Origin of the sequence: Rahnella perminowiae (genome assembly GCF_019049695.1) — a bacterium.
GTDB lineage: Bacteria > Pseudomonadota > Gammaproteobacteria > Enterobacterales > Enterobacteriaceae > Rahnella > Rahnella perminowiae.
Genome location: NZ_JAFMOT010000171.1, coordinates 1 through 104,882, shown reverse-complemented (window position 1 = coordinate 104,882; position 104,882 = coordinate 1). Strand labels below are relative to the sequence as shown.

The following is a 104,882-nucleotide window of genomic DNA, read 5'->3' as shown; positions in this document are numbered from 1 at the left end:
CTGGCTGAATATAACAACGAGCGGCCTCATGAATCCCTGAACAACCTGACGCCGGAAGAGTACCGGCTGATGGCCGAAAACCCGGAAGTCTCAAAAAGTGCGTGGAACTAAAACAGGTGTGCTTACAAAACCATACCCAAAATAATTGGAGTTGCAACAAGGCGACGAGTGACGAGATCCCGATGAGTTGACATAAGTCAGTGATTCGGGTCCCGGAGCGTAGCTAACGCAGTTGTAGCTTCAAGTATGAAGGGTATCAGGCGGCAGCAACCGGGTTATGCGTATGATCCGCTTTGCGCATCAGCATCGCCAGATAGACCAGCGAGACCACCGCAATCATCACGAACAGCAGGCGGTCTGAATAACTTTGCATCAGTATCGCAGTCATCGTTGGTCCTGCCAGGCTGCCGATGGTGTAGCTCATCAGTAATGCCTGATTCATCGCCACCAGTTCCTCTGCATTTACTTTTTCACAAGCCCAGGACATGGCAACCGGATACAACGTAAAACCAGCACATCCCAGAATGAATAGCGTCGGTGCCATCGCATAACCACTGAGCATCGCAATGCTACCGAGAATAACGGCGAAGATTTGAATACGCAGTACCATAAGGCGTCCGTAGCGATCGGCCAGTCGTCCCACCGGCCACTGCCCGACAATTCCGGCACTGACCAGCAATGCCATCCAGTAACCCACATCCGCATCACTCATTCCCTGATGCGTCAGGAACAACGGCATCAGGCCGTAGAGAGAGCCCAGAACGATGCCGGAAATAATACAACCGTTAATTCCCAGGCGGGCATTTCTGCGTCTGAACATCGGCATTACGGCATAACGCGGTTGCTCACTGTCCTGGTTTTCAATATGCGTCAACAGCAACGGCAGCATCGCAATGACAATCAGCGCCGTCACCCAAGGCAACACGCTTAAAATTGCTGTGGGCACTGTGCCCACCAGGAGCTGCCCAACCACTGTGCCGATGTAATACATGATCATATACGCCGCCAGCAACTGGCCGCGATTTTTGACAGTTCCGCTGCGTAGCAACGCACTTTCCACCACAACCCAGATCAACGCACAACCGATCCCTGCAACAAAACGCGCCGTTATCCAGCTCCAGAAACTTATTGAGAGCGCCAGACCTGCCGTCGCAACAGCAAACAAAATGCAGGAGAGGTAATAACTGCGGTTAAAACCCATACGTTTAATCAGCCCGCCCGCGAACAAAGTACCCAACAGGTTACCGGTAAAATAAGATGAACTAACCAGCCCGACCTGCCAGGTCGGAAGTTGCTCATGACTGAGCCACAAGGGGACCAGCGTGTTTAAAACAGCGATAGAAATCGTCAACAGCAGGAGTCCGCACAGGAGCAGAGAAACAGGACGGGAATAGGCGGACATAGGATGGTGATGACCACAAAGAGGAAGAAATTGCGCGCATCATGCCACCGGCGGTTTAAAAGTCAATCCGGCAAAAACCAGCCTGAGCACAAACGGAAGAGTGATGATTGAAATCGTTAATCAAGTCCTGAGATTAAGAATTATGATGCTTTAATGACAATGCAATATCACCATGATAACAAACGAGTTTACATTTACCACACCCGTTACATTTCTTGTCATCAACCACAGGTTGATTTTGTTGATTAAAAAATATTGCCGTGCGGGGACACGCAATTTCGCACATCCTGCACATATCATCTAACCGCCCCAGGCACTGAGCCGAAATTACCGGACGCAGATTGATATCCATCGGGACACGTTCATCCAGCGCCCCGCTTTCGCAAGCCTGCGTGCAGGCCCCGCAAAAATCACATTCGGCATAATCGATAGCCAGCGAGGCCACCCTTTCCTGAACGCTTATAATGCCGACCGGACATGCCTGTACGCAGTGCCCGCATCCATCACATTGCTGCAGAAATGCCGGTTCGGCAACGGCCTGAGGCGGACGGGCAACTGTGCGCACCGGCAACTTTGCTGAAGGGGGTTGTGCTTGTTTAATGGCCTGCTTACCCGTTGACAGCAGGCCGCGAAATAATCCACGGCGGCTGACAGTTCTGCTGCTCATCCAGGCCCGGTAAAAGCCAGCATCACGTGGATCGCTCATCAGAAATACAAATCCGCGGCTTTTACTTCCAGACCCTGCAGCTGTTTCCAGCCACAGAGCGTGGATTCAGCCAGTACGGCCACACCCACGTAAAACGGATGTTCGGCTTTCTGCCGCAACAATTCCAGATAACGACCTGCCCAAGGCAGCAAATGCATTGTTAAAAATTCATTCAACAATGCCGGAGAGTTTTCAGCCAGCCAGGCAGACATCATCAATAGCAAACCAATGTGATCCTCTGGTTCTGCCTGGGTCAGGTGCGGTTCGATGCCGTTTTCGCGCATCCACTGCCGAAGCACCAGTGTGGAATCGCCAAACACGACGGACTCTTTGTCCAGATAGACCGAGCCCCACGGCGGCGCAGGGAGCGCGTAAGGGCCTACAAACAGGCGCTGATAAGCGTCCCCGAGACTTTCCTTCGCCAGATCAATCTGGCTGAAATATTCAGTGACCTGCGCTTTGGCATCTTCACTGGCACAGGGCCACAAGGGTGCCCATTCGCTGTTTTCCAGTAATGCAATTAAAGGCTGAACTTCGCGGGAATCTGGCGGATAAAATAAGACGGCGCCTAAAATTTTACCGGTTAAACTGATTGATTCTGCTGACATAATTCACTCTGATTAGAGAGAACACGCCACCACAAGCGACGCGTTCTCTGATAAATCGGACTACTGATCATTAGCCGCTGACGGCCATTCCCACGGTCATATGCAAACCATAGAAAATGGCGCGACCAATCAGCTCACCGGCAAATACCAGCACGAACGCCAGAATCATTGATGCCAGTGCCGGACGCTTGCGCATAACCAGCGGGCAGAACCAACAGCCGAGACCGAGAATGACCAGCACCAGCCGCCAGACTGACAGCGAACCGTATTGCGGGATCAGGGCAGAAGCAGCCTGAACAGAACTGCTGATGCCTGCCAGACTTGCGCTTTGCAGCATGACAACTGCCATACTCACGACCAGCGCAGCAAGACTGATAACCGGCAACAGGCGCAGCCCGCAACCACTGATATTCGCACCACGAAGCAGCAGAGAACCCAGAACCGGACCACCGATCAGCACCGTCAGCCCGAAATGGAAGAAGGTATACGCATTATCCCAGGTCGGCACGGTATCAATTTCATAAACGCGGCACATCGCGTAAACAAAACCGATACCCGCCAGCATGGTGACGATCAACCAGATTTTACCCAGTGCGCGCGGCATCTTGTTGAGCATCGCCAGCAGCCAGTAAATCCCGCCTAAGGCAAAGAAGAATGATCCGCTACCGATTTCATTGCTCAGCGGCGACGCACCCAGACGGTTAAGCGAATTGAATGCCCGCAGGGGCGATCCCAGATGCAGCACCGAGGCGATAAAGGCGACGGCCATCAGCACCCACAGGAAAAACATCGAGAAGTGGATCCGGCGGTACTCTTCCGGACTGCGTTGAGTCAGCAATGCAATGGCCAACACGATAAATGCGCCGACAACACATTGCCCCAGAACCGTAAAGACCATCAAAGGCCATTCATGCCATCCGTTTCCCATCTCAAACCTCCTTCGGATTAGCCAGATAACCCGTGGTATCGCCTACAGGACGGCAATTCGCATTGGGTTTGATGACGATGTTGGGGTGAGTAAAATGTGAAGCTGGCAAGGGGGCTACTTCGGCCAGCTCACCGTATTTCGCACGCAGTTCTTCAACAGGTGCCATATCCAATGCGCGCAGCGGGCAGGATTCAACACAAATCGGTTTTTTACCTTCAGCAACGCGCGCGTAGCATCCGTCACACTTGGTCATGTGGCCTTTGGCTTCATTGTATTGCGGTGCCCCATACGGACATGCCATGTGACAATAACGGCAGCCGATACAGACGTCTTCGTTTACGACCACAAAACCGTCTTCACGCTTATGCATCGCACCGCTTGGACAGACTTTGGTGCAGGCTGGATCCGCACAATGGTTGCAGGAAATGGACAGATAATAGGCGAACACATTCTGATGCCAGACATCTCCGTCTTTTTGCCAGTCGCCCCCGGCATATTCATAAATACGGCGGAAATTGACGTCCGGCGTTAAGTTTTTGAAGTCCTTGCATGCCAGCTCACAGGTTTTGCACCCTGTACAGCGGCTTGAGTCAATATAAAAGCCATATTGAGTTGTCATGTTTTACTCCGTTAAACCTTAGCCACTTGCACAAGGTTGGTGTGAGAGGGGTTACCTTTCGCCAGCGGTGAAGGTCTTTGAGAAGTCAGTACATTAATGCTGCCCGCCCGATCAATTTTTTTGCTATCAGGGGAATACCAGGCACCTTCGCCAAGCGCGACAACGCCCGGCATCATGCGTGGTGTCACTTTGGCGGCGATATGCACTTCCCCGCGATCATTAAAGATGCGGATCATGTCGCCGTTGGAGATACCACGTTGTGCGGCATCCAGCGGATTGATCCACATTTCCTGGCGGCAGGAGGCTTTGAGCACATCCACATTTCCATAAGTGGAGTGAGTGCGCGCTTTATAGTGGAAGCCCGTCAGTTGCAACGGATATTTACTGGCCAGCGGGTCGTCATAGTTTTCGAAACCTGCGGCATATACCGGTAAGGGATCAATCACATCTTCTTTAGAGAGTTCCCATTCAGCAGCAATTCTGGCCAGCTCAGCGGAGTAAATTTCGATTTTACCGGATGGCGTATTCAGCGGATTGACCACCGGATCTTCACGGAATGCTTTGTAAGCGACATGATGCAGGTCGGGATCACGTTTTTTGAATATGCCCTGTTTGCGGAAAGTGTCGAAATCAGGCAGTTCTGGCAGCGCCTCACGTGATTGCTGATAGAGATGACGTAACCATTCTTCCTGCGTACGGCCTTCGGTGAACTGTTGCTCTACGCCCATTCGGCGGGAAAGCTCACTGGTCATTTCATAGATGTTTTTGCACTGGAAGCGAGGTGTGATCACCTGATCGGCAAATATCACGTAATCCATGTTGCCGCATGAGGCATCGAGACAAAAATCCATCTGCTCTGAGGCCGTGCAGTCCGGCAGGATAATATCGGCGTATTTCGCCGATGAGGTCATGTGGTTATCAATCACCACAATCATTTCGCACTGTTTGTCATCCTGCAGAATGTCATGGGTGCGGTTGATATCAGAATGCTGATTAATGAGACAGTTACCGGCGTAGTTCCAGATAAACTTGATAGGCACATCCAGTTTATCCTTGCCACGCACGCCATCCTTCGTAGCGGTCATCTGTGTGCCACGTACAATCGCATCGGTCCACAGGAACATAGAAATACTGGTCTGAACCGGATTCTCCAGCGTCGGCATACGGACAAACGGGATCTCATAGGATCCTTCGCGGGCACCGGAATTGCCGCCATTAATGCCAACATTGCCGGTAATGATCGCCAGCATCGCGATCGCGCGGGTCGCAATTTCTCCGTTAGCGTGACGTTGCGGGCCCCAGCCCTGAGTGATAAATGCGGGTTTTGCCTGCCCGATTTCACGCCCCAGCTTGACGATTTTATCCACGGGAATACCGGTAATTTTTGCCGCCCATTCAGGCGTTTTCGCCACACCATCCGGCCCTTTTCCAAGGATATAGGCCTTATAATGCGCATTCTCAGGTACACCTGCCGGTAAAGTTTTTTCATCATAACCGACGCAATATTTATCCAGGAATGGCTGATCAACCAGATTTTCTGTGATCATGACATGCGCCAGTGCAGCAGCCAGAGCGCCATCTGTCCCCGGGCGGATCGGCACCCATTCATCTTCCCGTCCTGCACCGGTATCGGTATAGCGCGGATCAACAATAATCATGCGGGCGTTCGAACGCTGACGGGCCTGTTCAAGGTAATATGTCACCCCACCACCGCTCATGCGGGTTTCACCCGGGTTATTACCGAACAGCACCACCAGTTTGCTGTTTTCGATGTCGGAAGGGCTATTACCATCCGCCCAGCCGCCGTAGGTATAATTCAGGCCCGCAGCGATTTGCGCCGAACTGTAATCACCGTAATGATTCAGATAACCACCACAACAGTTCATCAGACGGGCGATCAGGGTCTTGCCTGGCGGCCATGAACGGGTCATCGTTCCACCCAGCGTACCTGTACCGTAATTCAGATAGATCGCTTCGTTACCATAGCGATGAATAATATCTTTGAGGCTGCCCGCCAGGGTATCAAACGCCTCATCCCAACTGATGGGCTTGAATTTTCCTTCACCACGTTTACCTACGCGTTTCATCGGATATTTCAGACGGTCGGGGTTATAAACGCGACGACGCATTGAGCGCCCGCGCAAGCAGGCACGAACCTGATGCAGCCCTTCATAATTGTCATCACCGGTATTATCGGTCTCGACATAGCGGATCTCGTTATCAGCGACATGCATTCGCAACGGACAGCGACTGCCACAGTTGACGGTACAGGCACTCCAGACGATTTTCTCATCCGCAGTTTGGGCCGGAGCCTGTAGTTTTTCCGCTCGTATTGATTTAAACGGCAACGATATACCGCCAACCGCAGCTGCCATACCGGCAAGTGTGGTTCCCTTAACCAGATCGCGGCGGCTGATCCCACCGGATGAATGGGTTTGACTGTTGTTTGAATCCGACATTACTGACTCCGTAACGTCCTTATCTGAAGGACAAAAATTTAACTACCCTGTCATCGGCCTGGCGCCTGGCAGGCCGCTTTTTTAGATTTTTTCTATTTGAATCAAATTAGTATGTTGAGGATTGCCTTTCGCCAACGGAGAAGGACGTTGGGTTGTCAGCGTATTCATACAGGCACCATGATCAATACGGTCACCACTCATATTGGCCTGATGCCATGCGCCCTGACCCATAGCCACAACGCCAGGCATGATGCGCGGGGTAACTTTAGCCGACACGCGCACTTCACCCCGGTCATTAAAGACTTTCACTTTGTCATCGTTTTCAATGCCACGGGTTTTGGCATCAATCGGGTTGATCCATACCTGCTGGCGGCAGGATGCCTGTAACACGTCGATGTTGCCGTATGTGGAATGGGTGCGGGCTTTGTAATGAAAACCGAACATTTGCAGCGGGAACTGACTGCGTTTCGGATCGTCCCAGCCTTCAAAGGTTGAGGCATATACCGGCAGCGGACTGATCGTTTCATCTTTTTGCAGTTCCCATTCGCCGGCAATTTTCGCCAGTGCAGAGGAATAAATTTCGATTTTACCGGAAGGGGTTTTCAACGGATTGGCATGAGGATCCTGACGGAATTTTTTATAAGCCACGAAATGTCCGGCCGGATCCCTGCGCTTATAAATTCCCATTTCGCGCAGTTCTTCATAAGCAGGTAATGCCGGATCTCTCGCCAGCATTTTGCCATACAGATATTGCAGCCATTCCCGCTGGGTACGCCCTTCCGTGAACTTGTTGTACACATCCGGGCCAAGACGACGAGCCACTTCGCTCATCATCTCGTAGATGCCTTTACGTTCAAACTTAGCGGACGTCGCAGGCTGGATGAAGATCAGATATCCCATATTCCCGGCATAGTCGTTGGGAATAATATCTTCCTGCTCAACAGTCATCAGATCCGGCAGCAGAATGTCGGCGTATTTTGCCGAGGAAGTCATGAAGTTTTCCAGCACAACGATCATCTCGCACTGCGCGTCGTCCTGGAGAATATCGTGGGTTTTATTGATGTCGGAATGTTGGTTGGTGATGGTGTTACCCGCATAGTTCCAGATGAACTTGACCGGCACATCCAGTTTGTCTTTGCCGCGAACACCATCTGCTTTAGCAGTCATCTGCGGGCCGCGCGCGATGGCATCAGTCCAGCTGAAACAGGAAATCTGTGTTTTTACCGGATTTTCCAGCACCGGCATACGTTCAATGGTAATGGTATAGGTGGATTCCCGCGCCCCGCTGTTGCCGCCATTAATGCCGACATTACCGGTTAAAATCGGCAGCATAGCAATAGCACGTGACGTCAGCTCGCCATTGGCCTGGCGCTGCGGGCCCCAGCCTTGAGAAATGTAGGCAGGTTTGGCCTGCCCGATTTCGCGGGCCAGTTTGATAATCCGGTCCGCCGGAATACCGGTAATCCGGGACGCCCATTCAGGTGTCTTTGCCGTCGCATCTTCGCCCTGACCGAGAATATAGGCTTTGTAGTGACTGTTAGCCGGTGCCTCCGCAGGCAAGGTTTTTTCGTCGTAGCCCACGCAATACGAATCAAGGAAGTCTTGATCGACCCTGTCCTCAGTGATCAGCACATGGGCAAGGCCTGCCACCAGTGCGGCATCCGTTCCCGGCCGGATAGGGATCCATTCGTCCTCCCGACCTGCGGCGGTATCGGTATAACGCGGGTCGATCACGATCATCCGGGCATTGGAACGCTGGCGCGCCTGTTCGAGATAGTACGTAATCCCGCCGCCGCTCATGCGCGTTTCCGCCGGATTATTACCGAAAAGGACGACCAGTTTACTGTTTTCAATATCTGACGTACTGTTACCGTCGTTGCTACCATAGGTATATGGCATAGCGCAGGCGATTTGCGCGGTACTGTAGGTGCCGTAATGACTGAGAAAACCACCATAGCAATTCATCAGACGCGCCACCAGCGAGGCGTAAGGAGAAGAACGGGTAATGTTGCCGCCTACCACGCCGGAGGTATAATTGATATACACGGCTTCATTGCCATATTTCGCAACAATACGCTGCAAATTACCGGCAATTTCATCAAAGGCTTCTTCCCAGCTGATGCGTTTGAACTTACCTTCACCGCGCTTACCGACGCGCTTCATTGGGTAATTCAGACGCTCAGGATGGTTTATCCTGCGACGGATAGAACGCCCGCGCAGGCAGGCGCGTACCTGATGATCGCCATAAATATCCTGCCCGGTATTATCCGTTTCAACCTGGTAAACTTCATCATCGCGCACGTGCAAACGTAGTGCACAGCGGCTGCCACAATTGACCGAGCAGGCGCCCCACACCACTTTATCTTCATGCTTTGGCTTCTCTGTCGCTTGCGCCAGTGCTTTACGGCTAAAAGGCAACGATACGCCACCCGCAGCAATGACCAGCCCGGCCAGTGTTGATGTCTTCATCAACCTCCGCCGGCTGATACCACTCTTTACCGTGGTAATTTCTGATTTGGTTTCTGACATATTCCGCTCCGGTAACGAGGCAATACCCACTCTGACTGCATGGATACTACTCAGCAGGAGGTATGAAACCTTGTCTGCTATCAAAAAAGCCGGGGTTGGATCAGGTGAAATGAGGATTTCTTAGCGTAGCGCACGTTTTTATGCATAAAAAAAGCGCCCTTAGGCGCTTTTTCGCTATATTAATGCATATATCACGGGCTTAACCGATATATTCTAAACCGCCCATGTATGGACGTAATACTTCCGGCACTTCAATACGGCCATCAGCTTGTTGATAGTTTTCCAACACCGCAACCAGTGTACGCCCCACAGCCAGACCAGAACCGTTCAGTGTATGAACCAGACGTGGTTTTTTGTCAGTTTTGTTGCGGCAACGCGCCTGCATACGGCGGGCCTGGAAATCGCCCATGTTTGAACATGAGGAAATTTCACGATAAGTGTCCTGCGCTGGCAGCCAAACTTCCAGGTCGTAGGTTTTGCAAGAGCCAAAGCCCATATCGCCGGTACACAGGAGAACTTTGCGGTATGGCAAATTCAGCAACTGTAGCACTTTTTCCGCATGACCGGTCAGTTCTTCCAGTGCATCCATTGAATCTTCAGGACGCACAATTTGCACCATTTCAACTTTGTCGAACTGGTGCATACGGATCAACCCGCGGGTATCACGGCCATAAGAGCCGGCTTCTGAACGGAAACAAGGGGTATGCGCCGTCATCTTCAGTGGCAGAGATTCTTCTTCAAGAATTTCATCACGAGTCAGGTTAGTCAGCGGCACTTCTGCCGTTGGGATCAGCGCATAATTGCTGCTGCCCGCTTCTTCACTCAGTGGTTTGGTATGGAACAGATCTTCGCCAAATTTTGGCAGCTGACCGGTACCAAACAGCGTTTCCTGATTGACCAGATACGGAACATACGTTTCCAGATAACCATGTTGTTCTGTGTGTAAGTCCAGCATGAACTGCGACAGCGCGCGATGCATACGGGCGATTTGCCCTTTCATCACCACAAAACGCGCACCCGTCAGTTTTACGGCCGCGGCAAAATCCAGACCGCCTGCCATTTCGCCCAACGATACGTGATCACGCACGGCGAAATCATACTGACGCGGCGTACCCCAGCGGCTGACTTCCTGGTTATCGTTCTCATCTTTACCGGCGGGCACAGAGTCATCAGGCATGTTTGGAATAGCAGAAGCGATATCGCGGATATCATTTTGCAATGCATCCAGTTCCGCTTTCGCGGCATCCAGCTTCTCACCCAGCGTATTCACTTCCAGACGCAGGGGTTCGATGTCTTCGCCACGGGCTTTTGCCTGACCGATAGATTTCGATCGGGAGTTACGTTCAGCCTGTAGAGTTTCCGTTTCTACCTGCAAGACTTTGCGGCGTTCTTCCTGAGAACGCAGCGTTTCCACATCGAGTTTAAAACCTCTGCGAGCGAGTTTTTCTGCAACTGCGTCTAGCTCATTACGCAGCAGATTGGGATCCAGCATGCTAATCCTGTACGTGTCGTTATTGAATGTTAATTTGACGATGCACACTGACTGAAACGACAGCGTGTCAAAGAGTTATCACGGATAACCTTACCGCAACGATAAAATTAGCGGTAGCGTTTTGTCGGGCTATTTTGATCTTGTTCGGCAAGCCATGCCAGCTTTTCGCCGATCTTGCCTTCAAGGCCGCGTGATGTCGGGTAATAATACTGCGTACGGGCCATTTGAGGCGGGAAATAATCTTCGCCCGCAGCATAGGCATTCGGTTCGTCGTGCGCATAACGATACTCGGCACCCAGCCCCATTTCTTTCATCAGCTTCGTCGGTGCATTACGTAAGTGTTCCGGTACATCGAAATCTGCCATTTCCCGGGCATCACGCATGGCTGATTTGAACGCCGTATAAACCGCATTACTTTTCGGAGCACAGGCCAGATATACGATAGCCTGCGCAATTGCACGCTCACCTTCAGCCGGACCCACACGAGTAAAACAATCCCAGGCAGCGAGGGCCACCTGCATGCCACGCGGATCCGCATTACCCACATCTTCTGACGCAATCGCCAGCAAACGTCGCGCCACGTACAGCGGGTCACCACCGGCAGTGATGATGCGGGCGTACCAGTAAAGCGCCGCATCAGGCGAAGAACCCCGTACTGATTTATGCAAAGCAGAGATTAAATCGTAAAAACGATCGCCTTTATTATCAAAGCGCGCACTGCGTTCACCGGCAATCTCAGTAAGCAATTCCGGCGTAAGTGTCCGGTAACCTTTGGCGTCGATTTCCGCCATATCAGCCATCATTTCAATGCTGTTCAGCGCACGGCGTGCATCGCCATTCACCAGCTCCGAAAGCATACGACGGGTTTCCGGCGGAACACGGATTTTCTCGTTGGCGTAACCGCGCTCCGCATTCGTCAATGCCTGATCAATCACTTTCTCGATATCTTCGGAGGTCAGTGATTTCAGCAAATACACACGGGCGCGAGACAGCAATGCGGAATTGAGTTCGAAAGAGGGGTTTTCGGTGGTCGCACCAATAAACGTGATGGTGCCATCTTCAATGTGCGGCAGGAATGCATCCTGCTGACTTTTGTTAAAGCGATGAACTTCGTCAACAAACAAAATGGTACGGCGTCCGGCATCGCGATTCTGCCGGGCACGTTCAATCGCTTCACGAATATCTTTGACGCCGGAGGTCACCGCCGATATCCGTTCGACGTCGGCGTCTGCATAGCGGCCAATCAGTTCTGCCAGCGTTGTTTTCCCGGTGCCCGGCGGACCCCATAGAATCATAGAATGCAATTGCCCTGCTTCAATCGCCCGTGGCAAAGGTTTGCCTGGCGCTAACAGATGCTGCTGTCCGATATATTCTGCAAGGGTAACTGGCCGCATCCTGGCGGCCAGTGGCTGGAATTCGTTTTGGGAAAAATCGAGTGACAGATTACTCAAACTAACCTCACTGACGCTGGTCGTCCACCGTCACACCCTGCGGCGGAGTAAATTTAAACTTGGCATCATCAACAGACGCATTTTGCTCGCCTTTCAATGTATAAGCACTTTTCTGCCCGTCCTGCTCAACGGCAGTGAAGCTTTTGATAGTGCCTGAAGGGGTCACGTTGATCGCGAATTGTTTCAGATTACCGGTCGCCGTTTTCGGCGTTAATTCGAAATCATCGCCTTTCTGCTTCACGTTGTATTTTGCCCAGTCACTGCTGTCATTACGCGTGATCAGCATAAACGGCGTGTTGCCTGTGGCATTTTTCAGCCAGGTCGCCGTGACCTGCTCAACGAACGGGTTGTAGAACCACAGGGTTTTACCATCGGAAACTAAAATGCTTTCATCTGGCGTGGTCATATGCCAGTTAAACAGGTTTGGACGTTTCACCCACAACTGACCTTCACCCTGCTGAACAGCTGCACCATCATCGCTGGTGACCGTCTGTGTAAAACTGGCATGGAAAGTATTAAGTTTACCCAGACGGGATTTAAGGTCACTGCTGGCATCCGCTAATACGGAAGCGGAGGTAAATGCGGTCAGTAAACACCCTACCATTAACAATTTTTTCATTCTTATTCTTACCTCAGAAATCCATAAACTTCAGACGATGCCTTTTACACAGGCAAAAGACGTATGGTGCGAACTCTATCCGAGGCGACGCCCAGAAGGTAGCTCAATCATCTGAAAAAACGTTGTTTTACGCTTCTTTGCACAAGGGTCGCATTCGCGACCCTTCTTAACAAAATACAGGCAGATCGGTACAGTTTTATTCGTGTGACGGCGGTGCCAGGACTTCACGGTTACCGTTATGGCCCGGCGTACTGACAATGCCCTGCGCTTCCATTTGCTCAACAATTCGCGCCGCACGGTTATAACCGATACGGAACTGACGCTGAACGCCGGAAATTGACGCACGACGTTTATCGACAACGAATGCAACAGCCTGATCAAACAGAGCATCAAGCTCTTCATCACCGTCCAGACCTAAACCGCCCCCTTCACCATCATCGCCACCGGAAACAATGCTTTCGATGTATTTTGGACGACCGCGCGCCTTCCAGTCCTGCACGACCGCGTGCACTTCCTGGTCACGGACAAAAGCCCCGTGAACACGAACCGGAATCGAGGAGTTGGGTGCCATATACAGCATATCACCCATCCCCAACAGGGATTCTGCGCCGCCCTGATCCAGGATAGTGCGGGAGTCAATTTTACTCGACACCGTAAAAGCAATACGGGTCGGAATATTGGCTTTAATCAGACCGGTAATGACGTCAACGGAAGGACGTTGCGTCGCCAGAACCAGGTGAATACCTGCCGCACGGGCTTTCTGAGCAAGACGCGCAATCAGCTCTTCCACTTTTTTACCGACGGTCATCATCAGGTCGGCAAACTCATCGACCATCACCACGATAAACGGTTCTTTCTGCAGATACGGCGGCTCCGCAACCATTCCGTCACCGGGCTTCCAGAATGGATCAGGAATCGGACGCCCCATTGCTTCCGCTTCCAGTACCCGCTCGTTGTAACCGGCAAGGTTACGCACACCCAGCGCCGACATCAGTTTATAGCGACGCTCCATTTCACCGACACACCAGCGCAGCGCATTGGCGGCATCTTTCATATCGGTCACGACTTCGGTCAGCAGATGCGGAATACCTTCATACACTGACAATTCGAGCATTTTCGGATCGATCATGATGAAGCGCACATCTTCCGGTTTGGACTTGTACAACATACTCAGGATCATGGCATTAACGCCGACGGACTTACCGGAACCGGTCGTACCGGCAACCAGCAAGTGAGGCATTTTCGCCAGATCGGCGATAACAGGTTCACCGGAAATATCTTTACCCAGGACAATCGTCAGGGGTGATGTACTTTCTTTAAATTTCGCACAGTCCAGCACTTCACGCAGATAGACGGTCTGGCGCTTTTTATTGGGTAACTCCAGGCCGACATACGGTTTGCCTGGGATCACTTCCACAACACGCACCGCAACTGCTGACAATGAGCGGGCAAGGTCACGCGAAAGGTTGGAAATACGTGCGGCTTTAACACCCGGCGCCAGATCCAGTTCAAAACGGGTGATCACCGGCCCGGGTAATTTCCCGACGACATCGGCTTTAATCCGGTAATCATTCAGGCGTGCTTCGATCAGATTGCCCATCTGTTCCAGCGCGAACTCATCCACCGGCTCCGCTTCAGCCGGAGGCGAAGTGAGCAAATCCAGCGATGGGAGCGGCGTGGTCGGTTTAATCAGCGGCTGCTCATTACGCATCAGGAACGGGTGGATCAAACTGTCCATATCCGGCTGTACCGATGGCGCAGACTGACGAGGAGCCTCATATTCCTGGGCATGCTGTACGGGCTCAGAGGCCGCAGCGCGCTGATAAGGTTGCTGCGCAAAAGCAGGTTGCGGTTCTTCTTCCGCTTGTGCCGGCAAGGTAAACAGCGGCTCAGAAGGCGTATCGTCAATCAGATCAGCCATTGGCGAGAAACTGAAGGCATCATGCTGGCTGAGCTTCATGGCCGCAGTGGCAAAATCATCCGCTGCAACAGCGGGTGATACAGCCTGGTGACTTTGTGAATGATGATGCTGAAGCACACCACTTTGCGGTTCGACATCCTGCTCATAACGGGCCTGCTCACGCGCCGCAAACGCATTGCGTAATTCGGCCTCCTGCAAGGCGGCGGCATCCGGTTCATCAGCAGGCTCTGCATCGCCATAACGCGCTTGCTGCTGAGCCGCAAAGGCTTGCTGCAATGCTGCTTCCTGCATGGCTTCCTCGTCAGCCTGCGCCAGAGAGTCGTTATGCCATACGCTTTGTTCGGCATCCCGTTGCGTCGTCGCTGACTGCGCCTGTTCCTGCTGCTCTGCCATACGCTGGGAAGGAAGTTTAATGCCATATGAGGCCAGCTCACGGCGCGTAGGTATACGCACCGGATTAGGACGTGGTAACTCAGGGCCAAAGCCTTTTTTCACCTGCGGATTTTCATCGCTCACCGCACTGAAAGCCGGCATAAAGGTGTTACCCACAGAAGATGCCGCTGACTGTCCTGCCTGCGCAAGACCAGTCGCCAGTGCTGCGGTGGCCGCCACGCTGGCTGCCTGACCGGCATCAGGCACCGCTGAACTGAAATCAAACGGAGAACGGGAATGTTCCACTGCCGTTTGCCAGTTGCCCAGGCTCGGCCCATCGTCCTCTCTGCGCTCAACGGGCGCGGGTGAAGGGGATTGCTGAACGGGTTGCGGATGGCGCGGTACCGGTGTTTCTTCCGGGATCTCGAAATTGTATAACGGCGGAGTAGCTGCAGCCGGTGCCGGCGGCGGTGCAATATTAGCAACCGGCGGTTCAGCGGCATAAGGATCGGCTGCCGGTGCCGGGCTCACAACCGCTGCAGGTTCAGCTTCCGCCGGGCTGGCTACCGAAGACACCTGAGCAGCAGGCTCATTCACGGAAGGTGCAGAAAACAGCACATCATCTTCATCGGCTTCAGCAGCAACCGCCGATGCTGTGACAACGCTTGCCGCAGCGACGGCAGGCGCAACTTTAGCGACAGGTTTTGCGTCGTCTTCCAGTAGCGGATCGTCATGCTCGTCGTAATCATAATCTTCATCGCGACGGGAGCGGTTGGTCACGATATTCGTCACACCCAGCACTGCGCCGCCGATCTTTTCAGCGATGGTCAGCCAGGACCAGCCGGTAAATAAAGTCAGACCGGCAGCCCAGACGCACAGCAGAACCAGGGTCGCCCCCACGTTATTGAAGTACGGGGTCATCGCGGTACTGAGCAAACTGCCGATTACACCGCCGGAAGCGAAGTAATACAGGTCATCAATATTGACGGCCGCAAGACCACAAGACGTGACAATGAGCGCCAGCGTGCCAATAAGGCGCAGCGAAAGGGCAAAATAATCGACGAAATCCTGTCTATCCCGCTGACGGAAAGCCGCCCAACAGAGACACAGAATAATAGGGGGTATCGCGTAGCCAAATACGCCAAAGATGAAGAACAGCGTGTCGGCCATCCATGCACCTACACCTCCACCCCAGTTATGAATTGGCCCATGCCAGGCGGTCTGAGACCAACTGGGATCAGAGGGGTTAAAACTCACCAATGCTGCCATTAAATAAGCAGCAAAAATCGCCACCACAACCAGCAAAGCCTCCAGCAGACGGCGGCCATTGCTCAGTTTTTTTAGGGTAACTTCTTTATCTTCTGTATATTCCTGGCTCAAGAAAGGCTCTCCAGGTTCCTGTGAACTGAGAAAAAGCAACAGCGCCGAGACTCCCCGGCGCCATAGCTGTATAGATACACAGGAGTGTAGCTAAAATGACAAGGTTTTGCACCAGAACAATTACCGGGTCTTAATGACCAGGCGATTTGTCTGCTTCACTTCTTCCATCACCACGTAGGTGCGGGTGTCGTTAACACCAGGCAGACGAAGTAAAGTCTCACCTAAGAGCTTACGGTAAGCAGACATATCAGGTACGCGGGTTTTCAACAAATAGTCGAAATCCCCTGAAACCAGATGACACTCCTGAATATCTTCGAGTTTTTGCACTGCCGCATTGAACTGCTCAAACACATCCGGCGCGCCGCGATTGAGGGTAATTTCAACAAATACCAGCAACGAGGCATCCAGATAATGCGGGTTGAGCAATGCAGTATAACCATTGATGAAGCCCTGACGTTCCAGACGACGAACGCGCTCCAGACATGGAGTTGGAGATAATCCCACACGTTTGGAAAGCTCGACGTTTGAAATCCGGCCATCCTTCTGCAATTCATTGAGGATGTTACGGTCAATACGGTCGAGATCTTTTCCCGGACGCTTTTTATTGTCTACCATTATTATTGTCTCTCTGCTGTCCTTCCCTGCACCTGCCATACCCCAGCCAACTTCAATGTCTAAGGGTTGTCCCAAGCGAAGACCCGATGATTAAGGTTTACGCATCCAAAAGCCGCGTTGATCCCCTGTCAAAAGGAACACGGCCGTAAAGCGGATACTCAAAAGAAATAACCCTGCGAAATTAATAGGTTGTCAACAAACAACCTGATTCACTCATCCCTGCTGCAACCGAAAAGCCAAAAAACAAGACCGGAACAGGTCCGGTAGCAGCCAATGGCATAAATTCAAGTCACAGACAGGCAGTTAATTTCTCCTTCCCCTGATGTTTTCGCAAATGCACAGCGGATTGTCAAAGTAAAAGAAGCAAAATCAGAAGAACGTGCCAGATTGAAAAGCTGGTACCCCCTTTTTAGCTATCTTTTCTCTTTGAACAATAACAACGCATCTCACGCGTTATTTCTGCAAAATCCCTACAAAGCGTCCTGAATTATGCCCGAATTAACACGTTTTGATGAGCAACGTTCATCACATATGATCGTCAGAATGGTTGTTTTTCATCCTATCCATCAAACAGTTACCTGCTTCATCGATATTGACGAAACTCTTTTTACGCGGGTTGCACAATAAAAACTATCAGACAAATCGTTAACAACATCTGAGTTTGCTTTTTTTACTGCGCCGTTTTCCCTACAATCGGTTTATCGCTTGTCGCCATCGCGGAGATGAATTACGCATGAGTACGGTTAAACACAGTAAATTATTGATTTTGGGCTCCGGTCCGGCGGGTTATACCGCAGCGGTTTATGCCGCGCGTGCAAACCTCAATCCGGTATTAATTACCGGGGTGGAAAAAGGTGGGCAGTTGACTACCACCACCGAAGTGGAAAACTGGCCGGGTGATCCGGAAGGTCTGACCGGTCCGGGCTTAATGGAACGTATGCACGAGCATGCCACCAAATTTAATACTGAGATCATTTTCGACCACATCAATAAAGTCGATTTGCAGAATCGTCCGTTCCGTTTGACCGGTGACAGTGGCGAATACACCTGTGACGCGCTGATTATCGCTACCGGCGCCTCGGCACGTTATATCGGCCTGCCTTCCGAAGAAGCGTTCAAAGGTCGCGGCGTCTCAGCCTGTGCAACCTGTGACGGGTTTTTCTACCGCAACCAGAAAGTCGCGGTTGTCGGCGGCGGCAATACCGCTGTCGAAGAAGCCCTTTATCTGGCAAACATTGCCTCTGAAGTGCATCTGATTCACCGTCGTGACAGCTTCCGTGCAGAAAAAATTCTGGTAGACCGCCTCAATGACAAAGTGGCCAGCGGTAATATCGTTCTGCATACCCACAAGACCCTCAATGAAGTGGTTGGCGATCAGATGGGTGTAACGGGCGCGAGCCTGCTTGATGTACGCACTGACGAGAAATCGCAAGTGGATGTGGCAGGCGTGTTCATCGCTATCGGCCACAGCCCGAATACCGGCATTTTTGAAGGCCAGCTGGAACTGAAAGATGGCTACATCAAAGTGCAGTCCGGCTCGCATGGCAATGCCACCCAGACCAGCATTCCGGGCGTCTTCGCCGCGGGTGACGTGATGGACCACATCTATCGCCAGGCGATCACTTCCGCCGGAACCGGTTGTATGGCCGCACTGGATGCAGAACGCTATCTGGACGGTTTATCCCAGGCACCGGATTTATAATTACGCCTGCGGCGAGTTATCGGACGAAGAGTCCACACAAAGAGTAACGAATAAGGCGGCTTAATTGCCGCCTTATTGTTTTCAGTGTTGAGCCAAGCATGTAACATGAGCGCCCTCCCATCCGGATTGCTGCACAGACTGATGCCTGATGAATAAAACACGACAACAAGAACTTATCCGCTGGTTAAAACAACAAAGCTCACGCGCCAAAGGCTGGATACGTCTGTCTATGATGCTGGGTTTACTTTCCGGTTTGCTGATCCTCGCGCAGGCGTGGCTGATGGCCGGATTACTGCACAGCCTGATCATTGAGCACACCCCGCGAGATGCCTTGCTGCAAAGTTTCCTGTTAATGGCGCTGACGTTTGTTCTGCGCGCTGTCGTCACCTGGCTGCGTGAACAGGTGGGTTTTATTTGCGGACGGGTGATACGCCAGGAAATGCGCAAGCGGGTACTCGACCGTCTGGAAAAACTCGGTCCTGCCTGGATCCATGGAAAACCGGCGGGCAGTTGGGCCAGCATCATTCTTGAGCAAATCGAAGATATGCAGGATTACTATTCCCGCTACCTGCCGCAGATTGCCCTGGCAGGTATCATCCCTCTGCTTATTTTGGTCAGCGTCTTCCCGGTTAACTGGGCTGCCGGGCTGATACTGCTGGTGACCGCCCCGCTTATTCCGCTGTTTATGGCATTGGTCGGGATGGGTGCAGCGGAGGCGAACCGACGTAACTTTGTGGCGCTGGCACGTCTGAGCGGGAATTTTTTAGACAGCCTGCGCGGCCTCGATACGCTTCGTCTTTTCCATCGCGGCACAGCGGAAATCGATCAGATCAAACGTTCAACTGAAAACTTTCGTGCCCGCACGATGGACGTCCTGCGCCTGGCCTTTTTATCCTCCGCTGTGCTGGAATTCTTCGCGTCTATTTCCATCGCCGTTGTTGCGGTTTACTTCGGTTTCTCCTATCTCGGTGAGCTCAATTTCGGCAGCTACGGTACCCCTGTTACCCTGTTCGCCGGTTTCCTGGTGCTGATACTCGCCCCTGAGTTTTTCCAGCCTCTGCGTGATCTGGGCGCGTTTTATCACGCGAAAGCGCAAGCTGTGGGGGCTGCCGAAAGTCTCGTCACCTTCCTCAGTGCAGAAAGTGCTGATATGGGGGACGGCGAGCAACACTGGCCAGCCGGACAGGCAGTGTCACTGGAAGCCCGCGACGTTATTATTCAGTCGCCGCAAGGTAAAACGCTGGCCGGTCCGTTAACATTTAATGTTCAGGCCGGGCAGCGTATCGCGATCGTCGGCCTGAGCGGTGCAGGTAAAAGTTCGTTGCTCAACGCCTTGCTGGGCTTCCTGCCCTATCAGGGTTCCGTTACCGTCAGCGGCATTGAATTGCAATCATTACGTAAAGAAGAATGGCGTAAACAGCTAAGCTGGGTCGGCCAGAATCCGCACCTGCCGGAACTTACCCTGCGCGCCAATATCCTCCTCAGTCAGCCGGATGTCAGCCACGAGCAGCTTCAGTCCGCCATCGACCGTGCCTATGTGAACGAATTCCTGCCGCTCTTACCACAGGGGCTGGAAACCGAACTGGGCGACAGCGCGGCGCGGTTATCCATCGGCCAGGCTCAGCGTGTCGCCGTTGCCCGCGCCCTGCTCTGTCCGTGCCGTTTGCTGCTGCTCGATGAACCCACGGCCAGTCTTGACGCGCACAGCGAAAAGCGTGTGATGAATGCGCTGAACGACGCGTCAAAAGCACAAACCTCCCTGCTGGTCACACATCAACTGGAAGATACGCGTGACTACGATGAAATCTGGGTGATGGATAAAGGCCTGATCGCTGAGCGCGGCACCTTCGCGCAACTGGTGGCTCAGAACGGTTTATTCGCCCGTCTGCTTTCCCGGCGGAATAAGGAGCTGTAATCATGAAAACCCTTCTGCCTTATCTCGCCCTGTACCGCCGCCACGGGTTCCGTTTGTCACTGGGCGTCATTCTGGCTATCGTCACCTTACTGGCGAGCATCGGCCTGCTGACGCTTTCCGGCTGGTTCCTGGCGGCCTCTGCGGTGGCCGGTATCGCCGGTTTATACAGCTTCAACTACATGCTTCCCGCCGCCGGTGTACGGGGTGCCGCCATATTTCGTACCGCAGGTCGCTACGCCGAACGTCTGGTCAGTCACGACGCGACCTTCCGCGTGCTGGCGCATTTGCGGGTGTTCACTTTCACAAAAATCATGCCGTTGTCGCCGGGCGGCATTGCGCATTTCCGTCAGGCAGATCTGCTCAACCGTCTGGTCGCTGATGTCGATACGCTCGATCACTTATACCTTCGGGTAATATCTCCGCTGGTAAGTGCACTGGTTATCATCATCCTTGTGACAGCGGGCCTGAGTTTCCTTGACCTGAAGCTGGCGCTGACGCTGGGTGGGATTATGCTGGTGCTGATGCTGATCCTGCCGGTGATTTTCTATCGTGCAGGAAAACCCGCAGGCCGCGAACTGACGGCGCTGCGCAGTGACTACCGGATGCAACTGGCTTCGTGGTTACAGGGGCAGTCTGAACTGGTGGTTTTCGGCGCTCAGCCACGTTTCCGCCAGCAACTCAATGATATCGAACAGCGATGGATGTTGCGCCAGCAACAGCAGGCAAAACTTACCGGTTTATCGCAGGCTATGGTGATTGCGGCGGCCGGTCTGACTGTCACACTGATGCTGTGGCTGGCGGCAGGAGGCATCAGTGAATTTCCGCAACCGGGCGCGCTGATTGCACTGTTTGTCTTCACCCCGCTGGCGGCATTCGAAGCGCTGGGACCTGTAGCCGCCGCATTCCAGCATCTCGGTCAGGTTATCGCCTCAGCTCAGCGTGTCAGCCAGATCATCGATCAGCCTGCCGATGTGACCTTCCCGTCACAAGGCCCGCTGGCTGGTGAACAGATCAGCCTGTCGCTGAAAAAGGTGAATTTCACTTATCCTGGTCAGCCTTTGCCGGTTCTCAAAAATATTACGCTGGATATCCGCGCCGGTGAGCATATCGCCCTGCTCGGCCAGACCGGTTGTGGTAAATCCACCCTGCTGCAATTGCTGACCCGTGGCTGGGATATCAGCAGCGGGTCACTGGAAATCAACGGCCATGCCATTGAGGGCTACGACGAAGCCACGCTGCGCACAATGATCACGGTGGTCAGCCAGCGTGCGCATGTCTTTAATAACACGCTGCGTGAAAACCTGCGCCTGGCGGCACCGCAAAGCACCGATGAACAAATTGCGGACGCGTTGAGACAGGTTGATTTACATAAACTTTTAGAAAACGAAGGTCTGAACGCCTGGCTCGGTGAAGGCGGACGTCAGCTTTCCGGCGGCGAACAGCGCCGGATCGGACTGGCCCGTGCGTTATTGCATAATGCACCCCTCTGGTTGCTGGATGAACCGACGGAAGGGCTGGATGCAGAAACAGAACAGCATATTTTGGCTCTGCTGCATAAACATTGTCAGAATAAGACGCTACTCTTAGTGACGCACCGTTTGCACGGTCTGGAAGCCCTCGACAGGATATGCGTAATGGAAGAGGGGCAGATTGTTGAACAAGGTGATCACCAGACGTTAGCCGCGGCACAAAGTCGTTATGCCAGATTCCTCGCCCGCGCCTGAGGTGGTTGTTTATGGTTTACGGCGGACCTGTCCGCCGGATAAGGAGATCTATGCGGTTAGTTAAGCTTGAGGCCAATTCAGTGAATTTCCCGGCGCCTGAAACTGCATTGCAGGAGCCGAATGGCCTGCTGGCTATCGGAGGCGATCTCACCGCCCCCCGTCTGCTTTCCGCTTATCAGCATGGCATTTTTCCCTGGTTCGAGCCCGGAGAGATGATCCTCTGGTGGTCGCCTGACCCGCGCGCGATTTTGGTTCCCGGAGAACGCCATGCCAGCCGCAGTCTGAAACGTTTTATGCGCAAGATGCCGTTCCGTTTCACCCTCAATCAGCAGTTTGAGCGGGTGATTCATGCCTGCGCCATGCAGCGTGAAGATGGCACCTGGATCGGGCCGCTGGTACAGCGCGGGTATCAGGAATTGCATGAAGCCGGGCGCGCGCACTCGGTAGAAGTCTGGGAAGGTGATGAGCTGGTTGGCGGTTTATATGGCGTTTCTGTTGGCAAATTATTTTGCGGCGAGTCGATGTTCAGCCGCCGGGAAAATGCCTCCAAATGCGCGCTTATGCTTTTTTGCCAACATTTTTCCCGCAATGGTGGAGAACTGATTGACTGTCAGGTGCTCAACCCTCACACTGCGTCGCTGGGTGCGAGAGAGATCCCCCGCCGCCAATTTTTGCAGCAGTTATCCGAACTTTCACAACATGCGTTAGCGCCGGATTGCTGGTTGCCACAAGACTTATCCCCACATGATGAAGACCTGCCGGTGTTCCCGAAGGATAGGGAATAGGTGCGGTCATGGACCATACTTCTTTACATAATGTGGGTTTTTCGGCATTATCTTGCCGGTTAAAAACTATGGTAGTTAGACCTAGAGGATTCGATGGCCAAAGAAGACAACATTGAAATGCAAGGCACCGTACTTGATACGCTGCCAAACACTATGTTCCGCGTAGAATTAGAAAACGGACACGTAGTTACCGCTCACATCTCCGGTAAAATGCGTAAGAACTACATCCGCATCCTGACGGGCGACAAAGTCACTGTAGAGCTGACCCCGTACGACCTGAGCAAAGGCCGCATTGTCTTCCGTAGCCGTTAATAAGCGGCTCACTCATCGCTGATTTTCCGGCGATACCTGAGGATACCCTCTTCGCCCTTCCTGCTGTTGCAAGGGCGTTTTGTGGTATCCGCAATCCGGCATTTTGTTCCATTATCCTTTCTGAAATCCCTCACTAATTACTGCAATTAAACACAGAGTTTCAGAAAGAAAAAAGGCGATGTTTTCACATCGCCTTTTGTTTTTTCATGCTTTATGAAAAATTAATGCACCGCACCTTCCGGTTTTTTCTTCTGCGCACTCATGAAGTGATAAGTGAGCTTGTCAGCAGCCTTATCCAGTGCAACCGAGACGGAACCCCCGTCTACCAGTGAGCCAAACAGCAGCTCGTTGGCGAGTGGTTTTTTCAGGTTTTCCTGAACGGTACGGGTCATCGGACGTGCACCCATCGCACGGTCGTAGCCTTTCACTGTCAGCCAGTCGCGAGCCTCGTCACTGACTTCCAGAGAAACGCCTTTCGCATCCAGCTGCGCCTGCAGTTCGACGATAAATTTGTCGACAACCTGCTGGATAACTTCCGTAGACAGATGGTTGAACCAGATCACATTGTCCAGACGGTTACGGAATTCCGGCGTAAAGGTCCGTTTGATCTCTTCCATCGCATCCGGGCTGTTATCCTGATGCACCAGACCAATCGATTTACGTTCCGTTTCGCGAACACCGGCGTTAGTGGTCATCACCAGGATCACGTTACGGAAATCTGCTTTACGGCCGTTGTTATCGGTCAGCGTACCGTTGTCCATGACCTGCAGCAGCAGGTTGAAGACATCCGGGTGTGCCTTCTCGATTTCATCGAGCAGCACGACGGCGTGAGGATGTTTAATCACCGCATCCGTGAGCAAACCGCCCTGATCAAAACCAACATAGCCCGGAGGTGCACCGATCAAACGGCTGACCGTATGACGTTCCATGTATTCAGACATATCAAAACGCAACAGTTCGATATCCAGCGCTTTCGCCAGCTGAACGGTCACTTCGGTTTTCCCTACACCCGTCGGACCGGCGAAAAGGAATGAACCGACAGGCTTATGATCCTGACCCAGACCGGCACGACTCATCTTGATGGCTTCAGTCAATGCTTCGATGGCCGGATCCTGTCCGAAGACCAGCATTTTCAGACGGTCGCCCAGGTTTTTCAGCACATCACGGTCGGTTGCAGACACCGTTTTTTCAGGGATACGGGCAATACGTGCCACGACGCTTTCAATATCGCTGACATTGACGGTTTTCTTGCGCTTGCTGACCGGCATTAACCGGCTGCGTGCGCCTGCTTCGTCAATCACGTCGATGGCTTTGTCCGGCAGGTGGCGGTCATTAATGTATTTAACCGACAGCTCAACCGCCGCACGCACCGCTTTCGCGGTATAACGCACATCGTGATGCGCTTCGTATTTGGTTTTCAGGCCGTTAATGATCTGGACGGTTTCTTCAACGCTTGGCTCAGTAATATCAATTTTCTGGAAACGACGCGCCAGGGCACGGTCCTTTTCAAAAATATTGCTGAACTCCTGATAAGTTGTCGAACCGATCACCCGGATTTTACCGCTCGACAGCAACGGTTTAATGAGGTTTGCCGCATCCACCTGACCACCGGACGCCGCACCGGCACCAATAATCGTGTGGATTTCATCAATAAACAGAATGCTGTTCTTATCCTGCTCCAGCTGTTTGAGCAGAGATTTGAAACGTTTTTCGAAATCGCCGCGGTATTTCGTTCCCGCCAGCAACGAACCAATATCCAGAGAATACAGGGTACAATCGGCCATGACTTCAGGCACATCGCCCTGCTCGATTCGCCATGCCAGCCCTTCAGCAATGGCTGTTTTGCCAACGCCGGATTCACCCACCAGCAGCGGGTTATTTTTACGACGACGGCAGAGCACCTGAATGGCGCGCTCCAGTTCTTTATCACGGCCAATCAGCGGATCGATACCACCTACACGCGCTAACTGGTTAAGATTAGTGGTGAAGTTCTCCATACGATCTTCCCCTGCCGACTGTTCTTCGTTAACTGGGTTTTCCGCATTGTTTTGCGCCTGGCTGCCCGATTCATCTTTACGGGTACCGTGCGAGATAAAGTTCACCACATCAAGGCGGCTGACATCATGTTTGCGCAGTAAGTAGGCTGCCTGAGATTCCTGCTCGCTGAAAATTGCGACCAGAACGTTGGCGCCGGACACTTCACTGCGGCCAGAAGATTGCACGTGGAATACCGCACGTTGCAGAACGCGCTGGAAACTCAGCGTAGGCTGGGTGTCACGTTCTTCTTCACTGGCAGGTAAGGTAGGTGTGGTTTGCTCGATGAAGGCTTCCAGTTCCTGGCGCAGGGCCACTAAATCCACTGTACAAGCTTCAAGCGCTTCACGGGCAGCAGGGTTGCTGAGCAGTGCCAGCAACAGGTGCTCCACGGTCATAAACTCATGCCGGTGCTCACGGGCTCTTGCGAAAGCCATGTTGAGACTGAGTTCAAGTTCTTGATTGAGCATAGGCACCTCCCAAATAGATTGCCTTAATCAGGCTTTTTCCAGCGTACACAGCAACGGATGCTCATTCTCCTTGGCGTACTCATTTACGTGTGCGACCTTGGTTTCCGCGACTTCGGCGGTATAAACGCCGCATATCGCTTTACCTCTGTAGTGCACCTGGAGCATCAGTTGCGTTGCACGTTCAATATCATAAGAAAAGAACTTTTGCAGAACGTCAATCACAAATTCCATTGGAGTGTAATCGTCGTTGTTTAATATAACTTTATACATAGATGGCGGTTTTACCTCATCCTTTTGCTTATCCGCCGCCAAATGTTCGAAATTTAACCAGTCTTGATTGTTACCCATTGCCTGTTCATCACCTGTGAAGATCGTATTGGAAGCCAAATACATAAACGGGAAGGCCTTCTGCAGAGCCTCACGCTGTTATTCCTGTATTTTACCATCTCTGGCCTCACCTTGCCGCTGCACAAAATGTCTGCGTGCATCAGATAACGCTGGTCGAAAATTAACAAAATATGTCAATAGCGTTACCTGCTTCAAACTTTGGTTATCTGCTCCCCCGCCACAAATGCCGTTTCCTTGACGTCTAACTCTATTCCACTAGAGTGTAAATTCGTGAGCTGAACGGAGTTTAAGCCGGCCTGAACAGACGCTTATCCGCTGTGTTCCGGCCTTCGTGCTCACTCAACTGGCTTTATCTATTTACTACCAGACTAGTCATGAGAGGGATGTAGAAGCATGCAGACGGGTACTGTTAAATGGTTCAATAATGCTAAAGGCTTTGGCTTCATTTGCCCGCAAAATGGCGGTGAAGACATCTTCGCTCACTACTCCACTATCCAGATGGAGGGATACCGGACACTGAAGGCCGGCCAGCAGGTCAATTTCGACGTTCATGAAGGCCCAAAGGGGAATCATGCCAGTCTCATTATCCCGGTGGAAAGTGAAGCGGTCGCCTGACCGGTTCAGCATCACGCATCAGATAACGCTTCAACTGCAAATGCCGGTCAATCACTGACTGGCATTTTCATTTATGGGGGAGAATGCTTCCGGCTTCAAGCCCTCAGCGTGAAAAAAAGTACATTTTTTAGACACCAATTGCTAAGACATGACATATAACGAAGTAAGTCTAAACATAATCTCAACAAATCACGTTCTATTTCTCCCTAATTCACGCCGTTGTACACCCGTTTATTCTTGGCCTGATGAAATAGCCACTACAAAACTCTGGCTTATAACAACAGGTATTTCCATGACTACTTTCGGCTACCCTTCCGTAGAAAAGGCGCCACTTTCCGGCCTTCAGTTAATGAAAGCATTGCTCTCCCGTCAGATAACGCCCGGGCCGTCATGGGAATTACCGCGCTATCGCTTAAAATTCCTTTTCCGCACGCTGATCAATCCGTACAGAACGTTCGGATTACTCAGTTACCTGGCACAACACCCGCAGCGCGACGAGATCCTGACCGCGATGCCAGGCCTGCCGTGTAAATTACACCGGGTATATCAGGCAGCAAATATCACGCAGGAACAGGCAATGAAACGTATCACCGATCATTACGATATGATTGGCCACTGTCTGCCTGAAGCGATTAATCATGGCTATCTGAATAAAAAAACGATGGCCATTGCCACGGTGACCGGCAAAGAAGGACAGCATTTTTCTGTCACTTTTAATGCCATCAGCCGTTTGGATAAAGAAGGGGAAGCCACGCTGACCTTTAATAATCCTCAGGGTGAACCGATTGCGATTGTGACGTTCTCGTTTATCAACTATCAGGACCGTCCGACGCTGTTCATCGGTGCATTGCAGGGACCCCGCGCGCATGTCGATCATCAGGAAATTCAGATTGCGACCAAAGCCTGCCACGGCTTATTCCCTAAACGCCTGGTGATTGAAGCACTGACCACCCTTGCGGATGTGACTGGCATGAAGCAAATCATCGCGGTGGGTAATCACACCCATATCTATGAAAATCCGCGTTACAAAAAACGCAAAGGAATGGTGTTTGCCGATTACGACAGTTTCTGGGAAACCCTGGACGCCAAACCGGGCGATGATGGCTACTTCCACTTACCGTCGCAAATTGCCCACCGCCCGCTGGAAGAAATTGCCAGTAAACGACGCTCGGAATACCGTCGCCGTTACCAGCTGTTAGACGATCTGGAAACGCAGATCCGTCAAACTTTCTCCGGCGGTCATGGTCATCCGGTGCTGACTGAAAACAGCCAGGCTGCTTAATCTGCCCTGCCGCGTGCCAGCCATGCCACGCGGGAAAACATTTGCCGCAACAGCGCAGGGATCGACGAGGTTCCCCTCAGTGACGCCGCAAGTGCCACATCAATCGCCAGATCCGGTTTCGAACTGCGGTGAATCGCTTTATCGATAATTCTTCTCGGCGACATCGGCACATTGGCCGGTATCGCCGCATTTTTGCGATAAACGTCTTCGAAACCGTCACGATACAGGAAATGTTCGATGTCCTGAGTGGGTAACGCTGTCAGACGGTAACGCAGCGTATCGTCGTGGTTTTCGACATTAGCAATCACAGTTGCCGCATATTTGCGCCCTGCCTCGTCACCGTCGACCAGCGCATGCCATTCAATACCCATGTGCCGGGCAAAGCGTAGCAAAGGCTTCAGGCCGCACTGCGCAAACTCGATAACCTTGATCCCTTCCGATTCAAAATGATAGCCACACTGGCGCGCCAGCTGATTCAGCAGCCAGACTTCGGTTTCGCCTTCCACCAGCAACCAGCACCGGGCGAATAACGACGAGGGGCGGTTAAAGCGGATATGGAAAGCGATGCGGCGGCTGTCTTCCATGCTTAACCCTTCCGGCCCGATGGCGTAAGCCGCGACGCGACCGGACTCACGCACCAGCCGGCATATTTGCTCAACCGGCACCAGCGACAGCAAATCACCGGAATTGGTCGTGGTAATGCGTTGCAATGGCAACTGATCCAGTAATCCCCAGGCCACTGACAACATGATCGGATGCAAACGGGTTTCGGGGTCTTCAATGAGTAACAGCGGCCGTGCATCCGGGTGCAGTACCACCGAGCCTTTGGCCTGTAATAATGTCGAGAACATGCCAAGCAACATCACCCGCATACTGCGGCTGTTGGGTTCGGCAATCATACGATTGATGTTATCCAGTGAACGCCAGGCACGGCGGCTCTCCGCGCGGCCATGACGCTTTTGCTGCCACGGCGCGCTGCTGGAAGTGCCCTGCTCGGCAAAATAATGCTCCAGCAACTGTCGCATCGCCGAAAGGCCGCTGCGCAGCTCGCTGTTTTTCAGGGTCTGCGGACTGTGAACCAACTCGCGCGTCAGTTCATCCAGCTGTTTTGCCAGTTCTTCATTATTGGCTGCCAGCCTTGGTGCCAGTGTTTCACTGCGCAGGCGACGGATAAAGCGGGCATCGCGTAAACGTAATACCGGATTCAGACGGATCAGCGCCTGCGCCAGCGGATCTATTGTCACCAGGTTTAAAGGCTGACCATTCGACGACAGGAAACTGCGCAGCGTCATCACACTGCCATCATCGTCCAGTTCACCTTCCAGCCGGTAATAAATACGGTTCAGTTTGTCAGCACATTTAACCCAGAGCGGTGACAGCGGATTAAAACGGGGCGACATGTGATGCCCGGCCTGATTCTCACAGAAGGTAAACACTACGTGCAGATACTGTGATTTAGATTCTTCTTCGCCCGCCGGGAAATAAAAATCCTCCTCCTTAAAGCAATACAGTTTGGGTTCGGGAGAAAGCAGCAAAGTTAACGCATCGAGCAGGCTGGATTTCCCCCAGGCATTCTCGCCGATTAACACCGTGTTGGTCAGAAAGGATTCGGCCTGCCCCTGATGAGAAGAACCGGTGATCGATGCGCCACGTTGCGCGGGCTGCGTCAGCGTCAAAGACAGGCGGTTAATCCCGCGAAAACCGACAATATCAATACGTTCCAGATACATCAGACGCCTCCTGTGCGCTCAAAGCTTTCCTGAGCATGGCGTTAAAAATTGGTTCAGGTCAAGCTCACAACGATATCTCTGTGTGCCAAAGCTGCTTTACAGTCAGATAACTTTTCGTTAGCGTGGCGGGCGGTATTTTCTGTACTGCGCTCTACTCACGGAACCTCACTTTTCAGGGACTTTTGCATCATGTACTCCGGGTTGTTAATTATTCTCCTGCCGCTGATTGCCGGCTATCTCATTCCGCTAAAAAACCGTGCCCTGTTGCATCTTGTAAACCAGTTACTGAGCTGGATGGTGTACGTCATCCTGTTCATTATGGGCGTCAGTCTGGCTTTCCTCGATAACCTCAGCGCGAATTTGGTACTGATTTTCAAATATGCCGCCGTCAGTTTCCTGTGCATCTTCGTGATGAACTATGCCGCGCTGTGGCTGCTGGAACGCCGCAGGCCCTGGAAAACACAGTATAAACAGGAAAAATTACCGTCCCGCATTCATATGGCGCTGGAATCACTGAAACTGTGCGGCGTGGTGGTCGGCGGTTTTGCCCTGGGTCTGACACAATGGCACTGGCTGACTTTCGCGTCGCAGGCCAGTGAAATTGCGCTGTTATTCCTGCTGGCACTGGTCGGTCTGCAACTGCGTAACAGCAGTATGACCCTGCGTCAGATTATCCTGAACCGGCGCGGCATGATGGTGGCGATAGTGGTGGCCCTCAGCGCACTGGCTGGCGGCGCTCTTGCCGCTCTGCTGTTGGGTTTACCACTGAAAACCGGGCTGGCCATCGCCTCCGGTTATGGCTGGTATTCGCTTTCCGGCATCGTCCTGACGGATTCTTTCGGACCGGTGATTGGCAGCGCGGCCTTCTTTAATGATCTGGCCCGCGAACTCTGCGCCATTATGCTGATCCCGACACTGGTGCGCCGCAGCCGTTCGACGGCACTTGGCTTGTGCGGCGCCACATCCATGGACTTTACCCTGCCGGTATTACAGCGCAGTGGCGGGCTGGATATGGTGCCTCCGGCCGTGGTACACGGATTTATCCTCAGCCTGATTGCCCCGGTCTTAATGGCCTTTTTCTCTGCCTGATCCCTGCCCGTCCCGTTGCCGTTGTGCAGCGGGAAACTCCCTCAAAAATTGCGATAAATCAACTCCGCATCACTTTGTCTTAAAAATCCCTTCAATTCTGTCTCAGCCGGTTCTAGGCTTGCATTAAAACAAGCATTTAAAATGCAACTTTAAAAGGACCTCCTTATGTTTTGTGTGCAATGTGAACAAACAGTCCGTACCCCGGCGGGCAATGGTTGCGCGTATGCGCAGGGTATGTGTGGCAAAACGGCAGAAACCTCTGATTTACAAGATTTACTGGTTGCGGTGTTAGAAGGGTTATCCGCCTGGGCACTGACCGCACGAGGCTATGGCATCATCGATGAAGAGATCGACAGCTTCGCGCCCCGCGCTTTTTTCTCCACACTGACCAATGTAAACTTCGATTCTGAGCGTATCGTCGGGTATGCCCGGGAAGCCATTCTTTACCGCGAATCGCTGGCTGTCCGCTGCCGTCTGACGGATCCGCAAGTCACCGTCAGTCACCCCCTAGCCTCACTGGAACTGGTCAGCAATAACCTCAGCGAGCTGCAACAACAGGCCGGGCAATTTGCGCTCAACGGTGACAAAGCGCAGATAGGCGATGACATTCACGGCCTGCGCATGCTGTGTCTGTATGGTCTGAAAGGTGCGGCCGCGTATATGGAGCACGCGCATGTTCTGGGTCAGTCCGATACCGCCCTTTACGCCGAATATCATCGTCTGATGGCCTGGCTGGGCACACAACCGTCGGACATGGGCGAACTGCTCGCAAACGCGATGGCTATCGGCAAAATGAACTTTGGCGTGATGGCCATTCTGGATAAAGGCGAAACCGACGCTTACGGACATCCGCAACCAACGGCAGTCAACGTCCGTCCGCTGGCAGGCAAAGCGATTCTGATTTCCGGTCACGACCTGAAAGATTTGCAGATGCTGCTTGAGCAAACTGCCGGCACCGGCATCAACATTTACACTCACGGCGAAATGTTGCCGGCGCACGGTTATCCCGAACTGAAAAAATTCCCGCATCTGGCCGGTAACTATGGCAGCGGCTGGCAAAATCAGCAGGTGGAATTTGCTAAATTCCCCGGTCCTGTCGTCATGACCTCAAACTGTATCATTGACCCGAACGTCGGCAATTATGGCGACCGGATCTGGACCCGCAGCATCGTCGGCTGGCCGGGCGTACAACATCTGGAAGGTGAAGACTTTGCACCGGTGATTGCGCAGGCGTTGCAGCTTGCGGGCTTCCGTTACAGCGAAATTGAGCAGGAAATTACCGTCGGCTTTGGCCGCCAGACATTACTCAGCGCGGCAGACACCGTGATTGATTTGGTTGCCGCCAAAAAACTGCGCCACATCTTCCTGATCGGCGGCTGTGACGGCAGCCGCGGTGAACGCAGCTACTTCACCGATCTGGCACGCAGCGTCCCCGAGGACTGCCTGATCATGACGCTGGCCTGTGGCAAATACCGCTTCAACAAACTGGATTTCGGTACACTTGAAGGCCTGCCTCGCCTGCTGGACGTCGGGCAGTGTAATGATGCTTATTCCGCCATTATTCTGGCCGTGAACCTGGCCGAGAAATTAGGCTGCGGCGTGAACGATTTGCCCCTGAGCCTGGTGCTGTCGTGGTTTGAACAAAAAGCGATCGTGATCCTGCTGACCCTCCTGTCACTGGGCGTAAAAAATATTGCCACCGGCCCGACAGCACCGGCCTTCCTTACCGAAAACCTGCTGACGATCCTGAATGAAAAATTTGGCCTGCGTGCAATTACCTCGGTTGAGCAGGATCTGAAAACCATGTTGCCGGAGTAAGCTGAAATGAATTTTCCCTTATTTCCCGATCAGCCGACCGCCTTGTGCCAGAACCGTATGCAGGTATATTCCGTCACGCAGGAAACGCCGGAGGTCCGCACGCTGTCGCTGATTAATCACGATGTGTATCCCTATCGTCCCGGCCAGTTTGCACTGGTGAATATTGGTCAGAGTGGCGACATACAGCGTGCCTACACGCTGTCCTCCACGCCGGGCAAGAGCCGTTTTATTCAACTGACGGTACGAAGCATTGAAGGCGGCGAAGGTTCGCAATGGCTGACACAGCAGATAAAAGCCGGTGATTATCTCTGGCTGAGCGATGCGCAGGGGGAATTTACCTGTGACACGGAACAGCCTTTATTACTGCTGGCGGCTGGCTGTGGCGTGACGCCGGTCATGTCGATTACACGCGATATTCTGGCGCATCATCCGGCACAAAGCGTAAAAGTTTTTTACAGCGTGCGCCGTCCGCAGGACATTATCTTTGCCGAAGAGTGGCAGCAACTGGCGGCTAAATATTCACAGCTGAACCTGACTATCCTGGCGGAACATGATGCCGCACCGGGGCACATCGCCGGGCGTCTGAGCAAGGACTTGCTGCACAGTCAGGTGCCGGATATCAATGAACGCCGGGTAATGATTTGTGGCCCTGCGCCTTATATGCAACTGGCCGGAGAATGGGCAAAAGCACTGGGTACCACGTCAGAAAATATCATTAAGGAACAGTTTCAGGCTGCGGAAACTGAAATATCGGCTGATCAGCAACTGACGCTGACCTGCCTGAAACCCTTACAGAATTACCGCGTACCGGTGGGCTCTGCTTTACTGGCTGCCATGGAACAGCATCATTTACCGGTGACCGCGGCCTGTCGTGCAGGTGTATGCGGCAGTTGTAAAACCCACATACTTTCCGGTGATTATCAGACGACCAGCCGCATGACGCTGACCGATGAGGAAGTCGCTCAGGGTTATGTGCTGGCCTGTAGCTGTCAGCTTCAGGGGGACGTCACCCTCGCCTGATCCCCGCACCTGCCGTCTGCCCGCACATGGCTTTTTACAGTCTGCTCGGGCAGATTTACAAATCTTCACCTCCCTCCTCTGTGTATTTTTGTATGGTTTAAGACTGAACATTCAAGGATGTAATCAGTGGACTATGCTTAATCCAGTCTTTTTTATGAAATTCACCGAGGGATATAAAGATGAAGCAGAGCGTAGCGTCATATCTGGCAAAAACTCTTGAAGCCGCAGGCGTAAAAAGGATCTGGGGCGTAACCGGCGATTCCCTGAACGGGCTAAGCGACAGTCTGAACCGCATGGGCACCATCGAATGGCTGGGCACGCGCCATGAAGAAGTGGCCGCCTTTGCCGCCGGTGCCGAAGCGCAAATTACCGGCGAACTGGCGGTTTGCGCCGGTTCCTGCGGGCCCGGTAACCTGCATCTGATCAACGGCCTGTTCGATTGCCATCGCAATCACGTCCCGGTGGTCGCCATTGCCGCACATATCCCGTCGAGTGAAATCGGCAGCGGTTACTTTCAGGAAACCCATCCCACCGAGTTATTCCGTGAATGCAGTCATTACTGCGAACTGATCAGTAATCCCGAGCAACTTCCTCAGGTACTGGCAATCGCCATGCGCAAAGCCATTCTTAACCGTGGTGTCTCAGTCATCGTATTACCGGGGGACGTGGCGCTCAGGCCTGCGCCGGAAGATGCCAAAGTCAGCTGGTATCCGCCCGTCTTGCCAAAAGTGACCCCGCAGCCGGCAGAACTGGAAAAGCTGGCCGGACTGCTGAACGGCGCAACCAACATTACGATGATGTGTGGCAGCGGCTGCGCAGGTGCGCACGACGAAGTGATTAAACTGGCGGAAACCCTGAAAGCGCCGGTGGTGCATGCCCTGCGCGGCAAAGAGCATATCGAGTGGGATAACCCGTACAGTGTTGGTATGACCGGGCTGATAGGTTTTTCTTCCGGTTATCATGCCATGCTTAATGCCGACACATTGATCCTGCTCGGCACGCAATTCCCGTATCGGGCGTTTTATCCGACCGATGCCAAAATCATCCAGATTGATATTAATCCGGGCAGTATCGGCGCACATTGCCATGTGGATATGGCGCTGGTCGGCGACATCAAATCGACCCTCACCGCACTGCTGCCGCAGTTACAGGTGAAAAATGAGCGCAAGTTCCTCGACAAGGCGCTCAGGCATTACGAAGAAGCCCGCAAAGACCTCGACGGGCTGGCGACGCCAAACGACAAGCAGCCGATCCACCCGCAATATCTTGCGCAGCAAATCAGTCGCTTCGCCGCTTCGGACGCGATTTTCACCTGCGACGTCGGCACGCCAACCGTCTGGGCCTGCCGTTACCTGCAAATGAACGGCCAGCGCCGCCTGCTCGGTTCGTTTAACCACGGCTCGATGGCCAATGCCATGCCGCAGGCGATTGGCGCACAGGCCATCGACCGTTCACGGCAAGTGGTTGCGCTGTGCGGTGACGGCGGCTTTGCGATGCTGATGGGCGATTTCCTGACGCTGGCACAGCAGAAACTGCCAGTGAAAATCATCATTTTCAACAACAGCGTACTGGGCTTTGTGGCAATGGAAATGAAATCCGGCGGTTACCTGACGGATGGTACCGAGCTGAAAAATCCGGATTTCGCCGCCATTGCCGAAGCCGCAGGCATCAAAGGCATTCGTGTCGAAAAAGCCTCAGACATCGACACCGCCCTGCAGGATGCGTTCGCTTACGAAGGACCGGTGCTGATTGATGTGATCACCGCCACTGAGGAACTGGCGATGCCACCGCAGATCAAATTTGAGCAGGCCAAAGGCTTCAGCCTGTACATGCTGCGCGCGGTGATCAGCGGTCGCGGCGACGAAGTGATTGAACTGGCAAAAACCAACTGGCTGCGATAACCCCGACAGGGCTATAGTGCATGATTAAATAATCATACCTGCCCCTTGAAGGGGCAATTACCAGAAGGAAGCCACGTTGATCGATTTACGCAGTGATACCGTAACCCGCCCCAGTGAAGCGATGCGTCAGGCTATGGCCCGCGCTGAAGTCGGCGATGATGTCTACGGCGATGACCCGACGGTCAACGCTTTGCAGGACATGGCAGCAAAACTGTGCGGTAAAGAAGCCGCGCTGTTTTTACCGACCGGTACGCAGGCCAATCTGGTGGCGTTACTGACGCATTGCCAGCGCGGTGAAGAATATATTGTGGGTCAGAAAGCCCACAACTATATGTACGAAGCGGGTGGCGCTGCGGTGCTTGGCAGCATTCAGCCGCAGCCTCTGGACATGGATGCTGACGGTTCTATCCCGCTGGATAAAGTCGCTGCCGCTATCAAACCGGATGATATTCATTTTGCCCGCACCCGCCTGCTCAGCCTGGAAAACACTCACAGTGGCAAAGTGCTTCCGCTGGATTACCTGCAAAAAGCATTCGCTTTCACCCGCGAAAAAGGGCTGGCACTGCATATCGACGGTGCGCGCATCATGAATGCGGCAGTGGCGCTTAACGTAGAATTGCGTGAGATAACCCAGTATTGCGACACCCTGACCATCTGCCTGTCGAAAGGTCTGGGTGCGCCGATTGGTTCCCTGCTGGTCGGCAGCAAAGAGTACATCGGGCGTGCGAACCGCTGGCGCAAAATGACCGGCGGCGGTATGCGCCAGTCCGGTATTCTGGCCGCAGCGGCGATTTACGCGCTGGAAAATAACGTTGCGCGTCTGAAAGATGACCACGACAATGCACAGTGGCTGGCACAGGAACTGCGTAAAATCGGCGTTGAAATCGCTGAGCCCGGTGCGCAAACCAATGTGTTATACATTAAACAAAGCGCGGAACTGGCAGCCCGAATGGGGCCATGGATGCAGGAACGCGGTGTGATCATCAGTGCGGGACCGGTCACACGGGTGCTGACGCATATCAATATCAGCCGTGAAGATCTGCAAAAAGTCGTGGCGCTGTGGCAGGAATTCCTGCGTCAGCACGCCTGACAGTCTGACCGGTTGGCGGCGATGCCTGCCCGGTATCGCCGTACTTTCTGCTTTATCTCCCTTACACTGACCGAGCAAATGGAAATGCCAATCACCACACACACTGGCCGGATCGTCGTTCTCGGTGCCAGCGGGTATATCGGACAACATCTGACGGCACATCTGAGCCGGCAAGGTTTTCAGGTCACAGCAGCCGCGCGTCGTATCGAATGGCTGCAACAGCAAAAATGGCCAAACGTGCGCTGCTGCTTCGCGGATGTCTATCAGAGTAAAACGCTGGCTGCCGCCTTCGAAGGCGCTGACGTACTGGTGTATCTGGTGCATGCCATGGCAGAAGATGATGATTTACTCGAAAAAGAACGGCAGGCGGCACAGCACACCCTTCTTGCACTGAAAGATTCCTCCATTAAGCACATTGTTTATCTCGGCTCGATGCAGCCCGAAGGTAACCATTCTGCGCACTTGCAGGCAAGAAAGCTGACGGGTGATTTACTGCGCATGAGCACGATCCCGGTGACAGAACTGCGTACCGGCATTGTGATTGGTGCGGGTTCTGCTGCCTTTGAAGTCATGCGTGACATGGTATACAACCTGCCGGTGCTGACACCGCCGCGCTGGGTTCGCTCGAAGTCCTCGCCTATCGCACTGGAAAATCTGCTTAATTACCTACAGGGGTTGGTAGCGCAGCCTGCCACAGAGAATCAGATTCTGGAGGCTGCAGGACCGGAATACCTCAGTTATCAGGCGCTGTTTAAACGCTTCATTGCGATGAGCGGTAAACGCCGCTGGCTGATCCCCGTTCCCCTGCCGACATCTTTTGTTTCGGTATATTTCCTCAGCCTGATCACCTCCGTTCCCACGTCGCTGGCAAAAGCGCTGATCCAGGGGCTGAACCACGATCTGCCCGCCGACAGTGAGAAACTGCAAAGGCTGATCCCGCAGACTCTGATCCCCATTGATGAGGCGATCCGCAGTACGCTGGAAAAAGAACAGCAACAAATCATGGATTCGCCGGACTGGGGATACGATCCTGACGCCCGCGCGCGCTGGCGGCCTGGCTACGGTTATTATCCGAAACAGGCGGGATTCACCCTGGAAACGTCGGCGTCAAAAGCTGCATTATGGAAAGTTATTCAGCAAACTGGGGGCGCTGAAGGGTATTTCTATGCCAACGGCTTGTGGAAAACGCGGGCACGGATCGACGATTTACTGGGCGGTGGCGTGACATACGGTCGCCCTGAACGGGATTTCCTGAAACCCGGCGATAAAATTGATGGCTGGAAAGTCATCGGGCTGAAACCGCAGCGGGAACTGGCGTTGTTATTTGGCATGAAGGCACCGGGAATCGGTCGTTTAACCTTCACGATTACCGACAACGGTGAAAGCCGCAGCCTGGATGTGCGTGCATGGTGGCATCCGGCGGGGTTCAGCGGACTGCTTTACTGGTTCAGTATGATGCCCGCTCATCAGTTTATTTTTCGTGGCATGGCAAAACGCATCGCCAGCCTTGCCCGGCAGAAAGACCGTTGCGGACGCTAAAGAGGGTCATTTAATCTGCTTTCAGACACAGCTTTCCCCCTTTCCCATTGCAACCCGCACAATTTCACGAAAGAATGGCACCCTTATTGCTCAGGGGTGCCAGAGCCCCTGACGCTGAAAACTATTTTTCTCTATTTTTGAAGGCATTGGCCTGTATATGAAGGTTTTGGTTACCGGTGCAAGTGGCGGTCTTGGACGAAATGCCGTTGAGTTTCTGCGAAATAAAGGCATCAAAGTCAGGGCGACAGGCCGTAATGCCGCCATGGGCTCGCTTTTGCAGAAAATGGGCGCAGAATTCATTCACGCCGATCTCACCACGCTGGTGTCTGCTCAGGCCAAAGCCCTGCTGGCAGACATCGATACCGTCTGGCACTGCTCAGGGCTGACGTCACCGTGGGGCAGTGAACAGGAATTCGAGCTGGCGAACGTGCGCGCCACACGACGTCTGGGCGAATGGTCCACCGCGTATGGCGTGGAAAACTTCGTGCATATTTCGTCACCGGCCATCTACTTCGATTTTCACCATCACCGCGATATCCGGGAAGACTTTCGCCCCCACCGTTTCGCCAACTCCTTTGCCCGCAGTAAAGCCGCCGGAGAACAGGTGATCCACACGCTGGCGTTGTCTAATCCACACACGCATTTTACGATTCTGCGCCCGCAGGGTATTTTCGGCCCGCATGACAACGTGATGTTGCCGCGTTTACTGCAAATGCTGAAATATGGCGGAACGCTGATGTTGCCTCGCGGCGGTGAAGCGCTGGTGGACATGACCTATGTCGGGAACGCGGTGCATGCCATGTGGCTGGCGACGCAATCACAGGCGACAGAATCTGGCCGCGCATTCAATATCACCAATCAGCAACCGCGTCCGCTGCGTACGCTGGTGAAACAGCTGATGGAAAATCTGGATATCAAATACCGCATCCGTTCAGTGCCGTATCCGCTGCTGGATATGATGGCCCGGGGTATGGAGCACATCAGCAAAAGCTCGCAGAAAGAACCGGTGCTGACGCATTACAGCGTGGCAAAACTGAATTTTGATCTCACGCTCGACACACAGCGTGCGCAGAAAGAACTGGGCTATGTGCCGGTGATTTCACTCGATCAGGGAATAATCCGTACCGCCGACTGGCTGCGTGATCATGGTAAACTTCAGGGGTTGCACGGCATCGGCCCGAAACGCGACTGACCGACATCTTCAGCCGCTGATGTCAGTCGTTCTTATCCGGAAACTGCTGTAATAACGCCCGGACAATCGCTTCGGTTTGAGCATCCGCATTGCCACGATAATCATTCTGGCGGAAATGCATCTGGAATGCCGCAATCACACGACGCTGCTGACGCGGCGTCATATTATCTTCCACTGAATATCCGTACGCTTTCAGCAACGCCAGCAACTGCGCCTGGCCGACAGGTTGCAGCGGATTACGTCCCGCCAGGTACTGATTCACACGCGCCGCATCCGGCCACGCGCCAATACCGCGTTCGGCCATCTCCTGCCACGGAAACAGCGGGCCGGGGTCATCTTTGCGCTGCGGCGCGATATCACTGTGCGCCACCACATTGCGCGGTTCTATCTGATAACGCGCAACAATTTCCTGGCTCAGATTAGCCAGTAAATCGATTTGCCCGGGTGGGAAAGGGTAGAATTTCTTGCCGAGCAAAGCGTTACTGTAGCCTTTGTTCTCCAGTTCTATTCCCACCGACGTATCATTGAGATTGGTTCGCCCGCGCCAGCCGCTGACGCCGGCATGCCAGGCGCGCATATTTTCCGGCACCAGTTGCCACGCCACCGGTTTACCCTCTTCAAGCGGCGGCTGTGCCGGGATCAGGTAATGTGCGCTGACGTGCTCATCTGTAAGCGTATTTAATGCGTTGTTGAAATCTTCCGCCGTGTAATGGATCACCAGAAAACGTATCCGCTGATCCGCGCCCTGCGCCTGTCTCGCCGTTTCCAGCCGGAACGGCGCATCAGCGTTCTGCTGGCTGGCGTGCTGACAACCGGCCAGCATGAACAATGCGGCAGTCAACAGGCCACGTTTCATACGCCGGCAGATCATTTGCGGTGCACAATCACTGCGGTGCCGGACACGCTGACCATCAGCATGCTGCTGTCTTTGCCCACGGTTTCATAATCAATATCAATACCGACAACCGCATTTGCCCCCCGCTCTTTGGCCTGTTCTTCCAGTTCACGGAAAGCAATCTCACGCGCCTTACGCAGCTCTTTTTCATAAGCGCCGGAACGTCCGCCAACGATATCGCGTACACCCGCGAAGAAATCGCGAAAGATGTTCGCCCCTAAAATCGCTTCGCCCGTGACTACGCCACAATATTCAGCGATGGTGAAACCTTCGAGAGTCGGGGTGGTAGAAATTTGCATGAGTATTCCTTATCAGTTGTCGTCCAGATCCTGGCAATAATGCCATTAATAGCATAAACCCTGCGCGCGCGATCCGGTTATTGCCTGTGACTGTTTTTCTCATCGCCATGCATTAAGCCAAATCGGTTTTATACTGTATGGTAAAGAACGTCATGGTGAAAATGTTCAATCTTTCAGTAAGGAATACAATGAAAAAGAAAACTCTCGTCGCCGTCATCCCGCTGGTGCTGATGTTAAGTGCCTGCACCACGGTAGAACCTGCCTATAAGGATATTGGTAGCCGCACCGCACCCTGTGTCGACGGCGGCCCTGACAGCGTTGCCCAGCAATTTTATGATTTTCGCATCAAACAAGGCGGCAGTGGATTACCCAATTCCAGCCAGCTTGCCGCGTACCGCCCTTATCTGAGCACTGCCTTGTATGATGCGCTGCTGAAAGCGCAGTCGCAGCCGAAAGTGGATATCGCTGCCTCACCGAACGAAAAAACCGGTGCTGGCTCAGGTGACGGCGACATTTTCTCCAGCTTGTTTGATGGCCCGACATCGGCCTCCGTTGACAGCGCCTCCAGCATTCCGAATACCGACGCCCGTAACATTCCCCTGCGAGTCACCTTCACGCATGAAAAAGACAAAGGCGCATCGACAAGCTGGAAAGATGAAGTGCTGATGGTCCGTGAGGGTAAATGCTGGACGGTAGACGATGTGCGGTACATGGCAAATCTCGATTTCGCTTCCAGCGGCACACTGCGCCAGGTTTTAGAACATCAGTAATCCCTTCTTTACGTAAAAAAGCGTATGCATCATGTTGGACGGCAATGAATTTCATCGCCGTTCAACATGTACCCTACAATTACGCAACAACATGTTGTGCTAAACTTTGGCATTCCTGCGGCAACACATAATTTTTAAGCCGCGATCGTTGCATAACTATGCTGTGGAAGTTACCATCTGCGGCATCAATGGCTATTCACTATTTGCGCATGAGTATTCAACTAAATAGCATCAACTGCTTCTACGGCGTGCATCAGGCGCTTTTTGACATTCAGCTGGACTGCCCCGCTGGTGAAACTCTGGTTTTACTCGGGCCAAGTGGTGCAGGCAAAAGCTCCCTGTTGCGGGTTCTGAACCTGCTGGAAATGCCGCGTTCGGGCACATTGCAGATCGCCGGTAACACCTTCGATTTCACCCGCAAGCCGGATGAAAAAGCCGTTCGCGAATTGCGTCAGAATGTCGGCATGGTCTTCCAGCAATATAATCTGTGGCCGCACCGCACCGTGCTCGACAACTTACTGGAAGCCCCGATACGTGTACTGGGGCTGACAAAAGAGGTCGCGATGCAACGTGCCCAGAAATTGCTGACCCGTCTGCGTCTGACCGATTACGCCGATCGTTTTCCGTTGCATCTTTCCGGTGGCCAGCAACAGCGTGTGGCTATTGCCCGTGCGCTGATGATGGAGCCTCAGGTTCTGCTGTTTGATGAACCGACCGCCGCGCTTGACCCGGAAATCACCGCCCAGATCGTCAGCATTATTCGCGAACTGGCCGGTACCGGCATTACTCAGGTTATCGTGACCCACGAAGTTGAAGTTGCGCGTAAAACCGCCAGCCGCGTGGTGTACATGGAAAATGGCCGCATTGTCGAGCAAGGCGATGCCTCCGTTTTCGCACAGCCGCAAACCAAAGAGTTTGCCAGCTACCTTTCCCACTAAACGGTCTTTCTATCAATATATTGATTGATGTTTCTACGGAGTTTGCGATGAAAAAATTAGTAATTGCCGCGGTTCTGGCTACCGTCAGTTTGTCTGCCAGCGCTGCTGATACCATCCGTTTCGCGATGGAAGCGTCTTATCCTCCGTTTGAGTTTGTAGACTCCAGCAATCAGATCCAGGGCTTTGACGTCGATCTGGCTAATGCCATGTGTAAAGAGATGCAGGCGACCTGTACGTTCACTAATCAGGCATTCGACAGCCTGATCCCAAGCCTGAAGTTCCGCCGTTTTGACGCGGTCATTTCCGGCATGGACATCACGCCAGAACGTCAGAAACAAGTGGCTTTCACCAACCCGTACTATGACAACTCTGCGATTTTCATCGCCCATTCTGGTCAGTTCACTGACGTTGCAGCACTCAAAGGCAAACGTGTCGGTATGCAAAACGGCACGACTCATCAGAAATACCTGATGGATAAGCACCCTGAAATCACTGCTGTTCCTTACGACAGCTATCAGAATGCCGTGCTGGATCTGAAAAATGGTCGTCTGGACGCCGTATTTGGTGACACCGCCGTGGTGAACGAATGGCTGAAACAAAACAAAAATCTGGCCGCTGTGGGTGACAAAATCACTGACCCGACCTACTTCGGTACCGGCCTGGGTGTTGCGGTTCGTCAGAACAATACGGAATTACTGACTAAACTGAATGATGCTCTGGCAAAAGTGAAAGCAGACGGCACTTACAAGACGCTGTATTCAAAATGGTTCCAGCAATAAGTTTGCCTATCAATGACTGAATTCCAACCTTTAGCAAGCGCCGCCGGGATGACCGTCGGCCTTGCCGTTTGTGCGCTGATCCTCGGCCTGGTGCTGGCGATGATCTTCGCCGTCTGGGAATCCGCGCCGTGGAAGCCGCTTAGCTGGCTCGGCACCGCGTGGGTAACCGTGCTGCGCGGTCTGCCGGAAATCCTGGTGGTGCTGTTCATCTATTTTGGTTCCTCGCAACTGCTGATGGTGCTGGCTGACGGCTTTAATATCAATCTCGGCCTGTTCGCTATTCCGGTCAAACTGCCCATCGAGAACTTTGAAGTCAGCCCGTTTGTGTGCGGGGTGATCGCGCTTTCTTTGCTGTATTCGGCTTACGCTTCACAGACTCTGCGCGGTGCACTGAAAGCCGTACCGCAAGGACAATGGGAATCCGGTCAGGTACTGGGCATGAAAAAATCGGCGATTTTCTTCCGTCTGATCATGCCGCAGATGTGGCGCCATGCGTTGCCGGGGCTGAGTAATCAGTGGCTGGTTCTGCTTAAAGATACCGCGCTGGTGTCGCTTATCAGCGTCAATGATCTGATGCTGCAAACCAAAAGCATTGCCACCCGCACGCAGGAGCCGTTTACCTGGTATGTGATTGCGGCGTGTATTTATCTGCTTGTCACCCTGTTCAGCCAGTTCGTGATTAAACGCATCGAACTGCGTACCACACGCTTTGAACGGAGTGCTTCCTGATGTGGGAATATTTACCTGAAGTTCTGAAAGGTTTGCACACCAGCCTGACGCTGACCGTGGCTGCGCTGCTTGTGGCGCTGCTGCTGGCGATGATTTTCACCGTTATGCTGACGCTGAAAGTGCAGATTGCCAGCCAGATCGTCAAAGGTTACATCACGCTGTTTACCGGTACACCGTTGCTGGTGCAGATCTTCCTGATTTACTACGGCCCCGGTCAGTTTCCATCGATCCGGGAGATTCCCTGGTTATGGGAGGTGCTGTCGCAGCCGTGGCTTTGTGCGATGTTTGCCCTGGCGCTGAACAGCGCGGCGTATACCACACAGCTGTTTACGGGTGCGGTACGTGCCATTCCGTCTGGTCAGTGGCAATCCTGCGAAGCGCTGGGCATGTCTAAACCACAGACCCTGCGCATTCTGTTGCCTTATGCCTTCAAGCGCGCATTGTCGTCATATTCTAACGAAGTGGTGCTGGTGTTTAAAAGTACCTCGCTGGCCTACACCATTACGCTGATGGATGTGATGGGCCACAGTCAGCTGATGTACGGGCGGACCTATGACGTGATGGTGTTCGGTGCCGCAGGGGTGGTTTATCTTTGTGTGAACGGGTTGCTGACCCTGATGATGCGCCTGATTGAGCGTCGCGCCCTGGCGTTTGAACGTCGCAACTGATACTGATAGCCAGATAGCACTCTGCAGGGACGAGAAATCGTCCCTTTTTTGTGTCTGAAAACCAGCCTCATTCCATTTTTATAGTTTTTTAATCAATTTTATTGCATATAAATTCATTTAGTGGCACTTTATCAGACGGTCTCACTTCCTGCCAGTTGCCAGATTAGAGTAATAAAATCAGTAAACTGTACCAAGAAGGGAATGTCATTTTTTAAACAGGAACGTATTGCATGAAAAAGCTGATCCTCGCTGCCCTCTTGTCTGCCAGTGCTTTTGCTGCCACCGCCGCTGATACTCTTCGTTTCGGCACTTCCGCCACGTATCCGCCGTTTGAATCGATCGGAGCTGATAACCAGATTATTGGTTTTGATATCGATCTGGCGAAAGCGCTGTGCAAGCAAATGCAGGAAACCTGTACTTTCACCAATCAGCCGTTTGATGGTCTGATCCCGGCACTGAAATTCCGTCGTTTCGATGTGATTATTTCCGGTATGGATATCACCGAAGAGCGCAGCAAACAGGTGACGTTCACCCAGCCTTACTATGCCAACACCGCGATGATCATCGGGCCGAAAGGCAAGTTCGCTTCTGTTGCGGACCTGAAAGGTAAACGCGTCGGCCTGGAGAATGGCACCACACACCAGAAATACCTGATGGAAAAGCATCCTGAAATCACCACGGTCGGCTACGACAGCTATCAGAATGCGATTCTGGATCTCAAGAGTGGTCGCCTGGACGGACTGTTAGGGGATACCGCGGTCCTGAACGGCTGGCTGAAATCCAATCCGAACCTGGGTGAAGTCGGTGAACTGATTAAAGATCCGCAATATTTTGGTACCGGCGTCGGCATGGCAGTGCGTCCTGATAATCAGGCACTGCTGGCGAAGCTGAACACGGCACTTGAAGAAATTAAAGCCAACGGCGAGTTCCAAAAGATCAATGACAAGTGGTTCCCGGCTCACTGATTCCCGCTTAAATCTCTTTTAACAGTCGTCTGAAAAGGCGGCTGTTATGCGTGATATCTCCCAAATATGCAACGAAGCAGAACTTATTACATCTAAAAAGTGATATTCGTCACACTACATTCATGGAATGACTTTTACACTGTTCAACCGTAATCACTGCGAGATCGAATGTTTATGCACGCACGTTTTCACACCGCCTTTGCGGCACTCCCTGAAAATTTATCCTCCGCCCTTGAGCCGTTTCTGCGACATGATGACTTCCCGGCAATGCTCACTGCGGCTGACGTTGCGCAGATAAAACAGGCGACCGGGCTGGACGATGGCGCGCTGGCATTTGCTCTGTTGCCTCTGGCCGCGGCCTGCTCCGTTACACCTATCTCTCATTTTAATGTGGGCGCAGTGGCGCGCGGCACGTCGGGTAACCTGTATTTCGGTGCCAATATGGAGTTTGCCGGTGCCCCCATGCAACAGACAGTGCATGCAGAACAGTCAGCGGTAACCCACGCCTGGTTGCGCGGTGAAACCCGTCTGGTGTCGATTACCGTGAATTACACCCCCTGCGGCCATTGCCGCCAGTTTATGAATGAGCTGGCCAGCGGCACGGCACTGGATATTCATCTGCCCGATCGTGATGTGGCAACACTTGGCGATTATTTGCCGCACTCCTTTGGCCCGAAAGATCTGGACATCACGACCCTGCTGATGGACCGGGTAAACCACGGTTATACACTGAAAGATGCTGACTCCCTGGCACTTATTGCGCTGGATGCCTGCAATCAAAGTCATGCACCTTACAGTAAGTCACACAGCGGTGTGGCGCTGGAAACGCACAACGGTAAGCAGTTCGGGGGACGTTATGCCGAAAATGCCGCGTTCAACCCGGGCCTTCCTCCGTTGCAAGCCGCGTTAATCCTGCTGAATATGTCAGGGGAAGATTGCCACAACGTTCGCCGGGCAATACTGGTTGAACAAAAAGAAGCGTTGATCACTCAAAACGATGCTACGCGTGCCACCTTAACAGCGCTGGGCTGCGAAGATATCACCACGCTGACCTGCTGATAATGTGAGCCGGTTAACACTAAAGGCTCCGTTTCCGGAGTCTTTAGTTACATAACATTTTCATTACATTTGTCATTTGTAATACTTATTTCCTCTCTGTTACCCTCACCGCTCCGAAATATAAAAAACAACATTCTGACAACCGGAAGAGTAAAACGATGGAACTTGAATACGAAAGTAAACGCCCCCTGTACATTCCTCACGCTGGCCCGATCCTGTTAGAGTTTCCGTTACTGAATAAAGGCAGCGCTTTTACTGAAGAAGAGCGCAGTAACTTTAACCTTCATGGTTTGCTGCCTGAAGCAGTAGAGACCATCGAAGAACAGGCTGACCGTGCCTACCGCCAGTTTCAGAATTTCAAAACCGATATTGATAAACACATCTATCTGAGAAATATTCAGGACACCAATGAGACGTTGTTTTACCGTCTGCTGGACAGTCATCTCAGCGAAATGATGCCGGTGATTTATACACCGACGGTCGGCGAAGCCTGTGAGCACTTTTCCGATATTTACCGCCGCGCCCGTGGCCTGTTTATCTCTTATCCGAACCGCGCCCACATCGACGACATGCTGCAAAACGCCACCAAGCAACACGTTAAAGTTGTGGTGGTGACCGATGGCGAACGCATTCTCGGCCTGGGTGATCAGGGTATCGGCGGCATGGGCATTCCTATCGGTAAGCTTTCTCTGTACACCGCCTGTGGTGGCATCAGCCCGGCGTATACCTTGCCGGTGGTACTGGACGCCGGCACTAACAATCCGCAATTATTGAATGACCCGCTGTACATGGGCTGGCGTCATCCGCGCATTACCGGCGAAGAATATGAAGCGTTCGTTGATCAGTTCATCCAGGCGGTAAAAATCCGCTGGCCGAACGTGCTGTTGCAGTTTGAAGATTTCGCGCAGAAAAATGCCATGCCGATCCTCGAACGCTACCGTGATGAGCTGTGCTGCTTTAACGACGATATTCAGGGCACAGCTTCCGTGGCCTTGGGCAGCCTGATCGCCGCCAGTAAAGCCGCCGGTGGCAAACTGAGCGATCAGACCGTCACCTTCCTCGGCGCTGGCTCTGCCGGTTGTGGTATCGCAGAACAAATCGTTGCGCAGATGAAATCTGAAGGTCTGAGCGAAGAAGAAGCCCGTGCAAAGGTCTTTATGGTCGACCGCTTTGGCTTACTGACCGACAAACTGCCTAACCTGCTGGATTTCCAGAGTAAACTGGTACAAAAAAGCAGCGCGCTGGCCAGCTGGGGCATGGAAAGCGACAGTGTCTCCCTGCTTGATGTGGTGCGTAACGCCAAGCCAACGGTACTGATCGGGGTTTCCGGCCAGCCAGGCCTGTTCACCGAAGAAATCATTCGTGAGATGCACAAACACTGCGCCCGTCCGGTGGTGTTGCCGCTCAGTAATCCGACATCCCGCGTTGAAGCCACACCGGCTGATATTCTGAACTGGACCGACGGCGCCGCGCTGGTCGCCACCGGCAGCCCGTTTGCTCCCGTGAGTCACAAAGGCAAGCTTTACCCTATCGCACAATGTAACAACTCCTTTATCTTCCCGGGTATCGGGCTGGGTGTGATTGCCTCGGGTGCCACCCGCGTTACTGACGGTATGCTGATGGCTGCCAGCCGGACGCTGGCAGAGTGTTCGCCGCTGGCCACTGAAGGCACAGGTTCGTTGCTGCCGGACGTTGATGATATTCAGGGTGTATCTAAATGCATCGCGATGGCCGTCGGTAAAGCCGCCCAATTGCAGGGCGTGGCGATGGTCACGTCAGAAGATTCGCTGTCGAAAGCCATCGAGCACAACTTCTGGGCACCGCAGTACCGGAGTTATAAACGTACGTCTTTCTGATCCCGCTGTAGCAAAAGAGTTCAGAGACCATGATCCAGACCAATGCTTGGTGCGTTGGTCTTTTTTTTCGTCCAAATTGGAAGGCGTCGCGCAGATTAAGAAGTAATTTACTGAAAAATGCTGAAAAAACCTGCGAAGCCTGTGGATGCGGAGTCCCACGTATTGCGAAGCCCGAAGAGGTAAAGTAGCCTTGGATCCGATTTCCATCTGGTCATAACAGGGATACCTATGATTAAGCGACTTATAGCTGGCGTTTTCGGCATCATGATTCTGATGCTGGCTGTCGCTATTGGGCTTGATCAGTGGATCAGTTTACGTACCCAGCCCTATATTTATGATGAGGTCCAGACCCTGCCACACCGTCAGGTTGGCGTGGTGCTCGGAACGGCGAAGTATTACCGGACCGGAGTCATCAATCAGTATTATCTGTACCGCATCCAGGGCGCGATTAACGCGTACAACAGCGGCAAGGTAAAATATCTGCTGCTGAGCGGTGATAACGCACAGCAAAGTTATAATGAGCCAAGCACCATGCGCCGTGACCTGATCGCTGCGGGTATCCCCGCCAGCGATATCGTGCTCGACTACGCCGGATTCCGTACACTGGATTCCATCGTCAGAACCCGCAAGGTCTTCGACACCAACGATTTCATCATCATTACGCAGCGTTTCCACTGCGAGCGGGCATTATTCATCGCATTGCATATGGGCATTCAGGCGCAATGTTTCGCCGTCCCTTCGCCGAAGAATATGCTCAGTGTACGCAGCCGCGAGATCTTCGCCCGCCTCGGCGCACTGACGGATTTGTATCTGCTTAAGCGCGAACCCCGCTTCCTCGGCCCGCTGATCCCCATTCCTGCGGTACACACTATTCCGGACGATGCTCAGGGCTATCCGGCAGTAACCCCCGAACAACTGCTTGAACTGCAACAACAACTGGAAGCCGAAAAGAAAGCGGCTATTGCCAAAGCCGCGGCCGATAAGGCAGCAGCTGAAAAGGCCGCAGCAGACAAAGCGGCCGCAGACGAAGCGGCCCGGCTGAAAGCAGAACAGGAAGCCAATGACGCGGCAGAGGATGAAACGGAAGATGTTGAGCCGACCGCGAAACCGGAGCCGGTGAAGCCGGTAGGCAGAAACCCTTTCCAGCAGTGATCGCCGGACTGCTCCCTCCCCTGCGAAAGGGTTTGGCCTTTAGCGCCTCCCCCTTCGCAGGGGAGAAGTTGATCGAGTTCCGAATTTAAGACAGCAAAAAAGGCCGCATAAGCGGCCTTTTGTTTTACTGCCTGATAGCTTATTTCTTCTTGGCGTATTTCAAAGAATCCAGCGCCACCGCGAAAATGATGATGCTGCCCTTGATGATGTACTGCCAGTACGGATTCACGCCGATATAGGTCAGGCCGTAGTTGATAACGGTGAATATCAGTACACCGGTCACCACCCCTGCCACAGAACCCACCCCCCCTGCGAAGGACACGCCGCCGACCACACAGGCCGCGATAGCATCGAGTTCGTACATGAATCCGAGGTTGTTAGTGGCACTGCCGATACGCCCCGCTTCCAGCAAACCACCGAACGCGTAGAACACCCCAGACAATGCATAAATCATGATCAGGTTTAACGGGACGTTAACGCCGGAGACTTTTGCTGCTTCCGGATTGCCACCGATAGCAAAGATGTTTTTACCGAAGCGCGTTTTGTTCCACAGCACCCAGACAAAGGCGATAGCAATCAGCGCATAGAACGTAATATAGGAAAGCTTCAGGCCACCTAAATGGATAAAGCCTTGTGCGAACAGGGAGAAGCCCGGGTCAAAACCCGCCACCGGTGAAGAACCGACATAATCGTAATACAGGGAGTTAATCCCGTAGACGATAATCATCGTGCCCAGTGTGGTAATAAATGGCGTTACGTTCAGGTAAGCGATAATAATACCGTTCAGCAAACCAATTAACGCGCCAACAATACATACAGTCAGAATAACCAGCGGAATAGGTACAACTTCCAGATGCGGGAAAACTTTATTGACGTTATCCATCGCCTGCAACATGGTGGCGGCGACCACCGCCGCTAAACCCACCTGCCGCCCGGCGGAGAGGTCAGTACCTTGCGTGACAATAAGCCCCGCCACACCCAGTGCAATAATGACGCGCACGGAGGACTGAGTAAGGATGTTACTTAAGTTGACGAGACTGAGGAAGCTTGGATCCTGGATGATAATAATCGCCAGTAAGACCAGCAATACCACATAAATCCCGCCCTCTTTTAAATAAGTGAGCACACTTTTCTTATTTAATGCTTTCATAATAAGAACCCTTAAAAATTAGAGATGCAAGGAAGCCAGGCGTAATATTTCGTTCTGCGAGGTATTTTTAGTTTCAACTATACCCGCCACCTGTCCATTACTCATAACCAATATTCTGTCAGTAATACCCAGCAACTCCGGCATTTCAGAGGAGATAATAATGATCCCCTTCTCTTTTTTCGCCAACTCGGTGATTAACTGGTAAATTTCAAACTTAGCGCCAACATCAATGCCGCGCGTCGGTTCGTCCAGCATTAATATCTCAGGGTTGGTCAATAACCAGCGCCCGATAATAACCTTTTGCTGATTTCCGCCTGACAATGAACCAATACTGGTTTTATGTCCCGGCGTTTTCACCCGCATGGAATCGATAACCCATTGGGTGTCGCTTTTCATCCGGGAAGTATCAAGTAAACCGGCTTTATTTTTATATTGACGAATATTGGAAATCAGCGAGTTAAAGCCAATGTCCAGATATGCATAAATACCGGTTGAGCGACGTTCTTCTGTTACCAGCGCAAAACCATGGTTAATGGCTTCATTGGCGCTGTGATTATTAATTTTTTTGCCGTGTAATTTAATGGTTCCGGCAACTTTCTCACGGATACCAAATAATGTTTCGACGATATCTGTACGTTTTGCACCGACTAAACCGGCAATCCCGAGAATTTCCCCTTTGTGTAAATCAAAGGAAATATCACGAATTGAAGGCTGGCGCAGTGAGGTCAGATTTCGCACTTCGAGGATCACTTCACCCGGTACGTTCTGGCGGTCAGGGAAGCGCTGGCTCAGTGAACGGCCGACCATCATGGAAATAATTTTATCCATGTCGAGACCTTCCAGCGGCTGGGTAATGATCCACTGCCCGTCACGCAGGATGGTTATCTCATCACACAGCTGGAAAATTTCTTCCATCTTATGAGAGATATACACAATGCCGCAGCCACGATCTTTCAGTTTACGGATAATCGTGAACAGATGGTTCACTTCTTTTTCCGTCAGGGAAGATGTCGGTTCGTCCATAATGACGATTTTTGCATTGTAAGAAAAAGCCTTGGCGATTTCGATCATCTGCATCTGTGAAACGGACAACTTACCGACCTTGTCACGCGGATCGATATCAATGTCCAGTTCGTCAAAAATCGCTTTGGTGTCTTTGTACATTTTGTCCTGATCGACAAAAAGTCCTTTGGTCGGGTAACGTCCCAGCCACATGTTATCCATGACCGTACGTTGTAACACCAGGTTTAATTCCTGATGGACCATCGACACGCCTTGTTCAAGCGCTTCTTTCGAACTTTTAAAATTAACTTCCTGTCCCTGAAAAAGAATAGTACCGGAGTCTTTACTGTATATCCCGAAAAGGCATTTTAATAATGTGGATTTACCGGCGCCATTTTCACCCATCAGGGCGTGAATGGAATGAGGACGCACCTTTAAATTCACATTATCTAACGCCCTGACGCCAGGAAATGATTTATTAATGCCACTCATTTCCAGAAGGAATTCGTCCGGTTTATGTGTTGTGTCAGATAACGTATTATCGGCCATAGTTATACCTGGCTAAAGATAAAAATAAACGGGTGTATTAATACCTGATGTCAGCCCTGCGTGCAGCCGGTAAACGCACCGCACGCAGAGCGACATGACGTCCTGTCAGATAAGCATTAACGTCTAATCATACTTAGTCTTTATTTACGGCTTAACCGCAATTATTTTTGCCACTGCTTAGCTTTGTTTATTATTGCTGTCTGCCTTTACTGCTGTTGACGTAGTCTTATTTCACAAAGGAAGACAGATTGTCTTTATCCACGGCAACGTAAGGAATACGTACAACTTTGTTTTCAATTTTCCAGGTAGTCCCTTCAGCGGCGGGTTTACCGTCAGCCAGGTTTCTCGCCAGATCAAACGTGGCTTTCGCCTGGTTGTTTGCATCGTTAAGCACGGTACCGGCCATTGCACCAGATTTCACCAGTGCCAGCGCTTCTGACAGGGCATCCACGCCAAATACCGGAATGCTGGTTTTGTTATGGGATTTCAGCGCTTCTACAGCGCCCATTGCCATGGCATCGTTGTTGGCGATAACCACTTCGATTTTGTTAGCATTCGGGCCGGACAACCATGCATCCATCTTGTCTTTCGCCTGGGCGGTATCCCACATAGCGGTATCAAGTTGCAGTTGTTGAGTTTTCAGACCTTCTTTGCCGTTCAGGGTGCTGATGACGTATTTGGTACGCGCTTCAGCATCAGGATGGCCAGGTTCGCCTTTGATCAGTACGTATTGGATCACGCCGTCTTTGTTCAGATCCCAGGCCGGATTAGCTTTCCAGTGTTTAGCAATCAGCTCACCCTGAATAACGCCAGATTCCTTAGAGTCAGTCCCGACGTAATAGGCTTTGTCGTAGCTGTCTAAATCTTTACGGGAAGGTTCTTTGTTATAGAAAACGACAGGAATGCCGGCACCGCGGGCTTTTTCAATGATTACCGGGGCAGCAGCCGGGTCAACCAGGTTAATGGCCAACGCTTTAACACCCTTCGCCAGCATAACGTCAACCTGGTCGTTCTGCGTGGACTGGCTGTTTTGCGAGTCATTCATCAGCAGTTGCACATCTGGAGACGCTTTCGCATCTTTCTCAATGGCTTTGCGAACTTCGGACATGAAGTTGTCGTCATATTTGTAGATGGTGACGCCGATTTTAGTATCAGCAGCATGTGCGGCAAAACCAAACATCATGCTTGCAGCCAGAGTCGCCAGGGTGAAGACCTTCTTATTCATTTGTATCTCCGGTTATGTAGGGTGTTACAGAATTTGGCACCGGAAATCCTTGCGGGAGCAGTACAGCTCCACATCATGATTGTGGGTGCCTGCCATCCTTGACTTATAACGTCCTGACTCGCTGTGTAACAAGTCCGGCAAACCGGACCCAAATTGAATCATATTGAAAACGAATGAATCATAATGTGGGCGATGTTAATAAACTGTGAAAGTTCTCACAGATTGAAAACGGTTACATCGCGTTATTTGATCAAAAGGTGACGGGTGCCACATTTTGCCACGGTGCTACCGAATGGCGTCTGACCAGCGTAGGCATGAAGCAATGCGAAACCCCCGTAGCTAACTGTTCTGTCGCGCCTTTTAACGCCAGCTCCGTGGCAAGCGTCGCCATGGAAACGATGGGATAACGCACGGTAGTCATTTTCGGGCTGGTATAACGGGCAATCGGAATGTCATCGAAACCGATCAGCGAAAAGTCATCAGGAATATTAATTCCGTTTTCTTTCAACACCGCCATCGCCCCGGCAGCCATTGAATCGTTGTAGGTAAACACCGCACTGAGGTGCAGATTGCGCCCGAGCAGTTCCACCATGGCGGCTTCCCCGCCCTGCAGATCGGGCGAACTTTGCGCCCGCCATGCGGCAGGTGGCGCTTCAGCGCTATGATGTGCCTGCGTCATTGCCTGCGAATAGCCCTGATAACGCTGCAAATCGTCTTCAATGCCATGACTTGAACCAATGTAACCGATGCGCTGATGTCCCTGCGACAGTAACAGCCGGGTTGCCATTTCTGCGCCGCTGACGTTATTAAGCCAGACACAGCGGTGTTCGTAGCCCGGAATGACACGGTTAATCAGCACCATACCCGACACCTGATCCATAAACTGCGAAAGCTCGTCATCACCCAGTGCCTTAGAATGCACAATGAGCGCGTTACAGCGTTGACGAATCAAAACCTCAATGGCGTGCCTTTCTTTTTCGGCAATATGATAGCTGTTACCTATCAGGACATATTTCTGATGTTGCTGCGCGACAGTATCAACGGCTTTCACCAGTGCCCCAAAAAACGGGTCTGAAACATCCATAACCACAACGCCGATAGTATCGCTGCTTTGCGTGGCCAGTGCCTGCGCATTGGCATTAGGACGGTATCCCAGCGTGGCGACAGCCTGTAGCACCTGCTCGCGCGCCTCTTTGCTGGCAATGGTCGGATTGTTCAGAACGCGTGACACGGTGGCGACAGAAACCCCCGCCAGCCGGGCGACATCACGAATTGTGACCATGCGTCGCTCCGTGATCAGTCAGGGAATGGTACGGAGGAATACGGAAATTTTTGACCCAGGAAGTAAAAAAACCAGACAAAGAGAAGCGAGGTGAAGTGCGCATGGCGTTTCCTTTTTTAGTGTAGTGGTCATCGGAGTGGCACGACCGCTATCCTAAACATTTTGCGAAAACGCCTGCGTGAATCTCGTCACAGGAAAGAAAACGTTTACATACAAATCTGCAACCTTCATCCCAAATCTATCATTTAGGATGATGTAACGTCATCGGGTTCAGGCTGTTTTCAGTTCTACGCCGGAGGCTTTGATGGTGAGTTTCCGCCACAGCCACTCCACCGGTCCCTGCCGAAAATGACGCAACCACAGCACTGTCACCAGCAAATTACATACCCAGATCAGCGGCACCAGCGCCATCAGTTGCAACCGGTCGAAATGCTGATAGAAACCAAGGGTATTGAAAAATGTGGTACAGATGACAGTCTGCAACAGGTAGTTGGTCAGCGCCATGCGGCCAATCTGCGAAAGCCAGTGCGTCACGCGCCAGCGCGAAATCAGCGGCCAGAAGCCGTAACACAGCGCCAGATAACTCACCGCCTGCATCAGCGAGCCAATCTCACGCGGCACCTGCAACAAAAAACCGCTCCAGCGGTAGTCCCAGCCGGTACGATATTGCAGATAAATCGCCGGGATCTGAATCAGTAATGAAAACGGTAACAGCACGGCTGCGACTTTGCGGTAATGGGATGAACGGAATTCACCCTTCAGCCATCCGCTGCGCATCAGGCCGGAACCAATCAGCATGGCGCCCGCCAGTTCCCAGCCGTATTGCGCGCCGATCGCCAGCAAACTGGACGACAGCAAATCGAGCCGGTTCTGAATCGCCTCCCACCCGCCTTTCAGTCGCCAGTATTGCTCATACTGAATTTCCGCCGGCCCCGGAAGCCAGAAGCTGCCAGGTTTTGGTGAGGAAATAAATCCCAGCATTGCCAGCACAGCCACACCGATCAGATACAAAATAATGCCCGTTGATATCAGCGACTGGCTGCTGCGCCCTTCCCGCACCATCCGCCAGCACACCAGACCAATCAGCCCGTAAGACAGCAAAATATCGCCGTCCCATAACAACGTGGCATGGAAAAAACCGCACAATAATAAAATTGACAACCGCGCCTGGATCCAGTGTTTGCCGCGTGGCAGTAATAAATACAGGCCACCGCCAAACAGCATGGCGAACATCATCAGGAACTTGCCCTGCGCCACAGCGTCAAGCACCGCCCAGGTCCAGGTGTCAGAAGCAGAAGGTGTCCCGGCAAATGCCGGATTCAGATAAGCGGCTTTCGGCAAACCGAAGGCGCTGATATTGAGCAGAAGAATGCCAAAAATGGCGAGACCACGGGCAAAGTCGAGCGTGGCAATACGTGAGCGCATACCTGACGTTCCTGTTAACGGTAAGGAGCTGAAAATTGTGCGGGCTTCAGACAGACTAACGGCACCCGTAAGGTGCCGCAATATAAAGTGTCTGACCGGTTAAAACGCCGCTGTTAGCTGGCGTGTCTGACCGTTCTCAGGAATTCCTGTCGCGTATTCTGGCTCGACTTAAACAGACCGCCCAGAGAGGTCGTGGTGGTCGCGCTGGTCGCGTCACGGACACCACGCGCCTTCACGCAGTAATGCACTGCATCAATCGATACCGCCACATTGGTGGTGCCGAGCAGGGTTTGCAGTGCAACCAGTATCTGCTGGGTCAGGCGTTCCTGAACCTGCGGGCGCTGCGAGAAGAATTGCACGATGCGGTTGATTTTGGACAGACCAATTACGGTCTCTTTCGGGATGTACGCCACGGTCGCTTTACCGTCGATGGTCACGAAATGGTGTTCGCAGGTGCTGGTCAGCGTGATATCGCGCACAGTGACCATTTCATCCACTTTCATCTTATTTTCGATGACGGTGATTTTCGGGAAGTTGGCATAATCAAGCCCGGAGAAAATTTCATCCACGTACATCTTGGCGATGCGGTGCGGCGTCTCCGCCAGACTGTCATCGGAAAGATCCAGATTGAGAAGCTGCATAATACCGGTCATATGCTCCTGGATCCGCTGCTTGCGCGTTTCGTTGTCGATCGGCAAAGCTTCACGCAGAGGGGTTTCCAGACCACGGGCTAACAGGGCCTCGTGAACCAAGACGGCTTCTTTACTCAGGGTTGGCATTGTTTCTTCTCCGGCAGATGTAATCACTTTGACGCAGATCACGCCAAAGTGAGGTGGCTTACTGTAGTAGAGAGCCGGTTCAGAATCCAGTGATTGCTTTCTTGATGGATGAAATAGCCCTGATGGATGAAATAGCGGCAAGTTATCGTTTGTGGCGAACCACCAGCGCACCGGCGATAATGAAACCGGCCAGCGCAACGTACAACGCGGGCTCCAGCCGATGGGTCAGCGCGGTAGAAATGGCGGAGAGCACCGGGCCGAATAACTGGCCGACGGCATAACCGGTCGTCAGCAACCCGGCCATATAACGGCTGTGGTCAGGCGCAAGCTCGCGGCTGTATTGTAAGGCTAATTGCACCACGCTGAGGAAACCGCCGCCGGTCAGTAAAGCCCCGAGCACCAGTCCGCTGACACCCGGCACCACTTCCGCACACAAAATCCCCAGTCCCTGGATCCATAGCGTCAGCGCCAGACGGGTATGGGTGGTCAGACAATGCCGGGTGAGAATACCGATGACAATGCCGGTGACCGCCGCACCGCCAAACACCGGCCAGACAAACTGGGCGAACAGGCTGTCAGGGAAACGTGCACTCGCCATCTGCGATAAAAAGGTCGCGGGCAGAATGTAACCGAAACCTGCCAGGCTGTAGCTCCACACCAGACGTCTGAGCGCAGGCGTCATCACCAGCGGTGATGACGCCATATGCGACCGGTGCAAATCCCCTTTTCGCGGCAGATTCGGCGTAATGAACGCCACAAAAATCAGCGCCAGCACACCGTAAACGCACCAGGCCTGCGCTGAGGTCAGCTGTAAACTGTGGATCCCCACCGCCAGCATGCCGCTGAGGAAAATCCCCGCGCCCGGCCCGGCAAAGACTGCCGCGCTAAGCGCCGGACGACCATAGTGCGCCAGCCGTTCGTTACACCATGCCGATACCATCACCATCGCCCAGCCGCTGGTCCAGCCGATCAGGAAGCGTACAATACTGTGCAGCACTTCGCCGGAAATCACCGCCGACAGTAAGGTCAGGATCACCCCACCCCATACCCCCAGCCACAAACGACGCTCAAGATGTTTGCTGGCACGCATGCCATCAAACGCGCCACACAGATAACCGAGATAATTGAACGCGGCGACCAGACCTGCGCCGGTCAGGCTGAACTGATGTTCAGCTATCATTAAAGGAACCTGCGGTGTAAAGGCGAAGCGCCCGATACCCATCGCGACCACAAAAGCCAGAAAACCACTTAGCGCAATGCGAAAAGCCATAATTGCTCCGTCAGAAGAAACTGCAATGCAACATATTAGAAACAATGAATAAACATACTCAAAGCCTGTCGCGGAAAACAGCAGATTTCTTAAAAGAAAGTTAATTGGAAGTTGTCGCTATGATGCCTTATGGGTACAATCACGAAAACTGAATAATACAAACCAACTTGTTTACGATTAGAGAACACAGGAACCCACCATGGATCTGACTCAGTTACGGATGTTTTGCTGCGTAGCGGAAACCGGTTCGCTGGCGCGTGCGGCCGAGCAACTGCATCGTGTGCCGTCGAACCTGACCACCCGTCTGCGTCAGCTCGAACTTGAACTGGGCACTGATCTGTTTATCCGCGAGAAGCAGCGTATCCGTCTTTCCGCCATGGGACATAACTTCCTCAACTATGCCGAACGCATTCTGGCGCTCAGTGATGAGGCCATGAGCATCATGCATGCCGGTGAACCCGCCGGGAATTTCGCGCTGGGTTCGATGGAAAGCACGGCGGCAACCCGCCTGCCTTCGTTGCTGGCGGCTTATCATCAGAAGTTTCCACAGGTGGCACTGTCGCTGGTGACGGCGACTTCCGGTGAAATCATCGACAGCGTGCGTGCCGGCCGTCTCGCCGCAGCACTGGTTGATGGCCCGATCGATTTTGATGATATCAACGGCTGTATTTCTTTTCGTGAAAGGATGGTGGTGATCACCCCGCCGGGTGAATCACCGCTGGAAGTGCCTGACGGTCGCAGCGGCCACACTGTTTTTGCATTCCGTCCCAGCTGTTCCTACCGCCAGCGTTTACAGGGATGGATCAGACAGATGAACGTTCCGGTCGCCAATACTCTGGAGATTCAGTCCTACCACTCCATGATGGCGTGTGTCGCCAGCGGTGCGGGTATTGCCATGATCCCGCGTTCTGTGCTGGAACAACTGCCCGGCCACGAGCGGGTAGAAATTCACGACATTCCGGATGAATTCGCCGATACCGCCACCTGGCTTATCTGGCGCCGGGATGCGTTCAGCCCGAATGTCCGGGCGCTGAAGGAACTGATTATTGAACAAAATGACGGGGTCATCCCGTTACTGAAGCATCCGCTCGCCGGGGAACATGATCCGGTGCTGCATCCCACCTATTAAGTTAAAAACCTGAATAAGCAAAAACACCTGACTGGAGCTAAAAAATGCAAATGATCAAAACACGTGCGGCTATCGCCTGGGGCCCGAACCAACCTCTGTCCATCGAAGAAGTGGATTTAATGCCGCCGCAAAAAGGCGAAGTGCTGGTGCGTATTGTTGCCACTGGTGTTTGTCATACTGATGCCTACACACTCTCCGGCAAAGATCCGGAAGGCGTATTCCCGGCAATCCTTGGCCATGAAGGCGGCGGCGTAGTCGAAGCCGTGGGCGAAGGGGTCACCAGCGTCGCCGTAGGCGACCATGTCATCCCGCTGTACACGCCGGAATGTGGCGAGTGTAAATTCTGCAAATCCGGTAAAACCAACCTGTGTCAGGCTATCCGTACCACACAAGGTAAAGGTCTGATGCCGGACGGCACCACGCGTTTCTTCAAAGACGGCAAGCCGATTTTCCATTACATGGGCACGTCAACCTTCTCTGAATACACCGTAGTACCTGAAATCTCACTGGCAAAAATCAACAAAGAAGCGCCGCTGGAAGAAGTGTGTCTGCTCGGATGTGGCGTGACCACCGGTATGGGCGCGGTCATCAACACGGCTAAAGTGAAAAAAGGTGACACCGTGGCCATTTTCGGTCTCGGCGGCATTGGTCTTTCTGCGATTATCGGTGCGGTGATGGCCGGTGCAGGCCGCATCATTGGTATTGATCTGAATACCAGTAAATTCGATCTGGCACGTAAACTCGGCGCAACCGACCTGATCAATCCGAAAGATTTCGACAAGCCTATTCAGGATGTGATTGTTGAAATGACCGACGGCGGTGTGGACTTTTCCTTCGAATGTATCGGTAACGTGAACGTGATGCGTTCCGCACTGGAATGCTGCCATAAAGGCTGGGGTGAATCTGTCATCATCGGCGTGGCAGGTGCGGGCGAAGAAATCTCTACCCGCCCGTTCCAGCTGGTCACCGGCCGCGTCTGGCGTGGTTCTGCGTTCGGTGGTGTGAAAGGCCGCAGTCAGTTGCCAGGTATTGTGGAACGTTATCTGGACGGGGAATTTGCCCTGAACGATTTCATCACCCACACCCTGCCGCTGGAAGACATCAACGAAGCCTTTGACCTGATGCATGAAGGGAAATCTATCCGCACGGTTATTCATTTTAATAAGTAAGGAATGTGTCAATGAGCAGCTCGGTTGAACTACTCGAAGAACACCGGATGTTTGGCGGCTGGCAGCAGCGCTACCGCCATACCTCTGAGAGCCTGAATTGCAGCATGACGTTCAGCGTTTATCTGCCTCCGTCACCCGATGACGCGCCGCCGCCCGTCCTGTACTGGCTGTCGGGCCTGACCTGTAATGATGAAAACTTTACGACGAAAGCCGGGGCGCAGCGCGTCGCAGCTGAACTCGGCATCATTCTGGTGATGCCTGATACCAGTCCGCGCGGTGAGGATGTTGCCAACGATGACGGTTATGATCTGGGTCAGGGCGCCGGTTTTTACCTGAACGCGACTCAGGCACCCTGGGCTGCCCATTACCGGATGTACGATTATCTGCTTGATGAACTGCCTGCGCTGATCCGCGACCATTTCAAAATCAGCGAGCGTCAGTCAATTTTCGGTCACTCAATGGGCGGCCACGGTGCGCTGATGCTGGCATTGCGTAATCCGCAACGTTTCTGTTCGGCATCAGCGTTTGCGCCGATCGTCAATCCGGCTCAGGTACCGTGGGGGCGTAAAGCGTTCAGTGCGTATCTGGGCGATGATGAAAGCCAGTGGCTGAAATACGACAGTTGTCACCTGCTGAGTGCATTGCCAGCGGATCAAAAACCGTTCCCGATTCTGGTCGATCAGGGCGACAGCGACCAGTTTCTGGCGGATCAGCTTCAACCGGCAAAACTGGCAGAGATAGCGCGTCAGCGCGGCTGGCCGTTACAACTGCGGGTTCAGCCGGGCTACGATCACAGCTACTTCACCATCGCCTCGTTTGTGGAAGATCACCTGAGATTCCATGCGGAGTTTTTGCACCCGAAGGCATAAGTGCAGGATCCTAAAAATAGAAGCAACCGGCTCCTCTCCCTGCTGATAGGGCAGTGTTTCGCCTTGCTCCCTCCCCTTCGCAGGGAAGGGAGCAAAAATCAATTCTTCAATTTTGGATCCAGCGCATCCCGTAATCCGTCACCCAGCAAATTAAACGCCAGTACGGTCAGGAATATGGCCAGACTGGGGAATATGGCCACATGGGGAGCCATGACCATGTCGGCGCGGGCTTCGTTGAGCATCGCGCCCCACTCCGGCGTCGGGGGCTGTGCGCCCATACCCAGAAACGACAGGCTGGCGGCGGTGATGATCGACGTGCCGATACGCATGGTGAAATACACCACTATGGACGACAACGTACCCGGCAGAATGTGGCGGAACAAAATCGTGGCGTCGGATGCGCCGATGCTGCGCGCCGATTCAATATAAGTTTGTTGTTTCAGCACCAGCGTATTGCCGCGAACCAGACGTGCGAAGGCAGGAATGCTGAAAATCGCCACAGCGATAATCACATTCGACATACCGTTGCCCATTACCGCAACGACGGCGATCGCCAGTAAAATCCCGGGAAAAGCAAACAGGACGTCACAGACGCGCATGGTAATGCGATCCCACCAGCCTTCGTAATATCCCGCCAGCAAGCCGAACACCGTACCGATTGCCGCGCCGAGCACCACAGAAAGTACGCCTGCGGCGAGTGAAATCCGCGTGCCCATCAGTATGCGGCTGAAAATGTCACGCCCGAGAGAATCCACGCCCAGCCAGTGGACCAGCGATGGCCCGTCGTTCAGACGGTCATAATCAAAGTAATTTTCCGCATCAAACGGCACCAGCCACGGCGCAAGAATGGCCGCCGCGATCAGCAGCAGGATAAAAGCCCCCGCAATCATCGCAATATGCTGCCGGCGAAAACGACGCCAGAACGCTTTCCACGGTGTCCTTCCCGCCTGTGATTGCGCAGTTTCCGGCGTGATGACCGGTAAACTCGCGAGTACGGCATTTCGCCGCCAGTTTTTCATGCGCTTACTCACTTGTATCGGATGGAAGGGTTAATGACGGCGTACAGCATGTCTACCAGCAGATTGATCAGGATGAACTCCAGCGAAAACAGCAGCACTTCTGCCTGTATCACCGGATAATCCCGCATCTCGACCGAATCAACCAGCAACCGCCCTAACCCCGGCCAGTTGAACACTTTTTCAACCACAATCGACCCGCCGAGCAGGAAGCCAAATTGCAACCCCATCATCGTCACAACCGGGATCATCGCGTTGCGCAGGCCATGTTTGACCACCACCACCGCTTCGTGCACGCCCTTGGCGCGCGCGGTACGCATATAATCTTCCTGCATAACGTCGACAAAGGACGCGCGGGTAAAGCGGGCCATGATCGCCGCCACCGCTGCACCGAGCGTAACAGAAGGGAGAATATAGTGCCGCCAGCTGTCGGCACCGACCGTCGGCAGCCAGCCCAGTTCAACGGAAAAAATTTGCATCAGCAACATGCCCAGCGCGAAAGCCGGGAAGGAAATACCTGAGACGGCGAGCGCCATGCCCAGTCTGTCCGGCCAGCGGTTACGCCACACGGCGGAGACCACGCCAATCACCAGACCGAAAACCACTGACCACACCATACTGGTCAGCGTCAGCCAAAACGTCGGCATAAAGCGCGAACTGATTTCTTCAATGACCGGGCGTTTTGAAACCATCGAGTGGCCGAAATCACCGGTCAGCGCATTGCCGAAGAAAGTGAAAAATTGCTGATAAAGCGGCTTATCCAGCCCTAAATCCTGACGCACCAGCGCAACCACGCTGGCATCAGCATCCTGGCCGGCCATCAGCCGCGCCGGATCGCCCGGCAACAGATGCACAAACAAAAAGACCAGCACGGCCACAATCAGCAGCGTGGGTATCAGTCCGAGTAATCGTTTTAAAAAATAATTAAGCATGATTGGCTGTCTGTGATTTCACGGTAGACATCTATGTTCCGGCCCCGGAACACACGATTTCAGGGCGTCCATGCTGTTACATGACGCGCCCTGAAGGCTTCACCGCGTATTATTTCACATCTGCATCGTCAAAGCTGAAAGCCGTATCCGGCATCACATAGAAACCGGTCAGACGTTTATTTTTGGCTGAAACCAGACGTTCAGTGACCAGGAATGCCCACGGCGCATCGGTCCAGATTTGTTTCTGGGCATCGGCGTACAGTTTGGCTTTCTCGGCTTTGTCGGTCGTTTTCAGCGCATCGGACAAATCTTTATCCACCTGTGCGTTGCTGTAGAAGGCAGTATTGAACTGCTTCGGTGGCGCGGCCTGGGTGGAAAACAGCGGAGACAGTGCCCAGTCTGCTTCACCGGTAGAGGCAGACCAGCCGGTGTAGAACATACGGATGCCCGCCTCTTTTTGTCCGACGTTCTCAACCTGCGCCGCACGCTGCGCAGCATCCATTGCGGTGACTGTCACTTTAATACCCACCTGCGCCAGTTGCTGTTGGGTAAACTGCAACACTTTTTGCGCGGTACTGTTGTTATGTGAAGACCACAACGTGGTGGTAAAACCGTCCGGATAACCGGCTTCTTTCAATAACGCTTTCGCTTTTGCCGGATCATACGGCCACGGTTTAAATTTCGCCGCGTATTCGATGCCCTGCGGCAGCGGCCCTTCAGACGGCACGGCGTAACCGGCAAATGCAACTTTAATCAGCGCCTGTTTGTTAATCGCGTAGTTAATCGCCTCACGCACTTTCACATTGTCGAACGGCTTTTGCGTGACATTGAAACTGATGTAGCGATGCAGAATCGACGGCGCGGTCACCAGATCCAGTTTAGCGTTTTTCTCCAGCAAGGCCGCCTGTTCGTAAGGCACCGGGAACGCCAGGTCAGCCTCGCCGGTTTGCAACATTGCCGCCCGGGTATTGTTATCTACCACAGGACGCCAGGTAATGGTGTCGAGTTTCGGCTCGCCTGTTTTCCAGTACCCGTCAAACTTCTTCACTTTCACAAAGTCAGTCTGATTCCATTGTTCAAGCGTATACGGGCCGGTGCCAACCGGATGGAAACCGATGTCTTTGCCGTATTTGGTCAGCGCCGCCGGGGAAATAATCACCGCAGACGGGTGTGCCAGAATATTAATAAAGGCTGAGAACGGCTCTTTCAGGGTGATTTTCACCGTGTTGTCATCAACGGCTTCGGTGCTGGCGATATTCTTGAACAGGTTATAGCGTTTAAGGTGACTGTCCGGATTACTGGCGCGGTCAAAGTTAACCTTTACCGCCGCCGCATTGAAGTCGGTGCCGTCCTGGAACTTGATGCCCGGATGCAGCTTGATGGTGTAAACCAGACCGTCTTTACTGACGGTGTAACTGTCCGCCAGAACGTTTTCCAGTTTCATATTTTTATCAAAGCCAAACAGGCCCTGATAGAAGGATTTGGCGACAGCCTGCGACAGGGTGTCGTTGGCGTCATACGGATCGAGCGAGGTGAAGTTAGAACCTACGGCGATGACCACGTCTTTTGCCGCCCATGCAGAAGCCGACGCCAGCGAACCAAAAACAGCGGCAGCGAGCACGGCCTGACGGACAACGTTCTTACCTTTAGATTTCTGCTGATTCATGTCAGTTCCTTTTCCTGTCTTACCCGTTTATCTTGCGAAGAATTGACGGCTCAAATAAGCCGCCAGAAAAATCAGTAAATACCCGCAATACTGTGCCTGGCGACAAAATGGCCTTCGCCCACCTTTACCAATGGCATCACCACCGGCTCATCGTGCAGCCCGCGAACCGGACTTGGGATTTCATCAACCAGCAGCGCCTGATCTTTTCGTTTGTGCGCCGGATCGGCGACCGGCACCGCCGCCATGAGTTTGCGGGTATAGGCATGTTGTGGCGTTTCAAATACCGCACGGCGCGAGCCGATTTCCACGATCTGTCCGAGATACATCACCGCCACACGGTGGCTGATGCGCTCAACAACGGCCATATCGTGTGAAATAAACAAAAATGCCAGACCAAACTCTTTCTGCAGATCCATCAGCAGATTGATGATTTGCGCACGGACAGACACATCCAGCGCCGAAACCGATTCATCGGCAATCACCACTTTTGGATTAAGCGCTAACGCGCGTGCAATGCAAATTCGCTGCCGCTGACCGCCGGAAAATTCGTGAGGATAACGCTGCGCGTGTTCCGGCAACAGCCCGACTTTTTCCAGTAACCATGCCACGCGGGCTTCGGCTTCTTCGCCTTTTGCCAGGTGGTGAACCAGCAGCGGCTCCATAATGGAATAACCTACCGTCAGGCGCGGATCGAGCGAGGCGTAAGGGTCCTGAAAAATAAACTGAATATCACGGCGCAGATGTTGCAGTTCACTGCCCCCGATATCGGTCAGCGTCTGGCCCTTAAAGGTGATAGTACCGCCCTGGCTTTTCACCAGTTTTAACAGCGAACGGCCGGTGGTGGATTTACCACAGCCTGATTCCCCCACCAGCGCCAGCGTTTCACCGGGATGCAAATCAAAACTGACTTTTTCCACGGCATGAACCCGTCGGGTTACGCGATTGAAAACACCGCTGCGCAGGTCAAAACGCGTCACCAGATCGCGCACCTGCAATATAGGAGGCGCGCCTGGTGTGAGGGTATTTTGTATCAGCGCCGGATCACTTTCCGGCTGTTCAGGCGCGGGAAAGCGTGCGGGCAGCGCTTTACCGGCCATCGAGCCGAGTTTGGGCACCGCCGCCAGCAATGTCTGAGTGTAAGGCGCCTGCGGTGAACGGAATATAGCGTTTACTTCCCCCGTTTCGACACTGTTGCCCTGATGCATTACCAGCACACGGTCCGCAATTTCGGCCACTACTCCCATGTCATGTGTGATAAAAATCACCCCCATCTGCATCTCTTTTTGCAGCACACGGATCAGTTGCAGAATTTGTGCCTGAATGGTGACATCCAGCGCCGTCGTCGGTTCATCGGCAATCAGTAACGCAGGCTTACAGGAGAGCGCCATCGCAATCATCACCCGCTGGCGCATGCCGCCGGAAAGCTGATGCGGATAACTGTCGAGAATATTCCGGGCTTCAGGAATGCGCACCAGATCAAGCATCCGCAGCGCTTCCGCACGGGCGGCGCGGTGATCTTTGTTCTGATGCAAGCGGATCGATTCGGCAATTTGTTCGCCCACCGGAAAGACCGGATTGAGCGACGTCATCGGCTCCTGAAAAATCATCGCCATATCCGCACCACGCAGATTACGCATGGCAGGCTGCGTGGCGTTGATCAAATCAACTACCTCACCGTTACGACGACGAAACTGCATTTGACCCTGTAAAATCTTTCCGCCGCCCTGCTCCACCAGCCGCATCAGCGCCAGCGAGGTCACGGATTTTCCGGAACCCGATTCGCCAACAATCGCCAGCGTTTCACCGCGCTTTACCTGAAAACTGAGATTACTGACCGCCTGAGTGACCTGCCCTTCATGAGCAAACTGCACGCTGAGCTGGCTGACGGCAACCACGTGATCGGGTGGCAGAATAAGCGAACTGTTCATCGGGCTGTTCATGACCGGTAAATACTGACGCAGGGAGCGTCACCCACACGGGCGAAGCCGCGGTACATGCCTTCGCTGTTAAAAGGTAGCACCACGTTGCCAAATTTATCCACGGCAATCATTCCACCGCTTCCGCCCAGAGAAAGCAGTTTTTCCTGCACCACCTTATGTGTGGCTTCTTCCAGAGAAAGACCGGCATATTCGATCAGCGCCGCCACATCGTAGGCTGCCACCGTGCGCATAAACACTTCGCCGGTACCGGTGCTGGAAATCGCTACCGTATTGTTATTGGCGTAACAGCCCGCGCCAATAACCGGTGAATCGCCGACGCGCCCGGCCTGTTTGTTGGTCATACCGCCGGTTGATGTCGCCGCCGCCAGATTACCCAGCGCGTCCATCGCCACGGCACCTACGGTGCCAAATTTATGTTCAGGATCCAGCGGGTCATCAGACACGGGGGCACTGAGCGACGCGCCATCGTGATCAAGCATCACGCCGTTATCTGCCGCGATGGCACGTTGCAACTGATCATAACGTTCCTGCGTGAAAAAGTAGTCCGGTCCGACCATTTCCTGGCCGTGTTCGCGGGCAAAGGCTTCCGCGCCCGCGCCGGTAAACATCACATGCGGACTGACTTCCAGCACCTTACGGGCGGTGAGAACAGGATTGCGAATATGGTTCACACAACTGATGGCACCGGCATCGAGCGTACGGCCATCCATAATGCAGGCGTCTAACTCATGCGTGCCCTGATGGGTAAAAACCGCCCCTTTTCCGGCATTAAATAACGGGCACTCTTCAAGCAGACGCACCGCTTCGGTGACCGCATCCAGTGCACTGCCGCCGGAGGCCAGAATAGCCTGTCCGCTGGCGACTATTCTCTCCAGTTCGGCTAAATAAAGTCGTTCTTTTTCAGCGCTCATCGCCGCGCGGGTAATCGCCCCTGCACCACCGTGGATCGCAATAACCGGCCGCTTCTTGTCCGAAACGGAAGCCGCTGAATTATCAGTAGAAAAACTCATTAGCGCTGCACCTTTCGATGTTGTATTTATGTAGAGGAAAATGTTGAGCTGTTTTTGACTATATTTAGCCCGCAACAGTATGTAAAGCAGAAATGTCGCGCCATCAAAAGGTCGCTAATTGCTTAGATTGTTTAAGAAAAACAAATGCTGCAATTGAATATACCCGCGGGACAAATGACCAAAGAACAGCAATAATAAACGTCTTAACTGCGGATAAATGCCTCTCCGGATAAACTTCCTGCAGCTTTTTTTATTTTCTCTTTTTAGGAAATCAGTTTATGGAAACTGTTTATAACCGCCGTCGGATTAATGTGATCTCGTGGCTCAGCTATTTCTTTACCGGTGGACTGGTTTCCACTCTGGGCATTGTTATCGGGCCGGTGGCCACTGCATTTAACAAAGATCCGGGCTTTATCGGTCAGATGTTTTCTTTAATGAACATCGGCCTGTTCCTGCCAATTATGATCAGCGGCATCCTGATGCGTAAGTTTGATCTGGGCAAACAACTGATGACCGGCTCTTTCATTTCGGTACTGGTCTGTATCGCGCTATTTATTGTGCCGTCGATTACCCTGTTTGGCGTGGGCGTATTCCTGATCGGTGCCACGGCGGGCCTGATGATGTCTATCGGCAGCTATCTGGTCGTCCGTATTAATGACGACCCGAAAAAACGTTCCGCAAACTTAATCTTCACCGACTTTTTCTTCGCGCTTTCCGGTATGACGTTGTCACTGGTGCTGGGCTTCCTGTTCAAACACGGCGCAAGCTGGCTGGCAATGTACGGCATCATGGGTGCACTCAGCCTGCTGATGATTTTGCTGTGCGCAGGTCAGAAATTCCCGCACGTACCGCAACCGGTAAAAAACGAATCGACGCACAACGTGGCGAAAGAGCCGTGGGGCATTGCGGTCTTCTTCCTGTGTATCGCACTGTTTGCTTTTGTCTTTACTGAACTGGTCTTCACACTGTGGATGCCAAGCTGGTTGCATGAGCATTTCAGTATGGAAACGGACCGTGCCGCGATTTACATCACCACTTACTGGATGGTGAAAGCGATTGGCCTGTTCCTGAATCAGTTCACCGTGCGTTTCGTCAAACTGCGTACTTTCCTGCTGGTTTCCGTGATTGTCGGTATGGCAAGCCTGGCGGCGCTGACCACCAGCAATTCACCGGTACTGGTGCTCTTCGCCGTGGGTCTGTTCGGTTTCTGTAACTCCGGTCTGTTCTCCGGCCTGATGAGCTACGGCAGCTTGCAGGTGAAAAACTCCCCACCTACGCTGACATCCGCACTGCTGACCACCAGCTCCGTCGGCACGCTGATTTTCGCGTCCTTCTCTTCTTTCATCTACAACGAGTACGGCTTGTTCTGGGCGCTGAATATTGCGACCGTTTCTTACGCGTTGCTGGTGCTGATGGTGGTGCTTGCCAGCCTGAAGAGCAAGGCAGAGAAAATTAACCACGAAGTCACCGCGCACTAAACTCTCCCCGCAGCAGGGCTCCGGCCCTGCTTTCTCAATTCACCTCGCCCAGTGAATCCAGAAAACGTGTTGCCGCCGGCGTCACCGAATCCGCCTGATAAATGGCATACAAATCTGCAGGCAGCCGTTCGCTGAGCGCACAAAAACGCACGCCCGGCCAGTGAATGCGCGCGTAGCTTTCCGGTAAAAGTGTAATGCCATTCCCGTTGGCCACCAGTGCCAGCGCAGTTTGCGGTTCGTTTACCTGATGTTTCACCTGCGGTAAGAAGCCGTATTGCCGGCACATCGAATACAGATAACTGCCAAGACCTGAAGCACTCATCGGCATCACAATGAAATCCTCATGCGCCAGCTCACTCAGTACCACGCTGTTTTTTGTCGCCAGCCGGTGGTGTTCTGAAACCGCCAGCGCGACGTTTTCCCGTCCCATCAGCCGGCTTTTTAGCCCCTGTGGCAGCGTCAGTTTAGCCTCACGCCAGATGCCAATATCGATCCGCTGCAATTGTAAGGCATCGATTTGCTGCACCGGGGTCAGTTCGGTCATCGTCCAGCTTATTTCCGGTGCATTTTTTCCAAAGCGGTTAAGGGCAGGCATCAGCGGGCCCCAGACTGCGGTACCAACGGTCCCCAGCTGAATATGCCCGACCTCCCCGCGCCCGATTTTACGTACCCGATGTAACGATCGGTTGATACCGTCGAGCATCAGCCCGGCCTCACGCATCAGCGCCGCGCCCGCCGGCGTCAGCGAAACAGATCGCGTGGTACGCAGAAATAACGGCGTACCCAGCAGATGTTCCAGCTCTTTAATGTGAAGGCTCAGCGGCGGTTGCGACATATTCAGCCGTACCGCCGCCTTACTGAAACTCAGTTCTTCGGCCACCACGCGAAAATAGTGCAATAACCGGAGATTGATCTGGCCGAGATCAAACACCGAATCGGTAAACGGACGTGTCATGCCGGACTCCGCAACATAATTTCTCTCTTAAATTTAATGAGTTACATTTATAGATTTTGTCTATAAATCCGCATAAAGAACGGTATTAGACCGTAAACGCTGCTCACACTAGCATTGCCCGCATCCTCCCCCTACTGTGAAAAATGAGAGAAGTGATCATGCTCAATAACCATGCTTTTGACTGCGCCGCGATTATTCGCCAGCGCGCCCCTGATTTTATTCCGCAGGCCGCACTGATTTTAGGCTCCGGCCTCGGTACGTTGTGCGACGACATGAGCGACGCAGTGACCATTCCCTACAACGAACTGCCGGGATTTCCGCAAAGCAGTGTCGCCGGTCATGCCGGTGAACTGGTACTGGGTTATCTGGAAAATGTGCCGGTGATGTGCATGAAGGGTCGCGGCCATCTGTACGAAGGGCACGGTATGTCAGTGATGACCTGTGCGGTGCGCACTTTTAAACTGCTCGGCTGTGAATTTATGCTGGCCACCAACGCCGCCGGGTCGATGCGTAAAAGCGTCGCGCCGGGTCGGTTAGTTGCGCTGACCGACCATGTCAGTTTCATGCCCGAATCGCCGCTGACAGGCCCGAATGACGAGCGTTTTGGTCCGCGCTTTTTCAGTCTCGCCAACGCCTACGACAAAGATCTTCGCGCACAACTTCACACTGTTGCCGCAGGGCTGAACATTGAGGTCGCAGAAGGCGTATTCGCGGCCTATACCGGCCCGAATTTCGAAACCCCGGCGGAAATCCGCATGATGCAAATTTTAGGGTGCGACGTAGTGGGCATGTCCATCGTGCCGGAAGTGATTTCAGCCCGTCACTGCGGGCTGAAAGTGCTGGCGATTTCCGCCATGACCAATTTCGCCGAAGGGCTTTCTGATACACCGCTTTCCCACGAACAAACCTTACGTTGCGCCAGACTGGCCGTCGGAGATTTCACGCGACTGATCCGCGCCTTTTTCGCCCATCTTTCAGCCAGCGTAAAATAAGGAGCGGCTATGGAACAGGCATTCAACCGCCAGCGGATCAATATGATTTCCTGGCTAAGCTATTTCTTTACCGGCGCGCTGGTCTCCACACTCGGGATTGTTATCGGCCCCGTTTCGCAGGCCTTTGGCAAAGATCCGGGATTTATCGGCCAGATGTTTACGCTGATGAATATCGGTCTGTTCCTGCCGATCATGGTCAGCGGCGTGCTGATGCGTAAATTCAATCCGGGCAAACAGCTGATCACCGGTTCAGCCGTTTCCGTGCTGGCCTGCATTGCGCTTTTCCTGATGCCCACCATCACGATGTTTGGTATCGGCGTGTTCCTGATTGGCGCGTCGTCGGGGATCATGATGTCCATCGGCAGTTATCTGGTGGTACGTATTAATGAAGATCCGAAAAAACGCTCGGCGAATTTAATCCTCACCGATTTCTTTTTCGCTCTGGCGGGTGTGGTGCTGTCGCTGCTGCTGGGCTATCTGTTCCAGCATGGCGCAAGCTGGCTGGCGATGTATGGCGTAATGGCGGTGCTGAGTCTGGCGATGATTGTGCTGTGCGTCGGGCAGACCTTCCCGTCGATTCCGCAGGCCGCACAAACCACGATGGCAACTGAAACTGAGGTGACGCGCTGGGGGATGTCGGTCTGGGTGCTGTGTTTTGCACTGTTTGCCTTCCTGCTGGCCGAGCCGATTTTTACCATGTGGCTGCCGAGCTGGCTGAAAGCGCATTTCGGCATGGCGGCGGATCGGGCCGCATTTTATATCACGACGTACTGGACGGTGAAATCCATCGGCCTGTTTGTGAATCAGTTCACTGTCCGCTTCGTTAAGCTGCGCACCTATCTGCTGCTTTCCGCGTTTGTCGGGCTGATGTGCCTGGCGGTTGCCGCTAACAGCGCGGACCCGATGTTGATCCTTGTTTGTGCCGGTTTGTTCGGTTTCTGCAATTCGGGGCTGTTCTCGGGCATCATGAGTTATGGCAGCTTGCAAGTCAGTAATTCTCCGCCGACGCTGACCTCTGCCTTGCTTACCCTCGGCACCCTTGGCACGCTAATTTTTTCCACACTCTCGTCGCTGGTATACAGCCGGTACGGTCTGTTCTGGGCGCTCAATAGCGCGACTGTGGCTTACGTTTTCCTGCTGCTGGCGCTGATTTTCGCCGCAGTAAACAGCAAAGCGGAAGCCCTGGAACAACAGCCTGCACGCTGAACGCGGTATCGTGCATATAAAAAAAGGAAGGCTTAAAAGCCTTCCTTTTCCCTCTTCGTTGCTGCGTTTATAGCTGCGGGCAACGTTGCAAACTGTTTAGCCAGGATGTTTCAGGCTGAGCGGCCAGACGACGCGCGCGTCCGTGGCGACGTAAAATCAATCCTTTGTCCTGCATTTCACTCAGATCGCGTCTGATCGTTTCGAGACTTACATCCAGCGATTGTGCCAGTTCGCTTACCTGTAGTACTTCATGTTGTTCAACCAACTGAAGGATGGCCTGATGGCGATTTTTTTTAAGCACCGGTTATTCCTGTTTATATGACAGTTGTGTGACTTAAATCACAAATAACGGTAACTATCATACCCGCGTTACATTGTTAATTTTGGGATCGATCTCAATTATTCAGGAATCTCCGTCGAATTTTTACGCCCTTAGCGATTTTTGGTTCGCTGCGTTTCTCTGTCATACTGTGCGTATGCTTCATTTCCCTGCCCGGCTCTGGTGAAATTATCTGCACAACCGGGACGAATTACTGAGGATTTTTCATGGAATTCAATACTGCCGGTCTGATCTCGCTCGACGAAGCGCTGGATAAAATGCGTGCCTGTGTATCGCCTAAAATAATTCAGGATGCCGAATCCCTCCCGCTCGCCGGCGCGGCTGGCCGCATTACCGCCACCCCGGTGCTTTCGCCGGTTTTCGTCCCACCTTTTGATAACTCAGCCATGGACGGCTATGCCGTGCGCTGCGCAGATTTACAGGATGGTGCGGTTTTCCCGGTCGCGGGCAAAGCCTTTGCGGGTGCGCCTTTTCATGGCGAATGGCCAGCCGGAAGTTGTATCCGTATCATGACAGGTGCGCCGGTGCCTGCGGGCGCTGACGCCGTGATCATGCAGGAGCAGACCGACGTTTCGGATGCCGGTGTACGTTTCACGGCTGAAATCACCCGGGGCCAGAATATCCGTCTGACCGGTGATGACATAAAACGGGGCGACAGCGTGCTGCCTGCCGGTGTCCGACTGGGTGCGGCAGAATTGCCACTGCTGGCTTCTCTGGGCGTCACCGATGTGAATGTCTGGAAGCCGCTGAAAGTCGCCGTATTTTCGACTGGCGATGAACTGCAGCCGGTGGGGACGCCTTTGCAGGAGGGGCAGATTTACGATACCAACCGTTTCGCTGTACGCCTGATGCTGGAACAACTGGGCTGCACCGTGCTGGATTTAGGTATTATTCGCGACAATCCGCAGGCGCTGCGTAAAGCTTTTGAAGAAGCCAATGCTTTTGCGGATCTGGTGATTTCCAGCGGCGGCGTGTCGGTCGGTGAAGCCGATTACACCAGGCAAATTCTGGATGAACTGGGTGAAATCGGTTTCTGGAAACTTGCCATGAAACCGGGCAAACCTTTTGCTTTCGGCAAACTGAAAAACAGCTGGTTCTGCGGTTTGCCGGGGAATCCGGTGTCGGCCGCACTGACGTTTTATCAACTGGTTCAGCCCTTTATTGCGCAGTTATCCGGCCATACGGCCTGGAAGTTCCCGCCACGGCTGAAGGCAATAGCGGTGACGCCACTGAAAAAATCCCCCGGACGTCTCGATTTTCAGCGCGGTATATTCAGCACCAGCGCCGGGGGGCAACTGGAAGTACTTACCACCGGCCATCAGGGGTCGCATGTATTCAGTTCATTCAGTCAGGCCAATTGTTTTATCGTGCTTGAACGTGGGCGCGGCAACGTAGCAGCGGGCGAATCCGTTGAAATCGAACCGTTTAACGCCCTGCTGCGGAGCTGAACATGTCTCAATTGCCGGAACTGACGGACGCCGAAACCCTGCGTTATAACCGCCAGATCGTACTGAAAGGGTTTGATTTCGACGGTCAGGAACAACTGAAATCCAGCCACGCACTGATTGTTGGTCTGGGCGGTTTAGGCTGCGCCGCCGCTCAGTATCTGGCTGCCGCAGGTACCGGCACGTTAACATTGCTGGATTATGACACCGTCTCGCTGTCAAACCTGCAACGCCAGACGCTGCATACTGATGCCCGGATCGGTATATCGAAAGTAGAATCTGCCGCTATAGCGCTGGCGGCAATCAATCCGCATATCGTTATCCATCAGATTAATGCACAGGCCAGCGACGACAGGCTGCGTGAAGTGATTGCTACCTGTGACGTGGTGGTCGACTGCACCGACAACGTCACCACCCGGAATCAGCTGAACGGTGAATGTTTCGCGCAGAAAAAACCGCTGGTTTCCGGCGCTGCCATCCGCATGGAAGGCCAGCTCAGCGTATTTACTTATCAGCCACATGAACCTTGTTATCAATGCCTGAGCCGGTTATTCGGTGAAAATGCGCTGACCTGCGTGGAAGCCGGGGTTATGTCCCCTCTGGTCGGCACCATCGGCAGTTTACAGGCGATGGAAACCATCAAACTGCTGACGAAATTCGGCGAAACGCCGCGCGGCAAACTGCTGATGTATGACGCCATGACGTTGCAGTTCCGCGAAATGAAACTGATGAAAGACCCGCATTGCGAAGTATGTGGGGGTTTTTGAATCAGTAAATTCAGACACAAAAAAACCGCCTTTATCGGCGGTTTTCTATTTTTTATGACACCCAAAACAATTCGCAAAATCATTCGCGTTGTATCAAGGCGGCAACTGCACGAATCCCCGGGAGCTTACATCGGTAAGTGACCGGGGTGAGTGACCAATCTGCCAGGAGCAGATTGGAACGCTGCTTGCAGCGGCTCCTTCAGGAGCGAGGCCCATGGATGGGCCGAGTAACGCAGCCAACGCCGAGACAACGCGAAGGATGCAGCGAATTAACTATTGATGCCCTGACTACGCAGGTAGTCTTCATAATTACCGGAGAAGTCGATCACACGCGTCGGGGTCATTTCCAGAATACGGGTTGCCAGAGAGCTGACGAATTCACGGTCATGAGAAACGAAGATTAGCGTGCCTTCGTACATTTCCAGTGCCATGTTCAGCGACTCGATGGATTCCATATCAAGGTGGTTGGTTGGTTCATCCATAATCAGAATGTTAGGGCGTTGCATCATCAGTTTCCCGAATAACATACGACCTTTTTCACCACCGGAAAGCACTTTCACTTTCTTCTTGATATCGTCCTGACCAAACAGCAGACGGCCTAACACACCGCGTACGGCCTGCTCGTCGTCTTTCTCGGATTTCCACTGGCTCATCCAGTCGAAGACGTTCAGGGTTTCGTCGAATTCATATTCGTGATCCTGCGCGTAATAGCCGATCTTGGCATTTTCAGACCATTTTACTGAACCACTTTCCGGCTCATGCTCACCGACCAGCGTTTTCAGCAGGGTGGATTTACCGATGCCGTTGGCACCCAGAATCGCGACTTTTTCGCCCACTTCCAGCATCAGGCCGAGATTTTTAAACAGCGGACCGTTGTCAAAACCTTTGGTGATTTTTTCCACTTCCAGCGCATTACGGAACAATTTCTTGTCCTGTTCAAAACGCATGTAAGGGTTCTGACGGCTGGATGCTTTGATTTCATCAAGCTGAATTTTATCAATCTGACGGGCACGGGAAGTCGCCTGTTTAGATTTTGAGGCGTTCGCGCTGAAGCGGCTGACGAACGATTGCAGTTCTGCAATCTGCGCTTTCTTCTTGGCGTTATTGGCACTGAGAAGTTCACGGGCCTGCGTTGCCGCCGTCATGTATTCATCGTAGTTGCCCGGATAAACACGCAGTTCGCCGTAATCCAGATCCGCCATGTGCGTACACACCATGTTCAGGAAGTGACGGTCATGCGAAATGATGATCATGGTGCTGTTACGTTCGTTCAGCACCTGCTCCAGCCAGCGAATGGTATCGATGTCCAGGTTGTTCGTCGGTTCGTCGAGCAGCAGGATTTCCGGGTCGGAGAACAGCGCCTGCGCCAGCAAAACACGCAGTTTAAAGCCCGGTGCGATTTCGCTCATCGGGCCATAATGTTGTTCGACAGGAATGCCCACACCCAGCAACAATTCACCCGCACGGGATTCTGCGCTGTAGCCGTCCATTTCACCGTAAGCGACTTCCAGATCAGCCACTTTGTAGCCGTCTTCTTCACTCATTTCCGCCATTGCGTAAATACGGTCGCGCTCTTCCTTCACTTCCCACAATTCAGTGTGGCCCATGATAACGGTGTCCAGCACGCTGAACTGTTCGAAGGCGAACTGATCCTGGCGCAATTTACCCAGACGCTCGTTCGGGTCCAGCACGACATTACCGCCAGAAGGCACTAAGTCGCCACCGAGGATCTTCATGAAAGTGGACTTGCCACAACCGTTCGCGCCAATCAGGCCATAACGGTTACCGCCGCCAAATTTCACGTTAATGTTTTCAAATAACGGCTTGCTGCCGAATTGCATGGTGATGTTGTAAGTACTTAGCACAACGCTCGCTCTTAATTGGGAAATGTGATTTGGCGCGCATTATGCCACAACGGCGCGTCAGGATCGCCTGTAGTTGTGGTCATTTTTCACTCAATAGCTAAAAAAATGCCTGACAGGGGACTTTTCAGAAAGCAACAAAAGCAAAAACCCGACCTAAGCCGGGTTTTCCAGAACAACGGTTGAAATCAGAAGTTGTAGCCGATTACACCGTAGTAACCCCAGCCGGTGGACTTCACATCGAAGTTACCGTTACCGAAGTTCAGCTCAGCGCCGTCAGCCCACTGGCCGCCGTTATGGAAGTAACGCGCCACAAACGAGTAATGCCAATGTGTGTAGTTCAGCGACAGGATATGGCTGGAGGCGATAGAGTTGTTAGAACGCGCTTTATTGCCGTTCAGATCACGGAAATCGTCATCGCCCAGTGAGGAACCCCAGTCAAAGTTGGTGAACCCGATATAGCTCAGGTTGCCGCCCCATAATTGCGTCAGAGGAACGAAGTATTTCACTTTGAAACGGTAACCGTCCCAGCTGTTTTCATTCGCCGCGCCGTAGTTTTCCCACTGATATTTCGCATACACGTTCAGGGACAGGCTCATCGGCAGACCGGTGTCGATGTCGGTGCCCAGACCCATGTACCAGGTATTCTGACGGTTATCGCTGTCCGGCCCCATATCGTAGATATAGTTGTTGGCGAAATACCATTCTTTGAACGGACCGAAACTCAGATCAGTACCGGTCAGTTTATCGATAGAAAAACGAGGTTCAATTTCCATAAACAGCGGAGAACCGTTTTTATCCCAGATACCGGTATCATTGCCGTTACCGGCGCCGAAGGTTTTAGGAATATCGATATAGCCGTAGAAATCAAACCAGTCTTTGTGTGCAAACGCTTCATATTCAAGGTAAACATCGTTACGCAGCGTAGGCCCGAAACGGGTATCGGCGCTACCTACAACGTTGACACTCTGGTGCCACCAGTCAGAAACAAATTCGCCCTTGCTATCATCAGCGAGCACGGTCGCGCTGTAGGACAAAGCCATCAAAGCGCCTGCTGCAATAATTGTATTTTTCATATTTTTACCAGAAGCGGGGGGTGGAACAACGCCTTGCCACCTTCAGGCGTTGCATAAAACAAACCCTAAAACTGTGATCCGCAACCGATTGCTGCACATAGTGCAAAAAACCTGCAATTTCCAGTTACTTCCTACAAGAGTCGACTTTTCTTAGCTAATAAATAGATTTGGTCAAGGTTTGTCAATTTCTGTTTCATTCCGATACATCTCCAATGTGATATCGATCACAATAATGTTTCAGCATAATTTTATTTCTACGGTCTGATGCAGAAAATCACTGTTGATAAAATGACCATACCGTTATTTGTCATGCTATAATTACGACAAATAACGGTATGGAGGTATACATCATGAATTCAAAAATTACCGGGCTGTCTTCCGGCTCTGTGCAAGATTCTGCAACGCCGCTTTGGCAATCTGCGGGCCTGCCCGCAAGCAGCGGAATCAGTTTGATAAATGCCATACAAAAAGGATTTCCGGTTGATAGTATCAGCCGTCTTAATACTGAGCTGGGATGGCCAAAAATGGTGTTACTGGAAATCATGGGCATTAATGAACGCAACTATGCGCGGCGTAAAGCCGGGAACGGCTTGCTGAAAAGTGAAGAGAGTGAACGGGTGGCACGGCTGGTGCGCATCGTGGATGCCGCCACTGATTTGTTCGAAGGTGATCGTGTCTCGGCGCTCGAATGGTTCACCCGCCCTGCTCCGGCACTCGATGGTTCACGTCCGCTGGAACTGCTGTCTTCTGAAGCTGGCGCGGTAGAAGTCAGCCGCCTGATTGGTCGTCTCCAGCACGGTGTTTTCAGTTGAAGCTGTTTCGTATCGTGCAGACCCGTCATCTGGCCACAGCCTGGTCGGGAGCCGGTGCGCAACTTTATGGCGGCCGCTGGAATCCGCCGGGCAGACCGGTAGTCTATGTCACCACCAGCATCTCGCTGGCGATTCTGGAAATTCTGGTGCATGTGCAAAACAGTATGCTGATGCGCGCCTATACTTTACTGAGTATTGAAGTACCGGAGGAATTGCTTGATACGCTTGAAGTTTCAGAGCTGCCCGCCGACTGGCGCAGTGCATCAGCACCTGACAGCACACAACGTCAGGGTGATGACTGGCTGGAGGAAGGTGAGTATGTCGGGCTGAAAGTGCCGTCAGTGATTGTGCCGTCAGAATACAACGTATTACTTAATCCGCTGCACCCGACGTTTGGGGATTTGCTGAGTTCTGTCGAACGCGAACCGATGATGTTTGACCCGCGCCTTCAGTAAAGCACGGGCCCGCTCCCGGTCAGAAGATCACTGTGCTTTCCGGTTGCTGCGATAAATCAGTGCCAGCGCGATGACAAGACAGGGAATAGCCGCCACCCGGTGCCATGACAGCGCGATCTGCGGGTTATCCAGCCAGCCGAAATTATCAATAAGCATGCCCATCGACAGCTGACCGAGAATAACCGCGACCGTTGCCGCCGCCGTCCCGACCCGGGGTACCGCAGTCACCATCACAATAATGTAAGGCACGCCAAATAATGCGCCCGCGAGTTGCCACTTCGGCACGGTGAGCAAGGTTTCCGGTTGCGGTGTTTGCAAAAACAGCACCAGTACCGCGGTAATGGCAGCTCCGACGCTGAACGTCAGGAATGCACTTTTCAGCACCCCCACCTTCTCGCCTAACTGTCCGTTCACTGCCGCCTGCATACTCAGCGCGGCCCCCGCCACAATGGCCAGAATGATCATAATCAGTTCAGTCATGGTTCAGTCCCAGGCAATCAAAACAAGTGCTGCAACGATAAACAGCAGTGCCAGCAGGCGCTCACCGCCGACTTTCTTATGTGGCGTACCAAACCAGCCGTAATGGTCGATCAGCACACTTTTCGCCACCTGCCCTGACAAAATCGCGATCATGGTCATGCCGATACCAATAACCGGTGTCGCGAGCGTCAGTACTACCACATAGACCGGCCCGAGCACGCCACCCAATAACTTCCAGCCCGGTTGCGTACTGAACGACGGCGCATTACGCGGGCTGAAAAACAGCACCAGCAGCCCGGTCAGCACCGCACCCACGCCAAAAATACTCAGTGTGGCCCATAAATGCCCCACTTCTGTACCCAGCGGGCCTATCAGCCCGGCCTCCAGTGAAAGCCCCATCCCCGCCAGGATGACCAGCGGAATTAACATCAGATTCATCATTGTCCTGCTTTTAGTTTTTTCGAAACGGCAACTATAACGTGGCACAACTATGCGAAAAACAGCACAATCAGGAAAATAGTTTTGCGGAAAATGCACAGATGAACGGTTTTAATCAGATCAACATCCAGTCTTTACGCCTGTATATCGCAGTACTCGACCAGGGGAATTTCTCAGAAGTGGCGCGGCGTGAGGCGATGTCGCCGTCAACCGTATCGCGGGTGATTTCCCAGCTGGAACAGGCATTACAAACACAACTGCTGTATCGCAATACGCGCGCCGTCAGCCCGACTGAATCCGGCAAACTGCTGGCCGGCCATGCGCGGCAGGTGCTGGCGCAGTTAGATCTGGCGGCTCTGGATTTGCAGGAACAGGACAGTGAACCCGGCGGACTGGTACGCATCAATGCACCGGTAGTGTTCGGTCAGCGACATCTTGCGCCGTGGTTGCATGAGCTGAGTACCCGTTATCCGCGTCTGAATATTGAGCTGATGCAAACCGACGATTTTGTCGATCCGTTGCAGGACAGCGTTGACTTGCTCATCCGTATCGGCGTGATGGCGGATTCCACTCTGCAGGCACGCACGCTCGGCCATCAGACTTTCCGTCTTGCCGCCAGCCCTGCGTATCTTGCCCGTGCAGGAACGCCCGGATCGCCGGAAGATTTGGCCGGTCACAGTTGTCTGGTGTTCAAGGGATTTGCCGGTTCGCAGCGCTGGTACTTCCGTCAGCCGGATCAGGAATGGCACTCGCTGCATCTGGGGGGATTACTGACCAGCAATAACGCAGAAACGCTGACGCAGGCGGCTATCGACGGCATGGGGCTGGTGGTCTTTCCCACCTGGCTGATTGGCGATGCCCTGCGCGACGGACGGCTGGTCAGCGTGCTGGAAAGTTATCAGGTATCGACCTCGCCGGAACCGCAGACAATATCAGCACTGTATCCGAACAGCCGCCGCCCCTCGATCAAAGTCCGCGCGGTGATTGATTTTCTGGTGGAGAAATTTGGCAGTCCGGCGTACTGGGAGTGAGGCGTTGCACTAAAGCTTTTTTAAAGACAGATCGAGAATATTTCGGTTTTTCAAGTACTGCGATCACCTGACCCGCCGCGCCGAAACCGACCAGAGGGGAAAAGCTTTTCCCCTCTGAACTCCCCTCGCTTTTCTCAACACGCGCTCCGCTCGCTGGCTATGTTTCAGGTATCACCGCGACAGGCTGGAAATCTTGCCGCTGCGCGGTTTCCTCACTCGGTCCTGAAGCCTTTGGTCTTCAGGCCGCTCCGTTCGGCAAGATTTCTAAACCGCCCGCAGGATCTTAAATTCAAAACCAATCGGTTTTTCAAATCAAATATGGTGAGGTTGTGAAGTTGAAGCCTGAGGCCGGTTCCAAAATCACGCCGCAGGAGAGGTGAAAAACCGCGCGTCTTTATGCGCGGGTTGTAACCCGAACGGAGGGAACCACGCAGCGGCGGGATTTTGCGGCTATCGCTGTGGTTGATGAAACATAGTCAGCGAGCGGCAGCGCGCAGTTTAAGAGCCAGGGATTCTTAAGGGTGGCGGCGATAAGCCACCCTTAAGGCCAGTGTGGGTGGCAACCCACGGTTTTGACTTTGAAGTTGAAGTTGAAGTTGAAGTTGAAGTTGAAGTTGAAGTTGAAGATTAAATCCTCAACTCCATCCCCACATGCGGAATCCCATCTTCATCGTAAATTTCGGTATACGCCACAAACCCCAGTCTGCCGTAGAAGCCCTGTAAATGCGCCTGAGCGGAAATCGCGACGCGCTCACCCGGCCAGTGTTTCTGGCAGGCAGCCAGTGCCTGTTCCATCAGCTGATGGCCCAGTTTCAGGCCACGGGCGGAAGGCGCGACAATCACCCGGCCGATAGCCACGTCTTCCGCATGACGTAAAATTCGTGCATAGGCGGCAGGTTTTCCCTCCAGCCAGGCGACGATATGACGGTTTTCTCCGGTCAGATCCTGCCCGTCGATATCCTGATAAATACAGGTTTGTTCCACCACAAACACTTCGCTTCGCAGTGCCAGAATGGCGTAAAGCTGCGCCGCGCTCAGTTCGCTGTGATGGTAATCCTGCCAGTGAAGTGATGATAATCCGCTCATCAATGAATGCCCTGCCTGTTTTCTGAAAGCCAAAAAAAAGAGATATTCCTGAGAATATCTCTTTTTAACACCGGTTTTACAGCTAATTGATCAGGCAGATTTTTTTAGCGGCTGGGTACGGACCGGGGCATCGCCTGCGGTGTAATACTGCGCAGTACTGCGGGGTAATGGCTGACGGCCACGAATTTTATCGGCAATCTTTTCGGCAATCATGATCGTCGTCGCATTCAGATTACCGGTAATGATCTGCGGCATGATAGAAGCGTCAACGACGCGCAGCGCCTGCAATCCGTGAACACGCCCTTCTCCGTCGACCACGGCCATCTCATCAGTGCCCATTTTACACGAGCATGACGGATGGAACGCGGTTTCCGCATGCTCACGGATAAAGGCATCCAGCTCTTCGTCAGTCTGCACATTTTCGCCCGGGCTGATCTCGCGACCACGATAAGGATCCAGCGCCGGTTGATTCATGATTTCACGTGTGATGCGGATAGCATCACGGAATTCCTGCCAGTCCTGCTCCGTCGCCATGTAATTAAACAAAATGCTCGGATGCTGGCGCGGATCTTTCGATTTCACCTGAACGCGGCCACGACTTGGGGAACGCATTGAACCGACATGCGCCTGGAAACCATGCTCTTTTACTGCGTTACTGCCGTTGTAATTAATCGCCACCGGCAGGAAGTGATACTGAATATTCGGCCAGGCAAATTCTTCACGGCTGCGGATAAAACCGCCCGCTTCAAACTGATTGCTGGCACCGGTGCCGGTGCCTTTAAACAGCCATTCAGCACCAATCGCCGGCTGGTTATGCATCTGTAATGCCGGATACAAAGAGACCGGCTGCGTACAGCTGTATTGCAGGTACATTTCCAGATGATCCTGCAAATTCTCGCCGACGCCCGGCAGGTTGTGTACCAGCGGGATATTCAGACGGTTTAGCAGTTCAGCCGCACCCACACCGGAACGTTGCAGAATTTGCGGAGAGGCAATCGCGCCGCTGCACAGCAACACTTCGCGTTTCGCCTTCGCTGTTTTGGCGTTGTATTCGTCACCGTGGAAATAGCTGACACCTACCGCACGCTTGCCGTCGAACAGGATCCTGTCGGTCAGCGCGTGGGTTATGATAGTCAGATTGGCGCGCGGTTTGGCCTGATCCAGATAGCCACGGGCCGTACTCGCACGGCGGCCTTTTGGCGTTACGGTTCTGTCCATCGGGCCAAAACCTTCCTGTTTGAACCCATTCAGATCATCCGTGCGCGAATATCCCGCCTGCACACCGGCTTCTATCATCGCGCCAAACAGCGGATTATTGCCGTTTTTAGGTGTCGCCACACTCACCGGCCCTTCGCCACCGTGGAAGTCATTCGGGCCGATATCGCGGGTTTCTGCTTTACGGAAATACGGCAGACAGTCCAGATAGCTCCAGTCTTCCAGACCCGGTGCTTTCGCCCAGTTATCGAAATCCATTGCGTTACCGCGGATGTAACACATGCCGTTAATCAGCGACGAACCGCCCAGACCTTTACCGCGCCCGCATTCCATGCGGCGGTGATTCATATGCGGTTCCGGGTCGGTTTCATACGCCCAGTTGTAACGGCGTCCCTGTAACGGAAACGCCAGCGCCGCAGGCATTTGCGTGCGAAAATCCAGACGATAATCCGGGCCGCCCGCTTCCAGCAGCAAAACGGTCACATTGCTGTCTTCCGTCAGACGGGTAGCAAGTACGTTGCCGGCAGAACCCGCACCGATGATGATGTAATCGTAATCCATTGAATCTCCTCTGTTGCAGCGGATCAAAATACTGAGCTGAATTCGCCCAGTTCGACCTGCACGGATTTGATTTGGGTGTAATGCTCAAGCGTGGTGAGGCCGTTTTCACGCCCGACACCGGAATGTTTGTAGCCACCGACCGGCATTTCTGCGGCGGATTCGCCCCAGGTGTTCACCCAGCAGATCCCGGCTTCAAGTTTATGAATCGCGCGATGAGCACGGTTGAGATCCTGCGTCACCAGCCCGGCGGCCAGGCCATAGTCAGTATCATTGGCACGGCGGATCACTTCTTCTTCACTTTCATAGGTCAGAATGCTCATTACCGGCCCGAAAATTTCTTCCCGGACGATCAGCATGTCATCACGACAGTCGGTAAATACTGTCGGCGCGACGTAGGCGCCTTTGGCGTATTCGCCGGTAGTGATGCGCTCACCTCCTGTCAGTAAAGTCGCCCCTTCACGCTTGCCGCTTTCGATGTAACGCAGCACTGATTCCATATGCGTGAAACTGACCAGCGGGCCGAAGTTGACGTTTTCATCGGTCGGATCGCCTGAGCGGATACGTTTCACCCGCTCCAGTACTTTGGCTTCGAACGCTTTATGCAATGCGGCGGGTACAAACACCCGGGTACCGTTGGTGCATACCTGACCGGAGCTGTAAAAATTCGCCATCATGGCAATGTCGGCGGCTTTATCGAGATCCGCATCATCAAAGATGATCAACGGCGATTTACCGCCCAGTTCCATGGTTACTTCTTTCAGTGTGGAAGCCGAGGCGCTGGCCATCACTTTCTTGCCGGTTTTAATGCCGCCGGTGAACGAGACTTTGGCAATATCCGGATGCTCCGTTAACGCCTGGCCGACACTGGCTGCACCCGTCACCACACTGAACACACCATCCGGCACACCGGCTTCGGTGTAGATTTCAGCCAGTTTCAGGGCCGTCAGTGACGTGTTTTCACTCGGTTTGAACACCATCGCGTTACCGGCTGCCAGCGCAGGGGCAGATTTCCACAAGGCAATCTGAATCGGGTAGTTCCATGCACCGATACCGGCGACCACGCCCAGCGGCTCGCGGCGGGTATAGACGAATGACGAATCACGCAGCGGAATTTGCTGCCCCTCAATTGCCGGAATTAACCCGGCGTAATACTCCAGCACATCCGCACCGGTGACGATATCCACGGCCAGTGTTTCAGAAAGCGGCTTACCGGTGTCGGCTGTTTCAATGGCCGCCAGTTCGTCGTTGCGCTCGCGCAGAATATCCACGGCGCGGCGCAGAATACGGGCGCGGCTCATGGCAGTCATCGCAGCCCAGACTTTCTGGCCTTTCTGCGCGGATCTCACGGCCAGATCGACATCCGCGTGCGTGGCGGATTGCACGGTCGCAATCACTTCGCCGTTGGCCGGATTGACTGCGTCGAAGGTTTCATCCCCGGTGCTGTCCTGAAAACGCCCGTCGATATAAAGTTTTTGCTTGCCGTAGCGGGACATATATCTCTCCTCGGTCTGTGCGGTCTGAAATTTTTCAGCCCGGTTTACTGCTCAATGGCATGCGGTGCAATCTGCGATTCAATATGGCGGTGTGTAATTTGCATCGCCTCAGCGTGGTTGAACGCTTTACCGCTGAGGGCCCCGCGCAGCCACAAGCCATCAATCAATGCAGCGGTGCTTTGCGCCGCGAGACGCGCCTCATTTTTTGGCAGAAAACGTCTGAATTCAGCACATAAATTTGAATAGAGCCGGCGGCTGTTAACCTGTTGCAGCCGGTACAACTGCGGGTGATGCATGCTGCTCGCCCAGAAGGCCAGCCAGGTTTTCATTGCCGCGCTGTTGGTCTGACTGTCATCAAAGTTGGCTTCGGCAATCGCATGCAACCGCGCCGTCGGTGCGGTATCCGTCAGTTGCGACAGCCGCAACTGTACGCCTTCCCCCAGGTGACTGAGTAAATAACGCATGGTCGCTTCCAGCAGACCGTTCTTGTCACGAAAGTAGTGACTGATGATGCCATTTGAGACGCCAGCACGGCGGGCAATTTGCGAAATCGACGCATCGTGCATCCCGACTTCGTTCACTGCGGCCAGTGTTGCCTCAATTAATTGCTGCCGCCTGATGGGCTGCATTCCTACTTTAGGCATGGTTCCGGCTCCTGAAAATGAGCGGGTTGAACGCGCTTAACAGCCTTTTTTTGCGCTCCTGCTCAACCTTGTTTCAACGCTCTGACGCCCTCTATTTAACTTTTTTTTGATTGAACGTTCAATTAAAAATGCATATATTTTATTACCAATACGTTAGTAATTTGTATGAATTCTGGAACCTTAAAGCATCCAATTTATTGAAAAATAGTGATTAATTAACATAACAGGGGAAAAGATGGCGATTGCCAATACGACAGAGAAAAAGAGCGAAAAACCGCGCGACCAGCTGAACAAGGTGGTGTTTTTCACCTCCGCCGGGCTGATTTTAGCCTTCACATTAATGACCATTTTCTTCACCGGTTTATCGGGAAAATGGATCAGCCTGACCCTTAACTGGGTGTCGGCCACCTTCGGCTGGTATTACATGCTGGCGGCTACGCTGTACATCGTGTTTGTAGTGTTCATAGCCTGTTCACGTTTTGGTTCGATCAAACTGGGCCCTGAACAATCCAAACCCGAATTCAGCATGATGAGCTGGGCCGCAATGCTGTTTGCTGCGGGTATCGGTATCGACCTGATGTTCTTTTCCGTTGCTGAACCGGTGACGCAATACATGTTGCCACCGGAAGGAAACGGGCAAACGCTGGAAGCGGCGCGACAGGCCATGACCTGGACGCTGTTCCACTACGGTCTGACCGGCTGGGCGATGTATGCGCTGATGGGGATTGCACTGGGATATTTCAGCTACCGCTATAATCTGCCGCTGACGATACGTTCGGCGCTGTACCCGATTTTCGGTAAGCGCATTAACGGCCCGATCGGCCACAGTGTGGATATCGCTGCCGTGGTCGGCACTATTTTCGGTATCGCCACGACGCTCGGCATTGGTGTGGTACAGCTTAACTATGGCCTGAAAGTGCTGTTCCACATTCCGGAAAACCTGACCGTGCAGGCCGCACTGATCCTGCTTTCTGTGATTATGGCGACGGTGTCGGTGACATCCGGTGTTAACAAAGGCATCCGTATTCTGTCGGAACTTAACGTGCTGCTGGCGCTGGGGCTGATTCTGTTTTTACTGTTCTTCGGCAATACCGAATTCCTGCTCAATGCGCTGGTGCTCAATATTGGCGATTACATCAACCGCTTTATGGGCATGACGCTTAACACCTTTGCCTTTGACCGCCCGACGGAATGGATGAACAGCTGGACGCTGTTTTTCTGGGCCTGGTGGGTAGCATGGTCGCCGTTTGTCGGCCTGTTCCTGGCGCGTATCTCACGCGGACGCACCATTCGTCAGTTCGTGCTCGGCACGCTGATCATTCCGTTCGTCTTCACCCTGCTGTGGCTGTCAATTTTCGGTAACAGTGCGCTGTATCAGATCCTGCATGGCAATCTGGATTTCGCCAACGAAGTGATTTCACACCCTGAACGCGGCGTTTACAGCCTGCTGGCGCAGTATCCGGGCTTTACGCTGAGCGCGTCCGTTGCGACCATCACCGGCCTGCTGTTTTATGTCACCTCGGCCGATTCCGGCTCGCTGGTGCTGGGTAACTTCACCTCGAAACTGGCAGACATTAACAACGATGCCCCAAACTGGCTGCGGATTTTCTGGTCTGTCACCATCGGTGTGCTGACGTTGGGGATGCTGATGACAGACGGGGTTTCCGCGCTGCAAAACACCACGGTGATTATGGGTCTGCCGTTCAGCTTTGTGATTTTCTTCATCATGGCAGGATTGTATAAATCACTGCGCCTGGAGGATTACCGCCGCGCCAGTACCCAGCAGACTCTGGCACCGCTGCCTGCCACCAGCGACGCGGCGCTGAACTGGAAGCAGCGCCTGTCACGGGTGATGAATTATCCGGGCACACGCCATACGCAGAAAATGATGGACACCGTATGTCGTCCTGCCATGCAGGAAGTGGCGCTGGAACTGGAACTGCGCGGAGCAAAAGTCACGTTTACCGAGCACGGGCCGCAGGAAGACGAGAAAATCGGGCCATTGGAATTACAGGTCGCATTGGGCGAAGAGCAGAATTTTATCTATCAGATCTGGCCGGTACGCTATGCGGTGCCTGCCTTTACCTATCGCGCACGCGCCGGTAAATCACATTATTACCGTCTGGAAACTTTCCTCCTTGAAGGGACACAGGGCAACGACCTGATGGACTTCACTAAACATCAGGTCATCAATGACATTCTGGATCAGTACGAACGTCATCTGAACTTCCTGCATATCAACCGCGAAGCGCCGGGAAACACCCTCACCTTCCCCGAACAACCGGTCTGATACAAGCCCGCCAGAAACCCGCGCAATGCGGGTTTTTTTATACGCATTGACTCCTTTCCCCGAAGAAACGGCATTAACAGCGGCAGCCGCTCACGTTCGCGGATTGTGATTAATGTGCGTAAACCGGCTGGTTAAGCTTTTCAGCTTTGTGCACATCATGACTTTTCACCCCGGCACTGGAGAGTTTTTCTTCCGCTTCCTCAATATCTTCACTGTCGATTTCCAGTGATTCCTGATCGATTCCCTGAGCAGGCGTCAGTGCCAGTTCGACCAGGATAGGAAAGTGATCTGAGCCCATAAATTCAAGACGTTTAAGATCAACCAGTGTGAAATCTTTGCTGTGGAAAACATGATCCAACGGCCAGCGCAGGAACGGATAACTGGCGTGGAACGTGTTGTACATGCCGCGACCGCGACGCGGATCCAGCAGGCCGCTGATTTTCATAAACAGGCGCGTGGTGCGCGACCACGCCACATCGTTCAGGTCACCGGTGACAATCGTCGGGTAAAGCGCTTTGGCGGCGGTATGACCGACGGCGATAAGCTCACCGTCACGCGACGTAGATTCATCCGCTTCGGTCGGGCTGGGCGGCATCGGATGCAGACAGTGCAAAATCACCCGCTCACCCGACGGCAGTTCAGCGCGAAAATGCATAGAAGGAATGTCATCAGCCACCAGATACTGAATCTTCGCTGCGTGCATCGGCAGGCGCGAATACACATGCATACCGTACAGATTATCAAGCGGGCAGCGCAGGCTGTGCGGATAACTGGCATCCAGTTCTGCCATCTGATCTTCCCACCACTGATCAGTTTCCAGTAGCACCAGAATATCCGGCTGATAATGCCTGACCTGCGCCAGTAATTTTTCCGGATCACGGTTAGTGGTCAGCACGTTGCTGTTCATGATCTTGATACGCGAATGGCCGTTGGGGACCGTTTTCTTCACCTGAACCGGATACAGGCGGGTATAAGGCAAAATCCACCAGCTCTGATACGCCATGCATCCCACGGTCAGGATGATAACGGTGGTGGTGATCGCATCACCGAACGGCATGATCGCCAGTTCGGTCAGCAAAAAAAACAGACACAGGGAGGCCATCTGTAACCGCGGAAAATCCCAGACCCGCACCCACCAGCGCTGATTTTTAGAAAGAGGAAGGAGCGTCAGCAAAGTCATAATGACCGTCAGTCCGCAAATGATGATTCGTAACGCTTGCATCGGTTATCAACCCTGATAAAAAAGCAAAAATAATACCCGCCATAGACGGGTATTTGTTGTTAACCGATTGTGACTGAAAAACAGGGAGATGTCGCCGCCTTCTCCCCTGATCAGAAAAAGGCGACAGATTTAGCCAGGATTATTTTGTTGCGGCGGCCTGTTCAGGCACATGGCACCAGTTATGCTGTTCGACAATCCCGCCATTTGGCGAGGTATAACCGATACAGCCCAGAATAGAGTCATACAGCTTTTCATGGAAAACAGGCGTTTTCGCGACAGCCAGTTTTTGCAGCTGTTCGAAACTGGCCTTGTTCTGATCATTGGACAGGAATTTGTCTGATGCCCAGACCATGATCGGCACGGCACGTTGCTCAGCCGGCGCATGATCACGCGGTGTACCGTGGAAGTGCATGCTTTTGGAAATCGACTCACCGTGATCGGAGGCATAGAACACAATCGCATTCTTGTCGCGCAATTGATCAAACACTTGTGACAGGAAGTAATCGGTATACAGCAGGGAATTATCGTAAGCGTTGATCATTTCCTCGGTAGAACAGGAATCATCGATGCCCATACATTCCGGCTTATATTTGGCAAAAGAACGCGGATAGCGGTCTGAATACAGGTAATGCGACCCCTTGGTATGCAGGATAATCAGGTGCTTACCTTTGGGATGATTGTTCATCGAGTCTTTCATTTCATCGATGAGCAACATGTCATCCACCGGTTTACCGGCGTTGCGTTTCTCAGAGGCAATGTTTTCACGCAGCGAATAATCATCCGCACGGGTTTTGTTATAGAACCAGGCTTCGCTCTGCATAGAATAAAGCTCTGAACTCCAGCCATTGCTTTTCAGCACGGAAAATACGTTCATTTCTTTCAGGGTACGCTGGGGTTCTTCAGAGGCCCCGCCTTCACGCACAAACATACAGCGCAGGGAAAGCTTGGTGGCGGTGTCACAGGAATAACCCTGCAGGGCGACCAGATTTTTCTCTTTGTCGAGATTGGGCGTGTTGTCACGATCGTAGCCATACAGCCCCATGTGGTCGCGGCGGGCGCTCTCACCGATCACAAACACCACATACATATCTTTGGCATCCGCTGGTGCGGTATACGTGAAGTGTTTGGCCGGATCGAACAGATTTTTGGTGTCTTCCGCCTGACTGTAGCTGCTGTAAGAATATAAACCCAGTGCTGAAAGCCAGTTGGATGGCGAATAGGTTCCGGCCACCACACCGCCGTAACTCGCCATCATGCGGTTGTTCACGATGTCGTGGCGATCCTGCACTTTGCCCATCAGTTGCAGCGGCATGTAACAAAGCAGGCCGGAGACCGCGAGCAGCAAGGTTCTGACCGCCAGTTTTTTAAGGGTTGTTTGTTTCAGTGCCGCGCCCGGCATTTTGCCCAGCCACAGCAACAGCACCGGCAACAAACTCACCAGTACTGTCCAGGCGATGAAATGTGTCCCGATAGATTCTTTCGATAAATCAATGGAATCAGACGCCAGCGCCGCCGCTAAAATTCCGTAGCCGATATCGACGTTAAACAGAATCATGTAGTAGCTGGCGGCGGCAGAAGAAATCACGATGGCGCTCATCAGCACACGGAAAACCGTTTTTCCGGTATATGACAGCAACATACACAGGAAGTAGACCAGCGCAAAACAGGCCACCATTTCAACAGCAATCGACAAGGCATTGTCATACTGCAATTGCTGATAACGACGGATAAAAATCGGAAGGTTTAGCAGAAGCCCGAGATAAAGTGCAATGAACAAAGAAATGCTCTGTTGCGAAAGTGAACGAATTTTATGCATTAGAAATAACTGGCTCTTTTGTGAGTCTGGTTGCGTCGTACTGACCGCTCGTACCGGAGGTGGGACCCCACTCCTTAGGACATTCAGACTCCAGGCTGGGCATTTTCGTTCAAACTGAATGACGAGTTCCAATGTGATAATGTAACAAACTTAACGAATTCCTTATATTTCAATAACATGAAAATGAAGGATTCCCCTCTATTTTACACAATTTTTCTCATTTATTGAGTCACTATTGAGGAAACTTATGATTGGCCCCGGGAAAAGACAGCGTGAAGCATGTTTCTCCCTGTGCTGAGCTGGTCATGCTTACACTTCCGCGATGCAATGCCATGATGGCCTGAACAATCGATAATCCAAGACCGCTGGAACTGCCGCCTTCACTGCGTGAGGCATCTGCCCGATAAAAACGATCAAAGAGTTTTGCACATTTTTCCGGCGGAACCTGATCGCCCTGACTGATCACATGAATATCCATGCCCCGGGCGTGCGGTTCAGCGCGCAGCTCAATCGGACTTCCCTCCCGGCCATAACGCACTGCATTGGCAACCAGATTGCTGAGTGCACGCTGGAACAACATGGCATCGGCATACAGCACGCCTGTACCTTTACCGTTCAGCGTCATACCGCGTTCTTCCGCCAGACCCTCAAAATATTCCTGAATACGGGTCATTTCAGAAGAAACATCAATGGTGGTGATGGTCAGGACGGAGCGCGCATCTGAAGCCCGCGCCAGAAACAGGATGTTTTCCACCATACGGGAAATACGTTCCAGCTCTTCCATATTGTTCGCCAGCAGTGTTTCATATTCTTCCACCGTGCGCGGCTGGTATAACGCCACCTGACAATGCCCCATCAGCGCCCCTACCGGCGTACGGATTTCATGCGCCAGATCGGCGGAAAATTGCGTCAGTCGCTGATACCCTCCGGCGAGCCGGTCGAGCATATCGTTGAAAGAATAAATTAATTGCTGCAATTCCTGCGGTGCATTTTCAGAAGACAGTCGCGTAGACAAACTGGCCGGATGGATCTGCGCCGCCTCATGCGCCATATTGCGCAGCGGCCGTAATCCGCGGCGGATCACCAGATAACCCAGAACGGCAATCAGCAAATAAGCGAATAGCACCGCCCCGGTAATTTCCCAACGAAAAGTCTGTAACAGATGCGACTCCTCGGTCATGAAATGCGCGCCGGTGATTTCAACCGTCCGCCCGTCCTGGATTTGTACCGCCGCACGGGCAAAGCGTACCGGCGTGCCATCCGGTGCGGTGAGGTGATGCACTGTATTCAGCGTCAGCGGATAACCGTCCGGCACGGCCACCACCGGCGGCAATTCCAGCCGGGATGGATTGACGTTGATCAGCGGCTTCTCACCGGACAAACGAAACGTCAGGATATCGCGCTCGTTACCGAGCATATTTTCAAACAGGCCGGGATTACGGCTGAGCTGCGACAGCGGAAATTCGTTGGCAAGCAGATGACGGAAATACTGAACGCGGCCGCTGACCTGATAATCTGCACGGCGTACCAGTTCTTTATCCATCGAGTAATAGAGATAAAAACCAACAGCGCTGACGACCAGTGAGGCGATCAGCGCAAACAGTAAGGTGGCGCGAAGCGTCAGCGACATGCCGCGCTCAGGGAGTGGAGTAAATTGCCGATCAGTCATGTCGCACTTCGCACACATAACCAATCCCGCGCACGGTATGGATAAGTTTCACCTCAAAGGTGCGGTCAACTTTGCCACGCAGGCGCTTAATGGCAACATCCACCACGTTGGTATCGCTGTCGAAATTCATGTCCCAGACCTGTGAGGCGATCATCGTCCGCGACAGCACTTCCCCCTCGCGACGCATCAGCAACTGCAGCAACATGAATTCCTTGTTGGTCAGCGCAATGGCCTGATCCTGACGGGTGACACGACGGCGCAACACATCAAGATTCAGGTCTGCCACCGAATAGATATCGGGTTCGCGGGTGGCCGGGCGGCGCAGTAATGTACGGATACGCAACACCAGTTCGGTGAAGGAGAACGGCTTGATGAGATAATCGTCAGCGCCCAGTTCCAGCCCGTGAATGCGATCCTGCACCTCATCGCGGGCGGTGAGAAACAGCACCGGCACGTCGCTTTTTTTGCGCAGGACTTCCATCACCTGCCAGCCGTCCAGCCCCGGCAGCATAACATCGAGGATCACCGCATCGTAACCGTCTTCCAGCGCCAGAAACAGGCCATCAGCACCGTTACGCGCCAGATCCACGCTGTAACCTGCTTCTGTCAGTCCTTTTTTCAGGTAGTCGCCTGTACTGACATCGTCTTCAATCACCAGTATTCGCATTCAGGCCCCCAGCGCCGTATGACCATTCACCTAAAGAATGATTCATCTGAAAGTTTATCAGTTTCGTCAGTCATCTTTGATGACAATTTTGTCATCAATTTGTCATCAGCCAATACCGGTTTATCGTCCACTCTTAAGGAAGTTATCCATCACTGGCAGGTTCAGTGATTCATCTAACAGAATGAAATAACGCTGGAAAATGGAGAGTTAATTATGAATGCACCAACACGTATCGCTGGTTTGTTACTGGGTTCCCTGCTGATGTGCAGCGGAATGACATCCGCTTTTGCCGCCGATAATGTGATTAAACCCACACGCGGAACCATTGATTCAGTTAATGACTCATCAGTACAAATCACCACCCGTCAGGGTGAAAAACTTGACGTTAAACTGACCGATCAGACCAAAATCAATGCCGTCACCAAAGGCAACATCAGCGATATCAAAGCGGACAGCTTTATCGGGACGGCAGCCGTTCCGCAGGCTAACGGCACGCTGAAAGCGCTGGAGGTCCACGTCTTCGCACCCAGCCTGCGCGGCAGCGGTGAAGGCTTCAATCCGTTTGAATCCGCCGATGGCAAAATCAATACCATGACCAACGGCACCGTCGGCAAGCTGGTGAACAGCAACGGCCGCACCCTGACCGTGAAATATCACGATGCTGAGAAAACTGTCGTCGTGCCTGACGATGTGCCGGTTGTTCTGCTGGCACCGGGCGACCGCAGCCTGCTGAAACCGGGCACTAAAATCGTATTGTTTGCCATGAAAGATGACAAAGGTGCGCTGGTTGCCCGTGGTATTGCTGCCGGTAAAGACGGCATCGCGCCTCCGATGTAATCCGGCCAGTCAACAGGAGATTAAGCGTGAAACCTCAGCTCTCATTACCCCGAAAACGCCGGATCCATTCCTGGCCGGTTCGTATCTGTCATTGGATCAATGTGCTGGCAATGATCGGCATGGTGATGAGCGGCTGGGGGATTTATAACGCCGATCCGCTTTTCGCTTTCACTTTTCCGCAAAACACTACCCTCGGCGGCTGGCTGGGCGGCAATATAGCCTGGCATCTGGCGGTGATGTGGCTGCTGGCGGCTAATGCCCTGCTCTATCTGGTGTGGGGTATTTTCAGCGATCATTTCAGGCGTGACTTTTTTCCCTTTTCGCCCCGCTCTGTCTGGCGCGATACCGTTCGTGCACTGACATTCAGGCTCCCTCACAAGCCCGGTCAGTACAACGCCGTGCAAAAGCTGATGTACAGCGGAGTTTTATTGCTGGGCGCACTGCTGGTGCTGTCGGGTTTGTCCATCTGGAAACCGGTGCAGTTCAGCGGGCTGGTCTGGCTGTTTGGCGGTTTTGATATCGCGCGTTATGTGCATTTCTTTGCGATGAGCGGCGTGCTGCTGTTTGTCATTATTCACGTACTGATGGTCCTGCTGGTGCCTGAAACCTTCGTGGCAATGCTGACCGGCGGCAAAAAAATAAGCACGGAGGACCACGCCGATGAGTGAAAAACCACAACGGCCAAAAATTATTCTTGAGCCCGATCAGCGCAAACAACTGGTCAATGTCCAGCGCCGTTTATTACTGCGGTCAGGGCTGACGCTCGGTGCCGTTTCGATGCTGACGGGCTGCAATTTGCAGGACGGTGATCAGGTCGATAAGGTGCTATGGGCAATGTCCCGCTGGAATGACCGGGTTCAAAGCTGGCTGTTCGGCGGCCTGAAACTGGCGCAAACCTACCGCGCGGATCAGATCACCACGCCATTTCGTTTCAACGCTTATTATCCCGAATACAACGTACCGGAAATCGACATCCCTAATTACCGGCTGGAGGTTTCGGGTCTGGTACAAAAGAAAGCTGCGTGGACGCTGGAACAATTACAGCGCCTGCCACAGGAAAGCCAGATCACCCGGCTGATTTGCATTGAAGGCTGGAGCGCAATTGGTCAGTGGAAAGGTGTGCCGCTGAAAACCTTCCTGCAACAGGTTGGCGCGGATCTGACGGCCAAATATGTGGGCTTCAAATGCGATGACCGCTATTATTCCAGTATCGATATGGCAACGGCGCTACATCCGCAAACCATTCTGGCGCTGGATTTTGGTGGTAAACCCTTACCGCCCGATTTCGGTTATCCGTTACGCCTGCGCATGCCCACCAAACTCGGCTTTAAAAACGCCAAGCATATCGGCGCGATTTTCGTGACCAATGAATACCCCGGCGGCTACTGGGAAGATCAGGGCTATAACTGGTACAGCGGAATTTGACAGGTATAAAAAACAGGCATAAAAAAACCGCTCAGCTGAGCGGTTTTCGTTTTCGCGGGAGGGTAACGGCAAAGCGTTACGCTGCGGCGAAGAATTAGAAGCTGTAACCCACGCCTGCGATCCAGGTACCCACATCCACACTGCGGATACGGGACTGTTCGTAGGACACGTCCAGAGCAACGTTCTGGATTGGGTTGAACTGCAGACCAGCACCGTAAGAGAAGCCGTAATCGCTGGTGTCATTTTTTTCACGGTTAGCAGTAGATGCTGCTGCTTCGTTGTACTGGAATTTACCGTAGCCAACACCCACAACACCGTAGATGGAAACCCAGTCAGCCAGACGGTAAGCAGGACCCGCAGTCAGACCGTAGTATTGTGCTTTACGGTAGTCGCCAGATGCCGGGGAGCTGTCATCTTCGATGTAAGTGAAAGAACCGATAGCGCCCAGTGGGTTGCTATCTTGTTCCCAACGGTATTTTAAGTTGAAGCCGTTTGCTTTGTTAGCAACGCCTTGTGCGTCACCCTGAGCGTAGCCAGCAGTTACGGTGCTGGTGTCAGCGAAAGCGCTGGAAGAAACGCCCAGAGCAACTACGCAAGCTAATGCGGAAAGACATGCAATTTTTTTCATAAACCACCTCAAAAAGAGAAACCAAAGTAACCTTCACGTTTGAAAATATAACAAAAACCAGTGTGAAACTCTGCCTCAATTAAGGTGTCCAAAGCATCATATGGTGTAACAGGAAGTTTCCAGTAAGTCCTATCCTTTTAATTTTATTGATATTTTAGCCCCATAAACTATAAGGTAAACTTATTGAACTTTTTGAGATTAGCAGATAATTCCTAAAATTATGCTTAAAAAAACACCGCTTTTTGCGTCTTTTTAACAGAAACGTTCCGGAAAAAACTTTTCTTTGAGGATTTTTTCTCACCACATTTCCCTCTACACTGACAGCACTTTACCTTTCTTTTCAAAACTATAAATCTTGAGTTTGCGGATTCATGGATCACCTCAAAAGGCGCAAAGGATGACACAGTCAGGACAACATCAGCCGCAGGAACCGCAGAACACGCTGCAGACGGCGACGCATAACAACAGCCCGCCAGTTCCAGTGTTAGCAAAAAAAACCTCACCGCTGATAGCGATTTTATTGTTACTGATCGCCATGTTGTCATTACAAGGCGGGGCGTCGCTGGCCAAAACGCTTTTCCCGGTAGTCGGTCCGCAAGGTGTCACGGCATTACGTCTTGGGCTCGGCTCTGTTTTATTACTTCTCTATTTTCGTCCGTGGCGTCTGAAAATGCGCGGCGGTAATTTGCGTGCGCTGCTGATGTATGGACTGGCGCTGGGCTGTATGAACTATTCGTTCTATCTGGCCCTGCAAACGGTCCCGCTGGGCATTGCCGTTGCGCTGGAATTTACCGGCCCGCTGGCAGTCGCGATGTTCTCCTCGCGACGCCCGGTAGATTTCATCTGGGTAGTACTGGCTGTGACGGGGTTGCTGTTGCTGTTGCCTCTCGGGCAAAGTGCTGGCGGTGTTGATCTCAAAGGCGCGTGCTTTGCGCTGATCGCCGGTGCCTGCTGGGCCGTTTATATCCTCGCAGGACAACGCGCAGGCAGCAGTTACGGGCCGGGTACCGCGGCGATGGGGTCACTGATTGCCGCGTTAATTTTCTTCCCGATTGGGGCAGTACAGGCTCACACCTCTATTTTTAGTTGGGAGATTTTACCGCTCGGTTTGCTGATCGCCCTGCTCACTTCTGCCATTCCTTATTCCCTGGAAATGATGGCGCTGACCAAATTGCCAGCCAAAACCTTCGGCACGCTGATGAGCATGGAACCGGCAATGGCGGCACTTTCGGGCATTATCTTCCTCGGTGAATTCCTGACCGCGACCCAGTGGATGGGTCTGGCAGCGATTATCGCGGCGTCGGCAGGTTCCACACTCACTATCCAGCGGAAGACCAAAATCGAGACAGTCGATATTCCCGGCAACCATCCTTCTGGCAAATAATCCTGCCCCTGCAACACATAAAGCCACGTTTGACCGACGTGGCTTTTTCTTTTCAATCAACAGGTTGAAAATATTTTTCATGTAATTCGTTTTTTTATCGTTTTTCCTGCATCCAAAAGCGGGGGGTGATTCGTATGTATAGATGTGAGGCAAGACCTTACCTACTCAACTCCCAAGGACACCATCATGAAAACATTAATCCGTACCGCTATCTGTGCTTCTCTTCTGCTGAGCACCGCGTCAATGGCTGCAATGATGTCCCAAAGCACCACCATGGTCGGTGGTGCAGAAATGTACCCGTCCAAAAATATCGTAGAAAACGCCCTTAACTCGAAAGACCACACCACGCTTGTCGCTGCCGTGAAAGCCGCCGGTCTGGTAGATACCTTGCAAGGTAAAGGTCCGTTCACCGTATTCGCCCCGACCAATGCCGCCTTCGCAAAATTACCGGCAGGCACCGTGGATAATTTGGTGAAACCTGAAAATAAAGCCACCCTGACCAGCATCCTGACCTATCACGTCGTGGCCGGTAAATATGAAATGAAGGATCTCGAAAAACTGCTGAAAAAAGGTAACGGCACAGCGGAACTGAAAACCGTTAACGGCCAGCCGCTGTGGATCCTCAACAACGGCCCGCACAATATTCAGCTCAAAGACGCCAAAGGGAATATCGCCAATATCAGTACTTATGATGTCCAGCAGAAGAACGGTGTGATCGACGTCATTGATACCGTGCTGATGCCAAAATAATACCGGCTATACTGAGTGCATGATTTCTCTTATGAAACAGCATCTCAGCAAGTCAGGACGGGCGAATGCATGACAATCTTTTAATAAAGCCAACACCAGAGAAAGCGCTGGAAATCCAGCGGGAACTGATGAACGCGATGGCCGTTGGTGACCGACAGGCATTTGAACAATTATACCGTCTGACGTCACCCCGGCTGTTCGCCGTTGCATTACGTATGTTGCGGCGACATGCCTGGGCAGAAGAAGTATTGCACGACAGCTATATCACCGCGTGGAATCGCGCTGCCTCGTACAATCCGGCACTCAGTTCCCCGATGACCTGGCTCACCCATATTGTCCGCAACCGCGCTATCGACTGGATGCGCGGAAGCGACAACCAGTTAGATGAACTGGATGAGACAATGAGTGACGGTGATGCCAGCGACCATGATGAACCCTTGCAACGGCTGCAACAGGACAGTGATGCCAAAATTTTGGCCGCCTGCCTTGCACACCTGCCTGCCGAACAAAGACAAAGCCTGATCCTTGCCTATTATCAGGGCCTGTCGCACGGCGAGGTCTCATCGCATCTTCAACAACCTCTGGGGACGATCAAAAGCTGGATCCGTCGCGCCCTGGATCACTTAAAGAGCTGCGTAGGATTATGAAAAGCAGAAGCCATTATCATGCCGCCCTCGCGGCTGAATATGCGCTCGGCACCTTGCGCGGCGCGGCACGGATTCAGTTTGAGCAAAAAATGCAGGCCGACCCTGAACTGGCGGCCGAAGTGGCCCGCTGGCAGGAAGCCTTCACGCAACTGGATAATCAGATAACCCCGGTCATCCCGCCAGCCTCGGTGTGGAAACGCATTCAGCATAACCTTGCGCTGCAACCGACAAGAGTTCCGGTAACGGCACGACGACCGGTGCGGGCTTATATGGGCTGGGCACTGGCCGCCGGGCTGGCCGCCTTATTGTTGATCCCACGCTTACTGGTTCAACCGCAAGCGCCGATGCCGGTGGCAATACTGGCCAGCAGCAACGCGCCGCAGGCCGGGCAATGGGTGGTCAGTGCTGACAGGAGCACCCGCAGTTTGTTGCTGACACCGATTAATGCGCAGAATATCGCCGCAGACCACAGCCTCGAACTGTGGGCCATTGCGCCGGGCGGCAAGCCGCATTCTCTCGGGTTACTGAATACGCAGCAACCGACACAACTGGCGCTGGCAACGAACATGCCGGATGCGGGCTTTACGCTGGCGATAAGCCTTGAGCCTCGCGGCGGTTCTCCGACGGGGCAACCCACAGGTGCCGTATTGTATAGCGGTGCGATGGCGCTTTGAAGGCAACACGCGCTGATTAACGGCGGGGATTATCCCGCCGTTATATTTCCCCTAATGAATACTTCAGGTTGTTACCTTTTATTATTCCTATGCCCTGCCGGAAAAAACCTGATAAAGATATATCCGCATACTGTCACTTACACTTAAAAATATCCTGACTCCCGTAATGAAAATAATTATCAGTCCTGATTTATTTTATCCGGGTAATAGCAGATGAAGTTCCGGATGAATCCTATCTACCTTATAAATCAGCATGATAATTTAAAAGCGAACCTGTTGCAGAGCTTATAAGTCATACGCTATCAGAACGATAGGAATGGTCGCCCTGCAATTTTTCAATTTATTGCTATACTGAATACAGTTATGAAATACATTAATAGCAATTAATTTTAATGAAACAAGGAGATATGTATATGAGTACCGCTAAACTGGTCAAAACGAAATCTTCTGAGCTTATCTATACACGCAATGATTTAGATGAAAGCGTCAAACTCAATACTATCAAGGTGCTGAACCGTCTGGTGACCGAATACATCGACCTGTCACTGATCACCAAGCAGGCACACTGGAATATGCGTGGTGCAAACTTTATTGCCGTACACGAAATGCTTGATGGCTTCCGTACCGCGATCATCGATCATCAGGACACCATTGCAGAACGTATTGTGCAGTTAGGCGGCGTGGCGTTGGGTACCGTTCAGGTTGTTAACGATAAAACTCCCCTGAAGAGCTATCCGACCAATATCCATAGCGTGCAGGAACACCTGAAAGCCCTGGCAGAACGTTATGGCGTCGTCGCTAATGACACGCGCAAAGCCATAAGCGAAGTCGAAGATGAAGACACCGCCGATATTTTCACTGCCGCATCGCGCGACCTGGATAAATTCCTGTGGTTCATCGAATCAAATATCGAATAATCAGCGCCCCGGTAGCTGAAGGCATGTAAACGCAGCTACCCTACTTCTTCAAGTTCAGTACAAAACGGGCAGATGATAATCATCTGCCCGTTTTACCTTTTTACGAACCCTTGCGGGGAGGTCATAATGGCAAGCGGATGGGCGCAAGATGGCGCCGTGCAGGAACAGATTGATTCTACGGTAAATGATGCGGTTGATCGCGCACGTCAGTCTCTCGGGCATGGCGAAAGTGCGCATTACTGTAAAGAGTGTGGTGACCCGATCCCGGAGGCACGCCGTAAAGCGCTTCAGGGCGTGCAGTACTGCGTCACCTGTCAGGCAGTGCTGGATAAAAAGCAGCAGGATCACGCTGGCTACAACCGACGCGGCAGCAAAGACAGTCAGCTACGCTAATATTTTGTCATATGTCAGACTGCACCATTATGGTTCAATGAAAGTCCTACCCCCCGTTATTATCTCCCCCTCATTGATATATTTGCTTCAAAATTGAGCACACATTTTACTCATGTATCAATAAAGTTAGAGCAAGTTATCATTTGAGCAGCGTAGTTGTTAATTAATGATTGTTTAAAATACAAGATATGGTTAATGATAAAACCACGCACCATAAGAGAACATTGCCACATGTAACAATGCACTCATTTGGTGCTAACCGGCTTTCAATCACTGCTTAAACGGTTCAGCAACGCGATAAAACATTGAATTTTAATAAATATAAAATTTGGCATAAATATTGCATTATAGCGCCGTAACATAAAGTCGTTCCCATAATATGTACAAAGGAAATTCCCTGATGAAGTCACTCTTAAAAGTTTCCCTGGCCGCGTTAACCCTGGCCTTTGCCGTTAGCTCACACGCAGCAGACAAAAAATTGATCGTAGCTACCGACACTGCGTTTGTACCGTTTGAATTCAAACAAGGCGACAAGTATGTCGGCTTCGACATTGACCTGTGGGACGCGGTCGCAAAAGAGATGAAAGTCTCCTATGAACTGAAACCGATGGACTTCGGCGGCATCATTCCTGCCCTGCAGACACACAACATCGATCTGGCGCTGGCGGGGATCACCATCACACCTGAACGTAAAAAAGCCATCGACTTCTCTGACGGCTATTACAACAGCGGCCTGATGGTGATGGTTAAGAGCAATAACGACAGCATCAAAAGTGTGGCTGATCTGAAAGGCAAAACCGTTGCAGTGAAAAGCGGCACCAGCTCCGTTGATTACATGAAAGCTAACGTACAGACCAAAGATCTGCGTCAGTTCCCGAACATCGACAGCGCTTATATGGAACTGGGCACTGGCCGTGCTGATGCGGTAATGCACGACACGCCAAATATCCTGTACTTCATCAAAACGGCCGGTAAAGGTCAGTTCAAAGCAGTCGGTGATTCACTGGCTGGACAGCAGTACGGTATTGCTTTCCCGCAAGGCAGTGACCTGCGTGAAAAAGCCAACGCGGCGCTCAAAACCATCAAAGAGAATGGGACTTACGCGGCGATCTACAAAAAATGGTTTGATAGCGAACCTAAATAAGCCCTTTTTCATTTAAGTCTTTCCTTTTTCAGAAAGAGCACTTGATAAGAAGCGCCTGCCAGCGATGCTGACCAGGCGCAGTTTGTTGTTATACCAGGAGATAATCCATGCAGTTTGACTGGAGCGTAATTTGGCCCGCTCTGCCTATCCTGCTCGAAGGCGCCAAAATGACATTGTGGATTTCGGTCCTCGGTCTGGTTGGCGGCCTGATTATTGGTGTGATTGCGGGCTTTGCCCGCGCGTTCGGTGGCTGGTTTAGCAGCAACGTCGCACTGGTGTTTATCGAGCTTATTCGCGGCACGCCTATCGTCGTACAGGTGATGTTCATTTATTTCGCACTGCCGATGATGGTGCCCGATCTGCGGATCGACCCTTTCAGCGCGGCGGTGGTGACGATCATCATCAACTCCGGTGCTTATATCGCTGAAATTACACGAGGCGCGGTGTTGTCGATTCACAACGGTTTCCGTGAAGCCGGTCTGGCGCTGGGCCTGTCGCGCCGTGCGACGCTACGTTACATCATCATGCCGCTGGCATTGCGCCGTATGCTGCCACCGCTAGGTAACCAGTGGATTGTGAGTATCAAGGATACGTCGCTGTTTATCGTTATCGGTGTGGCCGAACTGACCCGTCAGGGCCAGGAAATTATTGCCGGTAACTTCCGCGCTATGGAAATCTGGAGTGCGGTTGCTGTTATCTATCTGATCATCACGCTGGCTCTGAGCTTTGTTCTGCGCCGCTTAGAACGCAAACTGAAAATTATATGATTGAATTCAAGAACGTCTCAAAACACTTTGGTAAAACCCAGGTGCTCCACGACATCGATCTGAACATTTCTCAGGGAGAAGTCGTGGTTATCATCGGGCCATCCGGCTCCGGTAAATCCACGCTGTTGCGTTGCATCAATAAGCTGGAAGAAATCACGTCCGGTGAACTGATTGTCGATGGCCTGAAAGTGAATGATCCGAAAGTGGATGAACGTCTGATCCGCCAGGAAGCCGGTATGGTGTTCCAGCAGTTCTATCTGTTTCCGCACATGACGGCGCTGGAAAACGTGGCTTTCGGCCCGATCCGCGTTCGTGGTGCGTCGAAGGATGAAGCCAATAAACTGGCGAAAGAGTTGCTGGCAAAAGTGGGCCTGTCTGAACGCGCCAACCACTATCCGTCAGAGCTTTCCGGTGGCCAACAGCAGCGTGTGGCAATTGCCCGTGCTCTGGCGGTGAAACCTAAACTGATGCTGTTTGATGAGCCAACCTCTGCGCTCGATCCTGAACTGCGTCACGAAGTGCTGACCGTCATGAAACAACTGGCGGAAGAAGGCATGACGATGGTTATCGTGACCCATGAAGTCGGCTTCGCCGAGAAAGTGGCATCACGCTTAATCTTTATCGACAAAGGTCGCATTGCAGAAGACGGCAAACCGGCTGATCTGGTGAACAATCCGCCGAGTGAACGTCTGCGTGAGTTCCTGCAACACGTTTCGTGATGCAGAAGGCCGCTGCAACGGGGCGGCTAACCGAACGCTTTCTCACTCGCCGTGAAGGCTTGATCGAGAATATTTCGGTTTTTTCACTCACCGTGAAAGTTGGATTGAGTAAGTTTCGGTTTCTCAAGTGCGGTGATCGCTTAACGCGCTGCGCCGAAACCGCCCAAGAGAGGGAAGTGCTTTCCCTCTCTTGGATCTCTCCCCGCTTTTTTACTCCGCACTTTCGCTGGCTGGCTATGTTCCAGTTATCACAGCGACAGGCGCGAAATCTTGCCGCTTTGCGGTGCCTTCTCTCGGTGTTCGAGCCATAGGTCTCGAACCCGCTCCGTTCAGCAAGCTTTCTGAATCGCCCGTGAGTTTCCACATACTCGATCTGCTCCTCCCCCTGCGAACTGTCTCTTATACAC

The 104,882-nt window shown here is 52.7% G+C and carries 91 protein-coding genes and 1 pseudogene; 48 read left to right on the top strand and 44 right to left on the bottom strand.

Going from position 1 to position 104,882, the window contains the following annotated elements; translation table 11 throughout:
- A pseudogene (locus J1781_RS10175) lies at positions 1-111 on the top strand (integrase); the annotation flags it as partial.
- Positions 112-256: 145 nt separating this feature from the next.
- Here J1781_RS10175 and J1781_RS10170 read toward each other — a convergent pair.
- From J1781_RS10170 to lrp, 12 genes are all read right to left on the bottom strand, one after another.
- Positions 257-1,402 (bottom strand): MFS transporter, encoded by a 1,146-nt coding sequence (locus tag J1781_RS10170; protein WP_217233505.1) that lies wholly within the window; start codon positions 1,400-1,402, stop codon positions 257-259.
- A 133-nt stretch (positions 1,403-1,535) separates the two neighbouring features.
- Positions 1,536-2,108: a ferredoxin-type protein NapF gene (gene napF, locus J1781_RS10165; protein WP_217233504.1), complete on the bottom strand. Its 573-nt coding sequence runs from the start codon at positions 2,106-2,108 to the stop codon at positions 1,536-1,538.
- On the bottom strand, positions 2,108-2,716 hold the full coding sequence (gene dmsD, locus J1781_RS10160; protein WP_217220267.1) for a Tat proofreading chaperone DmsD: 609 nt from the start codon (positions 2,714-2,716) through the stop codon (positions 2,108-2,110). The genes napF and dmsD overlap by 1 nt, the downstream gene beginning before the upstream one ends.
- A 70-nt stretch (positions 2,717-2,786) precedes the next feature.
- Positions 2,787-3,644 (bottom strand): dimethyl sulfoxide reductase anchor subunit family protein, encoded by an 858-nt coding sequence (locus tag J1781_RS10155; protein WP_217158867.1) that lies wholly within the window; start codon positions 3,642-3,644, stop codon positions 2,787-2,789.
- 1 nt (position 3,645) lies between these two features.
- A complete protein-coding gene (locus J1781_RS10150; RefSeq protein WP_217158865.1) occupies positions 3,646-4,263 on the bottom strand; it encodes a DMSO/selenate family reductase complex B subunit in 618 nt (205 codons plus the stop codon).
- 11 nt (positions 4,264-4,274) lie between these two features.
- Positions 4,275-6,722, bottom strand: coding sequence for a dimethylsulfoxide reductase subunit A (dmsA, locus tag J1781_RS10145; RefSeq protein ID WP_217139087.1), 2,448 nt, complete (start codon positions 6,720-6,722; stop codon positions 4,275-4,277).
- 81 nt (positions 6,723-6,803) lie between these two features.
- Complete coding sequence (gene ynfE, locus J1781_RS10140) at positions 6,804-9,251, bottom strand: selenate/tellurate reductase subunit YnfE (protein WP_217233503.1); 2,448 nt, start codon at positions 9,249-9,251, stop codon at positions 6,804-6,806.
- Positions 9,252-9,450: 199 nt separating this feature from the next.
- Positions 9,451-10,743 carry a serine--tRNA ligase gene (serS, locus tag J1781_RS10135; RefSeq protein WP_015696611.1) on the bottom strand — a complete coding sequence of 431 codons (1,293 nt, stop codon included), beginning with the start codon at positions 10,741-10,743 and terminating at the stop codon, positions 9,451-9,453.
- A gap of 107 nt (positions 10,744-10,850) precedes the next feature.
- Positions 10,851-12,194: a replication-associated recombination protein A gene (locus tag J1781_RS10130; RefSeq protein ID WP_129952477.1), complete on the bottom strand. Its 1,344-nt coding sequence runs from the start codon at positions 12,192-12,194 to the stop codon at positions 10,851-10,853.
- Positions 12,195-12,201: 7 nt separating this feature from the next.
- Complete coding sequence (gene lolA, locus J1781_RS10125) at positions 12,202-12,813, bottom strand: outer membrane lipoprotein periplasmic chaperone LolA (protein ID WP_129952476.1); 612 nt, start codon at positions 12,811-12,813, stop codon at positions 12,202-12,204.
- A 196-nt stretch (positions 12,814-13,009) separates the two neighbouring features.
- A complete protein-coding gene (locus tag J1781_RS10120; RefSeq protein WP_217233502.1) occupies positions 13,010-16,486 on the bottom strand; it encodes a DNA translocase FtsK 4TM domain-containing protein in 3,477 nt (1,158 codons plus the stop codon).
- A gap of 120 nt (positions 16,487-16,606) precedes the next feature.
- Positions 16,607-17,101: a leucine-responsive transcriptional regulator Lrp gene (gene lrp, locus J1781_RS10115; protein WP_013574775.1), complete on the bottom strand. Its 495-nt coding sequence runs from the start codon at positions 17,099-17,101 to the stop codon at positions 16,607-16,609.
- Positions 17,102-17,834: 733 nt separating this feature from the next.
- On the opposite strand from lrp, the gene trxB reads away from it, so the two are divergent.
- The 5 genes from trxB (at position 17,835) to infA (ending at position 23,539) form a co-directional block, all read left to right on the top strand.
- Positions 17,835-18,803, top strand: coding sequence for a thioredoxin-disulfide reductase (gene trxB, locus J1781_RS10110; protein WP_120161190.1), 969 nt, complete (start codon positions 17,835-17,837; stop codon positions 18,801-18,803).
- A 148-nt stretch (positions 18,804-18,951) separates the two neighbouring features.
- A complete protein-coding gene (gene cydD / locus J1781_RS10105; RefSeq protein WP_217220271.1) occupies positions 18,952-20,718 on the top strand; it encodes a heme ABC transporter permease/ATP-binding protein CydD in 1,767 nt (588 codons plus the stop codon).
- 2 nt (positions 20,719-20,720) lie between these two features.
- Entirely contained in the window at positions 20,721-22,442 is a 1,722-nt protein-coding gene (cydC, locus tag J1781_RS10100; RefSeq protein WP_217220279.1) for a heme ABC transporter ATP-binding protein/permease CydC, read from the top strand.
- A gap of 50 nt (positions 22,443-22,492) precedes the next feature.
- Positions 22,493-23,227 (top strand): leucyl/phenylalanyl-tRNA--protein transferase, encoded by a 735-nt coding sequence (aat, locus tag J1781_RS10095; protein ID WP_129952472.1) that lies wholly within the window; start codon positions 22,493-22,495, stop codon positions 23,225-23,227.
- Positions 23,228-23,320: 93 nt separating this feature from the next.
- Positions 23,321-23,539 (top strand): translation initiation factor IF-1, encoded by a 219-nt coding sequence (infA, locus tag J1781_RS10090; protein WP_002211347.1) that lies wholly within the window; start codon positions 23,321-23,323, stop codon positions 23,537-23,539.
- A 221-nt stretch (positions 23,540-23,760) separates the two neighbouring features.
- Here infA and clpA read toward each other — a convergent pair whose 3' ends face one another.
- Together clpA and clpS are read right to left on the bottom strand one after the other, a co-directional pair.
- Entirely contained in the window at positions 23,761-26,043 is a 2,283-nt protein-coding gene (clpA, locus tag J1781_RS10085; protein WP_120506948.1) for an ATP-dependent Clp protease ATP-binding subunit ClpA, read from the bottom strand.
- Between the two features lie 27 nt (positions 26,044-26,070).
- On the bottom strand, positions 26,071-26,391 hold the full coding sequence (clpS, locus tag J1781_RS10080) for an ATP-dependent Clp protease adapter ClpS (protein WP_013574769.1): 321 nt from the start codon (positions 26,389-26,391) through the stop codon (positions 26,071-26,073).
- Between the two features lie 393 nt (positions 26,392-26,784).
- Between clpS and cspD the strand changes: the two genes are divergently transcribed.
- Positions 26,785-27,006 (top strand): cold shock-like protein CspD, encoded by a 222-nt coding sequence (gene cspD / locus J1781_RS10075; RefSeq protein ID WP_015696601.1) that lies wholly within the window; start codon positions 26,785-26,787, stop codon positions 27,004-27,006.
- Between the two features lie 292 nt (positions 27,007-27,298).
- Positions 27,299-28,288 carry a VirK/YbjX family protein gene (locus J1781_RS10070; protein ID WP_217233501.1) on the top strand — a complete coding sequence of 330 codons (990 nt, stop codon included), beginning with the start codon at positions 27,299-27,301 and terminating at the stop codon, positions 28,286-28,288.
- Here the strand turns inward: J1781_RS10070 and J1781_RS10065 are convergent.
- Positions 28,285-30,018: an ATP-dependent endonuclease gene (locus tag J1781_RS10065; RefSeq protein WP_129952470.1), complete on the bottom strand. Its 1,734-nt coding sequence runs from the start codon at positions 30,016-30,018 to the stop codon at positions 28,285-28,287. The genes J1781_RS10070 and J1781_RS10065 overlap by 4 nt on opposite strands.
- Before the next feature lie 189 nt (positions 30,019-30,207).
- Between J1781_RS10065 and J1781_RS10060 the strand changes: the two genes are divergently transcribed.
- The 7 genes from J1781_RS10060 to J1781_RS10030 all read left to right on the top strand — a co-directional run bounded on the left by J1781_RS10060 (position 30,208) and on the right by J1781_RS10030 (position 39,667).
- Positions 30,208-31,107: a LysO family transporter gene (locus tag J1781_RS10060; protein ID WP_129952469.1), complete on the top strand. Its 900-nt coding sequence runs from the start codon at positions 30,208-30,210 to the stop codon at positions 31,105-31,107.
- A 165-nt stretch (positions 31,108-31,272) separates the two neighbouring features.
- A complete protein-coding gene (gene hcp, locus J1781_RS10055; RefSeq protein ID WP_129991230.1) occupies positions 31,273-32,925 on the top strand; it encodes a hydroxylamine reductase in 1,653 nt (550 codons plus the stop codon).
- A 6-nt stretch (positions 32,926-32,931) separates the two neighbouring features.
- Positions 32,932-33,945 carry an NADH oxidoreductase gene (gene hcr / locus J1781_RS10050; RefSeq protein WP_217233500.1) on the top strand — a complete coding sequence of 338 codons (1,014 nt, stop codon included), beginning with the start codon at positions 32,932-32,934 and terminating at the stop codon, positions 33,943-33,945.
- Between the two features lie 179 nt (positions 33,946-34,124).
- Complete coding sequence (gene poxB / locus J1781_RS10045) at positions 34,125-35,846, top strand: ubiquinone-dependent pyruvate dehydrogenase (protein ID WP_129952466.1); 1,722 nt, start codon at positions 34,125-34,127, stop codon at positions 35,844-35,846.
- A 76-nt stretch (positions 35,847-35,922) separates the two neighbouring features.
- Complete coding sequence (gene ltaE / locus J1781_RS10040) at positions 35,923-36,936, top strand: low-specificity L-threonine aldolase (protein WP_217233499.1); 1,014 nt, start codon at positions 35,923-35,925, stop codon at positions 36,934-36,936.
- A gap of 84 nt (positions 36,937-37,020) precedes the next feature.
- Positions 37,021-38,475 (top strand): DUF2867 domain-containing protein, encoded by a 1,455-nt coding sequence (locus tag J1781_RS10035; RefSeq protein ID WP_217158874.1) that lies wholly within the window; start codon positions 37,021-37,023, stop codon positions 38,473-38,475.
- Positions 38,476-38,632: 157 nt separating this feature from the next.
- Positions 38,633-39,667 (top strand): 3-beta-hydroxysteroid dehydrogenase, encoded by a 1,035-nt coding sequence (locus J1781_RS10030; RefSeq protein ID WP_217220151.1) that lies wholly within the window; start codon positions 38,633-38,635, stop codon positions 39,665-39,667.
- A gap of 22 nt (positions 39,668-39,689) precedes the next feature.
- On the opposite strand, the gene J1781_RS10025 is transcribed toward J1781_RS10030, so the two are convergent.
- Positions 39,690-40,523 carry an N-acetylmuramoyl-L-alanine amidase gene (locus tag J1781_RS10025; RefSeq protein WP_217158851.1) on the bottom strand — a complete coding sequence of 278 codons (834 nt, stop codon included), beginning with the start codon at positions 40,521-40,523 and terminating at the stop codon, positions 39,690-39,692.
- Between the two features lie 11 nt (positions 40,524-40,534).
- Entirely contained in the window at positions 40,535-40,861 is a 327-nt protein-coding gene (locus J1781_RS10020; RefSeq protein ID WP_013574757.1) for a heavy metal-binding domain-containing protein, read from the bottom strand.
- Positions 40,862-41,049: 188 nt separating this feature from the next.
- On the opposite strand from J1781_RS10020, the gene J1781_RS10015 reads away from it, so the two are divergent.
- From J1781_RS10015 to sanA, 9 genes are all read left to right on the top strand, one after another.
- Positions 41,050-41,631, top strand: a complete 582-nt coding sequence (locus J1781_RS10015; protein ID WP_129952462.1) for a lipoprotein — start codon at positions 41,050-41,052, stop codon at positions 41,629-41,631.
- Between the two features lie 209 nt (positions 41,632-41,840).
- Positions 41,841-42,569, top strand: a complete 729-nt coding sequence (artP, locus tag J1781_RS10010) for an arginine ABC transporter ATP-binding protein ArtP (protein ID WP_129952782.1) — start codon at positions 41,841-41,843, stop codon at positions 42,567-42,569.
- 47 nt (positions 42,570-42,616) lie between these two features.
- Positions 42,617-43,348 (top strand): arginine ABC transporter substrate-binding protein, encoded by a 732-nt coding sequence (gene artJ / locus J1781_RS10005; protein ID WP_013574754.1) that lies wholly within the window; start codon positions 42,617-42,619, stop codon positions 43,346-43,348.
- Between the two features lie 12 nt (positions 43,349-43,360).
- The gene (artQ, locus tag J1781_RS10000; RefSeq protein ID WP_129952461.1) at positions 43,361-44,077 is read left to right on the top strand and encodes an arginine ABC transporter permease ArtQ; all 717 of its coding nucleotides are present in this window, start codon (positions 43,361-43,363) and stop codon (positions 44,075-44,077) included.
- Entirely contained in the window at positions 44,077-44,745 is a 669-nt protein-coding gene (artM, locus tag J1781_RS09995) for an arginine ABC transporter permease ArtM (RefSeq protein WP_129952460.1), read from the top strand. Before artQ ends, artM begins: the two co-directional genes overlap by 1 nt.
- Positions 44,746-44,975: 230 nt before the next feature.
- A complete protein-coding gene (locus J1781_RS09990) occupies positions 44,976-45,710 on the top strand; it encodes an arginine ABC transporter substrate-binding protein (RefSeq protein ID WP_217139078.1) in 735 nt (244 codons plus the stop codon).
- Positions 45,711-45,884: 174 nt separating this feature from the next.
- Positions 45,885-46,769, top strand: a complete 885-nt coding sequence (gene cdd / locus J1781_RS09985) for a cytidine deaminase (RefSeq protein WP_129952458.1) — start codon at positions 45,885-45,887, stop codon at positions 46,767-46,769.
- A 158-nt stretch (positions 46,770-46,927) separates the two neighbouring features.
- On the top strand, positions 46,928-48,625 hold the full coding sequence (locus J1781_RS09980) for an NAD-dependent malic enzyme (RefSeq protein ID WP_129952457.1): 1,698 nt from the start codon (positions 46,928-46,930) through the stop codon (positions 48,623-48,625).
- Between the two features lie 228 nt (positions 48,626-48,853).
- Complete coding sequence (gene sanA, locus J1781_RS09975) at positions 48,854-49,777, top strand: outer membrane permeability protein SanA (RefSeq protein WP_217220144.1); 924 nt, start codon at positions 48,854-48,856, stop codon at positions 49,775-49,777.
- Positions 49,778-49,916: 139 nt separating this feature from the next.
- Here the strand turns inward: sanA and mglC are convergent, their stop codons facing one another.
- The 7 genes from mglC to J1781_RS09940 form a co-directional block, all read right to left on the bottom strand.
- Positions 49,917-50,927, bottom strand: coding sequence for a galactose/methyl galactoside ABC transporter permease MglC (gene mglC, locus J1781_RS09970; RefSeq protein WP_129952455.1), 1,011 nt, complete (start codon positions 50,925-50,927; stop codon positions 49,917-49,919).
- Between the two features lie 18 nt (positions 50,928-50,945).
- Positions 50,946-52,478, bottom strand: a complete 1,533-nt coding sequence (gene mglA / locus J1781_RS09965) for a galactose/methyl galactoside ABC transporter ATP-binding protein MglA (RefSeq protein ID WP_129952454.1) — start codon at positions 52,476-52,478, stop codon at positions 50,946-50,948.
- 226 nt (positions 52,479-52,704) lie between these two features.
- Complete coding sequence (gene mglB, locus J1781_RS09960; protein WP_129952453.1) at positions 52,705-53,703, bottom strand: galactose/glucose ABC transporter substrate-binding protein MglB; 999 nt, start codon at positions 53,701-53,703, stop codon at positions 52,705-52,707.
- 250 nt (positions 53,704-53,953) lie between these two features.
- Positions 53,954-54,985, bottom strand: a complete 1,032-nt coding sequence (gene galS, locus J1781_RS09955; RefSeq protein WP_217233498.1) for an HTH-type transcriptional regulator GalS — start codon at positions 54,983-54,985, stop codon at positions 53,954-53,956.
- Positions 54,986-55,255: 270 nt separating this feature from the next.
- Complete coding sequence (yeiB, locus tag J1781_RS09950; RefSeq protein WP_129952451.1) at positions 55,256-56,410, bottom strand: DUF418 domain-containing protein YeiB; 1,155 nt, start codon at positions 56,408-56,410, stop codon at positions 55,256-55,258.
- 113 nt (positions 56,411-56,523) lie between these two features.
- Entirely contained in the window at positions 56,524-57,189 is a 666-nt protein-coding gene (folE, locus tag J1781_RS09945; RefSeq protein ID WP_129952450.1) for a GTP cyclohydrolase I FolE, read from the bottom strand.
- A gap of 142 nt (positions 57,190-57,331) precedes the next feature.
- Entirely contained in the window at positions 57,332-58,459 is a 1,128-nt protein-coding gene (locus J1781_RS09940; protein WP_217233497.1) for a YbfB/YjiJ family MFS transporter, read from the bottom strand.
- 199 nt (positions 58,460-58,658) lie between these two features.
- Between J1781_RS09940 and ptrR the strand changes: the two genes are divergently transcribed.
- The 3 genes from ptrR to fghA are packed head-to-tail and all read left to right on the top strand — an operon-like array spanning position 58,659 to position 61,626.
- Complete coding sequence (ptrR, locus tag J1781_RS09935; protein WP_129952448.1) at positions 58,659-59,588, top strand: putrescine utilization regulator PtrR; 930 nt, start codon at positions 58,659-58,661, stop codon at positions 59,586-59,588.
- Between the two features lie 44 nt (positions 59,589-59,632).
- A complete protein-coding gene (locus J1781_RS09930; RefSeq protein WP_217233496.1) occupies positions 59,633-60,757 on the top strand; it encodes an S-(hydroxymethyl)glutathione dehydrogenase/class III alcohol dehydrogenase in 1,125 nt (374 codons plus the stop codon).
- Positions 60,758-60,768: 11 nt separating this feature from the next.
- A complete protein-coding gene (gene fghA, locus J1781_RS09925) occupies positions 60,769-61,626 on the top strand; it encodes an S-formylglutathione hydrolase (RefSeq protein WP_217233495.1) in 858 nt (285 codons plus the stop codon).
- Between the two features lie 98 nt (positions 61,627-61,724).
- Here fghA and gsiD read toward each other — a convergent pair whose 3' ends face one another.
- The 5 genes from gsiD to J1781_RS09900 all read right to left on the bottom strand — a co-directional run bounded on the left by gsiD (position 61,725) and on the right by J1781_RS09900 (position 68,190).
- Positions 61,725-62,645 carry a glutathione ABC transporter permease GsiD gene (gene gsiD, locus J1781_RS09920; RefSeq protein WP_217219607.1) on the bottom strand — a complete coding sequence of 307 codons (921 nt, stop codon included), beginning with the start codon at positions 62,643-62,645 and terminating at the stop codon, positions 61,725-61,727.
- Between the two features lie 8 nt (positions 62,646-62,653).
- Positions 62,654-63,574, bottom strand: coding sequence for a glutathione ABC transporter permease GsiC (gsiC, locus tag J1781_RS09915; RefSeq protein WP_129952444.1), 921 nt, complete (start codon positions 63,572-63,574; stop codon positions 62,654-62,656).
- A gap of 109 nt (positions 63,575-63,683) precedes the next feature.
- Positions 63,684-65,240, bottom strand: coding sequence for a glutathione ABC transporter substrate-binding protein GsiB (gene gsiB, locus J1781_RS09910; protein WP_217233494.1), 1,557 nt, complete (start codon positions 65,238-65,240; stop codon positions 63,684-63,686).
- 71 nt (positions 65,241-65,311) lie between these two features.
- Positions 65,312-67,180, bottom strand: a complete 1,869-nt coding sequence (locus tag J1781_RS09905) for a dipeptide ABC transporter ATP-binding protein (protein WP_217233493.1) — start codon at positions 67,178-67,180, stop codon at positions 65,312-65,314.
- The gene (locus J1781_RS09900; protein ID WP_129952441.1) at positions 67,177-68,190 is read right to left on the bottom strand and encodes an isoaspartyl peptidase/L-asparaginase family protein; all 1,014 of its coding nucleotides are present in this window, start codon (positions 68,188-68,190) and stop codon (positions 67,177-67,179) included. The genes J1781_RS09905 and J1781_RS09900 overlap by 4 nt, the downstream gene beginning before the upstream one ends.
- 278 nt (positions 68,191-68,468) lie before the next feature.
- Between J1781_RS09900 and tsgA (J1781_RS09895) the strand changes: the two genes are divergently transcribed.
- A complete protein-coding gene (tsgA, locus tag J1781_RS09895; RefSeq protein ID WP_129952440.1) occupies positions 68,469-69,668 on the top strand; it encodes an MFS transporter TsgA in 1,200 nt (399 codons plus the stop codon).
- 34 nt (positions 69,669-69,702) lie between these two features.
- On the opposite strand, the gene J1781_RS09890 is transcribed toward tsgA (J1781_RS09895), so the two are convergent.
- Entirely contained in the window at positions 69,703-70,623 is a 921-nt protein-coding gene (locus J1781_RS09890; protein WP_217158831.1) for a LysR family transcriptional regulator, read from the bottom strand.
- A 158-nt stretch (positions 70,624-70,781) separates the two neighbouring features.
- Here J1781_RS09890 and xapA point away from each other — a divergent pair, with 158 nt between their 5' ends.
- Both xapA and tsgA (J1781_RS09880) read left to right on the top strand, forming a co-directional pair.
- On the top strand, positions 70,782-71,615 hold the full coding sequence (gene xapA, locus J1781_RS09885) for a xanthosine phosphorylase (protein WP_129952438.1): 834 nt from the start codon (positions 70,782-70,784) through the stop codon (positions 71,613-71,615).
- 9 nt (positions 71,616-71,624) lie between these two features.
- Positions 71,625-72,821, top strand: coding sequence for an MFS transporter TsgA (tsgA, locus tag J1781_RS09880; RefSeq protein WP_129952437.1), 1,197 nt, complete (start codon positions 71,625-71,627; stop codon positions 72,819-72,821).
- A gap of 67 nt (positions 72,822-72,888) precedes the next feature.
- Here the strand turns inward: tsgA (J1781_RS09880) and J1781_RS09875 are convergent, their stop codons facing one another.
- The gene (locus J1781_RS09875; RefSeq protein ID WP_013574728.1) at positions 72,889-73,122 is read right to left on the bottom strand and encodes a DeoR family transcriptional regulator; all 234 of its coding nucleotides are present in this window, start codon (positions 73,120-73,122) and stop codon (positions 72,889-72,891) included.
- A gap of 245 nt (positions 73,123-73,367) precedes the next feature.
- Between J1781_RS09875 and moeA the strand changes: the two genes are divergently transcribed.
- Positions 73,368-74,609: a molybdopterin molybdotransferase MoeA gene (gene moeA, locus J1781_RS09870; protein ID WP_129952436.1), complete on the top strand. Its 1,242-nt coding sequence runs from the start codon at positions 73,368-73,370 to the stop codon at positions 74,607-74,609.
- Positions 74,610-74,611: 2 nt separating this feature from the next.
- Positions 74,612-75,373 carry a molybdopterin-synthase adenylyltransferase MoeB gene (moeB, locus tag J1781_RS09865; RefSeq protein ID WP_217233492.1) on the top strand — a complete coding sequence of 254 codons (762 nt, stop codon included), beginning with the start codon at positions 74,612-74,614 and terminating at the stop codon, positions 75,371-75,373.
- A gap of 269 nt (positions 75,374-75,642) precedes the next feature.
- Here the strand turns inward: moeB and J1781_RS09860 are convergent, their stop codons facing one another.
- Together J1781_RS09860 and J1781_RS09855 are read right to left on the bottom strand one after the other, a co-directional pair.
- Positions 75,643-77,238, bottom strand: coding sequence for an ABC-F family ATPase (locus J1781_RS09860; protein WP_129952434.1), 1,596 nt, complete (start codon positions 77,236-77,238; stop codon positions 75,643-75,645).
- Between the two features lie 185 nt (positions 77,239-77,423).
- Entirely contained in the window at positions 77,424-78,311 is an 888-nt protein-coding gene (locus J1781_RS09855) for a nucleoside-specific channel-forming protein Tsx (RefSeq protein WP_129952433.1), read from the bottom strand.
- A 350-nt stretch (positions 78,312-78,661) separates the two neighbouring features.
- Between J1781_RS09855 and parS the strand changes: the two genes are divergently transcribed.
- Positions 78,662-79,123 carry an Xre family toxin-antitoxin system antitoxin gene (gene parS, locus J1781_RS09850; RefSeq protein WP_129952432.1) on the top strand — a complete coding sequence of 154 codons (462 nt, stop codon included), beginning with the start codon at positions 78,662-78,664 and terminating at the stop codon, positions 79,121-79,123.
- The gene (locus tag J1781_RS09845; protein ID WP_217219389.1) at positions 79,120-79,578 is read left to right on the top strand and encodes an RES family NAD+ phosphorylase; all 459 of its coding nucleotides are present in this window, start codon (positions 79,120-79,122) and stop codon (positions 79,576-79,578) included. The genes parS and J1781_RS09845 overlap by 4 nt, the downstream gene beginning before the upstream one ends.
- 27 nt (positions 79,579-79,605) lie before the next feature.
- Here the strand turns inward: J1781_RS09845 and J1781_RS09840 are convergent, their stop codons facing one another.
- Together J1781_RS09840 and J1781_RS09835 are read right to left on the bottom strand one after the other, a co-directional pair.
- Positions 79,606-80,058: a DMT family transporter gene (locus J1781_RS09840; protein ID WP_129952430.1), complete on the bottom strand. Its 453-nt coding sequence runs from the start codon at positions 80,056-80,058 to the stop codon at positions 79,606-79,608.
- 3 nt (positions 80,059-80,061) lie between these two features.
- Positions 80,062-80,496 (bottom strand): DMT family transporter, encoded by a 435-nt coding sequence (locus J1781_RS09835; RefSeq protein ID WP_217139064.1) that lies wholly within the window; start codon positions 80,494-80,496, stop codon positions 80,062-80,064.
- A 101-nt stretch (positions 80,497-80,597) separates the two neighbouring features.
- Here J1781_RS09835 and J1781_RS09830 point away from each other — a divergent pair, with 101 nt between their 5' ends.
- The gene (locus J1781_RS09830; RefSeq protein WP_129991275.1) at positions 80,598-81,527 is read left to right on the top strand and encodes a LysR family transcriptional regulator; all 930 of its coding nucleotides are present in this window, start codon (positions 80,598-80,600) and stop codon (positions 81,525-81,527) included.
- Positions 81,528-82,154: 627 nt separating this feature from the next.
- Here the strand turns inward: J1781_RS09830 and J1781_RS09825 are convergent.
- The 4 genes from J1781_RS09825 to betI all read right to left on the bottom strand — a co-directional run bounded on the left by J1781_RS09825 (position 82,155) and on the right by betI (position 86,526).
- Positions 82,155-82,613 carry a GNAT family N-acetyltransferase gene (locus J1781_RS09825; RefSeq protein WP_129952428.1) on the bottom strand — a complete coding sequence of 153 codons (459 nt, stop codon included), beginning with the start codon at positions 82,611-82,613 and terminating at the stop codon, positions 82,155-82,157.
- 90 nt (positions 82,614-82,703) lie between these two features.
- Positions 82,704-84,389: a choline dehydrogenase gene (gene betA, locus J1781_RS09820; protein WP_217233491.1), complete on the bottom strand. Its 1,686-nt coding sequence runs from the start codon at positions 84,387-84,389 to the stop codon at positions 82,704-82,706.
- A 23-nt stretch (positions 84,390-84,412) separates the two neighbouring features.
- Positions 84,413-85,882, bottom strand: a complete 1,470-nt coding sequence (gene betB / locus J1781_RS09815) for a betaine-aldehyde dehydrogenase (RefSeq protein WP_217233490.1) — start codon at positions 85,880-85,882, stop codon at positions 84,413-84,415.
- 44 nt (positions 85,883-85,926) lie between these two features.
- Positions 85,927-86,526, bottom strand: coding sequence for a transcriptional regulator BetI (gene betI, locus J1781_RS09810; RefSeq protein WP_129952425.1), 600 nt, complete (start codon positions 86,524-86,526; stop codon positions 85,927-85,929).
- Positions 86,527-86,761: 235 nt separating this feature from the next.
- On the opposite strand from betI, the gene J1781_RS09805 reads away from it, so the two are divergent.
- Positions 86,762-88,816 carry a choline transporter gene (locus tag J1781_RS09805; RefSeq protein WP_217233489.1) on the top strand — a complete coding sequence of 685 codons (2,055 nt, stop codon included), beginning with the start codon at positions 86,762-86,764 and terminating at the stop codon, positions 88,814-88,816.
- A gap of 109 nt (positions 88,817-88,925) precedes the next feature.
- Here J1781_RS09805 and J1781_RS09800 read toward each other — a convergent pair whose 3' ends face one another.
- The 4 genes from J1781_RS09800 to J1781_RS09785 form a co-directional block, all read right to left on the bottom strand.
- The gene (locus J1781_RS09800; protein WP_129991245.1) at positions 88,926-90,038 is read right to left on the bottom strand and encodes an endonuclease/exonuclease/phosphatase family protein; all 1,113 of its coding nucleotides are present in this window, start codon (positions 90,036-90,038) and stop codon (positions 88,926-88,928) included.
- Between the two features lie 139 nt (positions 90,039-90,177).
- On the bottom strand, positions 90,178-91,854 hold the full coding sequence (gene eptB / locus J1781_RS09795; RefSeq protein WP_217219486.1) for a kdo(2)-lipid A phosphoethanolamine 7''-transferase: 1,677 nt from the start codon (positions 91,852-91,854) through the stop codon (positions 90,178-90,180).
- A 232-nt stretch (positions 91,855-92,086) separates the two neighbouring features.
- Positions 92,087-93,523 carry a heavy metal sensor histidine kinase gene (locus tag J1781_RS09790; protein ID WP_129952421.1) on the bottom strand — a complete coding sequence of 479 codons (1,437 nt, stop codon included), beginning with the start codon at positions 93,521-93,523 and terminating at the stop codon, positions 92,087-92,089.
- Positions 93,516-94,190, bottom strand: coding sequence for a heavy metal response regulator transcription factor (locus J1781_RS09785; protein ID WP_129991247.1), 675 nt, complete (start codon positions 94,188-94,190; stop codon positions 93,516-93,518). The genes J1781_RS09790 and J1781_RS09785 overlap by 8 nt, the downstream gene beginning before the upstream one ends.
- Positions 94,191-94,403: 213 nt before the next feature.
- On the opposite strand from J1781_RS09785, the gene J1781_RS09780 reads away from it, so the two are divergent.
- Genes J1781_RS09780 through J1781_RS09770 form a run of 3 tightly spaced genes read left to right on the top strand, consistent with a single transcriptional unit; the run spans position 94,404 to position 96,452 of the window.
- Positions 94,404-95,027 carry a hypothetical protein gene (locus tag J1781_RS09780; RefSeq protein WP_129952419.1) on the top strand — a complete coding sequence of 208 codons (624 nt, stop codon included), beginning with the start codon at positions 94,404-94,406 and terminating at the stop codon, positions 95,025-95,027.
- 26 nt (positions 95,028-95,053) lie between these two features.
- A complete protein-coding gene (locus tag J1781_RS09775; protein WP_217139058.1) occupies positions 95,054-95,695 on the top strand; it encodes a cytochrome b/b6 domain-containing protein in 642 nt (213 codons plus the stop codon).
- The gene (locus tag J1781_RS09770; protein ID WP_217233488.1) at positions 95,688-96,452 is read left to right on the top strand and encodes a molybdopterin-dependent oxidoreductase; all 765 of its coding nucleotides are present in this window, start codon (positions 95,688-95,690) and stop codon (positions 96,450-96,452) included. Before J1781_RS09775 ends, J1781_RS09770 begins: the two co-directional genes overlap by 8 nt.
- A 94-nt stretch (positions 96,453-96,546) precedes the next feature.
- Here the strand turns inward: J1781_RS09770 and ompX are convergent, their stop codons facing one another.
- Positions 96,547-97,080 (bottom strand): outer membrane protein OmpX, encoded by a 534-nt coding sequence (gene ompX, locus J1781_RS09765; protein ID WP_013574702.1) that lies wholly within the window; start codon positions 97,078-97,080, stop codon positions 96,547-96,549.
- A gap of 397 nt (positions 97,081-97,477) precedes the next feature.
- Between ompX and rhtA the strand changes: the two genes are divergently transcribed.
- From rhtA to glnQ, 9 genes are all read left to right on the top strand, one after another.
- Positions 97,478-98,464 (top strand): threonine/homoserine exporter RhtA, encoded by a 987-nt coding sequence (rhtA, locus tag J1781_RS09760; RefSeq protein ID WP_129952416.1) that lies wholly within the window; start codon positions 97,478-97,480, stop codon positions 98,462-98,464.
- A 186-nt stretch (positions 98,465-98,650) separates the two neighbouring features.
- Positions 98,651-99,214, top strand: coding sequence for a fasciclin domain-containing protein (locus J1781_RS09755; RefSeq protein WP_129952415.1), 564 nt, complete (start codon positions 98,651-98,653; stop codon positions 99,212-99,214).
- A gap of 65 nt (positions 99,215-99,279) precedes the next feature.
- A complete protein-coding gene (locus J1781_RS09750; RefSeq protein WP_129952414.1) occupies positions 99,280-99,861 on the top strand; it encodes a sigma-70 family RNA polymerase sigma factor in 582 nt (193 codons plus the stop codon).
- Entirely contained in the window at positions 99,858-100,535 is a 678-nt protein-coding gene (locus tag J1781_RS09745; RefSeq protein ID WP_129952413.1) for an anti-sigma factor, read from the top strand. Before J1781_RS09750 ends, J1781_RS09745 begins: the two co-directional genes overlap by 4 nt.
- A gap of 413 nt (positions 100,536-100,948) precedes the next feature.
- Positions 100,949-101,452: a DNA starvation/stationary phase protection protein Dps gene (gene dps / locus J1781_RS09740; protein WP_129952412.1), complete on the top strand. Its 504-nt coding sequence runs from the start codon at positions 100,949-100,951 to the stop codon at positions 101,450-101,452.
- A 126-nt stretch (positions 101,453-101,578) separates the two neighbouring features.
- Positions 101,579-101,845 (top strand): DksA/TraR family C4-type zinc finger protein, encoded by a 267-nt coding sequence (locus J1781_RS09735; RefSeq protein ID WP_129991250.1) that lies wholly within the window; start codon positions 101,579-101,581, stop codon positions 101,843-101,845.
- Positions 101,846-102,245: 400 nt separating this feature from the next.
- The gene (glnH, locus tag J1781_RS09730; protein WP_129952410.1) at positions 102,246-102,989 is read left to right on the top strand and encodes a glutamine ABC transporter substrate-binding protein GlnH; all 744 of its coding nucleotides are present in this window, start codon (positions 102,246-102,248) and stop codon (positions 102,987-102,989) included.
- 107 nt (positions 102,990-103,096) lie between these two features.
- Entirely contained in the window at positions 103,097-103,756 is a 660-nt protein-coding gene (gene glnP, locus J1781_RS09725) for a glutamine ABC transporter permease GlnP (RefSeq protein WP_013574682.1), read from the top strand.
- On the top strand, positions 103,753-104,475 hold the full coding sequence (gene glnQ / locus J1781_RS09720) for a glutamine ABC transporter ATP-binding protein GlnQ (protein WP_013574681.1): 723 nt from the start codon (positions 103,753-103,755) through the stop codon (positions 104,473-104,475). Before glnP ends, glnQ begins: the two co-directional genes overlap by 4 nt.
- Positions 104,476-104,882: the final 407 nt, after the last annotated feature.

Coding starts and splice junctions, on each gene's coding strand:
- artP (WP_129952782.1), top strand. CDS start 41,841: ATGAGTATTCAACTAAATAGCATCAACTGCTTCTACGGCGTGCATCAG.
- glnH (WP_129952410.1), top strand. CDS start 102,246: ATGAAGTCACTCTTAAAAGTTTCCCTGGCCGCGTTAACCCTGGCCTTT.
- parS (WP_129952432.1), top strand. CDS start 78,662: ATGAATTCAAAAATTACCGGGCTGTCTTCCGGCTCTGTGCAAGATTCT.
- J1781_RS09840 (WP_129952430.1), bottom strand. CDS start 80,058: ATGACTGAACTGATTATGATCATTCTGGCCATTGTGGCGGGGGCCGCG.
- J1781_RS09980 (WP_129952457.1), top strand. CDS start 46,928: ATGGAACTTGAATACGAAAGTAAACGCCCCCTGTACATTCCTCACGCT.
- gsiC (WP_129952444.1), bottom strand. CDS start 63,574: ATGCTTAATTATTTTTTAAAACGATTACTCGGACTGATACCCACGCTG.
- dps (WP_129952412.1), top strand. CDS start 100,949: ATGAGTACCGCTAAACTGGTCAAAACGAAATCTTCTGAGCTTATCTAT.
- J1781_RS10025 (WP_217158851.1), bottom strand. CDS start 40,523: ATGAAACGTGGCCTGTTGACTGCCGCATTGTTCATGCTGGCCGGTTGT.
- J1781_RS09755 (WP_129952415.1), top strand. CDS start 98,651: ATGAAAACATTAATCCGTACCGCTATCTGTGCTTCTCTTCTGCTGAGC.
- mglC (WP_129952455.1), bottom strand. CDS start 50,927: ATGAAAGCATTAAATAAGAAAAGTGTGCTCACTTATTTAAAAGAGGGC.
- ynfE (WP_217233503.1), bottom strand. CDS start 9,251: ATGTCAGAAACCAAATCAGAAATTACCACGGTAAAGAGTGGTATCAGC.
- napF (WP_217233504.1), bottom strand. CDS start 2,108: ATGAGCGATCCACGTGATGCTGGCTTTTACCGGGCCTGGATGAGCAGC.
- cdd (WP_129952458.1), top strand. CDS start 45,885: ATGCACGCACGTTTTCACACCGCCTTTGCGGCACTCCCTGAAAATTTA.
- J1781_RS10060 (WP_129952469.1), top strand. CDS start 30,208: ATGTACTCCGGGTTGTTAATTATTCTCCTGCCGCTGATTGCCGGCTAT.
- tsgA (WP_129952437.1), top strand. CDS start 71,625: ATGGAACAGGCATTCAACCGCCAGCGGATCAATATGATTTCCTGGCTA.
- ompX (WP_013574702.1), bottom strand. CDS start 97,080: ATGAAAAAAATTGCATGTCTTTCCGCATTAGCTTGCGTAGTTGCTCTG.
- J1781_RS10070 (WP_217233501.1), top strand. CDS start 27,299: ATGACTACTTTCGGCTACCCTTCCGTAGAAAAGGCGCCACTTTCCGGC.
- J1781_RS09835 (WP_217139064.1), bottom strand. CDS start 80,496: ATGAATCTGATGTTAATTCCGCTGGTCATCCTGGCGGGGATGGGGCTT.
- artQ (WP_129952461.1), top strand. CDS start 43,361: ATGACTGAATTCCAACCTTTAGCAAGCGCCGCCGGGATGACCGTCGGC.
- J1781_RS10150 (WP_217158865.1), bottom strand. CDS start 4,263: ATGACAACTCAATATGGCTTTTATATTGACTCAAGCCGCTGTACAGGG.
- clpS (WP_013574769.1), bottom strand. CDS start 26,391: ATGGGTAACAATCAAGACTGGTTAAATTTCGAACATTTGGCGGCGGAT.
- J1781_RS09805 (WP_217233489.1), top strand. CDS start 86,762: ATGGCGATTGCCAATACGACAGAGAAAAAGAGCGAAAAACCGCGCGAC.
- trxB (WP_120161190.1), top strand. CDS start 17,835: ATGAGTACGGTTAAACACAGTAAATTATTGATTTTGGGCTCCGGTCCG.
- J1781_RS09940 (WP_217233497.1), bottom strand. CDS start 58,459: ATGGCTTTTCGCATTGCGCTAAGTGGTTTTCTGGCTTTTGTGGTCGCG.
- J1781_RS09990 (WP_217139078.1), top strand. CDS start 44,976: ATGAAAAAGCTGATCCTCGCTGCCCTCTTGTCTGCCAGTGCTTTTGCT.
- yeiB (WP_129952451.1), bottom strand. CDS start 56,410: ATGCGCTCACGTATTGCCACGCTCGACTTTGCCCGTGGTCTCGCCATT.
- serS (WP_015696611.1), bottom strand. CDS start 10,743: ATGCTGGATCCCAATCTGCTGCGTAATGAGCTAGACGCAGTTGCAGAA.
- J1781_RS09905 (WP_217233493.1), bottom strand. CDS start 67,180: ATGAACAGCCCGATGAACAGTTCGCTTATTCTGCCACCCGATCACGTG.
- fghA (WP_217233495.1), top strand. CDS start 60,769: ATGAGCAGCTCGGTTGAACTACTCGAAGAACACCGGATGTTTGGCGGC.
- rhtA (WP_129952416.1), top strand. CDS start 97,478: ATGACACAGTCAGGACAACATCAGCCGCAGGAACCGCAGAACACGCTG.
- lrp (WP_013574775.1), bottom strand. CDS start 17,101: ATGGTAGACAATAAAAAGCGTCCGGGAAAAGATCTCGACCGTATTGAC.
- lolA (WP_129952476.1), bottom strand. CDS start 12,813: ATGAAAAAATTGTTAATGGTAGGGTGTTTACTGACCGCATTTACCTCC.
- xapA (WP_129952438.1), top strand. CDS start 70,782: ATGCTCAATAACCATGCTTTTGACTGCGCCGCGATTATTCGCCAGCGC.
- betA (WP_217233491.1), bottom strand. CDS start 84,389: ATGGATTACGATTACATCATCATCGGTGCGGGTTCTGCCGGCAACGTA.
- mglB (WP_129952453.1), bottom strand. CDS start 53,703: ATGAATAAGAAGGTCTTCACCCTGGCGACTCTGGCTGCAAGCATGATG.
- J1781_RS09825 (WP_129952428.1), bottom strand. CDS start 82,613: ATGAGCGGATTATCATCACTTCACTGGCAGGATTACCATCACAGCGAA.
- cydD (WP_217220271.1), top strand. CDS start 18,952: ATGAATAAAACACGACAACAAGAACTTATCCGCTGGTTAAAACAACAA.
- betB (WP_217233490.1), bottom strand. CDS start 85,882: ATGTCCCGCTACGGCAAGCAAAAACTTTATATCGACGGGCGTTTTCAG.
- dmsD (WP_217220267.1), bottom strand. CDS start 2,716: ATGTCAGCAGAATCAATCAGTTTAACCGGTAAAATTTTAGGCGCCGTC.
- dmsA (WP_217139087.1), bottom strand. CDS start 6,722: ATGTCGGATTCAAACAACAGTCAAACCCATTCATCCGGTGGGATCAGC.
- J1781_RS10035 (WP_217158874.1), top strand. CDS start 37,021: ATGCCAATCACCACACACACTGGCCGGATCGTCGTTCTCGGTGCCAGC.
- mglA (WP_129952454.1), bottom strand. CDS start 52,478: ATGGCCGATAATACGTTATCTGACACAACACATAAACCGGACGAATTC.
- gsiD (WP_217219607.1), bottom strand. CDS start 62,645: ATGAAAAACTGGCGGCGAAATGCCGTACTCGCGAGTTTACCGGTCATC.
- folE (WP_129952450.1), bottom strand. CDS start 57,189: ATGCCAACCCTGAGTAAAGAAGCCGTCTTGGTTCACGAGGCCCTGTTA.
- clpA (WP_120506948.1), bottom strand. CDS start 26,043: ATGCTCAATCAAGAACTTGAACTCAGTCTCAACATGGCTTTCGCAAGA.
- J1781_RS10015 (WP_129952462.1), top strand. CDS start 41,050: ATGAAAAAGAAAACTCTCGTCGCCGTCATCCCGCTGGTGCTGATGTTA.
- infA (WP_002211347.1), top strand. CDS start 23,321: ATGGCCAAAGAAGACAACATTGAAATGCAAGGCACCGTACTTGATACG.
- poxB (WP_129952466.1), top strand. CDS start 34,125: ATGAAGCAGAGCGTAGCGTCATATCTGGCAAAAACTCTTGAAGCCGCA.
- J1781_RS10030 (WP_217220151.1), top strand. CDS start 38,633: ATGAAGGTTTTGGTTACCGGTGCAAGTGGCGGTCTTGGACGAAATGCC.
- J1781_RS09800 (WP_129991245.1), bottom strand. CDS start 90,038: ATGCAAGCGTTACGAATCATCATTTGCGGACTGACGGTCATTATGACT.
- aat (WP_129952472.1), top strand. CDS start 22,493: ATGCGGTTAGTTAAGCTTGAGGCCAATTCAGTGAATTTCCCGGCGCCT.
- galS (WP_217233498.1), bottom strand. CDS start 54,985: ATGGTCACAATTCGTGATGTCGCCCGGCTGGCGGGGGTTTCTGTCGCC.
- J1781_RS09745 (WP_129952413.1), top strand. CDS start 99,858: ATGAAAAGCAGAAGCCATTATCATGCCGCCCTCGCGGCTGAATATGCG.
- J1781_RS09890 (WP_217158831.1), bottom strand. CDS start 70,623: ATGACACGTCCGTTTACCGATTCGGTGTTTGATCTCGGCCAGATCAAT.
- artJ (WP_013574754.1), top strand. CDS start 42,617: ATGAAAAAATTAGTAATTGCCGCGGTTCTGGCTACCGTCAGTTTGTCT.
- moeB (WP_217233492.1), top strand. CDS start 74,612: ATGTCTCAATTGCCGGAACTGACGGACGCCGAAACCCTGCGTTATAAC.
- cspD (WP_015696601.1), top strand. CDS start 26,785: ATGCAGACGGGTACTGTTAAATGGTTCAATAATGCTAAAGGCTTTGGC.
- moeA (WP_129952436.1), top strand. CDS start 73,368: ATGGAATTCAATACTGCCGGTCTGATCTCGCTCGACGAAGCGCTGGAT.
- glnQ (WP_013574681.1), top strand. CDS start 103,753: ATGATTGAATTCAAGAACGTCTCAAAACACTTTGGTAAAACCCAGGTG.
- J1781_RS09735 (WP_129991250.1), top strand. CDS start 101,579: ATGGCAAGCGGATGGGCGCAAGATGGCGCCGTGCAGGAACAGATTGAT.
- ptrR (WP_129952448.1), top strand. CDS start 58,659: ATGGATCTGACTCAGTTACGGATGTTTTGCTGCGTAGCGGAAACCGGT.
- J1781_RS10170 (WP_217233505.1), bottom strand. CDS start 1,402: ATGTCCGCCTATTCCCGTCCTGTTTCTCTGCTCCTGTGCGGACTCCTG.
- J1781_RS09855 (WP_129952433.1), bottom strand. CDS start 78,311: ATGAAAAATACAATTATTGCAGCAGGCGCTTTGATGGCTTTGTCCTAC.
- J1781_RS10065 (WP_129952470.1), bottom strand. CDS start 30,018: ATGTATCTGGAACGTATTGATATTGTCGGTTTTCGCGGGATTAACCGC.
- J1781_RS10020 (WP_013574757.1), bottom strand. CDS start 40,861: ATGCAAATTTCTACCACCCCGACTCTCGAAGGTTTCACCATCGCTGAA.
- J1781_RS09785 (WP_129991247.1), bottom strand. CDS start 94,190: ATGCGAATACTGGTGATTGAAGACGATGTCAGTACAGGCGACTACCTG.
- J1781_RS09900 (WP_129952441.1), bottom strand. CDS start 68,190: ATGAGTTTTTCTACTGATAATTCAGCGGCTTCCGTTTCGGACAAGAAG.
- J1781_RS09750 (WP_129952414.1), top strand. CDS start 99,280: ATGCATGACAATCTTTTAATAAAGCCAACACCAGAGAAAGCGCTGGAA.
- J1781_RS09930 (WP_217233496.1), top strand. CDS start 59,633: ATGCAAATGATCAAAACACGTGCGGCTATCGCCTGGGGCCCGAACCAA.
- tsgA (WP_129952440.1), top strand. CDS start 68,469: ATGGAAACTGTTTATAACCGCCGTCGGATTAATGTGATCTCGTGGCTC.
- J1781_RS09830 (WP_129991275.1), top strand. CDS start 80,598: ATGAACGGTTTTAATCAGATCAACATCCAGTCTTTACGCCTGTATATC.
- hcr (WP_217233500.1), top strand. CDS start 32,932: ATGAATTTTCCCTTATTTCCCGATCAGCCGACCGCCTTGTGCCAGAAC.
- artM (WP_129952460.1), top strand. CDS start 44,077: ATGTGGGAATATTTACCTGAAGTTCTGAAAGGTTTGCACACCAGCCTG.
- eptB (WP_217219486.1), bottom strand. CDS start 91,854: ATGCATAAAATTCGTTCACTTTCGCAACAGAGCATTTCTTTGTTCATT.
- hcp (WP_129991230.1), top strand. CDS start 31,273: ATGTTTTGTGTGCAATGTGAACAAACAGTCCGTACCCCGGCGGGCAAT.
- glnP (WP_013574682.1), top strand. CDS start 103,097: ATGCAGTTTGACTGGAGCGTAATTTGGCCCGCTCTGCCTATCCTGCTC.
- sanA (WP_217220144.1), top strand. CDS start 48,854: ATGATTAAGCGACTTATAGCTGGCGTTTTCGGCATCATGATTCTGATG.
- J1781_RS09770 (WP_217233488.1), top strand. CDS start 95,688: ATGAGTGAAAAACCACAACGGCCAAAAATTATTCTTGAGCCCGATCAG.
- J1781_RS09790 (WP_129952421.1), bottom strand. CDS start 93,523: ATGACTGATCGGCAATTTACTCCACTCCCTGAGCGCGGCATGTCGCTG.
- betI (WP_129952425.1), bottom strand. CDS start 86,526: ATGCCTAAAGTAGGAATGCAGCCCATCAGGCGGCAGCAATTAATTGAG.
- J1781_RS10155 (WP_217158867.1), bottom strand. CDS start 3,644: ATGGGAAACGGATGGCATGAATGGCCTTTGATGGTCTTTACGGTTCTG.
- gsiB (WP_217233494.1), bottom strand. CDS start 65,240: ATGAATCAGCAGAAATCTAAAGGTAAGAACGTTGTCCGTCAGGCCGTG.
- cydC (WP_217220279.1), top strand. CDS start 20,721: ATGAAAACCCTTCTGCCTTATCTCGCCCTGTACCGCCGCCACGGGTTC.
- J1781_RS09780 (WP_129952419.1), top strand. CDS start 94,404: ATGAATGCACCAACACGTATCGCTGGTTTGTTACTGGGTTCCCTGCTG.